Genomic DNA, 115,343 nt, shown 5'->3' on the forward strand with positions numbered 1-115,343 from the left:
ACGATGAAAGCCCCGTTTCTGGTCAGCTCGATGACAGGGGGGACGGCGGAAGCCGGCAACATCAACCGGCGCCTTGCAGAGGCGGCGGAAGCGAAAGGCTGGGCCATTGGTCTCGGTTCGATGCGTGCCGCAATTGAAAATGACGGACTTGCAGCTTCTTTTTCTATCCGCAAGGAAGCGCCTTCCGTTCCGGTTATCGCCAATCTGGGGGCGGTTCAGCTCAATTACGGTTTTGGTGCGGATGATTGCCTTCGCGCCGTACATATGGCAGAAGCGGATGCGCTTGTGCTTCATTTGAACAGTATGCAGGAAGTATTCCAGCCGGAGGGCAACACGGATTTCCGAGGTTTGCTGGAGCGCATTCGCTTCGTTTGCCGCTCACTCCCGGTACCGGTCGGCGTCAAAGAGGTCGGCTGGGGAATCGACGCCGATACGGCTGAGCGTCTCCTGGAAGCGGGCGTGTCGTTTATCGATGTTGCGGGTGCGGGCGGAACGTCCTGGAGCCAGGTGGAAAAATACCGGACAACGCCGATGCGCAGGCAGGCGGCGGAAGCTTTTGCGGATTGGGGAATTCCGACCGCCGAAGCGCTGCGCGAAGTGCGGAGCCGTTTGCCGGAGGCGGCAATCATTGCAAGCGGCGGCATGCGGCACGGCGTCGATGCGGCCAAAGCGATTGCTCTCGGCGCGCAAATATGCGGTTTTGGCAAGGTGCTCCTTGGCGGAGCGGCTGCACAGGACCATGAGCAGTCCGTGCAGCAATTGGCCGAACAGTTCGAACGGATTGCCTTTGAGCTGCGGACTGCGATGTTCGGCATTGGAGCGGGTACGCTATCGGAGTTAAGCGGGACGAATCGGATACATAACAGGAGGGGTTAACATGGGTGAAGTTATCGTGGTCGGCAGCATTAATATGGATCTGGTCAGCAAGGTAGAGCAATTTCCGCTGCCGGGACAGACGATTCACAGCCATGACGTTGCTTTCCATCCAGGGGGCAAAGGGGCCAACCAGGCTGTCGCTGCTTCACGCGCAGGGGCGGTTACACGGATGATTGGCGCAGTCGGCAGCGATGCATTCGGCCAGCCGCTGATTGAATCGCTTAAGCAATATGGCGTTAGCACGGAAGGCATATCGGTTGTGGCCGGCGTTTCGGGACTGGCGTTTATTACCGTTTCCGGAAGCGGTGAAAATCAGATTGTGCTTTGTGAAGGGGCTAACGGGCAGGTCAGCCGCGATCGGCTGAACAGCCTTGCAGACAGCTGGACAGAGGCAACAATTGTGCTGCTCCAGAATGAAATCCCTTGGGCGGCTAATGAGGCTGTGCTGGAGCGGGCATCGGAAGCGGGGGCGCGCGTCTTTTACAATCCGGCGCCGGCTGCAGCCGTTCCAGACCATGCGCTGGCGAAGGTGCATACGCTGTTCTTGAATGAGACGGAGACCGAAGCGATTACAGGGCAGCTGCCGGAGGATACGGCAAGCCTGGAAGCGGCTGCAGGCCAGCTGCTTCGCAAAGGTGCCCGTGCAGTCGTGATTACCCTTGGCGCGGACGGCTGCTATTACGCCGATGCGGAAGGCGCACGGCTGCGCCTTCCGGCGTTCCGCGTGCAGCCGGTTGATACAACGGCTGCCGGAGATACGTTTATCGGCGCATATGCCGCTGCCGTTCAGGACGGAAAACAGCCGGAAGAGGCTTTGAAGTTTGCAGCGGCCGCCTCGGCGATTGGCGTGACGCGCGAAGGCGCGCAATCTTCCGTGCCGTCACGTGAAGAAATCGAGCAATTTCTAATCGGGCGCTGACGGTTTAAGCGCTTTGCGTTATGCCGGCAAGCCATACGGAGAAAGAAACGTCTGCCTCGGGAAAGCAGACGTTTTTTCTTTATTCGATTAAACCTGTGCTGTCCAATTGGCCGGATCGGCGGCCGTCCGTTATGATAGAGAAGAAGCTTGGGAGACGGAACTGCTGGTAACAGACGGAAAGGAAGAGTAAACGATGGACAAGCAGCATCAGACAGAAACGTCAATGTGGGAAGACGGATGGATACAGGTGAAAGTGCCTCTGCCTTTCTCGCTGCGCTGGGTGAACAGCTATGTGCTGCCGGAGCAGGACGGCTACACGGTCATTGATCCGGGATTGCATACTGAGGAGGCGGTTGCGGCGTGGGATGAAGTGATGAGCCGATTTGGTTTCGGTTACGGGGATATCCGGCAAATCGTATTGACGCATCAGCATCCCGATCATTACGGATTGGCGGGGTATTTTCAGAAGCGGTCGGGAGCGCCGGTCTATTTAACTGCGCAAGCGCATGCTTACACGCAGCGTATGTGGGGGGAAGGCGGGACGCTGGCCGGGGAACTGGCCGCCTTGTTCCGGGAACACGGCATGCCGGCGGAGCTTACGCATAGCATTGAACAGAATCTGGAATCGTTCAAGCCGCTTGTTTCCCCGCAGCCGCAAGTAACGTATATCCAGGCCGGCCAAACGATGGCGTTTGGCGGGTTGGAATGGAGCCTTATTGATGCGCCGGGACATGCGCGCGGAGCACTTGTTTTTTATAATGCCGGACGGAAGATCGCCTTGTGCGGCGACCAAGTCATGCCGCGCATTACGCCCAATGTAAGCGTCGTGCCGGGGGAAGATGCCGATCCGCTTGCTTCCTTTATGGACAGCCTCGCCGGGCTCGAATCGCTGGGTGTGAAGCTGGCTTTTCCGGGGCACCGCGACCCGTTCGACGGATTCGCCAAACGTACCGCTGAGCTGAGGCAGCATCATGAACGCCGGCTTGCGCAAATGCTGGAGCAGCTGTATGAGCCGCATAACGGCTTTGAGCTGTGCGAGCTTCATTTTGGCGAGAGGCTGCGGACGAATCCGCATAATTTGCGTTTTGCGATGGCGGAGACGCTGGCGCATCTGTATTATTTGGAGAAGCGGGGCGTTATTGCCCGCAGCGAAAGCGAGAATGACATTGTCTATCGGCGCGTATAGCAGCCGATTATCCATAAACAAGCTGCCCTGGCGGGGAGGAGAACATCGGGTTCTTCTCCCTTCCAGGGCAGCTTGTTTTAGTTGAAATGCCGCTGTTAATCAAGCGGCAGGTTTGTATTGTTTTCGCGCTCGGCTTGTTTGCGGTGGGCGATGCGGCTGGCGGCCGATGCGGCAATAGCGCCGACGATATCATCCAGAAACGTATGGATCTCGCCGTCGGAACGGTCATTCAGCTTTTTAAGAATACCGGGTTTTAATTTATCGATATAACCGAAGTTCGTAAATCCGATACTGCCGTATACATTCACAATGGACAAAGCAAGCACTTCATCACAGCCGTAGAGGCCTTCATCGTTAAAGATCATTTCCTGCAAAGGCTCCAACAGCTTGCCTTCCTCAGCAAGCAAATCCAGCTGGATGCCGGTCAGCACCGCATTTTGCACCTCGCGTTTGGACAATACCGCATTCACGTGATGGATGCATTCCTCTACCGTCAAATTCGGGAAATAGTCCTTCTGTAAAAAATGGACCAGCTCGGCGATTTTATCGCGGGTAACGCCCCGGCGCGCCAGCCATTCATCGGTTGCGGCCTCGACTTTTTTGCTGTTTAAGCTGTAGGAATGCTGTTCGCTCATGCTTCATAACCCCTTCATCATTTTGTGGACAAATCTGGTCTAACTAATAGCAAGGGCTCGTATACATAGTACTACAAAAGAAGAGTTGTACAAAGTTAAGCAAATTTCGAATGGGAGGAAAGATTCATATGAATCAAACAAGATGGATTCGCAGAGCTGCAATTAGCGGGGTGCTCGCCATTCCTCTTCTAACGGCAGGGTGCGGACTATTCTCGCAGGAGACAAGCTCCATCGACCCGCCGCAGGGTGTGCTCGCCGAAGAAGAGGGGTTAAGCGACGCTCCGACGATTTCGACGGTATTGGACGATGCGGATGATATGCAGGGCGACCTGTCGCAAATCACCGTCTATTTGCAGGATGGAAACGGCTACCTGGCGCCGGTTTCGATCGCGTCCAAGCTGGACAAGAGCGAAGCGGCCGGCCAACGGGCGCTTGAGCTGTTGGTCGACGGCGGCACTTACTCTTCACAAATTCCGGACGGCTTCCGCGCGATGCTGCCGCAAGGAACGGTTATCAATCAGTTTAAGGTAGATGCCGAGAAAAAGCTGGCGCAAGTCGATCTGTCGCAGCAATTTGTAAGCTATAATCCGCAGGACGAGCGTCCGATGGTCGAAGCGATTACGTGGACGTTAACCGCTATTCCGGGCATTGAGAAAGTCGAGTTGTCTGTCGACGGGCAGCGGCTGACGGAAATGCCGGAGGAAGGTTATCCGCTGGATCAGGATTTGACGCGCGCCATCGGCATTAACCTGGAAACGGGCAACGGCGTTTCGATTTCGCAGTCTACGCCGGTCACGCTCTACTTCTCTTCGACAACAGCGGATAACGAGCAGTATTATGTGCCGGTCACCCGTCTTATTTCATCTACCAGCACGCCTGCGCAAGCGGCCATTGAAGAACTGATCGCAGGTCCGCTTGACGGCGACCAGCTGACAGCGGTTGTGACGCCGGACTATCAAGTGAAGTCCGTGGAGACCAAGGACGACATCGTAACGGTTGATCTGGAAGATTCGTCCTACGAAGCCGGCCAGCCGGTTCCGGAAGAGCTGCTGCTGGCCGTTATTTTATCGGCGACGGAAAATACCGGCGCAAGCCAAGTGCAAATCCGTCTGAATGGCGATACGAACATCGTGGACGAATTTAACAATTCGTACAGCGAGCCGGTATCGCGCCCTCATCATGTCAATGCCATAAAAGCGTAATGGCAAGCAGCGGATAAAGGAGAGAGGCTGAAAGGTCGTCTCTCCTTTGTCATTTTGCGGGAAGAAGATGCTTTTCAAAGGCGACTTTGGTAAAATAGGTGAGATTGCAACGAAAGATTCAGGAGGACATGGCATGAGAACAGACGGTCGGCAGACAAACCAGCTTAGGCCGGTTACGATAACGACAGGCGTTAACAAATATGCGGAAGGCTCCGTATTGATTGAATTCGGCGAGACGAAAGTGATCTGCACCGCCAGTGTAGAGGAACGGGTTCCGCCGTTTATGAAAGGACAGGGCAAAGGCTGGGTAACGGCGGAATATTCGATGCTGCCGCGCGCAACCCATTCCCGCAACCAGCGTGAAGCAAACAAGGGCAAGCTGTCGGGCCGCACGATGGAAATACAGCGGCTGATTGGCCGGGCTTTGCGTTCCATTGTTGATTTGCAGGCGCTGGGCGAACGGACGATTACGCTGGATTGCGACGTCATTCAGGCCGACGGCGGCACGCGTACGACATCCATTACCGGTTCCTTTATCGCTTTGGCGCTTGCGGTACATAAAATTTCTCAAACGGCCAAAATGCCGAAGTTCCCGATTACCGACTTTTTGGCTTCGGTCAGCGTAGGCGTCATCCAGGACAAACCGATGCTGGACCTTAACTATGAAGAGGACTCCAAAGCGAAGGTTGATATGAATGTGGTGATGACGGGCAGCGGCAAATTTGTCGAAGTGCAAGGCACAGGCGAAGAAGAACCGTTCTCGCGCGAAGAGCTGAACGAGCTGCTGGCATTGGCCGAAACCGGTATTTTAGAGCTGGTGGCGAAGCAAAAAGAAGCTTTAGGCGATATTGCCGGCCGAATTGGAGGCTGAGCTGACATGGAACGTCTCTCGGAAGGCGTTGTGCTTATCGCAACTAAAAACGCCGGCAAAGTGAAAGAATTTGCCCATGCGTTCGCCGGCCTTGGCCGCGAAGTCGTGAGCCTGCACCAGTTCCCGGAGCTTCCGGACATTCCGGAAGACGGCTCTACCTTTGCGGAGAACGCCCGGATCAAGGCCAAAACAGCGGGAGATACGCTGCAGGCGATTGCCCTGGCGGATGATTCCGGCTTGCGGACCTTTGCGCTTGGCGGCGCTCCCGGCGTTTATTCGGCGCGGTATTCCGGCGAAGGCGCTTCGGACGCCGACAATAATGCGAAGCTGTTGCGCGAGCTGGCCGCTTTGGAACTGCCGGATGCGGCGGACCCGCTGCCGGACGGCACCCGGCTGCTCAGCAAAGCGCAGTTCGTATGCGCTTTGGCGCTGTATGATCCGGCGACGGGGCAGTTTACGGAAACGGAAGGCACCGTTGACGGTTATATTATTTCGGCGCCGCGCGGAGACGGCGGCTTCGGTTATGACCCGCTGTTTTATTTGCCGCAGCTGGGCCGGTCGATGGCGGAGCTGTCCAAGGAGCAAAAGCAGCACATCAGCCACCGCGGCGACGCATTGCGGAAGCTGGCGGCGCTGCTGGAACATAACGGATAAACCGCCGCGCGAAGCGGCAAGCCCCGCAAATCAGCTGGCGCAAGCGAGCTGATTTGCGGGGCTTTTTTTACGGCTGACAGATACAATATGCGCCGGATGAGGCGGATGTGCATGAATGCTGCAGCCGCCTCATATGATGATGGTGTAAAGCTGCTTACTTAATTACGATGTTGAACCGTTTCAGCCACTCGTTCACTTGATACAAATAAGCGAACAGCTGAGGGCCGGACATCAATTGGCCAAACCACGGGATATTGGACTTCGCGGAGTCGGACTCGGCAAGCTCTCTCACTTTGGCTGTGTCGATGAGCGGGAGCAGCGGAGAAGAAGAGTCGTTCAGCACATCCAGCAGCATGCCTTTTACCGCTGCCAGATAGTTCGGGTTATGCGTTTTGGGATACGGGCTTTTTTTGCGGGTTAATACATCTTCGGGCAAAATGCCGCGCAGCGCTTTGCGCAAAATGCCTTTTTCCCGGTCGCCTGATGTTTTGATTTCCCATGGGATGTTCCATACGTATTGCACAAGCCGGTGATCGCAAAATGGCACCCGCACTTCAAGGCCGGCCGCCATGCTCATCCGGTCCTTGCGGTCGAGCAGGGTAGGCATAAACCGCGTAATGTTCAAATAAGACATTTTTCTCATTTTGCGTTCGGCTTCCGACTCGTTGCCAAGGTAAGGCACTTCGGCGATCGCATCCGCGTAGCGGTCCGCAATATATTCAGCCGGCCTGATCCACTCTGCGACTTCGGGATTCAGGATACCGGCGCGCATAGCCGTTGCCAGCGACCAAGGGAATGTTTCTGCGCTTAAGGCGTCTTCGCGGTGGAACCATGGATAGCCGCCGAATACTTCGTCAGCCGCTTCGCCGGAAATGGCAACTGTCGCTTCTTTTTTAATTTCGCGGCAAAACAGCAGCAGGGATGCATCCACATCCGCCATACCGGGATAGTCCCGTGCGATGGTAGCGTCATAAAGCGCTCCAGCAAGCTCCGGCGTATCGAATTGGATGTCATGATGCACTGTCCCAAGGAACGAGGTCATCCGCTCGATCCAAGGAGCATCGGAGTTCGGCTGGAAGGCATGCGCCTGAAAATGTTTGTCATTATCCGTATAATCGACCGAAAACGTATGAACTTGGCCTTTTCCATGCTTCTCATAATAGCGGACAGCCAGTGTTGTAAGCGCACTGGAGTCCAGTCCGCCGGACAGCAGCGTACAGACGGGCACATCGGACATCAGCTGGCGTTCTACCGTATCCTTCAGCAGCTCGCGCACTTTCTCCGCCGTTGTATCCACATCGTCTTCATGGGGCAGCGCTTCTAGCTGCCAGTAACGCGAGATGCGGTCACCCGCAGCCGTTACCGTCATGCATTCCCCCGGCTTCAGCTCCGATAAACCTTTAAATATGCCTTGGCCCGGCGTCCGGGCAGGACCGTTTACAAATACTTCGGCAAGGCCTTCCGCGCCAACCTCCGCTTTGAATGCGGGATGAGCCAGTATTGATTTAGGCTCCGAACCAAACAGGAACAGGTTGCCCGATTTGCTGAAGAACAATGGCTTAACGCCAAGGCGGTCCCGCGCCAAAAACATTTTTTGCTCCGCGACATCCCATATTGCAAAAGCGAATATGCCGTTAAAGCGTTCCACGCTGGACGCTCCCCATTCCATATAAGAAACAAGCAGCACTTCCGTATCGCATGTTGTCGTAAAGCGGCGGCCGCGGTTTTCCAGTTCTTTTTTCAGCTCCGGTGCGTTATAAAGCTCTCCGTTATAAACAATAATGTACGTATTGTCTCCGGATCGACGAATCATAGGCTGTGCCCCGTTTTCGGGATCCATGACGGATAAGCGGCGATGGCCGACCGCGCAATGCTCCGACATCCAGATGCCGGAGGCATCCGGGCCGCGCAAAGCAAGCGTTTCGGTCATTTTTTCCAGCTTATTCGTTTCATGGGTCAGGTCACTGCTCCAGTCGATCCAGCCTGTAATTCCACACATAACTCTCATTCCTCTCTAGATTGCTGGGCACAAAACGCGATAATAACCGTTATATGCGGAATCAAGGGATAAATTGTCTGTCCGATGGGGGATGCTAGTGAAGGAGATTGCCGCATTTTTGTGCGGGTAGGCGTTTCTATTGCAGGAAGGAGCTGACCTGATCCATCATGGCGCATGATGAATACGATAAAGATGAGATCAAAACCTATTACGTATCGGTTCAGGCGGGACAAGTGCTGGAGGATCCGCACTCAACTTCGTACGAGCTGGTTATACGGGCAAACGCCGAACAATATGCCCGGCTTCAGGAACTGTTTGGCGAATTGTCCAGCATTGATGAAGCGGGGGCGGGAGCGTACAGTCTGTCCGTATTTCATACGGATGACGACCGGAAGCTGAACAGCGGATACGATGATACGGTAGAGCAAATCTATAGGCTGCTCTATGAATGCGGGACGGCTGAAACAAAAGCGCATATTGAATCGATGGGATTGTTCTAGGAGGGAGAAGCGGATTGAAGCGGGAATTTATGTTTCCTTGGAGAGGGGGCATGCCGGCGGACACAGGGGCCAAGCTGCCGAGGAAACCCAAATGGGTGCTGCCGGAAGGGCAAGGCCGCACAGAAGAGAGGCCGGCCGTGCCGGATAGGCAGACTGATGCCGGGATGCCTTCCGCAGAACGAGGCCAGCCTGCCGGGGCAGGCGGCCGCAGCTTTAACTAAACGGCCGCCCGGTTTTGGGCTGCAACCATAATCGAAAAAAACGCCATATTCCATTGGGATGCTCAAGAGCTGCTGCTCCAGCGGTCCATGCGGAATCATGGCGTTTTTTTGTTAGTTGGAGGTTTTTCTTCTGCTGCCGGCAACCGCAGCAGCTAGTGCAGCTGCGCCAAGGACAACGGCGGCTATCGAAAGGCCGAGCGCCCAATCTTGTTTGGCGCCGCCGCCTTCGTCGGTGAGTGAGCCGGCTGCAGATACCGTTGTGATCGAAGCCGGGAACTGCGCATCGGCGGCTGTGTCCGCCCAGTCAATCACTTCGCCGTCATTGTACGTTTGATGAGCTTTCCAGACGAGGTCTGCGGCATCGTCTTGTACGCGGCCGGACAGCTGAAAGTCCTGAAATTCCGTTTGGGACAACCCTTCGTTGTCGGCTGTCCATTTTACATTCGTTACTTTGCCGTCTGCATCTTTTGTAAAGATGTAGCTCCAGCCCGGAATAGGTGTTGTCCGGCTTACGATAACGCCTTCCGGAATATCCACCGACACGCTGACCGTATGCTTATCTTTGGTTTCGCTCGGAACCCTTACCGTAAATACTTGATAAGCGCCTTGTTCAGCCTTTTGCGGGCTGACCGTAACATGGGCGCTGGCCATATTGGCAAAAAGCAGCAGGCCTGCGACAGCAAGCATAATGCTCCATTTTCCTTTTTTTAGCATGCTTATAACCCCTTTTCGTCCTTATTATTGTTATTTCTCTTTGTTTCTACTATAAGGGGGAAAAGGAGTTTTGCATGACTCGAAAGGGCTATCGGTTGTGACAAAACGATGTCATATGATTGTGGTTTATCGCGGCTTATTATCGCCGGATGCCATTCCTTTTTCAATTGCATAACGGACAAGCTGAACGCGGTTGCGCAAATGCAGCTTTTGCAAAATGTTTTTGAGATGGTTTTTGACCGTATGCTCCGAAAGGCCAAACGCTTCAGCGACTGCTTTATTGGAGAAGCCGAGCGCAACCTGCTCTAATATTTCCAATTCGCGGTTGGTGAGGGGGGAAGCTGTCTCATCGCCGCGATCCGGCTTTGGCCAATCTGAAGGGCTGGTGCGGGCCGGCGTTTTCTGGGCCGGATCGAATTCGCGGAGCAGCCGGTAGGCAAGCTCCTTGGATACGGGCGCTTCGTCAACGGCTACAGCGCGCAAATATTCCAGCCAGGAAGAAGGCGCAAGATTTTTAAGCAAATAACCTTGCGCTCCTCGTTTAATTGCTTCAAACAGATGAGTGCTGTCGTCGGAGACCGTTACCATCACAATGATAACAGACGGGTACAGCAGCTTCATTTGCTGCGTCGCCTCCAAACCGCCCATACCCGGCATATGGATATCCATTAGAATAAGGTCGGGTTCTGCTTTCTGAACTGCCGCCAGCGCAGCTTCTCCGCTGTCGGCTTCGCCTACGATATCAAAGCTGCTGTCCATACGGATAATATCGCGAATGCCTTCCCTGCCGTGCGGGTGGTCGTCTACGATAAGCACTTTAATTTTTTTGCCGGCTGCCAATTCGCTCATCATAAGCTCCTTTCTGCCGAAATGGTAACGAGCGTTCCATGCGGCGGATGGTTCCGGCTGTTGCCGATTGATAAATCCCAGCCCATCGCATTCGCCCGATCCTCCATCATCCGAATGCCGTAATGCCCTTTAGCATGGCGCCGCTCTTCGCTGATCCCTACGCCGTCATCGCTGACCGAGCAGCGCCAGCCGCCCTGAGACCCGGGGCTGCAGCGGACAATAAGCTGGCTTGCATGGGCATGTTTTTGCGCATTAAACATCGCTTCCCGCACGATGGCGAGCAGCTCGACTTTGGCTTTGCTCGTAAGCAGCTTGTCCGGCATATCCATGTCCAGCCGGATCCGCATCGTTCCGCTTTGCTCAAGATCTGCAGCGAGCTGACCGATCGACTGCAACCATGACTCGTCGGGAGCTGTTTTTGGCATTCGCAAATTGGCGATCAGCTGCCGTACATCTTCGTAAATATGTTTGACGGTCGCGCGGATTTGCTCGGATGTTTGGCGTGCGCCCTCCGGCAGCGTCAGCCGGTCCAACTGGTCCAGCTTGACCGATAACAGAAACATCGACTGCGAAATGCCGTCGTGGAGTTCTCTGGACAGCTGCTCGCGCTCCTGATGCGAAGCTGACGCGATCCGTTCCTGTTCCAGCGCGCGCCTTGTCTGCTCCAGAACGGCAAACAGCTTGCGTACGACGGTAACGGTGACGGCCAATACGATAACCGGAGCCATAAAATTGCCGGCTTCCATCGACAAATAAGGCAAAAGAAGCGTATGACGGATATATTCCCACAATCCGATGGTCAAGGTTGGCGTAAGTAAAATAAGCCATTTTGTAGAACGGTATGTCACAAGGATTCCTCCCTTATATGCATCGAGCAGTCTCCGGACTAGCATAATTCATAGGGAAAAGAATGTCGATGCCATACAAAAAGAAAGGAGCCGCTGCTCGCGGCTCCTTGGGCTGATTATGATTCAACAGCGTATTTCGGATCGATCAGGCCGGCTTTATCCAGCGTGAGGTACAGCATTTTGGCTGCCTCTGCACGTGTTGCGCGGCCTTTTGGATCAAATTGATGGTTTTCTTTGCCGCCAATAATTCCGGCTGCCTGAAGCTGATAAACGGCATCCTTTGCGTAGCCGCTTATGAGCGAATCATCGGCGAACGGCTGCCCCTGCGCCGCCGGTTTCAAATCCAGATGGTACATAGCGGCAAGGCGGGATAGGATAACGGTAAAATCTTGCCGGGTAATCGGATCGGACGGGCCGAAACGGGATGTGGTATAGCCGGTAACGATGCCTTGATCCGCTGCCCAAGCAACCGCATCGGTGTACCAGACGCCCGGCACCGTATCTTCAAACGGCAGTGCATGATCGGCTGCCGCCTTTTTGCCGAATGCGTTAAACAGCATTTGTACAATTTCGGCACGGGTCAGAATACCGTTTGGATTAAACCGGCCGTCGCCAGTGCCGCTAATGTATTGCTGAGCAGCCAGCGACTCAATATAAGGTGCCGCCCAGTGGCCTTCAATATCAACAAACGGATGCTCCGGCTGCACTGGAACTTCCGGCTGCGCCGGATTTGTCACTGACGGCGGGTTATGGCTGCCGGTGTCTCCTCCCGTCGATTGCGGAGACAGGTCAAATACATAAGGCTGCACGTTGACGTTGCCGGCGGCATCCTTCAAGCGGGCAATAATGAGCTGGCTGCCGGCAGAAACCGCATGGTTAAAGCCGATGGTCAGCTTGGTGTTGTCTTCATTCCACGATAAAGTGTAGTCGTCGGCGAAGTTTGTGCCAAAACCGATATTTTGCGTATCCATCGGATTTTCAAAGCCAATCGTTACGTTATTGGTTTGGGTAGTGATTTTGGCGTTGTCCGGGTTGAAGGCGACAGCGCCAAGGCTTGTTGCCGGCCAAGGCAGCTGCTCCGGCCGTTCGCCTGTATCGGTGTTTTTGTTCGGATATACCGGCCAGTCCGGGCTTGGGCCAATTTTAATATTGGTAGAAGGCCAAGAAGGTTTCAAGACGCTTTTCGCCATATTAATGTCGTAAGAGAATTGGAAGTTGAAGTTCGGCAAAGATTCAAGCACCACATCCTCCAGCCGGACGACGCGGTTGGTATTAGCAGTGTAGCTGGCCGGGAAGTCAGAAACTTCATCCTGGAAAAAGTGTTTCACATTCGACCCGTCCGCATCCGCGCTTGAATACCCGGTGTTGATAGATGCGCCGTAGCTTAATATCCAGCCGGGCTCTTCTCCTTCGTTTTTGCTGGCCGGGATAGGCGTATTATTGGCGAACATTTTAATCGCATCCGGGTCGACTTTGCTTGTAAAGCCGAATACCCAGCGCTGATCGCCGGTGTCGTCTCCAGTAATGCTTGTACGCAAAATGCTTGTCAAATCATAACATTGGAGATAGACCGTTTGCGTATCCTCATCGCCGCCGATGGTAGAGAGCGTGTACCGCCCTTGCGTAACTTGATTCGCCTTAAGGTTAAAGGTTGCGATGCCGTTTTTGACATCTGCCGTATACACGCCGGAGCCCGTGTCCAGTTGAACGCGCGGAGCGTTGGAATAAGCTTTGACTGTTGCCGCATAACCCGCGGTGAGCAATTCGTTTGTCGTATAGAGCGTATATTTGCCCGGACGCGACCATTGAATATAGGAGCTGTCCACTTCAAACGGATAGGCAGACATATCCCATACGCTGCTGAACGTTTGTGCCGGACGGATCGGCGGATTTACCGTAACGCCCAGCGTGTCCGGGCCTTCGGTCTGTAATTGCTCGCTTTGATGGTCGCCGCGGAACTCACGATCCATGATCGCCAGCATATAAGCATGGTCGCGGTCCTGGAACGCATGCGCGCCGTCATGGACAACAATGCCGATATTGTCGCCTGCGCCAAGAAACTCGTATACTTCTTTGGCTGCTGCCGTTGCAAGCACATTGGAAGGGGAGCTTAGCCAATCAAAGCCCTCTCCGGTAAAAGTGAGCAGCGGTCTTGGCGCAATGAGCGCAGCCAGCGCATGGGAGTCAAACGGAAGCTTGTCCACGTCGTTGCGGAAACCTTCCGCCTTAATGTCCAGCCAGTGCGCTTCGGAAGAAGATAGCAGATTGGTTGGCTTCTCATTGCGGAAGAAGCTGCGGTTCATGTTGGAGTTGCTGGATGCCGCATTTGGCGATCCGGTTGTTGCATCCGGCACATTATAGTTATAAATACGCCCTTCTGAAGTGTATCGCATGGAGGCGATGCCGCCTTGTCCGGGGTCAACCGGAACGACAATGCTGATCCGGTCGTCGAATGCGCCTGCGAGTGCGGCGCCTTTGCCGTTGCGGGATACGCCCGTAACTACGGAGCGGGTTGGGTCAATCAGCCCTTCGTAAGCGCCGTTCTCAAGCGCGTCGATTGTGCGGGATATGCCCCAAGCCCAGCCCATCAAGGCGCCGGAATCGCCCTCATACGTATCTTTATCAAAAGGATACAGCGTGGTATAGACGCCTGAGCGGGATGCGTTATCGCTGTAAATCGTGTTGGTAGGGTTATTCATCACCGCGTAACCGCGCCGTAAAAAGGCGTTGCGCATATTGGCCGATACGCCTCCGCCTACACCGATAACGAATGGATAAGGAGGGGCGATATTCGTTTCGCCCGGCTGCAAGTCTTCATCCGCTACTCCTTCTTTATAAGTCGGGATATAGATGCCGGTCACGTCATAGCTTGCGGATTTATCATTATCCGGATTGCTGACCGTAACGGTTAACGTTGCATTGGTTGTGCCGAACGAACCTGAATAGGTGACGTCGGATTTATCTGTTTCATGTTTATAACCGTAATAATAATATTGCAGCAGATCGGACAACTCCGACCGGCGGTCATCCCATTGTTCCTTCGTTGTCACATAACCGTCCGTGCCTTCCGAAGGATCCAAAAATTTGAACAGGTCGGGAAGCCCTTCCGAGCTGGGCAGCTCGCTTGGATCTGCCGGAAAATATTCGCGCCCGGCAGGGGGACCGGCCAAAGAAGGCCCTTGGTCGGATGGATTGTAATAATTCGTAGCAAATGCGGAAGGCGCCATCGATATCGCCATTAAAACGCTTACAAAAATGCTGCTGAACCTTTTTGTGCCTTTCTTACTCATACGGACCCTTACCTCCTACTCGAATTAGACAGCTTGATGGCTTCAGTTCACCGCTCGCTCAAGGCGCGGAAGCGCTCTCTGTCAGCGGTCGAAAAAAGCGTACGCTATTGCTCCTGCTCATCTCCCTTCTCGGCCTATCCGTTTATCAATAAGGCGGGGACTATGGAGTTATAAAGGATAGCTGTCTACACCATGTTCGATCCCGGTAAAGATATACCTTCTTCAATATTACAAAATAGGAAAATATATCCAGTCTAATGGAGCGGAAGTAATACGCAATACGACTGTTTTCGACAGCTCTCCGGTTAGCTGAACAGCTGCAGGAGCATGCCGCTCACGCAAGCGGCATGCTGTAATGCAAGTGATTTTACATGATGCTTCTTTTTGAATCTATTTAACTCTATATCTGTATTGATCAATTTTTGTGGAAATGGAATTTTATACCGCAGAATCGGCAGGGGGACGATAGAAATCCATGTTCAAATAAAAAAACCTTGAAAACATGGATGACCACTGTTTTCAAGGTTTTTGGTTTATTCATATCATGAAATTAGATGCTGTAGGGAAACGTCCCAGGAGGGATTCGAACCCCCGACCGCACGCTTAGAAGGCGTGTGCTCTATCCAGCTGAGCTACTGGGACATGAGATAGATTATATCACGGGTGATTAGCAAAATGCAACAATTTTTTTGACAAAAAACGCAACCCGAAAGGGTTACGCTTTTAGGTCGATATGCTGCCCCAAATGCGGCTGAGCGCTTCTCATCATCTCGACAATGCCGTTTCCTTGTTGCTGCGCCTCTTGATTCGCCATATGCAGCACTTTCAGACCTACAGCTTGCATGAGGCCGGTTTGGCTCGTCGAGGAAGACAATGCACCAATTTCCATACGTGTCCCTCCTAACAGCGGTAAAATGCGATGCTGTAAAGGATATCGGCATGGATGGGCCGGCAATGAAGATTTATTTTAAAGCGGGAAGGATAAAATAAAAAAAAAGCCTTTGCTTGTGCAAAAGCTTTTGCGGTCATGTGGAGCGGGTGAAGGGAATCGAACCCTCGCCTCAAGCTTGGGAAGCTGGCGTTCTGCCATTGAACTACACCCGCATCATTTAGAAGAAACAAAGAACTTGGGAAAATTATATAGCTTTTGATTGAGCTTGTCCAGCGCTTTTAAAGGGCACAATTCATTAAAAGCATTCAGTTTTTTCTTCTTACTATCCATGTTATAATCGAACGCAAATACTTTTCAGAACTTTTTTTGGAAAATTAAGGCGGTGTTACCATCTCGACAACCAACGACCAGCAGGATAAACGGACGGATAATGTGTATCTGTTTCCGAGCATGCTCGACCGGTATCAGATTCAGCTGACGCGCATGCTGGAATCGGAGCAATATGAAGCAGCCAAAGAGCTGCTGCGCTTTCTTTTGCAATGCCAGGGGAAGAAGAGAGGCATTATGAGGAATGGTCTAATCTTTTGTCATGGCTGGATATGGCATTTCCGGCGGATGAATACGGCGGCACGGAGCGCCAAGAGCCGGAAGAGGACGAGGCTGCATTGCGCGAACAGCTGCTGAATCCTAAAGATCAGGACCAGGATTATATCAATCAGGTTCTGTATATTATGAAGAACCATCCGATGGTCGATCAGCAGCTGCTGGCATTGGAGCGTTCCGTATACATACAAGCGCCTGAAGTGACGGACATTATTACAGAATGGCTGGAGTCGGAGCCGGTCCATCCGGTTGTGCAGTTCCATGCGCTGCAATGCCTGCGCAAGCGGGGGCTTCCGGACGGATTACACTGGAGCGCCTTGGCGAACAGGTCGAGCTCGAGCTGGAGAAGACCCCGCTATCCATGGAGGATTTTCCGGCTGCGGTCAGCCAAATTGTGGAAAGGGTAGAGTCGGTGACGGAAGCCGATGATCCGACGCTGCCGCATTTTGCAAGAGAATTATGGAAACACAGCATCCAATATTTGTACGGCACTTCTTCCTTTGAATGGATGCTGGAGGGCGATGAAGATTGGGTGGATTGCTATGCTGCCGCGCTTCACGTAACGCTTTTGTTGTCCGTTTACGGCAAAGCGGATGATGATTTTATACGGGATACATACAGCATAACGGAGCCGCTCCGGTTTCGTTATGAGCAGGCTTGCCGGACACTTCGCCAGGTAGCGGTTATGCAGCAGGCGGGAGGGCCTGATTCCTAGCCTTGAAATAGGAAGCTTGTTTGATTATAATGGAATGGTTTATGGAACGTGAATGCATACGATATATGCGTATTTTTGGAGGGGAAAGCATAAAATGAAAGCAACTTGGGAAAAAATAGACACTAACCTCGTATCGATCGATGTTGAGGTTGAAGCGGAAAAAGTAGCATCCGCTCTTGATCAAGCGTTTAAAAAAGTAGTGAAACAAGTGAACGTACCTGGTTTCCGTAAAGGTAAAGTGCCTCGTTCCTTGTTCGAATCCCGTTTTGGTGTGGAAAGCCTGTACCAAGACGCCATCGACATCATTCTGCCTGACGTATATGCGGAAGCTGTCAAAGAAACAAACATCGAGCCGGTTGACCGTCCTGAAATCGACGTGGAGCAATTTGGCAAAGGCCAAACGTTCAAATTCAAAGCTAAAGTAGTTGTTAAGCCTGAAGTGAAGCTCGGCGAATACAAAGGCCTTGAAGTTCCTGCATTGGCTTCCGAAGTAACGGAAGAAGAGCTGAACGCTGAACTGGAGCGTCTGCAACAACGCCATGCTGAACTCGTTACCGTTGAAGAAGGCGCTGCTGCGCAAGGCGACGTTGCGGTCATCGACTTTGAAGGATTCGTTGACGGCGTTGCGTTCGACGGCGGCAAAAGCGAGCGTTATTCCCTCGAGCTGGGCTCGAATTCGTTCATCCCGGGCTTTGAAGAGCAAGTGGTTGGCATGAACATCGGCGATTTCAAGGATGTTGAAGTATCGTTCCCTGAAACGTACCATGTTGCTGAACTGGCTGGCAAACCGGCTGTATTCAAAGTGAAGCTGCATGAAATCAAACGCAAAAACCTGCCTGCCCTTGACGATGAGTTCGCGAAAGACGTAAGCGAGTTCGATACGCTTGACGAATACAAACAAGACCTTTCCGAAAAGCTGAAAGCACGCAAAGAGCAAGATAACGAACAAGCCCTTGAAGCGGCTGTTATCGAAAAAGCTTCGGAAAACGCCGAAATCGAAATTCCTGAAGCGATGATCGAACGCGAAATCGACTTTATGGTGCGCGACTTCGAAAACCGCCTTCGCATGCAAGGCATGAACATGGACCTGTACTACCAGTTCTCCGGCCAAGACGAATCGGTTCTTCGCGGTCAAATGCGTGCTGACGCTGAAAAACGCGTTCGCAACAATCTGGTTCTGAACGCAATCGCTAAAGCGGAAAACATTGAAATTTCCGAAGAAGACGTAACGGCAGAGCTGGAAAAACTGGCTCCTTCGTACAGCCGTTCTGCTGAAGAGCTGCGCGAACTGTTTACTCGCAACGGCAGCATCGACAGCCTGCGTGAAGATCTGCAGTTGCGTCAAACGATCAAGTTCCTCGTTGAAAACAGCAAAACGGTTGCAGCTTAAAACTTTGCCGTAACCGTAAAATTAAATAAAAGCAAAACCTTTTGAAGATAAGGCACGTTAATAGAACGTGCCTTATTTTCACCACATATGCTGGATATCAGTAATACATATAATAAATTTCATGGCAGCAGGGCAATCTGCCGTGGTACATATCGAATAACCCCATCGTATACTGTAAAGACCGGAGAAAATGACATTGCGCCGTTCACGTGATACAATGGGAAAAGTAACTGAAGTCATAAACCGAAAAGAGGTTGGTCGCATGAATCTGGTACCGATCGTAGTTGAACAAACAAATCGCGGGGAACGTTCTTACGATATTTACTCTCGTCTGCTGAAGGATCGCATCATATTCCTAGGGAGTGCTATTGATGATGACGTGGCGAACTCCATCATTGCTCAGCTGCTGTTTTTGGCGGCCGACGATCCGGAGAAGGACATTCATCTTTACATTAACTCCCCAGGCGGTTCGGTAACGGCCGGTATGGGTATTTACGATACAATGCAGTACATTAAGCCGGATGTGTCGACGATTTGCGTAGGCATGGCGGCCAGCATGGGCTCGATTTTATTGACGGCGGGCGCGCCGGGCAAACGTTTTGCGCTCCCGAACAGCGAGGTCATGATTCACCAGCCGTTGGGCGGTGTAAGAGGCCAGGCAACGGATATTAAAATCCATGCGGATTGGATTTTAAAAACGAAGCAAAAGCTGAACCAAATTTATGTGGACCGTACCGGACAGCCTTATGAGAAAATCGACCGGGACACCGACCGCGACTTCTTCATGAGCGCCGAGGAAGCCTTGGCTTACGGATTGATTGACAAAGTAATTACTTCACCAAATGATGGATTAAAGGGGTGATCTCGGGTGGGATTCAAATTTAATGATGAAAAAGGACAATTGAAATGTTCATTTTGCGGCAAATCCCAGGATCAGGTTCGCAAACTGGTAGCCGGTCCCGGCGTATATATATGCGATGAATGCATCGAATTGTGCACGGAAATCGTAGAGGAAGAGCTTGGACACGAAGAAGAGCTCGACATGAAAGATATTCCGAAACCAAAAGACATCCGTGCGATTTTGGATTCGTACGTCATCGGCCAGGAACAAGCGAAAAAATCGCTTGCCGTTGCCGTTTACAACCATTACAAACGCGTGAATTCGCAAAGCAAAGTGGAAGACGTTGAGCTTTCGAAAAGCAATATTTTGCTCGTAGGCCCAACCGGTTCCGGTAAAACGCTGCTTGCGCAAACGATGGCCAAAATTTTGAACGTTCCGTTCGCTATTGCGGACGCGACTTCCTTGACGGAAGCCGGTTATGTCGGCGAAGATGTGGAGAACATCCTATTGAAGCTGATTCAAGCCGCTGACTATGACGTGGAAAAAGCGGAACGCGGCATTATTTATATCGACGAAATTGATAAAGTAGCCCGCAAATCGGAAAATCCTTCGATTACCCGCGATGTTTCGGGCGAAGGCGTGCAGCAGGCGCTTCTGAAAATTTTGGAAGGTACGGTTGCTTCGGTGCCTCCGCAAGGCGGAAGAAAACATCCGCATCAGGAGTTTATCCAGATCGATACGACGAACATCCTGTTCATTTGCGGCGGTGCATTTGACGGCCTGGAGCAATTGATCAAACGCCGGATCGGCAAAAAAGTGATTGGCTTCCATTCGAATGGCGAAGCGCAAAAAGATTTGAAACCGGGCGAATACTTGTCGATGGTATTGCCTGAAGACCTGCTCAAATTCGGTCTTATTCCGGAATTTGTCGGCCGTCTTCCGGTTATCTCGACACTCGAGCCGCTTGATGAAGCCGCATTGGTACGGATTTTGTCCGAACCTAAAAATGCGCTCGTGAAGCAATACCAAAAAATGCTTGAGATGGATAACGTGAAGCTCGACTTCGAACCGGCTGCTCTTGAAGCGATTGCCAAAGAAGCGATCAAGCGCAATACCGGCGCTCGCGGCTTGCGTGCCATCATTGAAGGCATTATGCTTGAAATTATGTACGAAGCCCCTTCCCGCGAAGACGTGAACAGCTGCGTCATTACGGAGCAAGTGGTGAACGAAAAAATTATGCCTGAGCTGACCTCGAAAAAAGGCGGCAAGAAAAAAGAAGAAAGCGCCTAAGCTTGTCGGCGCATTAAACGCCAATAAATTCCACCCCGGACGTCTCTGTTCGGGGTGGACTTTGGCGTTCATGGGAGAGGATCGCTTTATGTACACTCGTAAGGATACCATACCGGTTAAAGTCGGCAATTTAACGATTGGCGGCAGTGATGAGGTTATCATTCAAAGCATGTGCACGACGAAGACAGCTGATGTAGAAGCGACCGTAGCGGAAATTTTGCGCTTGGAGGAAGCAGGCTGTCAAATCGTTCGCGTTACGGTGAACAACAAGGAAGCGGCTGAAGCCATTAAAGAAATAAAAAAACGGATTCATATTCCGCTTGTTGCCGATATTCATTTTGATTACCGGCTGGCGCTTGCTGCGATCGAAAACGGGATTGACAAGGTTCGCATCAACCCGGGCAACATCGGCCGCCGCGAGAAAGTGGAAGCTGTCGTTAAAGCTTGTAAGGAGAAAGGGATTCCAATCCGGATTGGCGTTAACGCCGGTTCGCTGGAAAACCATCTGCTTGAGAAATACGGTTACCCAACGCCGGAAGCAATGGTGGAAAGCGCCTTGTTCCATATCGGCATTTTGGAGGAGCTGGATTTCCACGATATCATTGTTTCTTTGAAAGCATCGGATGTGCCGATGGCGATTGCCGCTTACAGCATGGCGGCCGAGAAAATCCGCTATCCGCTCCATCTGGGCATTACGGAAGCCGGCACGCTTCATTCCGGAACGATCAAAAGCTCGGCCGGCATCGGCGCTTTGCTTGCGATGGGCATCGGCAACACGGTTCGGATCAGCTTAAGCGCAGACCCGGTGGAAGAAGTGAAAGTAGCGCGTGAGCTGCTGAAGACGTTTGGACTTATTACGAATGCGGCAACACTGGTTTCCTGCCCGACCTGCGGACGGCTGGATATTGATTTGTTCTCCATTGCCAATGAGGTGGAGGATTACATTTCGAAAATCAAAGTGCCGATTAAAGTATCGGTGCTCGGCTGCGCCGTCAACGGTCCAGGGGAAGCGCGCGAAGCTGATATCGGGATCGCCGGTGCGCGCGGCGAAGGCATGTTGTTCCGCTACGGGCAAATGATTCGCAAAGTGCCGGAAGCAGAACTGCTGAGCGAGCTGAAAAAAGAAATCGACGAAATTGTCCGCGTGTACGAAGCAACGGGAGAAATTCCGGGGCGGAAGCAGCATGTGCACCACTAATGGACGGGACGGCGTTTGCCGGCATCGGCATTCTTTGCAATAAGCACTTATATCTGGCTGAGCTAACGGGCTCAGCCATTTTTTATGCGAAAAAAATTTAATATTCACCGCTCGCCGCTTCCTGTAAAATAGTAAATGTTTATGATTGAAGCTATGGAGGACGGCTATCTAATATATGGACTTTAATATTACGGCTTACATTACGTTAGTTGTAACATCGGGCGTATTAAGCTTGTTTCTGGGCTGTTATGCCTATGCCCAGCGCTCCGGCATTCCGAATGCCCGCTATTTTATGATGTATAGCGCTTCGTTAGTCGTATATATTTTTTCGTACGCTTTTGAACTGTCAAGCGATACGCTTGCCCAAATCAAGTTCTGGACGGTTATGGAATATATCGGGATGCCGTTTTCCGTTGTATTTGGTTTAATGATGACGCTGCAGTATCTTGGCAAAACCGTCTCGCGCAAATTGGCCGCCGGCCTGCTCACCATTCCGTGTATTACGCTGCTGATGGTGGCAACGAACGAATACCATCATTTGTTTTATAAGTCGGTGTATTTGCGGGAAGGGACCGCTACGCCGCTTGCGGATGTAGAAATTGGACAATGGTACATCGTCCATGGGGCGTATACATTTGGATGCCTGCTGGCTGGTTTTGTTCTGCTCGTAAGCAGATGGAAGCACACGAACAAAATATACCGGCGCCAGCTTGTAACCTTGATGGCCTCCCAGCTGCTGCCGATGATATCCGCTTTTGCTTATTTGATGGGCTGGACGCCAAACGGCATGGACCCCGTGCCGGTTATTTTGTGTATCACCTCCGCCCTTTATATTTGGGCGATTGTTTCCACCCGTATTTTAACGATCGTGCCTATCGCCAAAGAAAGCATCTTTGAATGGATGCATGAAGGCGTTATCGTCTTGGACTCATCTATGCGGATAGTCGATTATAACCAGTCGATGCGCAAAATGATGCCTGTACTCGGCAAGCCGGTCGTCGGCAGGGAGATGGATGACGTATGGCTCGCATGGACAGGCAAGCCGTTTCCCGACATTGCCGATATGAACAATGCGAGTGTAGAGACGGAATGGAAAACCGGTGAAGATACTTTAAGCTATATGGTACGGGTGTCTGCGCTGCGGAACAAATCCGGCTACCTTCTCGGTTATCTGGTGATGCTGATTGATATTACGGAACGAAACGAGCTTCAGAAGAAGCTGATGCAGCTGGCCTATTATGACGGGCTGACAGGCATATACAACCGGATGCAATTTTTGCAGCGCAGCAAAGAGCTGATTGAACGCGCGGAGCTGGCAGAAGCGCCCTTGGCCTTCATATTATTTGACGTTGATTATTTTAAGCGGATTAACGATACGTACGGCCATGAAACCGGCGATAATGCGTTAAAGCATGTGGTAACGGTCTGCCAACAATATTTGTCAGCCGATATGCTGTTCGCCCGTTACGGCGGAGAAGAATTTGCCATCGGCCTGCCGTTCGTCGCAGAAGAAGCGGCGGTCCGGCTTGCGGAGCAAATCCGCGCCGGGTTAAACAGCGGAATATTCACGGCTGTTACGGGGCAAGAGCTGGTCATTACATGCAGTTTTGGCATCGCGCCTTATCGATATGGAAGCTCCCTCGAAAGCGTGCTTCGCGACGCGGATTACGCCATGTATGCGTCTAAGCGGAAAGGGCGGAATGCGGTTTATACAATCGGACAAGCTTTAAAAGAGAAAGAGCTTCAAGATTCAGGGCGGATTAGCGATTATTCCCTCCTTTAAGAGGCAATACTACCAAGTACATGTTGTAAAGCTTGGTAGGTTGCTGAGAGGAGTGTTTGAATAATGAATTTAAGCATTATATTAATGCTGGTTCAAGTTTTTTTTGCTGTTGTTATCGGGCTTTATTTCTGGAATTTGATGCGGAACCAGAAGACGAACCGCTCGGCGGTTGACCGGGAGTCTCGCAAGGAGATGGACAAGCTGCGCAAGCTTCGTTCCATATCGCTGACCAAACCGCTGGCCGAAAAAACAAGGCCGCAGACGATGCAGGATATCGTTGGCCAGCGCGACGGACTGCGCGCTTTGAAGGCCGCGCTTTGCAGCGCAAATCCGCAGCATGTTATCATCTACGGCCCTCCCGGCGTCGGCAAAACAGCTGCAGCCCGGGTGGTGCTGGAGGAAGCGAAAAAAAATCCGTCTTCGCCGTTTCTATCCGATGCGAAGTTTACGGAGATTGACGCCACAACTGCACGGTTTGACGAACGGGGTATTGCCGATCCGCTCATTGGTTCGGTCCATGACCCGATTTATCAAGGGGCTGGCGCGATGGGCGTAGCCGGCATTCCGCAGCCGAAGCCCGGCGCTGTCACAAAAGCGCATGGCGGCATATTGTTTATTGATGAAATAGGCGAATTGCATCCGGTGCAAATGAATAAGCTTTTAAAAGTGCTGGAGGATCGCAAAGTATTTCTGGAAAGCGCCTATTACAATTCGGAAGATGTCAACATTCCGGTCTATATCCACGATATATTCCAGAACGGCCTGCCGGCCGACTTCCGTCTCGTTGGGGCAACAACGCGCTCGCCGCAGGATATTCCGCCGGCTATCCGCTCGCGCTGCATGGAAGTGTATTTCCGTCCGCTGCTTGCGTCCGAAATCGCCGACATTGCGGAAAACGCCGTGAAAAAAATCGGCTTCCCGCCTTGCCCGGAAGCGATTGAAGTTGTGAAGCGCTACGCCACCAACGGGCGTGAAGCGGTTAACGTCATTCAGCTTGCCGCAGGCATGGCGCTGTCGGAAAAAAGGGACACCATTACGGCCGCTGATGCCGAATGGGTTGTCAACAGCAGCCAAATTCCGCCTCGCCCGGACCGCAAAGTGCCGCAGCAGCCGCAAGTCGGATTTGTAAACGGCTTGGCGGTTTACGGGCCGAATATGGGGACGCTGCTGGAGATTGAAGTGAGCGCCATCCCGGCTGCCAAAGGAATGGGGCAATTCACCATTACCGGTGTCGTCGATGAAGAGGAGCTGGGCGGCGGCTCGCGTACGCTTCGCCGGAAGAGCATGGCGAGAGGTTCGGTTGAGAATGTGCTGACTGTACTGCGCCGCTGCGGGCTGAATCCGTACGATTATGATTTGCATATTAACTTCCCGGGCGGCACGCCGATCGACGGCCCGTCGGCAGGCATCGCGATGGCGACGGCCATTGCGTCGGCGATTAAAGGCATCCCGGTCGACAACACGATTGCGATGACCGGCGAAGTGGGCATTCACGGCAACGTGAAGCCGGTTGGCGGCGTGCTTGCCAAGGTAGAGGCCGCTTTCCAAGCGGGAGCGAAGCGGGTTATTATTCCGCGGGAAAATTGGCAGGCGCTTTTTGCCGATTTGGAAGGCATTGAAGTGATCGCCGCCGACCGGGTGGAGGAAGTGTTCGATCTGATCTTCCCGGCGGAGCTGAAGGTCGTAAGTACGGCGTCGGCACCGGTGCCGTCCGATTTGTACATTGCAACTTCCGTCCCTTATTTGCAGGCGGATTCCACAGAATGATAAAATAAGGAATACGTAAACTATTGGGGGGTGCTGGTATGGGGCCTGGAAAATCGAAAGGGCGTAAACTGCCCTTGCTTCCTCTGAGAGGGCTGCTTGTATATCCCAGCATGGTACTCCACCTTGACGTGGGCAGGGATAAGTCGGTAAAAGCATTGGAGCGGTCGATGGTTGAAGACCATCTCATCTTATTATGCTCGCAATCGGAAGTGAACATCGAGGAGCCGACCGAAGACGATATTTACCGGATCGGCACGATTGCGCGCGTCAGGCAGATGCTGAAGCTTCCGAACGGAACGATCCGCGTGCTTGTAGAAGGCGTGGTCCGTGCGGAAATTACAAGCTATTTGACCAATGACGAGTTTTATGAAGTGATGGTGAAGGAGCTTCCGGAGCCGGACAATGAAGATCCGGAAGTGGATGCGCTGATGCGGTCGGTGCTTAGCCAGTTCGAGCATTATATTTCGCTTTCGAAGAAAGTCACGCCCGAGACGCATGCTGCGGTTGCGGATATTGATGATCCCGGCCGCCTGGCTGATGTCATTACAAGCCATCTGTCGCTGAAGATAAAAGATAAGCAGGAAATTTTGGAAACGATTGATGTGCGGGAACGTCTGGAGAAGCTGCTCGACTTTTTGAACAACGAGCGGGAAGTGCTTGAGCTGGAGAGGAAAATTAACCAGCGCGTCAAAAAACAGATGGAAAAAACGCAAAAGGAATATTATTTGCGTGAGCAGATGAAGGCGATCCAGAAGGAACTGGGCGAAAAGGAAGGCAGGGCAAGCGAAGCGGAAGAGCTCCGCAGCCAGCTGGCGGAGTCGGGCGCGCCCGAAGCTGTACAAGAGAAGGTTGAGAAAGAGATCGACAGGCTGGAGAAGATGCCGTCCACCTCGGCGGAGGGCGGCGTCATCCGTACCTATATCGACTGGCTGCTATCTCTTCCGTGGAGCAAGCAGACCGAAGACGACCTCAGCTTAAGCAAAGCGGAGGAAATATTGAACGACGACCACTTTGGGCTCGATAAACCTAAAGAGCGCGTTCTGGAATATTTGGCGGTGCAGCAGCTGGTCAAAGCGATGAAAGGGCCGATCCTATGCCTCGTTGGGCCTCCGGGCGTCGGCAAAACCTCGCTTGCCCGATCAATCGCCAAGTCGCTTAACCGCAAATTTGTGCGGATATCGCTTGGCGGTGTGCGGGATGAAGCGGAAATCCGCGGACACCGCCGCACTTATGTCGGCGCAATGCCGGGCAGAATTATACAAGGTATGAAGACAGCCGGTTCATCCAATCCGGTTTTTTTGCTGGACGAGATTGATAAAATGGCCAGTGATTATCGGGGCGATCCGGCTTCGGCACTGCTGGAAGTGCTGGATCCGGAGCAAAACGCCACATTCAGCGATCATTACATTGAAGCGCCTTTCGATTTATCGAAAGTTATGTTTGTGACGACGGCAAACGCGATGCACAATATTCCGGGGCCACTCCTTGACCGGATGGAAGTTTTATATATTCCGGGCTATACGGAGCTGGAAAAGCTGCAAATCGCCAAACGGTATTTGCTGCCGAAGCAAAAACGCCAGCATGGGCTGGAGGATGAACAGCTGGTGTTGGATGACGACGCGTTGCTGAAGCTGATTCGTGAATATACGCGTGAAGCGGGCGTGCGCAATTTGGAGCAGCAAATCGCTTCGCTTTGCCGCAAAGCAGCCAAAACTATTGTCAGCGCGGCTGAAGAAGAACAGCCCGCAGCAGTAACTGTGGATACCAAGCGGCTGACGGAATGGCTGGGGCCTTCCAAGTTCCGATTTGGCCTTGCTGAGCAGTCCGATCAGATTGGCGCCGTTACCGGCCTTGCCTGGACGGAGGTTGGCGGCGATACGCTTGTAATTGAAGTGACCGTCATGCCGGGCAGCGGCAAGCTGACGTTAACGGGCAAGCTCGGAGACGTGATGAAGGAGTCCGCGCAAGCGGCCTTCAGCTATACGCGCTCGAAAGCGGAGGAGCTGGGGATCGACCCGCAATTTCATGAGAAAAACGATATTCACATTCATATTCCGGAAGGCGCGATTCCAAAGGACGGCCCTTCCGCCGGCATTACGATGGCAACCGCTCTTATATCAGCCTTGACGGGTCGTTATGTATCCAAGGAAGTAGCCATGACCGGCGAAATTACGCTTCGCGGCAGAGTGCTTCCGATCGGAGGGCTGAAAGAAAAATCGCTTGCCGCCCACCGTGCCGGTATTCGAAAAATATTGCTCCCGAAAGATAACGAACGGGATTTGAACGAAATTCCGGACAGCATCCGCAGTGACATGACATTTGTGCCTGTATCCCATATGGATGAGGTATTGCAGCATGCGCTGGTCGAACAGCAGTCCGTACAGAAAGCAGGAACACCGATTTTATGAAAATTACTCAAGCCGAATTTATGATTAGCGCCGTCAGACCGGATCAGTATCCTGTAGACGCCTTGCCGGAGATTGCTCTGGCAGGGCGTTCTAATGTCGGCAAATCTTCATTGATCAACAAACTGATGATGCGCAAAAATTTAGCCCGGACAAGCTCGCAGCCCGGTAAAACGCAGCAGCTCAATTATTACCGGGTGAACGATATGATTTATCTCGTTGACTTTCCCGGTTACGGTTACGCCAAAGTATCCAAAAAGCAGCGCGAGCAGTTTGGCCAAATGATCGAAACGTATTTGCGCACAAGAGAGCCGTTAAAGCTCCAGCTGCTTGTTATTGATGTGCGCCATGCGCCTTCCACAGATGACAAGCTGATGTACGACTGGCTGAAGCATTTTGGCATCCCGACCTGCATCGTATGCACGAAGGCCGATAAGGTGCCCCGCAGCAAATGGGAAAAGCATATCAAGCTGATTAAAACAGAGCTGGGCGCAGAACCGTCAGATCCGGTTGTACTTTTCTCCTCGGAAACCGGAGGCGGCCGCGAAGAGCTGTGGAATATTATCATGGAAGCTATTGCGCAGGAAGAAGAAACCGTGTGAACGTTTTGTTAAAAGCTGAGGATTTTAGGAAATAGCTGGACTTCGTTCGCAATTTCTCCGGAATTTTAAGGAAAATGAGAAAATATCGCGGCCGGCGTGCAAGAATAAACGGAACTGATCCCGTATAATATAGGTAAGCATGAAGACCATAAGGGCAGCATAAAGAATTGAGGAGATTTTTATGGCTAAGCGGCTGGCCACAGAGTATGTAAACGCCAAACTGCAGTTAACTCGCGATGAGTTGACGAGGCTTATCCGGTTCTTCGAACAGCAGCAGCTTTCGCTGCAGGCCAAAGTTTTCGACAACGGGAATCAGGAACTGGTGCTCGAAGATGCAGGGAGGGAAGAGGTGAAGCTGATCTTTGAACGTCAGCAGGACCTTTACGTATGCGAGCTCAATTGCCGCCTTATTCATCCTAAATTAACCAACGCCATGCGCAAAGCGGTTTCCGCTTTCCATGGAGATGCAGTCGTGAATCGTATTTATGCTAATTTTAAGATGGTGTACCGGTATATTGACGGTTTGATTTATCAAATTATTGAACAGACGCCGGATGGCCAAAAAATTGTATTCCAGTACCGGGACTCCGTCGGACAGCTGGAGCGTTTGTATCGCAGCCGTGTCATTGAGCAGGAGATCGGAATGGTCAAAGGCGCAATTAATGAACTTCTCGATTTGCGGAATCAATCGGATAACCCGGCTGAAATTAAGGGTATCGACAACCGTTTGAATGATTTGACTCATCAGTTGTTTATTCTTGAAGCTTAACCGTATATAGGAGACTTGCATGCTGCGTATACAGCGAGCGAGTGTTGCAGTAAGAGCCGCCTGAGAAGCGGCTCTTTTTTTTGCGTTTTGTCATGATTGGGCCAATGGACGGAAACATTAATGGCATTCCGAACGTCAATGGTTACAAAGGAGAGTGACTACCATGAACAAAACTCAAATCCGCTGCTCCCTTGCATGCTTCATTGTGGCAGCTGCAATTACAATGGGAGGCTGCGCGAACAATAACGGCAGCTCAAACGGCAGCAATGTTTCCGAATCGCCGCCTGCTTCAGCAACGGTTTCTCCCGGCAACAATCCGTCTTCGGACGCAACGGCAACGCCGCCCGCACAGGAGACTTCCAAGCCGGACGAGAGTAAAGCGCTGCTGGAGACGATTGAGGCGGCTGCCAAGGAGGGCAAGGTGCCCGGCTGTAATTATGCAGCCCATATAGCGCTATACGATGATATTGAAAAAGAGTGGGGCAAAGCGGATAAAAACGATACAGCCGGAAAAGGCATTTACGCGGTTTATGAAAATAAAGGGATTACGTTTGGCTACAATAAAGGCATGCTTGTATTTGATGTCCGTTCCTACGCTCCGGAGCTTAAGCTGCTGACGCTTAAGCAAATTGAAGGAGCGCTTGGCCAAGCGGATGAAAAAACAACCAGCGGCGATGATCAGATCTACACGTATAACGTAAATAAGCAATATCAGCTGAAATTTGCGATTCCGGAATCTACCGGCAAAGTGGATCATATTTCCGTCTACAGCCCCGAAGATGCGAAAAATTTAATGGCGGGTTAACGGACCAAATGATGCGGAACAACATACGTTAATACGGGAAAAAATTAATATTCCGGGGCGTTAAAAAACAGTTGCTTTTGCACCGGATAGATGTTATTTTTAATCTCGTTGAACGAAATGGTTAGCCATAATAGGAACCAGGATTCACTCAGGACATGGTTATGTTGCGAGAGAGTATTCCCTCGGGAAGTGAATGACGTAGGTCCTAGCGGATGAAATTTTTAAACATTTTATTCCTAGGAAGGGGGACCGAAAGATGGAGTATTCAACTTTCGGACGACACGTTGCGGTTGATGCTTGGGGAGTCGATTTTGATCTGCTGAACAACGCTGAGTTGCTGCAGGCTTATATGGTTGAAGCTGCAGAAAACTGCGGGGCTACCGTACTTTCGGTGCAATCGAAGCAATTTGAACCTCAGGGAGCAACGGTGCTTGTACTGCTTTCGGAAAGCCATCTCTCCATTCATACGTATCCTGAGAGAGGGTTTGCCGCGCTTGACTGCTATACTTGCGGTGAATCGGTGGATCCGCAGCTTGCTATTGATTGCATGCTGTCCGTATTGAAGCCTAAAACAACGTATGCCAAAAAGCTTGTTCGCGGTATGGGCGAGCTTCAGCTTGAAGAACCACACATCATGCAAACCAAGTTTGTTTAATGGACATAAATGTTGAAATAACCATGGACGAAAGTCCATGGTTATTTCTTTTCTTAAATAGGGAATAATGGATACAGGTTTTTCAAATATTATTCATAAATGAACGGCTTATGAATGTCGAACTATGCTATACTTAACGTTGAAATTAGACAACATCAGGAAGTTTGGAAAGGCAGGTGACATGCGCATGCACATTATGGTCGTAGGACTTAATTATCGAACGGCTCCAGTAGAAGTGAGGGAACGCTTTACGTTCTCGGAACAGGATTTGCCGGAAGCGCTTCGGCAGCTTAAGCAATCGACAGGCGTTATGGAATGTGTCATTGTTGCAACCTGCAATCGTACGGAATTGTATGTAGTCGTGGACAGGCATCATATGTGCGGGCATTACATTCGCAGCTTTATGGAGTCATGGTTTCATTTGCCGCGGCAGCAGTTTACCAATCATTTATACATGTATGAAGACCATGACGCTATCAAACATCTGTTCCGCGTAGCAAGCGGACTGGATTCCATGGTTATTGGCGAAACGCAAATTCTCGGACAAGTCAAAGATGCATTCCAGCTTGCCCAGCAGCATAAAATGACGGGCACGCTGTTTAATATGCTTTTTAAACAAGCGGTAACGGTTGCGAAACGCGCACATACGGAAACGGCGATTGGCGAATTGGCCGTATCGGTCAGCTATGCGGCTGTGGAGCTTGGCAAACGGATTTTTGGAGCGTTCCATAAAAAAACCGTTATGCTGCTTGGCGCCGGAGAAACAAGCGAGCTGACAGCCAAACATCTGGTTGCTAACGGCGCAACCAATGTTATTGTCGGCAACCGCACGTATGAACGGGCAGCAACGCTTGCCCAGCAGCTGAACGGGCAGGCATTTGGCCTGAATGAAGCGGGCAGCCGGTTAAGCGATGTCGATATTATTATCAGCTCCACCGGAGCGTCCGGTTATGTATTAACAAAGGACGAGGTAGCTGCAGCGATGCAGCGGCGCAAATCCAAGCCGCTTTATTTGATTGATATTGCAGTTCCGCGGGATTTGGATCCTGCGATTGCAGAAGTAGACAACGTGTTCCTGTATGATATAGACGATCTGGAGGGCATCGTGGAGACGAACCTGGAGCTTCGGCGCAAGGAGGCGGCCAAAATCGAAACGATGATCAAAAAAGAGATGGATGCTTTTGATTCGTGGTATAAAACGCTTGGCGTCGTGCCGCTTATCCGCGCACTTCAGACAAAAGCGGAGGAAATTCACGAGGAAACACTGCACAGCTTGACGAATAAGCTGCCTGATCTCGGCGAGCACGAGCTGAAAGTGATCCGTAAGCTGACGAAAAGCATCGTCAATCAAATGATGCAAGATCCGATTCTTCGAATTAAAGAGATGGCCGGCGAGAAACGCTCGGATGAAGCGATGGATATGTTTGTTAAGCTGTTTGCGCTGGAGGACCGCCTGGAAGCGGACAAGCAGGCTGAACGGCAGGCGAAATCCGAAAAAGAAGCTGCTGACAAAAAGAAAATGGCACAAAACCAAGCAGCAATAACGTTTGCGGCTATGACACCTTAACGCTTAAGCAGAATTTCGCTTTAGGGCCGTAATGTGGAGGCGCACATATGGGAACGGCTAATTGGTTATATGACGCGATACTTTATATTTATGCCCTGAGCTTACTGTTTTACTTCTCCGATTTTATGGATGCCAATCGGAGAGCGAAACGGGTAGGTACAGGGCTGTTAATTTTTGTATGGGTTTTACAGACGGTATATGTATTAATTCGTATTTTCCATCATTTGGATTTAAGCGCCATATCGACCTTTGAATACTGGTTAGGTTTTTCATGGCTGCTGATTACCATTTCTGTTGTCATGAACCGCTTTTTTAATATTGAGTTTCTCGTTTTTTTTGTTAATGTCATTGGCTTTGCGGTGTTGGCTCTGAATTTGTACAGCGGCAGCCGGAACGGCGTTTCCATTGAAGCTTGGGAAACGACGCGCAACCTGCTGTACGTGCATATCAGCCTGATCTTATGCGCATACGCGGCTTTAACGCTTGGCGTATTGTTCGCTGCGATGTACCTGTTCCTGCACAAGCAGTTGAAAGGCAAAAACTGGACAAAACATATGCGCAGGCTGCCCAGCCTGGAGATGATTAAACGTTATTCGGACCGGGCCGTCATGATCGGCGTACCGCTGCTTGCGATGTCCCTGTCAGTAGGCGCAACTTCGATTATTGTGGAGAACAGGCTGGAGCTTCTGCTGGACTGGAAAGTTATTTTCGCATTTCTTGCTTTTATCAGCTATATTGTTTATGTCGTACAAAGATCACTCGGAAGAAAGCCGGCTTTAAAGCTGGCGCAGCTTCAAATTTTTTCGTTTATTTTGCTGGTATCCGGCTTTTTTGTAAACGGGTTGTCATCATTCCATTAACGGGCACAGGGAGCGGGCGGGTTGAGCAATTATTATCCAATGATGGTTCGGTTAAACGGGAAAAAATGCATCGTCGTCGGAGGCGGTAAAGTGGCCGAGCGTAAACTGGCCGGCTTGCTGGAGGCAGGAGCCGACAATGTTGCCGTCATCAGTCCGGTTATTACGCCAAAGCTGGAAGAGCTGGCTGCAGCCAGCTTGATCCGCTGGGACAAGCGGCCGTATAACGGCTTGGATGCCGGCGTATTCCTCGTTATTGCCGCAACGGATGACCGTGAGGTGAATAAGCGGGTTGCAGCGGATGCCGAGCGGCTTGAAGCGCTTGTTAATGTTGCGGATGCGCCGGAAGAAGGGCGTTTCATAACGCCTGCGGTGGTCCGCAGAGGTTCGCTTCTGCTGGCGGTTACAGCCGGCGGGGCAAGCCCTTCGCTTACGGTCCGCATTAAGCGGGAGCTGGAGGCACGATACGGGCCGGACTATGCCGCGTATACCGAGAAGCTGGCTCGTCTGCGCTTGCTTGTTCAGCAGACCGTAGCAGACGAAATGGATAAGAAAGATATTTTGCAGCGGGCCGCACTGGAAATGCCGCCTTTTGCTGTTGAAGAGAATGCAGACGAGTGGCTTGCAAGGCTGACAAGGAAAACAGAGGGATGAGAGGGTGGCGGAAATGGCAACAACCGGGAAAAGAACAATTGTGGTTGGGACAAGACAAAGCGCGCTTGCGCTCACGCAAACCGGGCAGGTTATTGACCAGCTGAAGGCGATTTGCGAGTCGCATGGGCTTGATTATACATTCGAAATACATAAAATCGTAACCAAAGGCGACCAGATCATTGACGTAACGTTATCGAAGGTTGGCGGCAAAGGTTTGTTTGTGAAGGAAATTGAACAAGCGCTGCTCGACGGGACAATTGATCTTGCCGTACACAGCATGAAAGATATGCCGTATGAGCTTCCCGGCGGATTAATTAACGGAGCGGTTCCGAAGCGGGTGGACCCGAGGGACTGCCTCGTATCCAAAGATGGACAGGACTTGGCGGGTTTGCCGCCGGGCGCGAAAGTGGGAACAAGCAGTTTGCGCCGCGCTGCGCAAATTAAAGCATATCGCCCCGATCTTACGCTTGAATCGGTGCGCGGCAATATCGACTCGCGTATCCGCAAGCTGGAGACGGAAGGATTTGATGCCATTATTTTGGCAACAGCCGGTTTGAAACGAATGGACTGGGATAACCGGATTACCGCTTATATTCCAGAAGATGTCTGCATTCCGGCTGTCGGGCAAGGCGCGCTGGGCATCGAATGCCGGGAGGCTGATGCGGAAGTGCGGGAGCTGCTGGCGCTTCTTAATGATGAAGATACCGCTTATGCCGTTGAAGCAGAGAGAAGTTTCCTCGGTGCGCTGAACGGCGGCTGCCAGGTGCCGCTTGGCGCGCATGCTGTCCTTAAGCAAGCGCAGGACGGCACACGAACGCTTGAGCTTTCCGGCATGGTCGGAACGCCGGACGGCTCCACGCTGCTGAAAGAAATTCAGCAGGGCAGCGATCCGGTCGAGCTTGGCCGAAGCGTAGCCGCCGCGCTCCGCGCTCGCGGAGCGGACGATATTCTGAAGCAATACGGGGGCGCACATGGAGCATAAAGGAACGGTATATTTGGTTGGCGCAGGACCGGGAGATCCGAAGCTGATTACCGTTCGCGGCTTGGAAGTGCTCCGCAAAAGCGACGTTGTTGTATATGACCGGCTGGCAAGCCCAAGGCTGCTTCAGCATTTGAAGCCGGGAACGGAAAAAATATATGTCGGCAAGCTGCCGGACAGGCATACGATGAAGCAGGAGCAAATCAATCAGCTGCTTGTCGATTTGGCTTTGCAGGGGAAAACGGTAACCCGGCTTAAAGGCGGCGACCCGACGATTTTTGGCCGGGTCGGCGAAGAGGCGGAACTGCTGCAAGAGCACGGAATAACATTTGAGATTGTGCCGGGCATTACTTCGGCTATCGCTGTGCCGGCGTATGCCGGCATCCCGGTGACGCACCGCGATCTTGCATCGTCGCTGTCGATCATTACAGGCCACGAAAGCCCGGAAAAGCTGGACCGTTCCATTCATTGGGACAAGGTGACGAACGCTACCGGAACGCTTGTTTTTCTGATGGGCGTCTCCAAAGTCGGCTATATCGCCGAGCAGCTGATCCGGCACGGCAAGCCGCCTGAGACGCCGGTAGCCCTGATCCGCTGGGGAACAAGGCCGGAGCAGGAGACCATTACCGGAACGCTTGCGACGATAGAACGAATCGTTAAAGAAGCGGGCTTTCAGCCGCCGGCCGTTATCGTGGTCGGGGAGGTTGTGCTTCAGCGCGACAAGCTGCAATGGGTGGAGCGCAAGCCGCTGTTTGGCATGCGCGTGCTCATTACACGCGCCCGGTCGCAGGCTAGCGAGCTGGCCGCCCTCATCGAAGAGCTGGGCGGCGAGCCGTGCGAATTTCCTGTCATTGAAACCAGAATGACAGAAGGCGGGCATGCGGCAGAAGCTATCGGCGGCGCGCTTCAGCAAGCCGAACAATATCACTGGCTGCTGTTTACGAGCGTAAACGGCGTCGAATACTTTTTTGAATGGCTGAAGCGTCTGGGCGTTGATATTCGACGTTTCCATGCGGCCCGTATTGCCGCTGTCGGCCCCAAGACGGCGCAAGCGCTGGAAGCGAAAGGGCTGCTGCCTGTCAGCCTGCCCGGTCAATTCCAGGCGGAAGGCTTGCTGGAGCGGCTGAAAGGCGAAATCGCCCCCGGCCAAAAGGTGCTTTTGCCGAGAGGCAATCTGGCGCGCGACCTGCTTCCGAAAGAGCTGGAAGCCGGCGGTATTGCTGCGGTTCCGATTGATGTATACGAAACCGTGCTTGCGGAAAACCAAGACGAATATGCGCTTGAGGCGCTTCGCGAGCGCGAAATCCATATGATTACGTTTACCAGCTCCTCCACGGTAAACAACCTGCTCGAGCTGCTGAAGCGGAGCGGAATAGACCAGCCGGCGAAGCTGCTGGAAGCCGTGCCTGTCGCTTCGATTGGCCCGCAAACGACTAAGGCGGCTGAAGCAGCGGGGCTTGAAGTTGCAATTGAGCCGGACACGGCGACCATCGAGGCATTGGTCGCCGCTATTGTGCAATACAGGCTGACGGAACGCAGCCGCATGAATGAATGACAAGACTGGGAGGCATGACAACGATGACATTTCCAATTGAAAGGCATCGCCGTTTACGCAGAACGGCTGCATTGCGCAGCATGGTTAGAGAGACAATCCTTCATCCTGATGAATTTATTTATCCGATATTCGTAACGTTTGGCACCAATGTCAAAACCGAAATTGCTTCGATGCCGGGCGTATTCCAATATTCGCTTGACCGGCTGGAAGAGGAAATTAAAGATGTCATCGACGCCGGTATCCGCAGCGTCCTGCTGTTTGGCATTCCGGAGCATAAAGATGCAGTCGGCACTTCCGCGTTCGAATCGGAAGGGATTGTTCAACAGGCGACAAGGGCTATTAAAAAAATGGCACCCGACATGCTTGTTGTGGCGGACACCTGCTTATGCGAATTTACAGATCACGGCCATTGCGGCTTGATCCATCACGACCCTGTCACCGGCGTTGCCGACGTAGACAATGACAGCTCGCTTGAGGTGTTGGTCCGCACGGCCATTTCGCAAGCGGAAGCGGGAGCGGATATTATCGCCCCTTCCAACATGATGGACGGATTTGTGGCCGCGATCCGCGCCGGTCTTGATGAAGCAGGTTATTCGCATATTCCGATCATGTCGTATTCGGTCAAATATGCATCCGCATTTTACGGCCCGTTCCGCGAGGCTGCGCAATCCGCGCCGCAGTTCGGCGACCGCAAAACGTATCAGATGGATCCGGCCAACGTGCGGGAAGCGCTGCGCGAAGCGGACTCCGATGTGACCGAAGGCGCCGACATGCTGATGGTGAAACCGGCACTCGCGTATATGGACGTCATTAAAACGCTGAAAGACAATTTCGACCTGCCTGTTGTTGCTTATAACGTCAGCGGCGAATATTCGATGGTGAAAGCGGCGGCAGCCAGCGGCTGGATTGACGAACGCAAAATCGTTATGGAATCGCTGCTTGGCATGAAACGCGCCGGCGCAGACATCATTATTACGTATCATGCGAAAGATGCGGCAAGATGGCTGAAGGAGGAAACGAAGTGAGCGAGCATACAAGCACCAGAGTGAATACACGTTCGGTTGAAGCTTTTGCCAGAGCGAAGCAGGTAATGCCGGGCGGCGTCAACAGCCCCGTGCGCGCGTTCAAATCGGTAGGGCTGAATCCGGTCTATATGGAGCGCGGAGAAGGCAGCCGCATTTACGATATCGACGGCAACAGCTATATCGACTACATTGCCTCCTGGGGGCCGCTTATTATGGGCCATGCCCATCCGGAAGTGGTCGAAGCGATCAAGCGTACAGCCGAGAAAGGCACCAGCTTTGGCGCGCCGACCGAACTGGAGACGTTAATGGCGGAAACGGTATGCGAACGCGTGCCTTCCGTTGATATCGTCCGCATGGTCAATTCGGGTACGGAAGCTACGATGAGCGCCCTTCGCCTGGCGAGAGGTTATACGAAACGCAACCGTATTCTGAAGTTCGAAGGCTCGTATCACGGCCATGCCGACAGCCTGCTGATCAAAGCCGGTTCGGGTGTCGCTACGCTTGGCCTGCCGGACAGCCCGGGCGTACCGGAGCATGTGGCAGCCCAGACGATTGCGGTGCCGTATAACGATCTGGAATCGGTGAAGCTGGCGTTTGAGCGATACGGCGAAGAAATCGCCTGCATTATTGTGGAGCCAATCGCCGGCAACATGGGTGTGGTGCCGCCGCTTCCGGGCTTCCTGCAAGGGCTGCGCGACATTACCCGCCAATATGGCAGCCTGCTTATTTTTGACGAGGTCATGACCGGCTTCCGCGTCGGCTACAGTTGCGCGCAAGGGCTGTTCGGCATTGAACCCGATTTGACCTGCTTCGGCAAAGTCATCGGCGGCGGTTTGCCGGTAGGGGCTTATGGCGGCAAACGCGAAATTATGGAAATGATTGCGCCAAGCGGCCCGATTTATCAGGCGGGTACGCTTTCGGGCAACCCGCTGGCAATGGCTGCAGGCTACACGACATTAAAGCTGTTGACGCCGGAAACGTACAATCTGCTGGAAAACCGCGCTTCCCGCCTGCAGCTTGGCTTCGAGGCCAATGCGCGCAAGCATGGCGTTCCTGTGACCATTAACCGCGTCGGCTCGATGGTATGTCCGTTCTTTACCGATACGCTGGTCGTTAACTTCGATACGGCGAAAACCTCCAATCTGGAACGGTTCAAATCGTATTTCGCCCATATGCTTGATCTTGGCGTAAGCGTAGCGCCTTCGCAGTTCGAAGGAATGTTTGTATCGGCGGTGCACTCGAATGAAGACATCGACGCTACGATTGCAGCACATGATGCGGCGCTCAGCCGCTTGTAATAACGGAAGTCTGTAACACAGCATTAAAGCCCAATACGGATAACGGCCGGATCGAAAAAACGGTTTCGATTCGGCTTTTTTGCAAATAGAAGCCGGTTTCGCAAACCAAAGCTTCTATTCCTCCGGAACGAACAAAGGAGAGATTGTAAACGATGAATCGTAACACCTATATTCGCAAAGGGGAATGGATGGAGCTGGATACAACAGCCGTTGCCGCAGAAACGGGAGCGGCTCCGCTTGAAACCGGGGCTCATCCGCACCATGTCCGGCAATGGCTGCAGTCGCTGTCCTTTTTTCCGGACAAATGGCTGGGCCGCTTATTTTCCGTAGGAGGCATCCGCTGGCAGGGCGATGCGCTGCAGCTGCTTGCCTTCCCGGCGGCGGATACAGACAAAGATGCCGTATACCGGAAAGCGGCTGCGCCAACCGTTATGGCTGCGCCCCCGGTATTGTTTGAAGATGATTTTTGCCTCGTTCTCCACAAGCCTGCAGGCATGCCCGTTCATGAATCGCACCCGGGGCATACAGGCACGCTGGACGAAGCGGCGGCAAGGCATGCGCTGGCGGAAGGCGACCCGCTGCCGCTGCGCCATATTCACCGGCTGGATGAAGATACGTCAGGGCCGGTGTTATATGCCAAAAACGAACTGGCCCAGCTGCTGCTGGACGAGGCAATGCGCGACAAGCGGATTGACCGGCATTATTTGGCGGTTGTCCGCGGCAGGCCGACCAGACGGCAGGGAACCGTAGACGAGCCGATCGGCAAGGACCGCCATCATTCCTCCAGAAGAATCGTAACCTCTTCCGGGGACCGGGCCGTTACGCATTACGAGCTGTTGGAGCGCTGGGGGACCGCCTCTTTGCTGCGTTTGCAGCTGGAAACGGGCAGAACGCATCAAATCCGCGTCCATATGAGCTTTAACGGCAATCCGCTGCTTGGCGACCAGCTGTACGGCGGAGATACAAGGCTGATCCGCCATCAGGCGCTTCACGGCGAATCGCTTGCTTTTCCGCATCCGTGGACCCGGGAGGTTATTCGAGTAGAAGCAGCTCCTCCCCGCTGGTTATCCGAATTGAAAGAGAAGCTGGCCGGTACGGCAAAATGATAGTCATGCACCTCTCCTTCCTGCCATATAGATAGATAGTGAATGTAACGTATAGCCCAAGCATTCAGTAGGAGGAAGGGAGGAAAAGCAGCGTGGCGGAACAAACAAACGGATTGCGTTTTGATGTATATGAGCGCGTTCACTTACCGGATGATGTAGCTGCTATTGATGAGCTGGAGGAAATTGAGCTGGTTCCTCGCATCCAGGTGGTTGAGCAGGGTGACCATGCCTTATTAAAAGGCCAATTGCTGCTTAGCGGGGTTTATCGCAGCAAGTCGGAGCTGGCGGCGTCGCAGACGCTGGAACATTGGATTCCCGTTGAAATTTCCTTGCCGATGAACCGGGTATCCAGGCTGGAGGACATATCGGTCGAGATTGATAATTTCGACGTCGACTTATTGTCGTCGCGTACCATTAATGTCACGGGGGTCCTTTCCTTGCGCGGCATATTGGTGGAATCATTGCCGGAAGCGGCAGAGCCGTGGCGCGAAGAGTCCTTTACTGTTGTTCACCGCCGGGAGCGGGAAGAAGCGCAGTCGTATCCTTATGGAGGGTACGCCCAGGAATGGGCGGAAGAACAGCAGCGGCAGCCGCAACCACAGCAGGAAGCGCCGCAGGCTGGATTTTCGTCTCATTTTGGCATACCGGATGAAGCTGCCGCTATAAGGGAACAATCGGAAGCGGAGTTCCAGCCGGAGCCTCGCGCGGAACAGCCGCTAGGTGGTCAAGCCGATGCCGGCTGGTCCGCTTCGCCGTGGCTGCCGGCTGATGCGCAAGCGGAGGAGCGCCAGCCCGAGGCAGCTGCAGAAGCGGCTGAGGCGGGGGCGCTGCCATACGAGGAGCCGCAGCCGGAAGCATGGACGGAGACGTCGCCTGTTGCTCAAGCGCTGGAAGCGGCGCAGCCGGAGCCGGAAAAGCAGGAGCCGCGCGTCGCATTTGGCGCGAAGCAGGAGCAGCCCGCCAAAGCCGATGCTTCCGGAGTCGGCTTGCTGACGCTGCTGCAAACGAGCCGGAGAGAGCAGGCGGCAAGGCAAGCGGCCGAAGAAGAGCTAACTGCGAAAAGAGAGCAAAAGCGCAATGAATTGTACGTCGATGAAATCGAATGGGGCAACTTGTTCCTCGGCAAGCAGGCGAGCAGCCAAAACGAGTTCCGCAAAATACGTGTGTGCATCGTTCAAAAGGAAGAAACGCTCGAATCGATTGCGTTTCGCTACAATTTGAACCCCAGAGAAATTTTGCTGCACAACCGGCTAAGCGACAGCTCTGTGTCGGAAGGACAAGTGCTTTATATTCCGTAATGAACGGCCAGCGCTTGCGCATGCATCCTATCTTGAAACAGCACTCCTAAGCTTGTCCGCCCCGGATTCGTCGGCGGCAGGCATAGGAGTGCTTTTTGCTTCTGTCCGGCTGCAGCGAACAGCCGGCAGGCGGCGCCGCGAGGGAAGCGGTTGCCTGCCGGCTCCTTCTGGCCCGATTAGGCGGCCGATATGTCAAAAGTTTAGAGGTATAAAGTTGACTAGAGCAGGCAATAACGATATGATAAGAAATATATGTTTTCATTGAATGAAATGACGATGAAGGGGAAGTGTACGCACCCAAGCCTTCAGAGAGCGGAGCCGTAACGCTGAGAGGCTGCGCAGGAACTTGATGCTACAGGTCGCCCCGGAGTTGCCCGGATGAGCAGGCTATTCGCTTGCTAGCCCAGGCCGGCCACAGCCGTTATCTGTTTAAGTGCCGTTCGCGTGTTAGCGGGCGGAATAAAGGTGGTACCGCGGAAGTTCAACCTTTCGTCCTTTCTGTTTAAGGGCGGAAGGTTTTTTTGCGTCAATTACAACGATTACGATAAGAATGATGGAGGATGGTTCGCTTATGCCAGAAAACCAAACGACACCTGAAATGCCGACGACCTACGATCCGAAGTCGGCCGAACAAAAATGGCACGACTACTGGAAGCAGGGAGGCTATTTTGAGGCGGGCAAAAATCCCGACGCCCAGCCGTATACGATCGTGATTCCCCCGCCAAACGTAACGGGGATGCTCCATATCGGCCATGCGCTTGATTTTACGCTGCAGGATATTATGATCCGCACGAAACGGATGCAAGGCTATGACGCGCTGTGGCTGCCGGGCACCGACCATGCCGGTATCGCAACGCAAACAAAGGTTGAGCAAAAGCTGAGAGAGCAAGGCCTCTCCCGCTACGACCTCGGCCGCGAGAAGTTTCTGGAGAAGGTATGGGAGTGGAAAGACCAATACGCCGAAACGATTCACGAGCAATGGGCCAAAATGGGCTTCTCGCTTGACTTTACCCGCGAGCGCTTCACACTGGACGAAGGCTTGTCCAAGGCTGTGCGCGAAGTGTTTGTACGCCTGTACGATAAAGGCCTTATTTACCGCGGCAAAAAAATTATTAACTGGGATCCGGCGGCTCGCACAGCTTTGTCCGATATTGAGGTTGAATATAAAGAAATTAACGGCAGCCTGTACCATCTGCAGTACCCGCTGAAAGACGGCAGCGGCTTTATTACCGTTGCGACAACCCGTCCGGAGACGATGCTTGGCGATACGGCCGTAGCTGTTCATCCGGAAGATGAGCGTTACAAAGATTTGATCGGCAAGCTTATTGTACTTCCGATCGTTGGCCGCGAAATTCCGATTATCGCCGACGAATATGTCGAGAAGGAATTTGGCTCCGGCGCCGTAAAAATTACGCCTGCCCATGATCCTAACGACTTCGAGGTAGGCGCGCGCCATGACCTGCCGCAAATTATCGTCATGGACGAAAGCGGCACGATGAATGACAATGCCGGCCCTTACCAAGGCCTGGACCGCGCGGACTGCCGCAAGCAAATCGTCAAAGATTTGCAGGAGCAGGGCGTATGCATCCGTATTGAAGAGCATGTGCATCAAGTTGGCCACAGCGAGCGCAGCGGCGCCGTTGTAGAGCCGTATTTGTCCACGCAATGGTTTGTTGCGATGCAGCCGCTTGCGGACACCGCTATTGCCGCTCAAAAATCCGGCAAAGGCGTCAACTTCGTTCCGGAACGGTTCGAGCGCACGTATCTTCACTGGATTGAAAACGTCCGCGACTGGTGTATTTCCCGCCAATTGTGGTGGGGACACCGCATTCCGGCCTGGTATTGCGACGCTTGCGGCGAAATGCATGTTTCCCGCGACGATCTTGCGGTTTGTCCTTCCTGCCAAAGCACGCAGCTCCGTCAGGACGAAGACGTGCTGGACACTTGGTTCAGCTCGGCGCTCTGGCCGTTCTCCACACTGGGCTGGCCGGAAGAAACGGAAGATTTCAAACGTTATTTCCCGACCGATCTGCTTGTGACGGGTTACGATATTATTTATTTCTGGGTTGCGCGGATGATCTTTACGTCCCTGGAATTTACGGGCGAAATTCCGTTCAAAGATGTGCTGATGCACGGCCTTGTCCGCGACTCCGAAGGACGCAAAATGTCCAAGTCGCTGGGCAACGGCGTCGATCCGCTTGAAGTCATTGAGAAATACGGCGCCGATGCGATGCGCTTTATGATTTCCACCGGCAGCACGCCGGGCCAGGATCTTCGTTTCCACTGGGAGAAGGTCGAACAGGCGCGCAACTTTGCGAACAAAATTTGGAACGCGTCGCGTTTTGCGCTCATGAATCTGGACGGCGTAACCGCAGCCGACATCGATATTACGGGCGAGCTTGGCACAGCTGACCGCTGGATCCTGCACCGCCTGAACGAGACGGTCCGCGAAGTGACAAGACTGATCGACAGCTACGATTTTGGCGAAACAGGACGTATTCTGTACAACTTCATCTGGGATGAGCTTTGCGACTGGTACATTGAATTTGCGAAGCTGAACCTGTACGGTACGGACGAAAAAGCGAAACGTGCTACGCAATCTGTACTTGCATACGTACTGGACCGCACGCAGCGCCTGATCCATCCGTTTATGCCGTTTATCAGCGAGGAGATCTGGCAGCATCTGCCGCATGAAGGCGAGACGATTACGCTTGCTTCGTGGCCGGTATACGATGAGAGACTTGCTGCTCCGGAAGCCGTGAAGGAAATGGAGCTGCTGATGGACCTGATTCGCGCGGTCCGCAACGTTCGCGCCGAAGTGAATGTGCCGATGAGCAAAAAAATCGAGCTGATGATCAAACCTAACAGCGATGCCGAAGCAGCCATTATTGCGCGCAATGAGGAATTTATCATCCGCTTCTGCGGCACGTCCAAGCTGGAAGCAAGCCTTGGCCTGAATGCGCCGGACAAAGCGATGACGTCTATCGTGACGGGAGCCGAGCTGTACCTGCCGCTGGCCGGACTGATCGACATTTCGCAGGAAATTGCCCGCCTGGAGAAAGAACTGGCGAACTTGAACAACGAAGTGTCCCGCATCGAGAAAAAGCTGGGCAACGAAGGGTTCGTCTCGAAAGCCCCGGCGAAAGTGATCGAGGAAGAACGCGCGAAGATGGCCGATTATGCAGCGAAACGCGATAAAGTGATTGCCCGTATTGCGGATTTGCGCGCTTAGGCTAATTCATTCTATTTGAATCGAACGGAAGAAGGGTAACGATCATGAGTGAGAAACAATGGGAGTCCGCTGCCTTGCAAAGCTATTCGGAAGCTGTAGATTGGATTACAAGCCTGGTGCCTTTCGGTATACGCCCGGGCCTCGACCGGATCGAGCTGCTGATGGAGAAGCTGGGGAATCCGCACCGCCGCCTGAAGTTTATCCACATTGCCGGAACGAACGGCAAAGGCTCCACCTGCGCTTATTTGACAAGCGTACTGCTGGAAGCGGGGTATGATGTCGGCACGTTTACTTCGCCGTATATTACGAAATTTACGGACCGGTTCCAATATAACGGCGCCAATATCGACGAGCATACGCTCCTCAAACTGGCCAATACGCTGAAACCGCTCGTGGAGGAGATGGCCTCCACGGAGCTCGGCTCGCCAACGATGTTTGAAGTGTCTACGGCGCTTGCGATTTTGTACTACGCCAGAGAAACATTCCCGGACTACGTCGTTTGGGAAACAGGCCTTGGCGGACGCCTGGATGTGACGAATATCGTTACGCCGGTTATTTCCGTTATTACGAATATCGGCCATGACCATATGGACCGCCTTGGCAATACGATCGAAGAGATCGCCTTTGAAAAAGCGGGCATCATTAAATCCGGCGTGCCGGTTGTCAGCGCGGTGACGCAGCCGGAAGCGATCGAGGTCATTCGAGACATGGCCCGCAATAAAAAAAGCACGCTTTATTTGCTGGGCGAACAGTTTACGGAAACCGAACTGCAAACACGCGAAAATGAGCAAATTTTCCGGTTCGAAGGGACGTTCCGCACTATTGATTCGCTTGCGATTACGCTGAATGGCGCGCATCAGCGCAAGAATGCGGCGGTTGCCGTCATGGCGCTTGAGGTGCTGCGCCAGTATTATGCGCTGATTGTCGAGGACGAAGCGCTGGAAGCGGGTCTCCGCAAAGCGGCTTGGCCGGGACGGCTCGAGATGGTCTCCGGTTCGCCGCGTATTTTGATTGACGGCGCCCATAACCCGGAAGGGGCGCAGACACTGGCTGCGGCGCTAAAAAATACGTATTCGCATGATCGGATTCATGTCATGATGGGTATGCTGGAGAATAAGAATCATCCTGACACGATTAAGCATATATTACCGATAGTGGATACCATTATTGTGACCGAGCCTGATTTCCGCAACGCGATGAAAGCCGGCGCGCTTGCGGATATTATCCGCGGCATGGAACAGCCGGATCATCCTGTGGAGCTTATCGTGGAGCCGGATTGGCGCAGCGCCTTAAGCAAGCTGAAGCAGCTGACGAAGGAAGGCGACCTCGGCGTCGTTACCGGAACGTTATATTTGATTGCCGATGTTCGCGGCTTACTTGTGAATAATTCGGATTCTGAAAAAGGTTGGTGAACCGTCTTTGAATACAGCAGAACACGTACATTTTATCGGAATCGGCGGTTATGGCATGAGCGCAATCGCGCGCGTTATGCTGGAGAAAGGCTATACGGTTACCGGATCTGATGTCGCGCGCCAGGAATTAACTGAGAAATTGGCGGCCAAAGGCGCGCGCATTTTTATCGGCCATGAAGCGGAGCATGTGAAAGGGGCGGATCTGGTCGTTTATTCCACCGCTCTATCCCGCGACAATGTAGAACGGGTGGCTGCGGAGGAGCTGAACATTCCGACGATTCACCGTTCGCAAATGCTCGCGCGGCTTATGAATGCCGGCAAAGGCGTCGCGGTAGCGGGCGCTCACGGCAAAACAACAACCTCCTCCATGATTGCGCTGGTGATGGAAGCTTGCGGCGCCGACCCGACTTACATTATCGGCGGCGAGATTGTCAATGTCGGCACGAATGCTAAGGCGGGCAAAGGCGAATATGTGGTGGCGGAAGCGGATGAAAGCGACGGCTCGTTCCTGCATTACCATCCTCAGCTGGCGATTGTAACCAATATCGAACCGGACCATCTGGAAAACTATGACGGGGACTTCAATAAATTAAAAGCGGCTTACGTGCAGTTTTTGCAGCAGGTGAAACCGGACGGCAAAGCGATTATTTGCGCGGATGACGAGACGATTCAGGAGCTGCTGCCACAGCTTGCAGGTTTGTCGGACCGCCTTATTACTTACGGCCTTGATTCCGATTCCAATGCGCAATATACAGCGACGGACATTGAACTTGGCGACCGGAAAGTGTCGTTTACGATGAACAAGGACGGCGCTCCGCTTGGAGCGGTAACGTTGTCCGTGCCGGGACGGCATAACGTGTCGAATGCAATGGCGACGATTATTACATGTTTGGAAGCTGGCCTTTCCTTCGAAGCGGTTGCTCAGGCGATTCAAGGCTTCAGAGGCGCAAAACGCCGGTTCCAGGTGCTGGGCGAAACGAATGATATTCTGGTGATCGACGATTATGCCCATCATCCGACGGAAATTCAAGTAACGATCAGCGCAGCGAAAGCAACCGGCAAACGCATCATCGCGGTATTTCAGCCGCAGCGTTATACACGGACGTTTTTCCTGCTGGAGCAGTTCAGCCGTGCTTTTCCGGAAGCGGATGAGGTCATTATTACCGATATTTATTCGCCTGCGGGGGAGAAGCAAATCGAGGGCGTCAGCTCGCAGAAGCTGGTTGAGCTCATTAAAAGCAACAGCAATGCCCATACCGAATATATCCCGACCAAAGAAGCGGTTCTTTCGCATTTAAGGGAAAAAGTTCAGCCTGGCGACCTTGTCATTACGATGGGAGCCGGCGACATCTGGAAAGTTGCGGATGCGCTTGCGCAGTCATTGCGCGAAAACGCTTCTTAACTTCGCATAAGTTGTACGGAACACCACGCTCAAGCCTTTCAGGCAGCAGCGTGGTGTTTTTTTTGTCCGCCGATGCTCATAAATCTCTCAAATCGTTCATAGAGTAGAAAGACAAGAAGGGACAAGGAGAGAGTGATATGAACAATAACAACCGAATTACGTACCGTTTCGATCATACCGGGCAAGCATCCGACCGCGAAACGAAATTGATAGAACGCCAGCCGGAAGCGGCATTGACGGAAGTGAAAGCAAAAGCAAAGGCAAGCGACAACGAAAAAGAAACAGCCAAACCGGCGGCTCCCCAAAAGTCGAATGTGGTGCCTCTTTATCATACGGCATCCGGCAGCCACAGCCTCTCGGGTGCGTCGCCCTGGAACAGTCCGTTCCAGGACGATGTCAGTGCGCTTGAGCAGCTGATACGCGAAACGGGCCAGAGGAAGTCGGCAGCCAAAGCCGGCGCGCATCAGCCGGAGAAGGCAATGGCGGCTGATTACGGCGGAGAGAAAGACGGCACACTACTGGATTGGAATTTGGAAGATAATTCTAAATGGAAAGCCCAGGATCGGGGCAGCTACGAGCGGACGGCATCCGGCAGCTACAGCCAGCAGCAGGATGCAGCAGCTGTGGCATCAGTCCCTGCCCCGGTTCCTTCAAGGCATCACCGGCCAGTGGCGGCAGCAGAAGCGGAAGGACACTTCGAAGGTTATGATAGGCAAGGGCCGCTGCTGGATGAGGAAATGATGCGCAGTGAATATGACGGACGGGATGGCGAACGCCCCTTCTATATCCGATACGAATCCCCGGCAGCTTCTCCTTCCTGGCTGAAGGTGTTTGTAACGGTTGCTGGCGCTTTGGCGACAGGAGCTTTATTTGGTTATTTGCTCCTCTCCTTTTTTACAGGCTCCTGGTCGGACAGCGGCCATGATACGCCGGTGAAGCAAGGCGAGGTTACGAGCCCGGCAGGGGATGCGGGCAAAGATACAGCCGGAGATGGGGCTGCGCCTGTGGCGGGCGGCGCTAACGGAACGGACGAAGCTGCCGGTGGCGCGGCCGGCGAGCTGCCGATGGCAGCCGTAAACATTCCGGATACCGCCTATTATTTGCTTCAATACGGAGTGTTTGGCAGTACAGACGGCCGCGATGCCGCGCTGGCGGAGCTCGCTGCCAAAGGGGTAGCCAGCGCCGCGTGGTCATCCGGACAGGACTACCGCGTTTATGCAGGTATGTCGCCAAGCAGCGACGATGCTGCCTTATTGAAAGGACAGTTTAACGGCTCGATGGATTTGTATGCCAAAAAATTCGACTTGTCCGCTCCTTCTCAAATCCCTTTTGAAGGAAAAGCTGAGCAGGCACAGCAATTTTTTGTTCAGACCGGCACCCTTATTCCCATGATGCTGGGGATGGTTAACGCGCAGCTGGAGCAGCCGGCTCCAAGCCCGTTCAGCCCGGCCGACTCAGCCGCCTGGCAGAACGCTTTTCAGCAATGGTCCGATAGTGCGGCAGCTGCAAAGGCCGGTTTTGCCGACAAGGAAGGCAGCGCATCCTATGCGGAGCTGACGCAAGCGCTGCAGGCAGCGGCAGACTCTTTTTCCAATTATGAGAAAAATACGTCACGTGCACACTTGTGGAAGGCGCAAAGTGCGCTGATGAAAGCGGTCATCGCTCAAAAAAATTGGTTTGAGGCTATAATCGCATTGTAAACAAAATGAAAGCAAGATATAATGAGGACTAGGTGTCACATCATGGCGAGAGGCGTTGAATAATGAAGAAAAACGGCTGGGTTTTGCTGCTGTTTATCATACTCGGCTTGATTGCGGGCGCGCTTGCCGCCCGATCGCTGGCAAATATTGCAGGGATATCCTTTTTATCCAAATCGCTGCAAATGACATTGTCGCCTGCCGTTGATCTTTATGTGCTTCAATTCAATATGACGGTCCACCTCGATATAAGCCTTTTAAGCTTAATCGGCATTATTGCGGCCTTATGGATTTACCGCAAGCTTTAACCTAACAAGATTATGTATGGCAGCAAGACAAAAGGAGAGCGTAACCGTTGGAACGTCCTGCATTTAACCATCCAATCAGCCGCCTTGTGCTGGCTTCGTCGTCACCGCGCCGGAAGGAACTGGTCGCATCATTAGGCCTATCCTTGCCGGTTTCTATTTTGTCATCGGATGCGGATGAGTCTGTTCCGGCTGACTGGGCGCCAAGCCGAATCGTCGAACAGCTTGCCTTGCGTAAAGCGTCCGCAACGGCCGAAATGCTGCGGCAAGACGGCAGCCGGGACAATGCCCTTATCGTAGGCGCTGATACGATTGTTGTATTGGATGGCGAGGCGCTTGGCAAACCTGCCGATCAGGCAGATGCCGCGCATATGCTGGGGAGGCTGCAAGGCCGCTCCCACGAGGTGTATACAGGTATTGCTTGCCTTCGCCTGGATGGCGGAGAAGCCGAGATTGCCCACCGGGTCACAAAGGTATGGATGAAGCCGCTGACTAAACAGCAAGTCGAAGGCTACATTGCGACCGGGGAACCGATGGACAAGGCGGGGCATATGGCATTCAGGGGCTTGGGGCAACAATTGTCGATCGTATTGAAGGCTGCTACTTTAATGTAGTAGGATTATCCCTTCCATTATTATCCGACATGCTTGCCCGGTATAATATTAATGTTTTTTAAACAACAAGCCGATATAAATAAGTTATACTCATGTACATGGCTTGTGTTTCCGCCAAACATGAAACGTCTCGTCCGGCTGTAGAGACGAGATCTGACTGATTGCGACTTGATGATTCGTATGTGAATGTTGAGATAAAGGCGGGGGTTGGGACATGAAACCGCAAAGCTATATGTTGCGCGATGTCCCCCATGAAGAACGTCCAAGAGAGCGCATGATGCGATATGGGGCTGAAGCGTTAAGCCATTCGGAGCTGCTGGCGATATTGCTCCGGACAGGAACCCGGCAAGAGTCGGCGGTTCATTTGGCTGGCAAAATATTACAGGAATGCGGGAGCTTGCGCAATCTGGTGGATATGAGCCTGGACGAACTGACCGCCATCCGGGGGATCGGTCCGGCGAAGGCCATTCAGCTGCGGGCTGGAATTGAACTCGGCAGACGAATTGCCGGAAGCAAAATAAGCGGCATCGTAACGGTGCGGAGTCCGCAAGATGCTGCAGACTATGTGATGGAAGATCTTCGTTATTTGAAAAAAGAGCACTTTGTCTGCTTGTTTTTAAATACGAAAAACCACATTATTGCCCGGGAAACGTTGTCGATCGGCACGCTGAATGCTTCATTGGTTCATCCAAGAGAAGTGTTCCGGGCCGCCATTAAACATAGCAGCGCCTCTCTCATTTGCGTACATAATCACCCTAGCGGCGATCCTGCGCCAAGTCCCGAAGACATCAGCCTCACACAACGGCTTTTGGAAGCGGGCCAGCTTGTGGGCATCGAAGTACTGGATCATATTGTAATCGGGGACGGGCGTTTTATTAGTTTGAAGGAACATGGATTATTGTAATATAATAAAAGGGATTGTCGCATTTAGAAGGGAGTATTAACATGTTTGGTGGTTTTTCGAAAGATTTGGGAATTGACCTTGGAACAGCAAACACACTCGTATTTATTAAAGGTAAAGGGATTGTCGTAAGGGAGCCTTCCGTGGTTGCTTTGCGTACTGATACGAAAACGATTGAAGCTGTTGGCGAGGACGCTAAAAAAATGATCGGCAGAACGCCTGGCAATATCCGTGCGGTTCGTCCGATGAAAGATGGCGTTATCGCCGATTTTGATACAACGGCAACGATGATTAAATATTTTATCCGCCAAGCGCAAAAGCAGCGTTCGATGTTTCCTAAACATCCTAACGTGATGGTTTGCGTGCCTTCCGGCATTACGGCGGTTGAGAAACGTGCGGTCGAGGATGCGGCCAAACAAGCTGGCGCACGCGAAGCTTATACGATCGAGGAACCTTTTGCGGCGGCAATCGGCGCTGATTTGCCGGTATGGGAGCCAACGGGCAGCATGGTAGTTGATATCGGCGGCGGCACGACGGAAGTAGCGGTTATTTCGCTCGGAGGCATTGTAACCAGCCGTTCGATCCGCGTAGCCGGCGACGAAATGGATGAAGCGATTATCCAATACGTGAAACGTCTGTACAACCTGATGATCGGGGAGCGTACCTCGGAGCAATTGAAGATGGAGATTGGTTCGGCATTGCCGCTTGATCATCCGGAATCCATTGAAATCCGCGGCCGCGACCTTGTGACAGGCTTGCCGAAGACACTGGCAATTACTTCTGACGAAATTACGGAAGCGCTGGGCGATACGGTGAATTCCATCGTAGATGCTGTGAAAATTACGCTTGAGAAATGCCCGCCTGAGCTTTCTGCTGATATTATGGACCGCGGAATCGTGCTTACGGGCGGCGGCGCGCTGCTTCGCAACCTGGACAAGCTGCTTTCCCGCGAAACGGGGATGCCGGTTATTGTTGCGGACAACCCGCTTGATTGCGTCGCGATTGGCACAGGCCGTTCCCTGGACCATATTCATCTGTTCAAAAATAAAGGCGGCTCGTCTTCCCGCAAGCGTTAATGCGGTCCGAAGGGGAAACGGATATGAAACGGGCGGGTGATTGAACTGTTTAGGCTGTTAAGAAATAAGCGTGTCATTATGCTTATGATCGGGTTTATACTGTTCATTGCAATTATCGGCTATTCCTTTAGCGACCGTAAAGAGCTGACATGGCCTGAGAAATTTGTTGGCGATGTGTCCGGTGCCGTCCAAGAATGGTTTTACAAGCCCGCTGCTTCTATAGCGGGCTTCTTTGAGGACATTGGCAACCTGCACACCATCTACAAAGAGAACGAGCAGCTCCGGCTTACGGCAGCGGCGTACGCAAGGGATAAGGTGAATTACAATTTTGTCGAGCAGGAAAACAAGCAATTAAAAGAAGATTTGCATTTCACTGAAAGCCAAAAGAACATGTATAACTACAAATATGTAATTGCTCAGGTTATCGCGGTCAACAATGACGCTAACAGTCATACGATGGTTATTAATTTGGGTTCCAAAAACGGCATTAAAAAAGGGCAGGCAGTAACGACGGTGAAAGGCCTCGTAGGCATCGTAAGCGAAGTAAGGCCGCTAACTTCCACCGTAGCTCCTATTACCGAGCTGGATGAAACCTCACCTGAATCGAACCTGATTTCGGCTACGATTATGGGCAAGGAGAATGACTCCTTTGGTATTGTCAGCGATTACGACCATGAGAAAAACCGGCTTGTGATGACCAAAATTCCGGAGAACGACAAAATGGCTGCAGGCGATACGGTCATTACATCGGGACTTGGCAATGTTTATCCGCGCGGGCTTATTATCGGAACGGTCGAATCGAAGGAAGTCGGAGATTTTGGCTTGACGAACACCGCCATGGTGAAGATGGCGGCTGACTTCGACCACTTGACGGATGTGTTTGTCGTGCAGATGCCGGATACGGAGGCTGCGACGGAATGAGCATCAATCGGCTGATCGGTTTTATGCTTCTGCTCTTTATTGTGGAAGGCACCATTATGCCATGGGTCATTCCGGCCGGATATACGACACGAATCGTCCCCCACTTCGTTTTTGTTGTTGTCATTTTTAGCGCGCTTTACAGTAACCGGCACCGGGCTTTGTTTCTCGGAGCCGGTTTCGGGTTGTTGCAGGATGTTGCCTATTACGGACATATGATTGGGCCAAACCTGTTTTTTATGGGGATTCTCGGCTATTACACCGGCGTCCTGTTCGAGAACAAACGTGTTACGCTGCTGGCGGCATTGTCCGTCATCGGCATCAATTACATTTTGTATGACTCTATGATGTACGGCATTTATTTTGCATTCCGCATTACGAATGAATCGTTTGCCTGGGCGCTGATGGACCACATATTGCCCAGCTTGTTCCTGCAGCTTGCCTTTGCTCTTCTAGTGTACGTGCCGCTCCGCAAGCATTTGGAGTCCGCCGTCAAGAAAAAACTGGATAAGGACGAACAATAAGTTCGCCTTGATTAGCAGGATTTGGCCATGTGCTGCAAGAAAGGTTAATGTTGGGGAGGGGCAATTGTGGCCGATAAACAGCATATTATCATCAAAGGGGTTAAAGAAGGTCTGGTGTTCCTTCTCGACGATCAATGTGAATTTTCCGCTTTGCTCGACGAGCTTCAGTACAAGCTGGAAAAAACGCATCAGCAGCTGCTGACAGGTCCGCTTATTCATGTCCAGGTCAAACTGGGGGAAAGGCAGCTGGAAGAGGAGGATAAGGAACGCATCCGTTCTCTTATTCGTACGCAGGGCAACTTGATGGTGCAGTCCATCGAATCGGAGACGAAAGTTAAACAATCTCCAAACCCGAATAACGGGTGGGAAATATTAACAGGTATCGTGCGTTCCGGCCAAACGATTGAACATGACGGCAATTTGCTGCTTGCGGGCGATTTGAATCCGGGCGGTACGGTGCTTTGCACGGGCGATATTTATGTGCTCGGGGCACTGCGCGGCGTGGCGCATGCTGGCTATAAAGGGCGTACTGACGTTATTATCGCCGCATCGCTTATGCGGCCGACCCAGCTTCGCATTGCCGATGTTATCAGCAGGCCGCCGGAAGAATGGATGTCAGGCGATTCGTCGATGGAATTTGCTTTTTTAAGCGAAGGCCAGATGAAAATTGATAAAATTACGCAGCTGTACAGGCTGCGCGGCCATTCAACTTTGTTAAAAGGGGTGTAGAGCATGGGGGAATCGATTGTTATCACTTCGGGCAAAGGGGGCGTCGGCAAGACGACCACGTCGGCCAATCTAGGCACGGCGCTTGCTTTGCTGGGCAAAAAGGTATGCATGGTCGACACCGATATCGGCTTGCGCAACCTGGATGTGGTGATGGGACTTGAAAACCGCATCATTTTTGATTTGGTGGACGTCGCCGAAGGCCGCTGCCGGTTAAATCAGGCGCTGGTTAAGGATAAACGGTTTGACGAATTGTACATGCTTCCCGCTGCGCAAACGAAGGATAAGGACGACGTTAAACCGGAGCAGATCCGCGATATGATTGCGGAGCTGAAGCAGGATTTCGATTATGTCGTCATTGACTGCCCGGCCGGGATTGAACACGGCTTCCGCAACGCGATCGCGGGCGCCGACCGCGCGATTGTGGTCACGACACCGGAAAATGCGGCGGTTCGCGATGCCGACCGTGTAATCGGTTTGCTCGAGAAAGAAAAAATCGCATCTAAAATTATCATTAACCGAATTAGGCCGAATATGGTTAAAAGCGGTGAAATGCTTGACGTGGACGAGATTTGTCAAGTTCTGGCGGTTGACCTGCTGGGCATCGTGCCGGATGATGAGAAAGTAATCAAATCGGCGAATGCCGGCGAACCGACGGTCATGGATCCTTCTTCTCGCGCGTCGATCGCATACCGCAATATCGCAAGGCGCATCCTTGGCGATATGGTGCCGCTGATGCTGCTGGAGGAGAAGGCGGGCGCTTTCAAACGGTTCCGTAAGTTTTTGGGAATAGGATGATTTGAACCGTGCTTAACAAATTAAAAAAGCTTGATCTGGGCATCGTTATTATTTTGTTATGCCTAATGGCGATCAGCGTGCTAACCATTCATAGCGCAATTGACGGCCAAAGCGCACATTATGCGAATACGGATTTGAAAACAGCTGTTTTTTACGGCATTGGTTTCTTTTTTGCTATTTCCGCTACCATTTTCGATTACCGCATTTTGTTGAAAACATGGTATATCCTGTACGGCATCGGCATTGTTTTGCTTGTACTTGTCTTTTTTCTCGGATCGAATATTAACGGCGCGACCGGCTGGTTCCGCCTCGGGCAGCTGTCATTTCAGCCTGCGGAAGTAGTCAAGATCGTGCTGATTATTGGCGTTGCTTTTCTGCTCGGCCGAAAACAGGGCGAGAAGCTCCGTTTTGTCCAGGATATTATTCCGATCGGCGCTTTTGTATTTATCCCGTTTATGCTCGTTATGGTTCAGCCGGACCTTGGGAATGCGATTATTTATTTGGTCATTTTGCTGGGGATGCTGTGGATTGGCAACGTCAAGTATACCCATGTGTTAATCGGCCTTACGGTTGTAGTCGCCTCCATCGTTTTGTTTGTCTCGTTATTTACGGTGTTTAACAGCAACATTAAGGAATATTTGACGGACCATCATAAAGAGCACTGGTATGCCCGGATCAATACGTTTATTGATCCCGATGAAGCGACGGCGGATGAGAAACACCAATCGCTGAACGCGCAGATTGCAATCGGATCCGGCGGCCTTCGCGGCGACGGCTATATGCAGGGCGACATGAAAAAAGGCGGCTTTATTCCGTACCCGTATTCCGACTCGATATTTGTCGTAATTGGCGAGGAATTTGGTTTTACTGGAGCTGCGGTGCTGCTGCTGCTGTATTTTTTGCTTATATACCGCATCATTGTTATTGCTTATCAATGTTATGACCGGCGAGCGTCTTACATTGTTATTGGCATCGCCTCTATGTATGTTTTTCAAATTTTCCAAAATATCGGCATGATGATCGGGCTCATGCCGATTACCGGCATTACGCTGCCGTTTATAAGCTACGGCGGCACTTCGCTGCTGCTGAATATGCTTTGTATTGGCATTGTGTTCAGCATTAAAGCCCATCAGGAAGTTTACGAGCTGGCAGACTAGAAGCGGCTGCTTGCTGCACGCCAAAGAGGCGGGACCATGGTCCCGCCTCTTTTTTGGTTTTCGGCTCCGACAATGAATACTTGTCTCCTTTTGTTCATAAGCATGAAGGAAAAGAACAAGCCCTTTCTTATGGCGGCCGGCCGGTAATATGGAGGCTGTATAAAGCCAAAGAGAGGAAGGGGAGGAGCATTGGTGATGAATGCCAAGCAGAAAGATAAACGGCCGGATAAGACAAGCAGGCAGATTCAGCAGGAGCAGTGGTATAAACGTTATGAAGACGATAATCAGCCGCCGGATGCTCCTTATCCGGAATTTCTGTTTCCATACGAACAGCAGGAGCCGTTAAACAACAAACGTGGTCCCTATACCCATTACAATGGTTACAGCGGCCCCTATCCCCCGTCTCCATCCGGACGATTGCCGGAACAGGAGGAGCCTGATCCGGAGCGGCTGTGGAAAGCCAATCCGAACCCTTGGCTCGGCACATGGGGGCAAGGTTCGGATCCAGGCCGTAGTCCGTTTGATCCGACCGGACCGCAGGATCCCGGCCGGATGAATGCATTCTGGCGGGGCTTCCGCTGGAAGCTTGCGGTATCCGTTATCGCTTTTGGCGCTGTTTGGGGCATGTTCCGCTATGGACCTCCTTCCATGGAGGAGGGGCGGCAATTTGTAACGGAGGCTTTGACCAAGCCGATGGATTTCTCACCGGCAGCGGCGTGGTACAAGCAGACGTTTGCCGGCGCGCCTTCGTTTATTCCGATCTTTGAACATAAAGAAGAGCCGGCACAGCTGGTAGACGGCAGTGTCAAGCTGCCCGTGGTATCTCCGTTGCCCGGCGGGGTTCTGGTAAAGACGTTCGCCGAGCAGTTGAACGGCATCGAGCTCGCCGGCACCTCCGGACAAACGGTAGGCGCCGCTCAAACGGGCAGAGTGATGCAAGTAACCGGCAGTCCAGGCAGCATGACGGTTGTCATTCAGAACGCAAGCGGCAGGACTACAATCTACGGCGAATTAGGAAAGGCCGGCGTCAAAAAAGACGACTGGGTGGAGTCCGGAGATCCGATAGGCGTTCTTCCTGCAGCCAGCGGCGATCAGCCAAGCGTTCTTTATTTTGCCGTGAAAGAAAATGACCGTTATATTGATCCGGCGGGCGTGATTCCGCTTGATTAAATGGAGAGGCATCATTTGGTCTATTCATCCGTTATTCGTGCTGGTTATGGCGGCTTCCTTTCTAACCGGATACCTGGTTGAGCTTGCAACCTTATTTTTGCTGGTGCTTGTTCACGAAATCGGCCATGTCGTTGTGGCGAGGGGGCTGGACTGGAAGGTGCGGGAAGTGAAGCTGCTCCCGTTTGGCGGCGTGGCCGAAGTGGAAGACGAAGGGAGCATGCCTTCATCCGAAGAAGCTTTAGTCGCCATCGCCGGCCCGCTGCAAAATGTATGGATGGGCGCTGCGGCCTGGCTGCTCGGCAGGCTGGGCTGGTGGGACGACGGATGGGCGCATTACGTCGTCAATGCCAATCTGATGATTGGCTGTTTTAATCTGCTGCCGATTTATCCGCTGGACGGCGGGAAATTGCTTCGCGCCCTGCTCAGCAAGTGGCTGACCTACTATTCCATGATGATCTGGACGTCGCGCATAAGCCTCGCGTTAAGCGCTTTGATGCTGCTTGCTTCCTTTGCACCGCTTATTTGGCAAGGGCAGGGCATGCAGCTCAATCTGCTGGCGATAGCCCTTTTCTTGTGGCTGACGAATTGGAGTTATTACCGCCACATACCGTTTTTGTTTTTCCGGTTTTTGATGCATCGGGACCGGGTCGCTTTGGACCGCCTGCAGCACGGCACGAAAGCGCGGCCGATTATGGCGAGCGGCAGGCACTCCCTGCTGCATGTAGCCAAGCAGTTTTGGCGCGACCGGTATCATTATATTTATTTGAGAAGTTCCACTGGCGTGGAGCAGGTTCTTCCCGAGCAGCAAATCGTGGAGCGGATCTTGAGCGAACGCAATCCGCACAGGCCGATGATGGAGCTGTTTTTGCCTTAGAAGCGATGGCGGGTTGAACTTTTGCATGTACATGTTCATGCATGACGGCCCCCTTTTATGATAAAATGGACGAAAACGGCAGGCGGGTGAGGACACGGGATGAAGCAAATGTTCATGCATGGAGACGGGGAGCTGCTGCAGACGGCGGTACTGGACAATGGCAAGCTGGTTGAATTTAGCATGGAACGTTCGGAGAACAGCAGCCTGGTCGGAAATGTATACAAAGGCAAAGTCATTAACGTGCTGCCTGGCATGCAGGCGGCTTTTGTAGATATCGGCTTGTCCAAAAACGCTTTTCTGTATGTGGATGAGCTTCTGCATCCCCATTTGGAGAAGCAGCCTGAGCGGAAGCCGGCCATTGCGGATCTTGTGAAGCCTGGCCAGGAAATTCTCGTGCAGATTATGAAGGAACCCATCGGAGGCAAAGGCGCCAGGGTCACGACCCATTTTGCGCTGCCGGGGCGTTTCCTTGTATTTATGCCGACGGCCGATTATGTCGGCGTATCCAAAAAAATAAGCACGGAGCAGGAACGGACAAGGCTGCGGCTGTTGGGCGAACAGCTTCGGCAAAACGAGGAAGGTCTCATCCTCCGCACGGCGACGGAAGGCGCGTCCGCTTCGGAGCTGGAAGCGGACGTCCTGCAGCTCCGCGAGCAGTGGAGCCGCATTCTTGCGGGGCGGCTGCGGCATCCGCGCCGGCTGAAGTTCATCGCGAAGCCAATCTGATGCGGCGTATTGTGCGCGACAGCATGAGTGCCGATATGAACGAAGTATGGATTGATGATCCGGGCAGGCATGAAACGATGAAGAATCTGCTGGAAGAAATTACGCCGCCGCTGGCGGAACGCCTTCGGCTGTATGATAACCGCGAGAGCGAAAGCTTGTTCCAGGCTTACGGCATTGCCGCCCAGGTGAACGAAGCTTTTCAATCCAGCATACGGCTGCCGAGCGGGGCAGTCTAATATGGGACGAGACGGAAGCGCTGACGGTCATAGATGTGAACACAGGCAAGTTTACCGGGAGCCGGAATCTGGAAGATACCGTTTACCGGACCAATATGGAGGCGGCGGACGAGATTGCCCGTCTGCTCCGCGTACGCGATGTCGGCGGCATTGTCATTATTGATTTTATCGACATGGAGCTGGAAGCCCACCGCGACAGCGTGCTGCAGCGGCTGGAGGAATGGGCAAGGCAGGACCGGACCAAATGCGCCGTCATCGGGTGGACAAGGCTGGGGCTGCTGGAGCTGACGCGAAAAAAAGCGCGTGAAACATCCGTCCGGTTGCTGACGGAGGTATGCGCCGTTTGCGGAGGGACAGGCAGGCTGCAAAAATCGCTTTAGAACTTATGTTGAATAATTAGGCTGCTTATGTTAAACTAATCGGGTATATGTTCTGAGTAATTTATTGCTCGGCGCTATATGTTAACCGCTCCGATCAGGTTTAAGCGCGGACGAGTCCGCCACCTGCATTAGGCGAGTCTTCGACTATAAGGAGGTGCAATGAGCAATGTACGCAATTATTGAAACTGGCGGCAAACAGTACAAAGTTCAGGAAGGCGATGTGATCTACATCGAGAAACTGGACGTTAATGCAGGAGAAAGCGTGACTTTCGACCGCGTTCTGGCTGTATCCAAAGACAATGGTCTCGTGACTGGTACTCCTGTCGTTTCCGGCGCTACCGTTTCCGGTAAAGTTGAGAAACAAGGCAGAGGCCAAAAGATCGTTGTTTACAAATACAAACCAAAGAAAAACTACGCGCGCAAGCAAGGTCATCGTCAACCGTACACGAAAGTAACGATCGAGAAAATCCAAGCGTAAGGCGAGGGTTCTCATGATTACAGTTACTATTGTACGGCGAGCGGCTGACAGGCGGATCGTATCATTTGCTGTCGAAGGGCATGCACAATATGCGAAGCCGGGCAAAGACATTGTCTGCGCCGGCGTGTCGGCCATTACGGTTGGCACCGTCAACGCTATCGAGGCGTTAGCGGGCGTGCAGCTTCCCGCAGCGATGAAAAGCGGCTGGTTGTCCTCGGACATTCCGGAGCAAGCGGATCAAGCCGCTGAGGAGAAGCTGCAGCTGCAGCTCGAATCGATGGTAGTTATGCTGGATACCATTGCACAATCCTACGGCAAACATGTCGTAATCCAGGAACAACTTCTGAAATAAGGAGGGACAAACGATGTTGAAATTGGATCTTCAGCTTTTTGCATCCAAAAAGGGTGTAGGTTCCACAAAAAACGGACGCGACAGCGAATCGAAACGTCTTGGCGCTAAACGTGCCGACGGCCAAGTGGCTACAGCGGGCAGCATTCTCGTACGTCAACGCGGTACGAAAATCCACCCAGGCAATAACGTAGGTATTGGTAAAGACGACACGCTCTTCGCGAAAGTGGAAGGTGTTGTCAAATTCGAACGTTGGGGACGCGACCGCAAAAAAGTGAGCGTATACCCTGTAGCAGCTGCTCCTGTAGCTGCAGCAGTCGAAGTTTAATAACAGCCAATGTGCCCCGACCTGCATGACAGGCCGGGGCATTTTTGCTTATACAGCGATTTGGCTTGCCGGGCATCATGGCAGCAAAAAATAACGAAGCATAATTAACCTTTTCTTGGCAAGTTTCTCATCCATCATGATATACTAAGTAGGTTGGGATTATAGGGGAAAGTAGGTTCGATTCATGAATCGCTTGCAATTGGCGAAACGGCTGGCGGCAATGTCTGTTGTGCTTCCGGCAGCTGCCTCGTTTATATGGGAGGAACTGCTTTGGCTGCATGCGCTTGCTTTGTTATGGCTTGCAGGTGCGGCGATATGCTGGATTGGAATTGAACGCAAACATCATTCCGGGCAAATGAGGCGGACCATACATACGCTGCAGGCTGCCTCCAATCGGACGTTAAATCATCACCGCCATGACTGGATGAATGATCTTCAAGTGCTATACGGGTATATTCGCATGCAAAAGCCGGATAAAATGGTGGAATGCGTGGAGAAAATAAAAGATAGAATGGCCGAAGAAAGCCGGATCGCCAAACTGGGCGAACCGGCGCTGATCCATTACATTCAATCGTTTCGCACACTGACTAATGCCGTACAGCTTCGTGTTGAAATTGCTGAAGGCGTTCATCTGACAGAACTGCCTGTCGATAGTTCAGGCATTTCAGAATCGTTAATCGAAATTATGAATGCATACCGGTTTGCGGCGGCGCCTGCGCTCGGTGAACCGGCTGTGCTTACAATGAAGCTGTCCATGGATGATCACGCGTTATACGCGGCGTTTTATTACCAGGGAGAGCTGACAAGCGAACAACGTTTCGCAAGCAAAATAAATCAGCAGTTGGAAGGCGCGCCTTTGCGGCCGGTGGAAGCCGGACAGCCCTATGGAAATATGCTGCTGAGGGCAGAATGGCGAGCTTGAACGGGGGACATCAATGTTTGTCGATAAAGCAAAAATATTTGTAAAAGGCGGCGATGGCGGGAACGGTATCGTATCCTACCGCCGTGAAAAATATGTGCCGGAAGGCGGTCCGGCCGGCGGAGACGGCGGCAGAGGCGGGGACGTTATTTTCCGCGTAGACGAAGGACTTCGCACGCTGATGGATTTCCGCTACCAGAAGCATTTTAAAGCCAAACCGGGCGAGCGGGGCAAAGTCAAAAACATGCATGGCGCCAATGCGGACGATATGATCGTACGCGTGCCGCCGGGCACGACCGTTGTGGATGAAGATACGCAGGAAATTATCGCCGATATGACGCGCCACGGCCAAGAGGTCGTCATTGCGCGCGGCGGACGCGGAGGACGCGGCAATGCCCGTTTCGCGACGGTCAGCAATCCGGCTCCTGACATTTCCGAGAACGGGGAAGAAGGAGAAGAGCGCTGGGTCATTCTGGAGCTGAAGGTAATGGCCGACGTTGGCTTGGTCGGCTTCCCAAGCGTGGGCAAATCGACGCTGCTGTCGGTCGTTTCCGCTGCGCAGCCGAAGATCGGCGCTTACCATTTTACGACGATTACGCCTAACCTCGGCGTGGTTGACGTCGGGGATGGAAGAAGTTTTGTAATGGCGGATTTGCCGGGGCTGATTGAAGGCGCCCATTCCGGCGTTGGGCTCGGTCACGAGTTTCTTCGCCACGTCGAGCGGACGCGCGTCATTATTCATGTCGTGGACATGGCCGCAACGGACGGCCGCGATCCGTATGAGGATTGGGTGAAAATTAACGAGGAGCTTAAGCTGTACAATGCCAAGCTGCTGGAGCGCCCGCAAATTATTGCCGCCAACAAAATGGACATGCCGGAATCTGCGGATAATCTGGAGCTGTTCAAAGAGCAGCTTGCCCAGAACGGCGACGGTCTGGACCATGTGATCGTTCCGGTCTCTTCCTTGACGAAGCAAGGAGTGCAGGAGCTGGTGTACAAGGCGATGGATGTGCTGGATTCGCTGCCTGAGCAGCTTGTTGTCGAGGAAGTGAAAGAAGTCGAGGAACGGAAAGTGTACCGGTTCGAGAAGCAGCGTGAAGACATGACCTTTACGATTCACCGCGAGGATGAAATTTTTGTGGTGGAAAGCGAAAGCATCGAACGGTACATGAAACGGATCAATTTGACGTCGTACGACGCAGTGATGCGTTTCGCCAACATGATGCGCCGGATCGGCGTGGATGCCGAGCTGCGCAAGGCGGGAGCCAAGGACGGGGATACCGTCAAAGTCGGCTACTATACGTTTGAATTTTTTGAAGGCACGGATTACGTGCATTAAACGCCTGCATGACAGCGGGTATATAACGGCCAGCCGCTGCGGGCTGGCACAAAGCCGTCTGCTTGCAGGCGGCCTTTTTTTTGCCATGGCCGGCTTCCGTACCGGAATACGGTTCACTTTCCTATTGCCGGAATGAAGCGAGTTCGATATAATGTCCACTATAAGTGAACAAATGTCTTTGTGAGGAGGACGAATATAGTGACGCATTCAGGCCGTTATTATGTCGTTCGGGAGGACATCTTGCCGGAAGCCATTATAAAGACGCTGCAGGTGAAAGAGATGCTGAGGCGCGGAGAAGCGGCAACCGTCCATGAAGCGGCGGAGCGTGCCGGATTAAGCAGAAGCGCCTTTTACAAATATAAAGACGGCGTATATGAATTAAGCGAGCTGAAGCGGGAGCGAATTGCGACCATCTCGATGGATTTGGAGCATCGTTCCGGCGTTTTGTCGAAGGTGCTTGCGCTGGTGGCCAGCCTGGAGGGAAATGTTCTGACGATGAATCAGAGCATTCCGCTTCAAGGTTACGCCAACGTCGTGATATCGGTAGATATATCAGAGCTGACAGGAGACTTGACTGCCCTTGTCGAAACTATTCGGAAGCATAACGGCGTCCGTAAAGCGATGGTTGTTGGCCAAGGTTAAACAAGCAGCAGATACAAACTATGAAGAATACGGAGGGAATGGAATGAAGCCAGTGAAGGTTGGTTTGCTTGGGCTTGGAACGGTAGGAACGGGTGTCGTTCGTATCGTACAGGGACATCAGGAGGATTTGCAAAGCCAAGTAGGCTCGCCAATCCAAATTGACAAAATTCTTGTTCAAAATAAAGCGAAATCGCGCAGCCTTGCCATTGACCATGACAAGCTGACGGAAGATGCCTGGGAAATCATTAACGACCCGGACATTGATGTCATTGTTGAAGTAATGGGCGGCATTGAGCATACAAAAGCTTATATATTGGAAGCGCTGGCCCAAGGCAAATCGGTTGTGACAGCCAATAAAGATTTGATGGCGCTGCACGGTCCGGAAATATTGGAGCAGGCCAGAGAGAACAACTGCGATGTGCTGTATGAAGCAAGCGTAGCCGGCGGCATCCCGATTATCCGCACGCTGGTTGAAGGTTTTTCATCCGACCGCATCCTGAAAATTATGGGGATCGTCAATGGCACAACCAACTATATTTTGAGCAAAATGAGCCGGGAAGGCGCTTCGTATGAAGATGTGCTGAAGGAGGCGCAGCAGCTTGGCTATGCGGAAGCGGACCCGACTTCCGATGTGGAGGGGCTGGATGCGGCTCGCAAAATGACGATTTTGTCCACGCTTGGCTTCCGGGTGAACGTTGCGCTTGAGGATGTGGCGGTACAGGGCATTTCGTCGGTCAGCAAAGAAGATATTTTGTACGCCAAACGGCTTGGCTATGAAGTGAAGCTGCTTGGCATTGCAGAGCGGCAGGACGATCAGATCAGCGTCAGCGTCCAGCCGACGATGGTGAAGGCTTCCCATCCGCTTGCAGCGGTCAACGGCGTGTTTAACGCGGTGTACGTGCACGGCGAGGCGGTTGGCGAAACGATGTTTTACGGCGCAGGCGCCGGGGAGTTGCCAACGGCAACGTCTGTGGTGTCCGACCTCGTTGCGGCGATTAAAAATAAAAAGCTTGGCGTTGGCGGCCGCCAGGGCGCGATGGTCTACAAAGAGAAAAAGCTGAAATCCGATGAACAAATTTCGTCCAAATATTTTATTTTGCTTCATGTAGCGGACCGCGCTGGAGTGCTGGCACGCATTACGCAGGTGTTTGCCGAATATGAAGTCAGCCTGGAATCGGTATTGCAGCAGCCTAATCCGCATATCCAGGAAGCGGAAATTATCATTATTACGCACGATGCCAATAAAGCGGCAATCCGCAAGGTGCTGGATTCCTTTGGCTCGCTGGATGTTATCCGACGGATTAAGAGCATGTACCGGGTTGAAGGGTAAGTTTGCACGCTAAACAGCATTTCTAAGGATAAAGGGGTTTAACACTTCATGAACTGCGAATGGAAAGATCGGCGGGTAACGGTAAAGGTGCCGGCCAGCACGGCAAATTTGGGGCCGGGCTTCGATACGCTTGGAATGGCGCTGTCGCTGTACTCCTGGATCGAGATGAGTGCAGCCGAGCAAACAAGTTTCCGCTTTTACGGCGGGCATATGGAAGGTTTGCCGCAAGATAAAACGAATCTGATCTATCAGATTGCCCAAATCGTATTTGAAGAAGCCGGTGTCTCGGTGCCGGAGCTCGACATCGCGATGTACAGCGACATTCCGCTGGCGAGAGGGCTGGGCAGCAGCGCCACTGCCATTATCGGCGCCTTGGCTGCTGCCAATGCACTTATCGGCAGCCCGCTCACCGAAGACCGGCTGTTTCAAATCGCAACGAAGCTGGAAGGCCACCCCGACAATGTCGGCGCATCCTTGTTTGGCGGAATCGTCGTATCCGCCTGGGACGGAGAACGGGCAGAATATGTCCGGCTTGTTCCGCCTCCAAAGCTGGAGACGCTTGTCGCCATTCCATCCTTTCAACTGTCGACGTCCAAAGCAAGACATGCGCTGCCGGCGCAGCTGGCGCTGGCCGATGCCGTGTTTAACGTCGGCAGCAGCTCGCTGCTTGTCGCCGCTTTTGCAACCGGCCGGCTGGACTTGATCCGCCACGCGATGCGTGACCGGATCCATCAGCCGTACCGCGCGCCGCTTATTCCCGGCATGTCGGCCATCCTGGAAGAAGCGGCCGAATACGGTGCGCTTGGCGCCGCTTTAAGCGGAGCAGGGCCGACACTGATTGCATTTGTAGAGCAGGGGAGCCCGGACAGCCAGCGGCTGGAGCGGTTTCTGCTGGAGACATTAGGCAAGGAAGGGATTCAGGCCGAGACGTTATGGCTGAAGCCGGCTGAAGAAGGTCCTGTTATTCAGATTGAGCAGGTTGGACAACCAAGCACTTTTATGGATCGTATTAAAGGAGAAGTTTAGCGATGGTATCTGTAGCCCTACTGCCGGCAGGTTCCGTATCGGATGAGGCGGCAAGACAGCTGTTTAAAGGATTGGATGTGCAGTGGAATTACCACCGGCTTATCGCCGACGTTTTTTTATCGGTCGTATCCGGCAAAAGCGATTACGGCATTATTCCGATTGAAAATACAATCGAAGGCTCCGTGAGCCAGCATATGGATTGGCTTGTTCATGAAGTGGATCTGCCGATTCAGGCGGAATGGGTATACCCGTCCATACAAAATTTGATCGGCCACCGCGCCGCGTTGACAGATGCGGACGGCAATCTGGATTTGAGCCGGATTAACCGTGTGCTCAGCCATCCGGTAGCGATTGCGCAATGCCTTCAGTTTTTGCGCGGTGAGCTGCCGCAGGCGGACCGGGAACCGGTTGGAAGCACTTCCGAAGGCGTTAAGATTGTAAGGGACAACCCGGATGCAGGGTGGGCGGCAATCGGCACGGCAACGGCTGCCCGCAACAACGGGCTTGAGATTTTGCAGGAAAGCATTACCGACCATAACAATAACTATACGCGATTTGCGCTTGTAGGTCCGAAGCCGTTTCCGTTCAAAAGCTCAGATATGCTGAAAACGAGCATTCTGATTACGCCGCCGGAAGATTACCCGGGTGCGCTGCATCAGGTATTGTCCGCATTTGCATGGCGCAGAATCAATTTGACGAGGATTGAATCCCGCCCGACGAAAAAAAAGCTGGGCACGTATTATTTTTACCTCGACATTGCAATGGGAATGGATACGGTGCTGCTTCCTTCCGCTATTGCGGAAATCGAAGCAATTGGGTGCCAGGTCAGAGTGCTTGGCAGCTACCCGAGCTTTGCATATGAACAACTGCTGTAAGCGGGAAAGCAGTTTATGGCGGTTAAAGTGCTTTTCACCGGAACAAAAGGTTATTGATGCCCGAGGACTGGGCGGCCGCCCGGATCATCGGTTCGGGCAAAACCGGGCTTGTAACAGTCAGGGTGCTGCAGCAACTCCACGGACGGGTGTACAGGCATTTTGAATCTATCCGTAAAAATAGCAGGACGTGCGTCTAAAAAAAGAGACGGCGTTCTGCTATTTTTTTTTGTGAAATAGGAGACACCTGCCTAATTTGTGCATAGGATGTAGGGATTGATGTATTGCAGCCGACGGTTATGCCAAGTTTGTGACGGGAGGTTATCAGCGAGTGAAGATTCATATTGTAAAAAAAGGCGATACGTTGTATACGATAGGGCAAAAGTATAACGTGACGCTGGAAGAAATTTTAAAGCTGAACCCTGGAATAACCGATCCTAACGTAATTGACGTAGGAATGAAAATTAAAATCCCTTCGTCGACATCCGATACGGGCGGGTTGGAAATTATGAGCCAGCATGTCGTGAAGCAAGGGGATACGTTGTGGAAGCTTTCCAAGGCGTGGGGAGTTCCGCTGGCGGACATGATTAAAGCAAATCCTCAGCTGAAAAATCCGAATGTGCTGCTGACAGGGGAAATCGTCAATATTCCGAAAGTAAGCGGTGAAACGGTCGAAATTCCTTCCGTTGGCGGCGGCAGTACAACTGCTCCGGGAGCAGGAACAGGCAATATCGGTCCGCTTTCGGTGCCTGCCCAGCCGTCGCCGCAAGGCCATGGCTTTCCGTTCCACCATTTGAATCCGGTGTCGGTATGGCACGGCATGCAAGGCTGGGTAGGCGGCAAAAAACCTACGGGTCAAATGCCGAATGCCAACACGCCAGGCAATTTCCCTTGGGAAATTCCAAGCAAACTGCCGGCTGAAGGCGCTAACCCGGTTTCACCGGTACCGCCAGCCAATTCGAATGTAACGGCTCCTGCTAATGTACCTACACCAAACGTCCCCACCCCTAATGTTCCAACTCCTAACGTACCCACACCTAACGTTCCGAATTTGCCGATTGAGAAGCCGGTTGACCACAAAAAAACGCCGATTCATGCTGAGCATACGCCTAACGTTGATTTGTTCCAGCAATATGGCATTCCGGCTGTTGAAGCAGGAGCAATGAATGGTATGTCTAACCCGCCGGGAGGCTGGTATCCAAATCAACCTCATCCTTACCATCCACATGGATTTGGTTTCCCGGTTCATCCTTGGCCGGTTGATCCTAACAGCATGTGGCCGAATGCAATGGGACCCAATGCAATGGGACCAAACGCAGGCTGGCCGGGCGCATTTGAGCCAAATGCGATGGGACCCAATGCAATGGGGCCGAACATGGAATGGCCAGGGGTAGCGGAGCCAAATGCGATGGGACCAAACGCAGGCTGGCCGGGCGCATTTGAGCCAAATGCGATGGGACCAAACGCAATGGGACCAAACGCAGGCTGGCCGGGCGCATTTGAGCCAAATGCGATGGGACCAAATGCAATGGGACCGAACATGGAATGGCCAGGGGTAGTGGAGCCAAATGCGATGGGACCAAACGCAATGGGACCAAACGCGGGCTGGCCGGGCGCATTTGAGCCAAATGCAATGGGACCCAATGCAATGGGACCAAACGCGGGCTGGCCGGGCGCATTTGAGCCAAATGCAATGGGACCCAATGCAATGGGACCAAACGCGGGCTGGCCGGGTGCATTTGAGCCAAATGCGATGGGACCAAACGCAATGGGACCAAACGCGGGCTGGCCGGGCGCATTTGAACCAAATGCGATGGGACCAAACGCAATGGGACCAAACCATCCGATGCCGATTGCGGCCGGACCGGAAGCCGAATGGCCGAATGAAATTTATTGCCCGCCCGGTACGGTCTTTACCGGAGGCTACGGCGGCGGATATGGGCATCACCATGGGCACGGATACGGCCATGCGGCGCCGTACGGCGGTCCAGAGCTGAGCGGCTTTCATCCCGGATATGGTTACGGCTACGGCGGTCACCCGGGCTGGGGCCAGCCAAACGCTGCTCCAAAAGACGATGATTGCGGCTGCGGCGGAACGCGGAGCGCTGAAGAAGCGCCGGAAGCTTCCACAGCGTCTGCACCTGCAGCGGCGCCAGCGCCTAAAGCCAAAACAACGATCGTGAACAACAAAAAAGGGAAAAAGAAACCGCAGGCCAAAACGGCCAGCACCCGTTCGCGCAGCAAAAAATCAGCAAGCCGCAACAGCTTGCCGTGGATTAACCGTTAATTTCAGAGCATTCGCTATGCCTGCCAGTCAGGGATCGGCGAATGCTTTTTTTTATGTGAAATCTTGTATATTCAAATGAATCGGAGGGACAATATCCCAAAAAGGGCAAAAGGAGAAGTTGGATATGATACGTTTAAGCATTTGGAGGCAGTTAAAGCGGCGATTGCGAAGAAGCAAAAGAGGGCAGCTTGCCTTAGGCTGCGCAGCGGCTGTTTTTTGCGCGGGAGCATTGGCGCCCCTGCATGCCGGAACGGCAGCGGCAGCTTCTTCTCCTTCAGTTGTTCAAATGCTGCAGGAGATGGATGAACCGGTAACGGTGATCGTCAACCGGATCTATATATGCGGCGAGGAAACAAAACCGATAGGGCAAATGAAAGGGGCGCAGGCTGCCGCTTTGCTGAAGCAGCATCCGGACTGGACAGCCTTTCTGGATCGGGAACGGCATAAAGTGATCTTCGCCCAGCATATTGAGGAATTGTCCCAGCTGTGCACGAATGAGCTGTATATGGGGATCGACCGGCGCGGAAATTTATCGCTTTTTGACGGATTGCCCCGGGAAGAGAAAGTGATGCGCACCTTTTTTCAGCTCGATGTGAACTTTATGGAAAGCAGCCTGCCGGAAAAACAGCTGGAGCAGCTGATTGGCGGCATCAAAATTTCGGACATGGACGAATACAATAGCGTGTTGTCCACGTTCAGCGATTATGCCGTCAATCCTAAACGGAAAAATGTGTATTAACCTACGGATTGAAACCTCATAAAGAGCCTGCCGGTGCATTCGGGCAGCGCTCTTTTTTTATGGGGCGGACCTGCGGCCTTATCTGTCAAACGCGTGTTCTCATAGCGTAGAACATTTGCTATAATAGAGTTTACTTGGCTTTTAGTAGAGATGAGGAGATGGCGTATTGCGCATTCTTGGCATAGACCCCGGCATCGCCATAGCGGGTTTTGGCTTTATTGATAAAATAGGTTCTAAAATTGTTCCGGTGCAATACGGTTCCATTGAAACAGATGCGAAGACGCCGCCCGAGAAACGGCTGCTTCAAGTCTATGAATCGGCCGGAGCGCTGATGGATAAATACAAGCCGGATGAAGTTTCGGTCGAGAAGCTGTTTTTTAACCGAAATGTAACGACGGCTTTTTCTGTCGGTCAAGCGCGCGGGGTTATTATTTTGGCTGCTGCGCAGCGTGGGCTTCCAGTGGCCGAATATACGCCGCTCCAGGTGAAGCAGGCGGTTGTCGGCTATGGGAAAGCGGAGAAACGGCAGGTGCAGGAAATGGTCAAAATGTTCCTGAAGCTGTCTGCCATTCCGAAGCCCGATGATGTCGCGGACGCACTCGCCGTCGCCATCTGCCATGCGCATTCGGTAGTGATGAAGCAAAAAATAAACGAGGTGCGTCCATGATCGACTATGTAAAAGGCATTGTAGCCCATTTGGAAACGGATTATGTTGTTGTTGACGTCCATGATATCGGTTACCGGGTGTTTACGCCGAACCCTTATGCGTTTGCCGCCCACACAGGGCAGCCGGTTACGTTTTATATTCATCAAAATGTAAGAGAAGACGCAATTCATCTATACGGTTTTCCAACGAGAGACGAGCAGACATTGTTCCGCAAGCTGATCGAAGTATCGGGCATCGGCCCGAAGGTGGCGCTTGGCGTGTTGGCCGGGGCAAACCCGATGTCATTATTGCAGCCATTCAGCAGGAGAACTTAACGTTCCTGACGAAGCTGCCGGGCATCGGCAAAAAAACGGCGCAGCGCATGGTGCTCGATTTGAAGGACAAGCTGACGGGATTGCTCGGCTCGGACGCCGGCATTCTGGCGGCGGCAGGGCTGCTGCAGGATTTTGCCGTGAGCAGCGGAGATATGAATGCGAACGGTGTTTGGCAGGAGGCGCGCGAGGCGCTTGCGGCGCTTGGCTATACGTCCGCCGAGCTGGACAAGGCATGGAGCGGGCTGCAGGACGGCTTAACCGGCGACGAGTCGGTCGACACGCTCATGAAGAAGGCGCTGCAACAGCTGTTTAAAGGCTGACGGAAAGGAGTTGGTCTATCGTGGAGGATCGTATTATTTCCGCCAATTTAATGATGGAAGACCATGTGGTCGAGCTTAGTTTACGCCCGCGGTACTTGTCGGAGTACATAGGCCAGACGCAAGCGAAGGAAAATTTGAAAATTTATATCGAAGCGGCCAAAATGCGCAAGGAAGCGCTGGATCATGTCCTGCTGTACGGCCCTCCCGGCCTTGGCAAAACGACGCTCTCGAACATTATCGCCAACGAACTGGGCGTTAATTTGCGTACGACTTCGGGGCCGGCTATTGAACGGCCGGGCGATTTGGCGGCGCTGCTGACGAATTTGCAGGAAGGCGACGTGCTGTTTATCGACGAGATTCACCGGCTTTCCCGTGCGGTCGAAGAAGTGCTGTACCCGGCGATGGAAGACTATGCGCTTGATATTATGATCGGCAAAGGGCCTAGTGCGCGGTCGGTGCGGCTTGATTTGCCTCGTTTTACACTAATCGGGGCAACGACCCGAGCAGGACTGTTGTCTGCGCCTTTAAGAGACCGCTTCGGCGTGGTCAGCCGGCTCGAATACTATACAATTGAAGAGCTTTCGTTCATCGTTTCGCGTACGGCGGATTTGCTTGGCATGGCAATCGTCGGGGAAGCGGCCGAGGAGATTGCGATGCGATCGCGGGGAACGCCGCGTATCGCCAATCGCCTGCTGAAGCGGGTGCGCGACTTTGCGCAGGTGCGCGGGGACGGCGTCATTACGCATGAAATCGCCAACCAGGCGATGGAGCTGCTGCAGGTGGACCCGATGGGGCTGGACCATATCGACCATAAAATGCTGCATGCGATGATGACTTCCTTTGCCGGGCGTCCCGTCGGGCTCGATACAATTGCAGCTACAGTGGGGGAAGAAAGCCAGACGATCGAGGATGTCTATGAGCCGTATTTGCTGCAGATCGGCTTTTTGCAGCGTACGCCGCGGGGACGGGTATGCACGGAGCCGGCTTACCGGCACATGAAGCTGCCATACCCCGGCCAGGAATAACCGAATAACGGAATGAGAGAGGGAACGAGATGAACATAAACCGGAAAGTGCGCCGCATATCGCTGCTGACTACACTTGGCGTATTTCTGATGGCGATGTTTGCCGTTACGCCTTCGCAAGGGGCTGTGCCGCAGCTGGATACCATTCGAGTGGCACTATTTTTAAATTATCCGGGGAAATATACGGCGAATACGCCGGCCGCGACTTTTCAGTCGGCGGACAAGCTGAACATTGGCGTCCGGTTGCCTTCCGGCACGGATAATTGGTTTGCTGCGCAAGGCGGCACGCCAGTCCGGTTCAGCAATGATGATTATAAAGTGAAAGTTGCCGAGACGACTGATTTTAACGTGGCGGTTGCTGCATTCAAACGGGTAAAAGCGGCGTCCGGCACCGGATTTATTTATTCAAGCTGGAAAAATAACGCGCCTGTGTATCAGGTGCTGGAAGGCGTATATACAACCGCAGAGGCGGGCACGACCGCCCTGGCCCGCTGGAGCGGGGATGCCGAGCTGCTGAAGCAAAATGGTGGCTTCAAGCCGGCGCTGCAAGGGCCGCTGCATTTCAAGAGCGGCAGTTATGCTTCGGAAGTCGCAGCGGAAACAGCGGCGAAGGCGTTTGGCAATGCCGGCGTCGACGCTTATGTAGCTGTGCAGAAGCCGGCCGGCGCGGTAAGCTACACGGTGCTTGTAGGCGCAGCCGCCGACCAGGCGGGGCTTGCTGCCGTACAGGCGCAAGCAGCGGCTGCAGGCAGCCTGCAGCCGGTAGCGGCCGGCGATTTTTATATGCTGAAGCGGGCTGACTATACATCGACCATTAACGCAAGCGAACCGGTGGATGCTTACATATTCCCTTCAAACGATATGAAGGTATGGGTCTCTCCGGCTGGCGGCGGCGCCACGCAGCTGGTGGAAAGATACAACCGCTCTTATCGCGGCGATTTTGAAATCAGCGTATTTAACGACCGGCTTGCTGTCGTGAACGAGCTGCCTTTCGAGCAATATTTGTATGCGGTAGTCGGGTCGGAAATGTACGCTTCCTGGCCGGCTGAAGCGCTGAAGGCGCAGGCTGTTGCCGCAAGGACGTACGCCCTGTATCAAGGATTTGGCTTCCAGATTGCCCATGTGGTCGACAGCGTGTTAAGCGAGGCTTATGGCGGCATCGGGGCAGAGACGAATTCGACAAGGGCTGCTGTGGATGCGACAGCCGGGGAAGTGCTGATGTATCAAGGGAAGCTGATAGAGGCGCTGTTCTCCTCCAACGGGGGCGGGCAAACTTCGGATGCGTCCGAAGTGTGGGGCAATGCGGTTCCTTATTTAAAAAGCGTGAACAGCCCTTGGGACAGCATTGCTGAACAGGGCCTAAAAAAATGGTACCGCGTAGCTTTGCCTAACGGCACATCGGGTTACGTTATCGAAGACCAGCTTGCCGATACCGGCGAGGTCAATCCGGTCGGCAAACCGATTATGGAGGTTACCTCTTCAGGCGCAACGGTGCGCAAGCTGCCGCTTCAGGACTCGACAGCTCCGGTTGCTTCCCTTACTGCGGGTTCAACGGTTGTAGCGGTTGACAAAACGGTTCAGTCCAATACGATGAATTGGGTAAGAGGGCCGTTTACGTCGTCGGAACTGCTCGGCACGATGAAAAATTACATAACCGGGCTGCCTTCTTCGATTACATCGCTGGAGGTAACTTCCAGAGGGGCATCCGGTCGTGTGCTTGCAATGCAGGCAAACGGCGCGCCGCTTACGATTAAATCCCCGGACAGCTTCCGTTCCGCCCTGGGTTCGCTGCCAAGCACGAAGTTTACGGTGGACGAAACAGCTAAAATGGCATTGCGGGGAGCCGGTTCCGTATCGGTAACTCGTACAGGCAACGCATCGCCGCTTTATATGATCGGCTCCGACGGCACGGCGAAACCTCTGGCTTCTGCTAACGTGTATGTGTTAAACGGCAGCGGGCAACTAAGAACCGCTACCAAAGACACCGCCTTCCGCTTTACCGGAACCGGCAACGGACACGGCATCGGTTTGTCCCAATACGGCGCCTACGGGCTTGCCGAGCAAGGGTATGACTATCAATACATTTTGCAATACTACTATACAGACGTAAATATCGTTAAGGAATGATATAAGCAATGAATGTAGATTCATTTGATTTTGAGCTGCCGGAGCGGCTGATTGCCCAAACTCCGCTGGCTGAACGCACTTCTTCCAGACTGCTTGCGTTAAACAAACGTACCGGAGAGATCCAACACCGCACATTTACGGACCTGGAGCAATATATAGCTCCGGGCGATGTGCTTGTACTGAATGATACAAGAGTAATACCGGCCAGATTGATCGGCGCCAAAACGGATACGGGAGCGAGAGCGGAGCTGCTGCTGCTGAAGCAGCTGGAAGGCGACCGCTGGGAAACGCTCGCCAAGCCGGCCAAGCGGCTGAAAGTCGGAGCCGAAATCGGCTTCGGCGATCGCGGCGACGGCACGCCGCTGCTGCGCGCGGTTGTAGAAGAGGAAGGCGAGATGGGCGGCCGGACCGTTAAGTTTATGTATGAAGGCATTTTTCCGGAGCTGTTGGACCGGCTTGGCGAAATGCCGCTTCCCCCTTATATTAAAGAAAGGCTGGAAGAGCGGGAGCGGTATCAAACCGTATACGCGCGCCATGAAGGATCGGCCGCTGCGCCTACCGCAGGGCTTCATTTTACGAAGGAATATTTGCAGCAACTGCAGGATAAAGGCGTCATTATTGCTTATATTACGCTTCATGTCGGGCTGGGGACGTTCCGTCCGATGTCTGCTGAAACGGTGGAAGAGCATGTTATGCACTCGGAGTATTATGAGCTGAACGAGCATAATGCCAGCTTGATCCGCGAAGCCAAAGCGCGCGGCTCCAAAGTAATAGCCGTCGGCACGACATCGTGCCGCACGCTGGAGACGGTCGCTTCGCAGTCAAAAGACGGGCAGGTACAAGCAGGAAGCGGCTGGACGGATATTTTTATTTACCCGGGATATACGTTTAAGCTTGTGGATTGCTTGCTGACGAACTTCCATTTGCCCAAATCGACATTAGTGATGCTGGTCAGCGCGCTTGCCGGCCGCGAACCGATTATGAAAGCTTATGCGGAAGCAGTCGAGCGCGAATACCGGTTTTTCAGCTTTGGCGATGCAATGTTTATTTATGAATAACAAAAAATGAAACCGATGGTTTTGTTTTTCGTAACTATCCAAGAAGGATGCGTGAAGAGTGGCAGCAGTTAAATACGAACTAATTAAAGTATGCAAGCAATCCGGAGCAAGGCTTGGCCGGGTTCATACGCCGCATGGCGTAATCGAGACGCCAACCTTTATGCCGGTTGGAACACTCGCGACAGTAAAAACGATGAGCCCCGAGGAGCTGAAAGCGCTTGGCGCCCAAATTATTTTGAGCAATACGTACCATCTGTTTTTGCGCCCGGGCCATGATATTGTGAAACGCGCAGGCGGGCTGCATAAGTTTATGAACTGGGATCGTCCGATTTTGACGGACAGCGGCGGTTTCCAAGTATTCAGCTTAAGCGATATGCGCAAAATTACGGAAGAGGGCGTTCATTTCCGCTCGCATTTAAACGGGGACAAGTTGTTCCTTTCACCAGAAAAAGCGATGGAAATTCAAAACGCGCTTGGTTCGGACATTATGATGGCATTTGATGAATGCCCCCTTATCCGGCCGATCATGCGTATGCGAAACAATCGCTGGAACGCACGACACGCTGGGCGGAACGGTGCTTGAATGCGCATGCCCGTCCTGAAGATCAAGCCTTGTTTGCAATCGTTCAAGGCGGCATGTACGAAGACTTGCGCAAACAAAGCGCAGCTGATTTGACTTCCATGGATTTCCCGGGTTATGCTATTGGTGGGCTTAGTGTGGGCGAGCCTAAACCTCTTATGTATGAGGTGCTTGATTATACGGTTCCACTGCTTCCAAGTAACAAACCGCGGTATTTAATGGGTGTCGGATCGCCTGACGCTTTGGTTGAAGGCGCTATCCGCGGCGTTGATATGTTCGACTGTGTGCTGCCGACCCGTATCGCACGCAACGGAACAACGATGACAAGCGAAGGACGGCTGGTTGTCCGCAACGCCAAGTATGCAGAAGATTTTGGCCCGCTTGATCCGAAGTGCTCCTGCTATACATGCCAGAACTACTCAAGAGCTTATATTCGCCATTTGATTAAAGCAGATGAGACGTTTGGCATCCGGCTTACGTCGTATCATAACTTGCATTTCCTCGTTGAATTGATGAAAAATGTCCGTCAGGCGATTATGGATGACCGCCTGCTTGATTTCCGCGATGAGTTTTTTGCGCAATACGGACTGTTTGATAACGAAAAAGGATTTTGAAAGGGGGGATAACCATGTTGTTTGCAGCAGATGCAGCAGGCGGTGGCGGCGGTAACTTTTTAAACCTCATCTGGCCGTTTATTTTAATGTTTGCGGTATTTTATTTTCTGCTTATTCGTCCGCAGCAAAAGAAACAAAAACAGCGCAACTCGCTGTTAAGCCAATTGAAAAAAGGCGATAAAATTACGACGATCGGCGGCCTGCACGGCACGATTGTAGAACTGACGGATGATACTGCAGTTGTTCGCGTAAACGATACAACGAAGCTTACGTTTGAACGCAGCGCGATCAGTACTGTCGTTAGCAGCGCTCCGGCGCCAACAGCTTCCGAATAAAGCAAAAAACCTGCCGCAAGAAGATGATCCATCTTCCAGCAAGCAGGTTTTTTTGTTTCCATTTTAGGGCGGAGGCGCTTATCGGAGATTGACGCCAAGCATGCCGCCAAAGGCGCCGGCAGCAAAAGCTATGCCAAGGAGTGTTAAGCTTCTGGCGGACAGTTCCGCATCGGCGGCCAGAAAGCTGATGATCAGAATAATAATCGCATAAACGATGCCCAGCAGGCCTCCGTAATACCATCCTTTTCTACCGGAACGTTTCCCCGATACAAAACCGCCGGCAAATGAGCAAAACCCGTGCACAATCATCGTATAAAGAGGCAGGCTGCTTTCTTTCATATTGCCGTAATGAAGAAATGACGAAAGCAAAAGTGCGCCGACGGCCAGCCAGATCGTCGCGTACAGCAATCCTTTTATGAAGGGCGAGCCCATTCGTGGAGCTTGTTCGTTATTAACCGAAGAACTCATCTTATTCCTCCTTAAATAAATGTATTATTAATCCATATGGCAGGGCTCGGCCGAATAGTACAACCAATCCAGTGAAGTTATGCTGGCTTTGCCATATATTCGTGGAGCCGGTTTTGCATGGTGAAAGTATCGTCAGGTGAGAATAGCTGTTACTGAAACATAAGTGCCAGGGAGGCGTTAGCCGTTGGAACTGTGGAACCTGACTATGCGGACGCTGCTTATTTATTTGGTTGTTTTCCTTGTCATGCGATTTATGGGCAAAAGGGAAATCGGCAAACTGTCCGTATTTGATTTGGTTATTTCGGTCATGATCGCTGAAATTGCGGTGTTTATTATCGAAGACACGAAACGCCCGATATGGGAAGGCATATTGCCGATGGTCATTTTGCTTGTTGTACAGATCGGAATTTCGCTGTTGATCTTAAAAAATAGAACGATCCGCAAAGTATTTGACGGCAAACCGAGCATTATTATTGCCAAAGGCAAGCTGGACCGCGAAGTAATGAAGAAACAGCGCTACAATCTGGATGATCTGCTGCTTCAGCTCCGGGAAAATAACATTCAAAATGTGGCGGACGTGGAGTTCGCAATCCTGGAAACTTCCGGTAAGCTGTCGGTCATCGAAAAGGATTCGGCTGACGGCAAGCAGGATGAGAAGAAAGAAGAAGGGAAAAGCGGCGACGTTGCAATCCCTTCGAAATACCGGTTTGAAATATTGCCGATTCCGCTTATTATGGATGGCAAGGTTCAGGATGAAAATTTGCAAAAGCTTGAAAAAACGCGATTTTGGCTCAAAAATGTGCTGCAAGAAAAAGGGGTTCACGATTTCAAGGATGTGTTTCTATGCACCATCGACTATAAAGGCAAGCTGTTTGTCGATGCAGTCCGGAAATCGCATTAACCAAATGAATCAACGGAACCATCTGCGGATGCCGGGCAGACGCTGCATATCGTAGCGGTTAATGACTCTCATCCATATGAGCAAAATGAGGTACACGGCAACGCTTGCTGCACAAGCGGCAAGCAGATTGCCCCATTCTTTTGGCAGCATATTATGGTTCATCGTAAATTGGGCTGCACCGCCCATAATGGTCATAGCTGCGCCGATTTTAATAAAATCAAGCAGCTTCAGACGGAATCCGATTGCCAGCTGCACACTAATGGCGTGAAGCAGCGTTACAAGGACAATATTGACGTTGATCGCAATTAAAGCGCCTTTAATGCCCAGATTCGGATCCGATGCGAGCGTAACGATCAGGAACAGCTTGACCGCCGCTCCGATAAAGGTATTCATTAGCGCCGTACCCGGTTTGTCCAAAGCTTGAAGGGCGGCTTGTAGCGGCGCCTGCAAATAAATAAACAAGCCGACCGGAGCCATCCATGCGAGCAGCGGCGCGATATCGGAGTGGTCGTACAGCATTCGGCAAATCGGCTCGGCAAACAGCGTCATGACTACAACAAATGGAGCGCCGGTGATAAGCGCAAGCCTCATCGACTGATTCAGCTGGTTATGGATCGTATCCTTGTCGCCTTTGGCTGCAGCTTCCGAAAGGGAGGGCACCAGCGAGACGGCAAGCGAATACGTTAATGCCGTAGGAAGCAGCACTAGCGGAATAATCATGCCCTGCAGCGCGCCGTATTGAGCTGTCGCGATGCCGGTGGCAATGCCTGCGGCAGCAAGGCTGCGCGCCGTAAATATTGATTCCAGCAAATAAGACAGCGACCCGACTAGTCGGCTGGCGGTAACCGGCACCGATAGCTGAAGCAGCTTGCCTAACACCGGCTCGCCTTTGGCTGCCGGCTCATTGCGGCTCGCTTCAGCCGCTTTTTTTCTCTCCCCTGCGAATGTAAACAACATGACGGCAAGCCCTGCGATTTCACCAACCAATACGCCCAGCATAGAGCCTGCTGCCGCCCATTCCAGTCCCATCGGAAGGAAATAATATGCAAAGGTTAACTGGCATGCGATGCGCAATATCGTCTCCACCACCTGCGAGGAGGCGGTCGGAATCATATTTTGTTTACCCTGATAGTACCCGCGGAAGACAGATGATACTGCGATAATAAGCAGCATGGGCGCCATGCATAAAAAGCTGTTCAGCACACGCTTGTCAGGGAGCAGGTGGGTTGTAATCCATGGTGCAAAAAGCAGCAGCAGTATCGTCATGACAGCAGCGATCGAGGTCGTCAGAAGCATAGCCGTTCTGAAAATATGCTTGATCCGGAACGAATCTCCTTTTGAATCGGCTTCTGCTATCCATTTTGCTACCGCCAGCGGGATTCCTCCGGTAATAAGGGTCAGCAGAACAGAGAGGAACGGGTAGCTGAGCTGAAATATACCAACTCCTTCCGCACCGATAATTCTCGGGAGCGCAATGCGGGGCACAAATCCGAGCAGACGGTTAATAATGCCCGCTGCAAGCAGGATCATGGCTCCTTTTAGAAAAGATTGTTTGGTCATAAATACGCCCTCGTCTCTACATAGAAAGTAGCCAGCCGCCTGCGGTTTGTTGAGCGGCAGACAGCCTGTACTTCACTTTATGCGCGGCATGTCCCTGATCATGTCATACAATTTTCGCCAGTTGCTGCGGCGGCCGGCAGGAATGCGGCTTTCAGCATCGAAATAAAAAGAATACAATGACTTGCGGGCGATAAGGGGGCACGGCATCGGATGGATGGATTGGACGAGGACATGAAGGAGCTGTGCAAAAGCAAAGCCGAGGAATTCCGGCTCATTGGTTATGAGCATGTAACGTGGGAAGAAATATGGCAATGTGTCAGCGAGAAATATACAAAAAAAGGGATACCCGCAATTCATGAAGTGGTAAACGATATTCTTACGTTAAAAGTAACCAAATTTATGAATTATTTAACGATGAGCGCTTTTAAAGGAAACCCTTTTACGTAATATTGGGGTTTCTTTTTTTTTGACTCGTTTTTACAGCATCGGTATAATAGGAATATTGAGATCTTAAGGGGGACTATGGATAATATGAACTGGAAGAGACTGGCTGCCTTCCTCGCGATCGTAATTATTATGCTTGCCGTTGTCGCGGGGACGAGCCCTTCACTAGTCAAGGACATCAGGCTAGGATTGGATTTGAAAGGCGGCTTCGAGATCTTGTACGAAGCAACTCCTTTAGAGGGCGGAGAGAAAGTAACTCCGGAATCGCTGAAGGAAACCGCGCGCAGCCTGGAAGCCAGGGCGGACAAGCTTGGTATTGCCGAACCGGAAATTACGACGGAAGGCACCAATCGCATTCGCGTGAAACTTGCCGGCGTTGCCAATGAAGACGAAGTGCGCAAAGTAATCGGCGAGCCGGTTAACTTGACGTTCCGCGCTCCGGACGGCACGATCAAGCTGAAAGGAACGGACTTCGTCGAGAACGGCGCTAAAGTCGAATATGACCAATTGGGCCATCCGCTTGTTACGATTAAGCTGAAAAACGCCCAATTGTTTGAAGACGTTACCCGTTCGCTGATCGGCAAGACGCTTGCTATATATTTGGATGATACGATGATTTCGAATCCGTCCGTCAACAGTGCAATCAGCGGCGGCACGGCGCAAATCTCCGGCAGCTTTACGCTGGATGAAGCCAACGATTTGAAGGATAAAATCAATATGGGCGCGCTTCCGCTTAAGCTGACGGAAAAATATACGCAAAGCGTAGGAGCACAGCTGGGCAAGCAGTCCCTGCACCAAACGGTTGAAGCCGGACTTATCGGCACGGCCATTATTCTCGTCTTTTTGATTATTTTGTTCCGTGTGCCGGGTGTCGTTGCCGCCATAACGGTTATTACTTACACTTGGCTGCTTATTCTTGTATTCTGGCTCATGAACGCGACGTTAACGCTTCCGGGCATTGCGGCGTTTGTGCTCGGGATCGGGATGGCGGTTGACGCCAATATCATTATGTACGAACGGATTAAAGAAGAAATCCGCAGCGGCAAGAGCCTGCTTTCTTCCTTAAAAGCCGGCTCCAAAAACTCGTTCCGTACCATTATGGACGCCAACGTTACGAACATCATCGCCAGCATCGTGCTTTATTGGGTCGGCAACGGCGCGATCCGCGGCTTTGCGCTTACGATGATCTTCAGTATTCTCGTGAGTATCGTAACGAACATTTTCTTGTCCCGTCTTCTTATTCAGCTTCTGATTAGAAGCAATCTGTTCAAGAAGCCATCCTACTACGGAGTGAAGGAGTCGGAGATCCGTGAACTTTAATACCAAAATACGTTTTGATTTTATTAAGCACAGCAACAAGTTTTTTATCTTTTCCGGGATTTTGACGCTGCTGGGCATTATTTCGCTCCTCGTGTTCCAATTGAATTACGGGGTTGACTTTAAAGCCGGCACGAACATGGATATAACGGTAGGAAAAACGACTACTCAAGCAGAGTCTATCGAGCTTTTAAAGCAAGCAGGCTACGACAAAGTGAAGCTAACCGTCGGCGGCAATAACAACGAACGCGTATCGGTGCGTTTTGACGAGGTGCTGCCGCAGGATAAAGTGAATGTGGTGAAGAAAGCATTTACCGATAAATTTGGTGCGAAAGCTTCTTTTGAAGTCAACGTCGTATCGCCGGATATGGCGCAAGAGCTTGGCAAAAAAGCGATTATCGCGATTGTTGTCGCCAGCGCGGCGATTATGCTTTACGTGATTATCCGCTTCGAATGGCGTTTCTCGCTGGCGGCGATTATTGCCATTTTGTACGATGCGTTTTTTGTCGTTACGATGTTCTCGCTGTTCCATTTCGAGGTGAACCTGCCGTTTATCGCCGCGGTTCTGACGACTATCGGTTATTCGATTAACGATAAAATCGTTATTTTCGACCGGATTCGCGAAAATCTTCGTTTCGGCAAATATAAAACGAAAGAACAGCTGTCCGAGATGGTTAACGCCAGCCTCTGGCAGACGATGGCCCGGAACATTTATACCGTTGCTGCGGTATTGATCGTGGCGGTTTCGTTGTTCTTGTTCGGCAGTGAATCAATTAAGCTGTTTGCTCTTGCGAAAATTTTTGGTTTGGCCAGCGGCGCATACTCGTCGATTTGTATCGCGAGCCCGCTTTGGCTCATTCTGAAAAGCAAGGAAAAGAAAAAAGTAGCGGCAAAACCAAAAACAAATCCTTAAGCTACAGGTTAAGCTGGGTGTCTAATATAAGGTTTTCGCGCGAGCGAAAACCTTATATTTTCGATAAAAGGCTTATGCTAACGAAGTAGTTTTCCGCTAACGCGGAAAACAAGCTTATGCTTACGGAGTAGTTTTCTGCTAACGCGGAAAACAAGCTTATGCTTACGAAGTAGTTTTCCGCTAACGCGGAAAACAAGCTTATGCTTACGAAGTAGTTTTCCGCTAACGCGGAAAACAAGCTTATGCTTACGAAGTAGTTTTCCGCTAACGCGGAAAACTTTAGGAGGCACAATAATGCGAGATGTTAAAGCTGAGAGCATGTCTGGGCTTTGGGGCAGCGCCTTACTTGCTTTGCTGAAAGGGATTGTCGGGTGGCTCTCCGGAAGTAAAGCGCTGCTGGCCGACGCTTTTCATTCGGCCGCTGAACTTTCCGGTTCAATCGCCAAGCTTGCCGCCTCGCGTTCGGAGCGGTCGGGCTCGAGGGAACCGGATTCCAAAGGCGCAAACACCGGCAATACACGCGCCGAAGAAATCGTTTCTGTTGTTTTATCCGCGTGCTGGTTAGTGATCGGCCTTGAAATCGGTATTTCGGCATTGCGGGATTTTTCGTTAGGCATTGAGGAAGCGCCTCATTGGAGCGCGGTTGTGATGGCTTTGGCCGGACTGCTGGTGAAGCAGCTGTTATTCCGCAGCAGGCAGGGTCATGCGGGGCTCTATTCATCGCTTGCCGTTTTGGCAGGGGCAGGCGGGGCGTTAATCGGTAAGGCGGCATCGCTGCCGCTGCTTTATTATTTTGATCCGGCGGCTTCCATCGTGATTGCAGTCATGATGATCGCGAACGGATACCGGCTAATTGTCTCGGCAGTCCGCACGGAACCGCAAACCGTATATCCGGCAAAGGATACCGAGGATATGATGCAGCTGGTGCAGCGCATCGAAGGTGTTGTAACAGTGGAATCGCTGAAAGCGAAAGAGCAGGGCCATTATGTCGTTGCGGATATCGTCATCAGTGTGAATCCGCGTATTTCCATGATGGAAGGGCAAGAAATCGGCAAGCGCGTGAAGCAGCTTGTGCTGAAACGATTTGCCCATGTAACGGACGTGTCCATATATGTCGAAGCTTATAATCCTGGTTATCCGTATAAGTCAAACCACGATCCAAATCAGGAGCAGATGACGACATTGATCCAATAGAAGCTAGGCAGCAGAGAGGGGTTGAACACAGCGTGATCAAACAAAAAACGCGCTGGACCATAACGCCCTGGAGTGAACAAGAAGAGCAGCAGGCCGGCCTTTTAGCCGAGACGCTTCGTTTGTCGCCGCTTGTTGCGAGATTGCTCGTCAGGCGCGGCTGCAGCGATCCGGCTGTCGCTGAACGTTTTTTATTCGCCGGGCCGCAGCATTTGCATGATCCTTTTTTGTTAAAAGGAATGAAAGAAGCTGCCGAGCGAATCCACAGCGCAGGGGAAACCGGAGAAAAAATCCGGATATACGGCGATTATGACGCAGACGGCGTTTCAAGCACTTCGCTTCTTGTCTATTTATTTCGCGAACTTGGTTATGATTATGATTATTATATCCCGCATCGTATGCTCGAAGGTTACGGCTTGAACCGCAAGGCGCTGGAACTGGCGGCGGAAGACGGCGTCAAGCTGATCGTTACGGTAGATACCGGCATAAGCGCATTCGAGGAGATTGAATATGCAAAAGAGTTGGGTCTCGATGTGGTGGTCACCGACCATCATGAACCGCCTGAGCGAATTCCGGATGCCGTTGCGGTTGTTAACCCGAAGCAGCATGACTGCCCTTATCCGTTTAAAGGCTTGGCCGGCGTAGGCGTAGCGTTCAAGCTGGCGCATGCGCTGTTAGGCTCAGCGCCGCTGCAGTGGGCAGATATTGTGTGCCTCGGCACGATTGCCGACTTAATGCCGCTTACGGATGAAAACCGCATTCTTGTGCGTGAAGGGCTTGCGCTGCTGCAGACGATGGAAAAACCCGGATTCAGAGCGCTTGCGGAAGTGTCCGGCATTGAGCAGGGGCAGGTAACCGCAACATCGGTCGGTTTCGGCATTGCACCGCGCATTAATGCAGCCGGCCGGCTGGATCATGCCAGAAGGGCGGTGGAGCTGCTTATATCGCCTTCTTATGACGAAGCGATATTAACCGCTTCTGCACTTGATTTGCTGAATAAAGAGCGGCAGCGGCTGGTGGAGGGTATCGTCAAGGAAGCGGAAGAACAGTGGGCTTCCAAGGCGGCACATGCGGAAGCGGAAGGCGTGCCCGTCCCATCCGTCATTGTGCTCGCCGGCGAAGGCTGGAATGTGGGCATTATCGGCATCGTCGCCTCCAAGCTGCTAGAGCGCCATTATAAGCCAACCATTATTTTCGGCATTGACCCGGATACCGGCATGGCCAAAGGTTCGGCCAGATCGATTGACGGCTTTGATCTGCATGCCGCACTTACGGAATGCGAAGCGCTGCTGGATCATTACGGCGGCCATCAGGCTGCAGCCGGGATGAGCTTGCATCGCGACAATCTTCCTGCCTTGGAGCAGCAGATGAGCGGCCTGGCGGACCGATGGCTGACGGCGGATGACTGGATACCGAAAACGTCCATCGATTTGATATGCGGCGTTGAGGAAGCGACACTGCAAACGATCAGCCAGCTTAGCCAGCTGGAGCCGTTTGGCAACGCCAATCCTTCCCGCGGCTTTTATTCCGCCGGGCAAAGATTGGCGACCGCCGGGCAATCGGCAAGGACAACAAACATTTGAAGCTGACGGTCCGCAGCAGGACAAGCACACTGGATGTTATCGGGTTCGGGTACGGGGAGCATGCGGCGCTTATAAATTCGCAAACCGAACTCGATCTGTTAGGCGAGCTTTCAGTGAATGAATGGAACGGCCAGCGCAAGCCGCAGCTGCAAATTCATGATTTAAGGACAAGCCCGCCAAGCCCTGCTTTTCCGGAAAGAGAGCAGTTCGGGCTGCTGTATAAGCATCTCCGCCAGCATAAGCGGTTTCCGATTGAAGGGTTAACCGAAACGTTAGCGCGAACCGTCCGTCTTACACCGGAGATGATCGCTCTCATGCTGGACGTGTTTACAGAGCTTGAATTTATCCGGCTGGATGAGGAGGCGCAGGAGCTGGTTGTAGCTGATTCGCCGGCCAAACGGGATTTAAGCTCATCCGAAGCATACCGCGCTGCGAAGCGGCAGACGGACACTGTATACATGAGCGGGGTTTCAAGCTAGAATAAGTAGGTTCACGAAATTATCGGTGTGAATGAAGGGATTGAATGACGTTGAGTATAAATTTTAAAGACTATATCCGGGTTATTCCGGATTTCCCGCAGCCGGGCATTAAATTTAAAGATATTACGCCGCTGCTGAACGACGGCCCGGCTTATAAAGAGGCCATTGCCGCGTTAAAAGAACTTGTCAAGCATTTGGAAATCGATGTTATCGCCGGTCCGGAAGCACGCGGTTTTGTCATCGGCGCGCCGCTTGCGCTCGAGCTTGGCGTTGGGTTCGTGCCGATCCGCAAAAAAGGCAAGCTTCCTTATGAGACGATTGAAGCGAGCTACGACCTGGAATACGGCAACGACAGCTTGACCATGCATGTAGATGCGATCCAACCGGGGCAACGCGTCCTAATTGCTGATGATCTGCTTGCAACAGGAGGCACCATTGCGACTTCGGTTAAATTGGTCCGCCAGCTTGGCGGTACAGTAGCCGGTGCAGCTTTTTTGATTGAGCTTGGTTATTTGACCGGCCGTGACAAGCTGGAAGGCATTGATATTGTTTCGTTGTTGAAATACGAGTAGTTCACCGTCAAGGTGCTGCAAGGCTCCCTCTTCACTGCAAATGCGAAGAGGGAGCTTCTTTATATCACATTTGGCTGAATACCAGACAAATCCGGCAGTTAATTTCGGAGTTTCGACACCGTCCACAGTTGACGTCATGTCATGGTAACAGGCATAATATGAGGAATAATAGAAAGCTGAATTGTCTGAATAGATCATGCCAAGCGAAAGAAAGGGACGTTTCATGGGCATAGAGCAGTTAATTGAAAAGGCGTCTGCCTATCTGAAGGAACAAGACTTATTACGCATCAGGGAAGCCTATGATTTTGCTGAGCAAGCCCATCACGGCCAAGTGCGCAAGTCGGGTGAGCCTTATATCTTGCATCCTGTGGCCGTAGCGGAAATATTGGTCAACATGCAGATGGACGTCATGTCGATTATTGCTGCGCTGCTGCATGATGTCGTAGAAGATACAACCGTTGATCTGGCAACGGTCAAAGCGAAATTTGGCGATACATGCGCCATGCTGGTCGACGGGTTAACAAAGCTGGAAAAAATCCAATTCCGGTCGAAGGAAGAGCAGCAGAACGAAAACTACCGCAAAATGTTCTTGGCGATGACACAGGACATTCGCGTTATTTTAATTAAGCTGGCCGACCGGCTTCATAATATGCGCACGTTAAAGTTTCAGTCGGAGGAAGCGCAGCGCCGGATTGCGTATGAAACGCTGGAAATTTTTTGCCCGATTGCGCACCGGCTTGGTATTTCTGCGATCAAATGGGAGATGGAAGATATTGCGCTCCGCTATTTGAACCCGCAGCAGTATTACCGGATCGCCAATCTGATGAAAAAGAAGCGGGCGGAACGCGAGAAGCATATTGAGGACGTTATCGACCGGATTAAAGAAAAGCTTGCGGAAATGGGCATCGACGGCGACATCTCGGGACGCCCCAAACATATATACAGCATTTATAAAAAAATGCATGCCAAAAACAAGCAGTTTAATGAGATTTACGACTTGCTTGCGATCCGGATTATCGTGGATAACATTAAGGACTGTTACGCGACGCTTGGCATTATCCATACGTTGTGGAAACCGATGCCTGGGCGGTTCAAGGACTATATCGCAATGCCCAAAGCAAACATGTACCAGTCGCTCCATACAACGGTCATCGGGCCAAACGGGGAGCCGACGGAAGTGCAGATCCGCACTTGGGAAATGCACCGCACGTCGGAGTACGGTATCGCGGCGCATTGGGTATATAAAGAAGGCAGCTCGTCGCCAAACGGCAATTTTGAAGACCGCTTGTCCTGGGTACGCGAGCTGATGGAGCTGCAGCATGACACGCAAAATGCGGCCGAGTTCATGGAATCGCTGAAGATGGATTTCTTCTCCGATCTTGTATTTGTATTTACGCCAAGCGGGGAAGTGATCGAGCTTCCTTCAGGATCGGTGCCGCTTGATTTTGCGTACCGCATTCATACGGAGGTTGGCAACCGCACTATCGGAGCGAAGGTAAACGGCAGAATCGTGCCGCTGGACCATAAGCTGAAAACCGGCGATATTATCGAGATTTTGACATCCAAGCATTCCTACGGACCAAGCCAGGACTGGATTAAAATTGCGCAATCCTCACATGCGCGCAGTAAAATCCGGCAATGGTTCAAGAAGGAAAAACGCGAGGAAAATGTCGCCAAAGGCCGCGAGTCGATTGAACGCGAGCTGAGGAAGCTTGGTTTAGAGCCGTCCGTATGGATGACAGACGACAAGCTGCAGGAAGTGGCGACGAAATTTACGTTTAACGATATAGAAGATATGATGTCGGCGATCGGCTTCGGCGGTTTGACGGGTGCCCAGGTATGTACGAGACTGACCGAAAAGCTGCGCAAGGAAGCGGAAAAATCGAATATTATTGATTTGGCCGAACCGAAAGAAAACAAATCGCCGGGCTCCAAGAAAAACCGCCCCACCAACGGCATTATGGTCAAAGGGGTCGACAACTTGCTTGTCCGTTTTGCCCGCTGCTGCAATCCGGTGCCGGGTGACGCCATTATCGGCTATATTACGCGCGGCCGCGGCGTTTCCGTCCATCGTATCGACTGTCCGAACATTCCGTTTGGCGTCGAAGGCGAAGAAGCGGAACGCGTCATTGAAGTGGCGTGGGACGAAGGTATCGAGTCGAACTACAGCGTCGATATCGAAATCGCCGGACAAGACCGCTCGGGCTTGCTGAACGAGGTGCTGCAGGCGGTTTATGAAAGCAAAACGAACATTACGGCGGTTACTGGCCGTTCGGTTAAAAATAAAATGGTCATGATCCATATGACGATCATGATTCGCAATGTGGAGCATCTGTCATCCGTTGTGGAAAAAATTAAACGGGTGAAGGACATTTATTCCGTGCAGCGGATCATTAACAGCTAATCGGAGGGACAAGCCGTGAAAGTAGTGGTGCAGCGCAGCAAGCAGGCAAAAGTAACGGTGGACGGCGCGGCCGTGGGCGAGATTGAATTTGGCCTTGTACTGCTTGTAGGGATTACGCATGAGGATACGGAAGCCGATGTCCGCTGGATGGCGGATAAAACGGCCGGTCTTCGGATTTTTGAAGATGAAGCGGGCAAAATGAACCATTCGGTTGTGGATGTTGGCGGCCAAATTTTGTCAGTGTCGCAGTTTACGCTATACGGCGATTGCCGGAAGGGCAAACGCCCGAACTTTATGGCGGCAGCCCGCCCCGAGCAGGCGGAACCGCTATATGAGCAGTTTAACGAAGCGCTGCGCGCGCAGGGGTTAACGGTGCAGACCGGCGTCTTTGGCGCTATGATGGATGTCTCGCTCACGAACTGGGGCCCGGTAACGCTTATTTTGGACAGCAAACAGTAGCAGAGGAGCTGTGCGCGGCGGTGTTTACGGCAAGCAGGCAACTTGAGCGGCGGCATACACGAGCGGGTGATGGCGTATAACGCGCAACGGTTTGCAGCAAGGGCGACAAGCACAACGCGAGAGACGCGATGGGATGTGAGCGGCGGCATGCTCGTGGATGACGATGCACAATGCCAGCAGTGCGCAAACTGCGGGTTTGGATGCGGCAGGTTTCGTTTTCTGCAATTTCAGCTAGGTTTTGTTTCATGCGGTTAGTTTGGATGCCGCTGGCTATACTAATGGCAGCCAAGCCATTAATTGAGCCAATGCTGAAGGAGATTAGATACCGCATGCATCAGTCACGCAAGGAGCAAGGCTTGCAGCGCGAGTCGCGCAAGCTGCTTCACGCCGATTTCCGGGAAGCGATTATTTTAGCCGGCGCGGAAAACAATGTGGAAGTTTCCGATGAACCCGGTGCGCGCAAACCGGCAGGAAGGGGATTCTCGAAACCTTAAAAAACCGTCTCTTTACAATGATTGCGTTTTCTGAATTGTAATAGGATTGTAATCTAATGATAACGGTTCTTTAATACAACATGCCTATACTACAACTAGACCCCCTTTTTTAAAACATATAACTTGAGGACCTACAACTTGTATTGTAGGTTTTTTTCTGTCCGTTTTAGGGGAAACTATAACTATTCGTTGACACAATAATGAACCTGTGTTATAGTTTGAAGTCAATATAACTTTACTTATCTGATCCTGTGATGGAACAAAGTAATTCAAAGCACGTACCCAGAGAGGGATGCCCAGGCTGCAAGCATCCTTATGGTGATTGAATGAACAGACCTTCCGGAGGACAGCAGGCGAACGATGCGATTTGTTTCGTGTCCGTGTAGCTTGTCTGCGTAAGCGGGCGTTAACCGTTTGGAAAGCGAACGATGCCGTCACATCGCAGTGATGATGCAGGTTCGGAATTGTGGGTGGCACCGCGGGAGATTACGCTCTCGTCCCTTGCAGCTTAGGCTGTAGGAGACGGGGGCTTTTTTATTTTTCCGCTGCGGCAATGCCGCCGTCAAACAGCGAGGAAACGAAGAAATTTGAGGGGTCAGGAGGGAAACAGATGTCATTTCAAAAGTCGCCTGGTACGCAGGATATTTTGCCCGGCTCGGTAGAGAGATGGCAATATGTCGAGCAGACAGCCCGGGATATTTGCCGCAGATTTAATTTCCGTGAAATCCGCACGCCGATGTTCGAATCCACCGATTTGTTTAAACGCGGCGTCGGGGAAACAACCGATATTGTCGAAAAGGAAATGTATACCTTCACGGATCGCGGCAACCGCAGCATTACACTGCGTCCGGAAGGTACGGCCGGCGTTGTGCGTTCTTACGTAGAAAATAAAATTTACGGGGAACCGGACGTTTCCAAATTGTATTACATCGGACCGATGTTCCGTTACGAACGCCAGCAGGCGGGACGTTACCGCCAGTTCCACCAGTTTGGGGTAGAGGCGCTTGGCTCGGCCGATCCGGCACTGGATGCCGAAGTAATAGCGCTTGGCTACACGTTTTATACCGAAGTAGGCCTTAAAGGCGTTCGTGTTGAAATCAATTCCATTGGCACACCGGCCGTACGCGCCGATTTCCGCGATAAGCTGCTTGCTTTTCTGGAGCCGAAACGCGAGCTGCTGTGCAAGGACTGTCAATCCCGCATGGATCGCAATCCGCTTCGTGTGCTGGATTGCAAAACGGACCAGCATCATTTTGAAGGCGCGCCATCCATTCTGGACAGCCTGGATGAAGAATGCCGCACCCACTTTGACAAAGTGCAAACGTATTTGACGGATATGGGCATTCCGTTTGTCATTAATCCGAAGCTGGTGCGCGGGCTCGATTATTACACGCATACCGCTTTTGAATATAAAGCGGAAGGTATCGGCGCCATTGATACGATTGGCGGCGGCGGCCGTTACAACGGCCTGGTGTCCGAAATCGGCGGTCCTGAACAGCCCGGCGTTGGTCTAGGCCTTGGCCTGGAGCGTACGATTATGCTGCTGGAGCATCAAGCACAGCAGCTTCCCGATCCGCACCGCCTGGATGTCTACTTGGTAGCGCTGGGTGAAGCTTCCGAGCGCCGCGTCACGCAGCTGACGTACGAGCTGCGTAAAGCAGGCCTGCGTGCAGAGCGCGATTATCTGGGCCGCAAAATGAAGGCGCAGCTGAAATCCGCAGACCGCTTCGAAGCGCGTTACACGGCGATTTTGGGTGATGACGAGCTGGCGCGGGGCGAAATTGCCCTGAAAGAGATGGCGACCGGCGAGCAGAAAGTGATTCCGCTTGATCAGCTTGTACAAGAGCTGGCAGGCAACAAATAATAAGATCCAACACCTAAAGGAGATATGAAAACCATGATGTTGAAAACACATGCATGCGGCCAGCTGTCCAAAGCGGACGTCGGCCAAACCGTTACGCTGAACGGCTGGGTTCAGCGCCGCCGCGACCTTGGCGGAGTTTTGTTTGTGGACCTTCGCGACCGCACAGGAATTGTGCAAATCGTATTTAACCCGGATTTCTCGGGCGACGCGCAAGCGCTTGGCGAACGCGCCCGCAACGAATTCGTGCTGGCAGTGGAAGGCACGGTCGTTGAACGCGATCCGGAAACGTTTAACCCGAACCTGGCAACCGGCGAAATTGAAGTTCGCGTTCATAAGCTTGAAATTATGAACCCGGCGAAGACGCCTCCGTTCCCGATTGAAGACGGCGTTGAGGTGGATGAGAACCTCCGCCTGAAATACCGCTACCTGGACCTGCGCCGTCCGGAAATGCAGCGCACGCTGCTGCTCCGTTCGAAAGCGGCCAAAGTATTCCGCGACTTCCTTGATGGCGAAGGCTTCATCGACGTGGAAACGCCAATCCTGACGAAAAGCACGCCGGAAGGCGCGCGTGACTATCTCGTGCCAAGCCGTGTGCATGAAGGCGAGTTTTACGCGCTGCCGCAATCGCCGCAAATTTTCAAACAGCTGCTGATGGTTGGCGGCCTCGAGCGCTATTACCAAATCGCGCGCTGCTTCCGCGACGAAGACCTTCGTGCGGACCGTCAGCCTGAATTTACGCAAGTCGACATCGAGACGTCGTTCCTGTCTCAGGATCAGCTTCTTTCGATGATGGAGCAGCTGGTACAACGCCTGTTCCGTGAAACGGTTGGCGCTGAAATTCCGGCTCCATTCCAGCGTATCACTTACGCGGATGCGATGAACAAATACGGCTCCGACAAGCCGGACCTTCGTTTCGGCCTGGAGATCGAAGATATTACCGATATCGTATCGACCAGCGATGTCAAAGTATTTGCAAGCGTAGCGGCAAGCGGCGGCGTAGTTAAGGCGCTGAACGCCAAAGGCTGTGCAACGTGGAGCCGCAAAGAGCTTGATGACCTGCAGCCGTTTGCGGCACGCTACGGCGGCAAAGGCCTGGCATGGATTACCGTTAAAGACGGCGAATGGAAAGGCCCGATCGTTAAATTCCTGAAGCCGGAAGAAATTGCCGCTTTGACCGAACGTCTGCAAGTGGAAGACGGCGACCTGCTCACGTTCTCCGCCGACAAGAAAAAAGTCGTTGCGGACGTGCTTGGCAACCTGCGCCTGAAAGTAGGCCGCGAGCTTGGCCTGATTGACGAATCGGCATACAAATTCGCATGGGTCGTAGACTTCCCGCTGCTTGGCTGGGACGAAGAAGCCGGCCGTTATGTGGCTGAGCACCATCCGTTCACCCGTCCGAAGGACGAAGACCTGCACCTGTTCGACACCGACCCTGGCCAAATCCGCGCGCAAGCGTACGACCTTGTCCTGAACGGCTACGAAGTAGGCGGCGGTTCGATGCGGATATTCAAACGCGAAGTGCAGGAAAAAATGTTCGCAGCGCTTGGCTTCTCGATGGAAGAAGCGCAAGAGAAGTTTGGCTTCCTGCTGGATGCGTTCGAATACGGCACGCCTCCGCACGGCGGCATCGCATTTGGCTTCGACCGTCTGGTTATGCTGCTGACAGGCCGCACGAACTTGCGCGAAACGATTGCGTTCCCGAAAACGGCAAACGCAACCGATCCGATGACCGACGCTCCATCGCCGGTTGAAGCTTCGCAGCTGGAACAGCTTCATATTCGTACCGTATTGAAGCCGGCCCCTGCAAAACAGCCAGCAGCAGCTGCTGCCGGCGAGAAAAAAGAGTAACGGGATAAAAGGGAGGCTGCACACGATGCTGCATCAATTTTCCCGCACGGAACTGGCGATCGGCCCGGAAGGGCTGGAGCTGATGAAAGGCAGCACGGTGGCTGTGCTGGGCATCGGCGGCGTAGGTTCGATCGCCGCTGAAGCGCTGGCCCGCACCGGCGTAGGACGCATCATTCTGATCGACAAAGATGTAGTCGATATAACGAACGTCAACCGCCAGATCCATGCATTGACAACGACGGTTGGCCAGCCGAAGGCCGATCTGATGCGCGACCGGATTAAGCTGATTAATCCGGAGTGCAATGCCGAAGCGCTGCGCATGTTTTATACGGAAGAAACGTACGAACAGTTGTTTGCGTACCCGCTGGATTATGTCGTTGACGCTTCCGATACAATTTCGTACAAGGTGCATCTGATCAAGCAATGTCTAGAACGGAACATTCCGGTAATTTCCAGTATGGGCGCTGCTAATAAAATGGACCCGACGAAATTCCGGGTGGCGGATATTTCTAAGACGCACACCGATCCGATTGCGCGTGTTGTACGCCAAAAACTGCGTAAAGATGGCATTCGTAAAGGTGTGAAAGTTGTTTTCTCCGACGAAGAGCCTATGAAGCCAAGAGAGGATGTTACGCAGCGGATCGTGCCGGATAATGCGCCGGAAATCCGCAAAGCGCAGCAGCCTCCGGCCAGCAACGCTTTTGTGCCGCCGGTAGCCGGGCTGATCATGGTCAGCGTAGTCGTACGCGATTTATTGACAAAAGGCGGAATTACATTGTAGTTGTTTCGCCGCATCGGCTGTTCGAAGTCCGCTCCGTTACAGGCGCGGCTTCGTGCTGCAACTGCAAAAAAGCCTTCCCGGCATAAACCGGGAAGGCTTTTTTGCAACCTATAGAGACTAATGCTTCAACAGCGATTGCTTGCCGACCAGCTCTTTCAGCTCGGAAATGAGCTGGTCCAGCTGCAAATAACCTTCAACCAGCTGGCCGATCTTGGAATCCTGATTTTCCATGCTTGCAGATACTTCCTCGACGGAAGCCATATTTTGCTCGGTTGTGGCTGCGATATTCATAATTTCCCGGGAAACAACGGCGTATTCCTCGGACATTTGAACCGATGATTGGCCAACGGCAACGGCATGCGCTTTGACAAGTCCGGTATTTTCGTGAATGCGCCGAATGACCTGCTCGACCTGCTGTGTAGCGTCGTAACTAACGGCGACAGCGGATTGGCCCAGATGAATTTGTTCGCTGACAGCTGTAATTTGGCTGCCAATTGTATCGAGTATCGAAGCGATTTCTTTGGCTGCCGATTGCGCATGATCGGCCAAGGTCCGCACTTCGGAGGCGACAACTGCAAATCCTTTGCCTTGCTCTCCTGCCCGGGCCGCTTCTATCGCTGCGTTAAGCGCCAGCAGATGAGTCTGCTCGGATATTTCGCCGATGGAACGGGCAATCGTGCCAACCTGCTCATTTTGTTGATTCAGCAAATCCATCAGGTGAACGGTATCCGTCATAATGGTGCGGACCCGATTCGCTTCGGTTGTAAGCGTTACGAGCTGGCCGCTGCCTTCCGTCGTCAGCGCAGCATTATCGGTAGCGTAATTTTGCAGCAATGCTGTCCTGTCTACGAGCTGCTGAACCGACGTGTCGATACTGTGCACAGCTTCTCCGGCTTCCACGACCATGCCGGTCTGTTTTTCGATCGAGGCGGTCATTTCGCCAAAAGTAGCCGTTACTTCGCGGGATATGATGCCGGCCCGCTCGACGGTGTTTTTTTGCTCTTTGCTGAATTCATCCAATATGATGATTGAGGATTTCAGTTTGTCGATCAACTGCTCGGAAACGTCTTTGGCAGTTAAGGCATCGCTGCGCTCGCGCGACACCTGCAGTTGAAGCCGCTGGCTGAAGCCGGCCGACACGGCCAAAGCAGCTGTAGCAAAAATCAGGTACATATACAGGTAAAGCAGAGAATCGCCCGGAAACAGCCGCTGCTGGTATTCTTGATCGAGAAACAGATAGGTAGTGAACCCCATTCCCAGTATACCCGTCAGAACAATCGGCTTGTAATCGGAATACAAGGTCATAATCGTAATGTTGACATATACCAGAAAATAAGTGCTTATAATCGGATTCGGATCGGAAACAATGAGCAACACGGCCAGCGCTGTTAAAATAAACGGAACGAGGTATTTGATATAGGATACAAACCACTTTTTGTAAGTCATCAAGGTCGTAATGCCGCAGGTGACGATTCCGACAGCCGCAAGGGTCATAATTAAAGCTGCGCTGATTCCCGCCCCGAGGTCAGCGGCAATGCCAAGTACAAGCAATCCCCATAATATTTTGACAAACAGCCGGTTCCGCTTGTCCAAAATTTCCAGATCAGTTGTCATTTCTCCCAACCTTTTCTCCCATTAATAATTTGCGGCTAAACACCCGCAGCTTGCGGTTTGGCTGACGGAACGTAACTATCCAGCCAATCAAACCGTTTTTTGTTTCGGTACACCTGTTCAACATCCAGAATGGTCGGAATAACATAATCGCCTTTGTAAAAGGTTTTTTCTCCGATTTTTTCCATCGGGATATGGAAACTGATACGAAAGGCCCGATAAAGCACCGGCTCCAGCAGCGACACATAATAACGAAGGCCATGCTGCTCGGCACAATATACGGCTGAAGAGAGCAAATCCACTAACGGCTTTCCGCGATGCTCCTTTAAGACGGCCATCTTGTCGAATTCCGCTACTTTGCCCGGGTTGGATCTCACCTTAGGGTGAACGGCAAATGGAGCGATTTCATTGATGCTTCCGGTCGAATGGTAAGGCTTGATCTCTGATGTCCCCACGATATCGCCTTCGGGGGTAACGGCGACAAACCTGTCCAGCGCGTGCTGTGAATATTCCAGCTCGTAGCCCTTTTCTGTCCATACGGTTGTCCAAATCCGATCAAACTCTGCCTGCATGATTTCGTTGTCCACACGCATAAACAATTGAATACAGCTCCCTTTCTCCTCTCTCTCTATTTTTTTCTTTGTAAAAGGCTCCCTCTCAAAACGCCATCTCCTTCGGGATATCGCCGCCGCTATTATGAAAGCAAAGGCCTATTGTCCAAAGGAAAAATATGACTATTGTTTAATATCGGCTTTAAGCAGCTTCCAATTAATGGGTAATATTGACTAGTTAAATAGGACTAGATCACTAGGATTTCTTATCTATGCGGCGTTCGGCTGCTCCCGACTGAACGGGTAGCGAACACATGTACGAATATGCTATGATAAATGTAATAGACAAATAAGGTTGCGTGGTATGAATGGATTTATTCAGCTATCAGGAAGCGGAACGGCCGCTTGCCCGCCTGCTTGCAGACCGGATGCGGCCTGAGCATTTGGATGAATATATCGGGCAGGAGCATGTTGTTGGCCCCGGCAAGCTGCTGCGCAGAGCGATTGAAGGCGACCAGGTGTCGTCTATATTGCTGTACGGCCCTCCAGGCTGCGGCAAAACAACGCTTGCCCATATTATTTCGAAGCGGACAGCTGGGGAATTTGTTAAGCTGAACGCGGTGGATGCGACGGTAAAGGATGTCCGTGAAGTGATCGAGCGGGCGAAGATGAACAAAACGATGTACGGAACCAAAACCATATTGTTTTTGGATGAGGTGCACCGCTTTAACACATCAAGGCAGGATGCGCTTTTGCCGGCTGTCGAGCAGGGGATCATTATTTTTATCGGCGCAACAACGGAAAATCCGTTCCATCATGTAAACGGCGCCTTGCTGTCCCGTTCCACGTTGTTTCAGCTGGAGCCGCTGACGAAAAAACATGCGCTGCAGGCGATGGAACATGCACTGGCGGACAAGGAACGCGGGCTTGGCTTTATGAGCATCCACGCCGATCAGGAGGCGCTGGAGCATATCGCCGCCATGGCCGGAGGGGATATCCGGCGCGCGCTGAATGCGCTGGAGCTGGCAGCTGTGACCACGCCTTCGGAGCCGGACGGCTCCGTGCGCATTACGATGGAGGTGGCGCAGGAGTCGATTCGCAACCGGGCGGTAAGAGCGGACGAGTCGACCCAATACGATGTATTGTCGGCTTTTCACAAAAGCATCCGAGGTTCAAGCGATGCGGCTTTGTACTGGTTTTTGTATGCAGTCGACAAGCTGGGGATGGATCCGATGGTGTTTTTGCGCCGGCTGATCGTTGCCTGCAGCGAAGATATTGGCCTTGCGAATCCGCAGGCGATGGTGCAGGCGGTTACGGCGATGGACGCCTATCATAAGATCGGCTTCCCGGAAGCCAAATACAACATTGCGCAGGCGATATTGTTTGCGGTGGAAAGCCCTAAATCCAACGCGATTGCGCTGGCGCTCGGCAGCGCGGCTAATGCAATTGAAACGGCAGGCATAACGGAAGTGCCGCTGCATTTGCGCGATACCCATTACAAAGGTGCGGCACAGCTGGGGCATGAAGGTTATAAATATCCGCATGATTATCCGGGCCATTATGTGAAGCAGCAATATTTGCCGGACCGGCTGGACGGGATGTCGTTCTATAAGGCAAGCGAGCAGGGGACGGAGTTTAAAATCCGGCAAAACCAAGAGCGCAGACGGGGAAACGGTAAGCTTTCAGCCGCGGAGCGGGAAAATAAATAAGGTGCGCTGTCTGCAAGCTTTAAACAGCTTGCAGACAGCGCACCTTATTTTCAATTTAGGCAATAGCGAACATAAGGCCAAAGTAACCGAACACCGAAACAAGGATGCCCATTGCAAATGCAGGGATAAGGCGATTGCTGCGGTACATCGCGGCCATGCCGGCGATCATGACCGCAGCAGCGGCAAACAGCAGCAAAGCTTCGGGATGAAGAGACAAATGAAGTTGAATATCCGGGCTGAAATGCCCTTTATAAAGACCGGAAAACCAAGGAGACGGCGAAACGGACTGCAGTGTCTGCTGAACATTATGCGGCGGTGTCTGCTGTCCCAATATCCCTGTTGCAATAAAGACAAGCAGCGCGACAACACTTTCCGCTTTTAGCCACGGGCGCGGATTAAATTGTTTATCTTTTTTTATTTTGCTCCGGTAAGCGACTCCGTTCGTATAGGCAAAGACAAGCAGCGGTACAATGAGCAAATGTTTGATCAGCAGCATCTGCCCGTAAGGCAGCATCCAGGAATCCAAATATTGCGGCGCGGTAAAGGTCATCAGCAGTATGCCGGCAGCGATGGCCAGAAGGACGCATATGATGGCGACCGGGGAAAACCAGCGCAGGAACGAATCCCAGTTTTGGGAGCTGCGGGCAAACCATCCGGCCACAAACAAGATGCCGATCCATACCGTCACCGCCAAAAAGTGTGCTGTATGTACAACAATGCCTTTTGTGCCTTCAATAGACGCCGAATGGCTTCCGTAGCCAAGCCATATAACAAGCAGGAACGTAATAAACAGCCCGACCTTCGGCATATGCTTGTCATTCCGGAACGACTTCAGAGCGAGCAGGACAGCGAGGCCGGCAGAGCCGATCAGCGTCCACAGCCAAGCTTTGCCCGAATTAATTTCAGTTAAAATCTGCTTCAAAATAGTAAAGTAGGACATGTCAAAATCTTTGGAGAACAAAACGGCGGTTTTATGGATAGGCGCATAAGACAGGATGGGGACGGCAATCGCAGCGGCAAAAAGCAGGCCGTTATGCACATGGATATCCGGCCTGCGATGTTCCGGCACGATTCTTAACACGAAAGTGCCCATTAACAGGGCGAAGCAAACATACAGTAATGCCTCGCTGACATAGATCATTTTTTACGGCTCCTCAATATTAAAATGACGGCAGCAGCAATGATGATGACGCCGATAGTAATGGCTGTGCCCATGTTAGGGTTTTTAGTTCCGTCGCTCGCGGCGCTGCTGCTGTTATCTGCCGTATTGCTGCCTGTATCTGCAGACGGGCTTGGCGGCGGCGTATCCGAACCGGCCGTGTTATTGTCCGCAGATGGAGAAGAGGAAGCATCCGCCGCGCCGCTGTTATCGGCAGCCGCGACGGTAAAGGAATATTCTCCGCTTACGGAATGGCCGTCTTCGCCAATCGCAGCCCATTTTACGGTATATACGCCGTTCTCAAGCGGCTCAGTTACCGGTCCGCTGAGCACGTTTTCGTTAACCGAAGTGGCGCCGATCTTAACCGTTTTTCCTTTCTCGTCATACAGTTTGAAGCTGCTTAACTTCTCGATATCGGTATTGAAAGTCATCTCAATTTGCTCCGGCGAAGCGCTTAACGTCTCATCCTTAGCCGGCGCAGACTCCTCTATGTACGAATGCGCAGAAACAAGCCCCGGCACAACCCACAACAAAGCGAACATCAAAATCAATATACGTTTCAAACGATTTCCTCCTAAAAAGTTTTGCCCCGGCAAGCGACGCAGGAGCGAAGCTGCAAAACTTCGCAACGGAAGCATGGGCTTAAAGTTTTGCCCCGGCAAGCGACGCAGGAGCGAAGCTGCAAAACTTCGCAACGGAAGCATGGGCTTAAAGTTTTGCCCCGGCAAGCGACGCAGGAGCGAAGCCGCAAAACTTCGCAACGGAAGCATGGGCTTAAAGTTTTGCCCCGGCAAGCGACGCAGGAGCGAAGCTGCAAAACTTCGCAACGGAAGCATGGGCTTAAAGTTTTGCCCCGGCAAGCGACGCAGGAGCGAAGCTGCAAAACTTCGCAACGGAAGCATGCGCCTAACGTTTTGCCCGGCAAAACGTTCATTCGATTGCAGTCTTATTGGCAATGGCTGATGTTGCAATTATAGCAGATGTAGATGAAGTAAAGCTGAAAATAATATGAGTAAAGATTAGCGGTTTTATGAATATTGGCCCCAGCTTTTAACAGATTTTGCACGATTTTTGAGCCGGGAGAAATCTGCGGACGGTTCACTTTCATCGCTTGAAAAAAAAGAAGAAGCCTGCTTCCGGCATAATTGGACGGAAACGTCGAATAAAATGAAATTACCCCATTCACACCCCGAAGGAGGTGCGCCTGTCGCCGCCCGTGTGGCTGACAGGGATTCATTGAGTGATCCTTTGCTTACGATTGCTGAGCTGGCGTTTGTGTTGCTATTAGTTATGCTGAACGGTTTTTTTGTGGCGGCGGAGCTGGCGCTGTCAAAGATCAGCAGCGGCAGAGCTGATTTTATTGCGAGGCCCGGATCGCTGAAAGCGCGCCTCGCAACACGCCTTGCCGGCAATTCGGACGGTTATTTAGCTGCGTGCCAGCTGGGCATCACGCTGGCTTCACTCGGTTTGGGCTGGCTCGGCGGCCCGGTTATTGCCCATATGCTGGAGCCATGGCTGCAAGAGCTGGGTTTGCAACATGCTGCATTTATCCACGCTTGTTCGTTTACCGCTGCGTTTATCCTCATTTCCATTCTCCATTACGTAATCGGATCACTTGCCCCAAAAGCATTGCCGCTTACAAAACTTCGTCCGTAGTGCTGCTGGCAGCCGCCCCGCTTATTTGGTTTTACAAAGGGTTGTACCCGCTGCTATGGGCATTCGAAGCTTTGTCGGGCAAACTGGTATCGGCGCTTGGGATGAAGCCGCCGTCTAAGCTGCATAAGGCTCATACGGAAGATGAAATTCGCCGGCTGATGAAGGAAAGCCATAAAAACGGCCATATCGACCATACGGAGCTTGCGCTGATGGACAATATTTTTGATTTCGCCGAGACGAATGCCAAAGAAATTATGATCCCCCGTACGGAAATGATCTGTTTATATACTGAGGTGCCGATGGAAGTCAATAAGCGGGTTGCGCTCGAACATATGCGCACACGTTATCCGGTTTGCGAAGGCGATAAAGACAATATTATCGGCTTTATCCATATTAAAGATTTGCTGAAGGACTCGGCGCGCGCCTTGCGCGATATCCGGCAGATGACACGTCCGGTTACAACTGTTCCGGAATCAATGCCGATCAGCTCGCTGCTGAAGCTGATGCAAAAAAACAAAGCGCAGCTGGCGATTTTAATTGATGAATATGGCGGCACCTCCGGTCTTGTCACGCTGGAAGATATTATGGAGGAAATTGTCGGTGAAATTCAGGATGAGTTTGATGAAGAACGCCCGGTTATCGAGCGGTTAGACGAAAACAGCTATTCGATCAGCGGCTTGATGCTGATTGAAGAAGCAAACAGCTTCTTCAGGCTCGACTTGCCGAGTGATGACTACGATACGGTGGGGGGATGGGTTTATTCGCAAATTGAAATCCCGCCTTCCCCCAATCAGGTTGTGCATTACAGCCATGAGGTTTCGTTTACGATCGAAGAAACAGATCATCTCCGTATATCCCGCCTGCTGCTGCATAAGCGCGGAGCAGATGAAGGAAAAGCGAGTCTATAACAAAATAACCGCCATGATCGCACCCGCAGGCGCGCTATCATGGCGGTTATTGATTTTATGCATTCATTGCGGATTGGAATTCCGATGCTTCAACCGGTTGAACGGCGTCAATTGTCCCCCCGCCGAGGCATACATCCCCGTCATATAACACAACGGCTTGCCCAGGCGTAACCGCCTTTTGCGGTTTGTCGAAAACAATTTGAGCTGTTCCGTCCTTTTGCAGCGTAACTGTAACATGTTGGTCCTGCTGGCGGTAACGGAACTTTGCTGTGCATGCAAACGGCCCTTCCGGGCGGACCGGCGCAATCCAGTTCATGCCGGTTGCGGTAAGTCCTTTGGAATACAAGCTTGGATGGTTTTCGCCCTGCACGACAAGCAGGCGGTTATGCTCCAGATCTTTGCCGGCTACGAACCACGGCTCGCCCGAACCTGATCCGCCGATGCCGAGACCTTGGCGCTGGCCAAGCGTATAATACATCAGGCCGTCGTGGCGGCCCTTTACTTCGCCGGTACGCACATCAACCATGTCGCCGGACTGCGCGGGGAGGTAGCTGCTTAGAAATGTTTTGAAATTGCGTTCCCCGATAAAGCAGATGCCGGTGCTGTCTTTTTTCTTGGCGGTATACAATCCGGCTTCTTCCGCAATTTTGCGGACTTCCGGTTTAGGCAGATCGCCGATCGGGAACATCGCTTTGGCCAGTTGAGACTGGTTCAAAGCGCTCAGGAAGTACGTCTGGTCCTTGTTGCTGTCCACGCCGCGCAGCAGCTGCTTGCTGCCGTCTTCGGCCGTCGCAAGCCGGGCGTAATGGCCGGTTGCCAAATAGTCGGCGCCAAGATCGATCGCCATCTGCAGGAAATCGCCGAATTTGATTTCGCGGTTGCACATCACATCCGGATTAGGGGTGCGTCCGCGTTTATATTCATCGAGAAAATAAGTAAATACTTTATCGTAATACTGCTTCTCGAAATTGACCGTATAATAAGGGATTCCGATCTGGTCGCACACGCGCCGGACGTCTTCTGCGTCTTCTTCCGCGCTGCAAACGCCAAACTCGTCAGTATCGTCCCAGTTTTTCATAAAGATGCCTACCACATCGTAGCCTTGGCGCTTCAGCAACAGTGCTGTTACCGAAGAATCGACGCCTCCGGACATGCCGACAACTACGCGGGTTTCAGCGTTCGTTTTGGCCATTACAATTCACCACCCTGTTCTGTTGAAACATTATTACATTGTATCATAACATGCAAACTTTTTCATGAAGAAGTCATCGTTTTTTGACACGCAGCCTGTCCTTTATGTTAACATAGGACTGATATGGGAATACCTTGATTTAAATAGCCATTTGTTTCGTTGACATAAGCAGTGCGCGAAAGCAGGCAGTACATTCCTACACATCACCATTACAAAGAGAAGAGGTGGCCGATTTGAAAATTTCAACAAAAGGCCGTTACGGCTTAACGATTATGATGGAGCTTGCGGCAAAGTTTGGTGAAGGCCCGATTTCGTTAAAAAGCATTGCGGAACGCAATCAGCTTTCCGAACATTATTTGGAACAGCTTGTTGCACCGCTTCGCAATGCAGGCCTTGTTAAAAGCATCCGAGGCGCTTACGGCGGTTATGTGCTGTCGAAGGAGCCTGAGCAAATTACAGCAGGCGATATTATCCGCATCCTGGAAGGCCCGATTTCCCCGGTTGATTTTACAGAAGAAGACGACCCGGCCAAACGCGATTTGTGGCTCCGCATCCGCGACAGCATTGCAGCCGTGCTGGACAATACAACGCTGGCTGATCTGAACAACTACCAGTCCGAAGCGGAATCGGACAGCTATATGTTCTACATTTAAGAGGAACGGCCATGAATCGTTATTATTTTGACCATTCCGCGACAACGCCCGTCCATCCGGAAGTTGCGCAGGCGATGCTTGAGGTGATGCTGGGCCCTGGAGGCAATCCGTCCAGCATTCACGCCTTTGGCAGAGCTGCCAAACAGCTGGTGACGCGTTCTCGCGATACGATTGCAGCAGCGCTCGGATGCAAATCTTCCGAGCTTATTTTTACTTCCGGGGGAACGGAAAGCGACAATGCAGCCCTCATCGGCGCCGCATTAGCCATGCGCAAGCAGGGCAGGAGCCATATAGTCACCTCTGCCATTGAGCACCATGCGGTTCTTCATACATGCGAATGGCTGGAAGGCGAAGGCTTCCGGCTGACGGTCGTGCCGGTCGACGAATTCGGGCGCGTATCTCCCGAAGCGGTCGAAGCGGCTATCGGGCCGGACACCGGCCTGATCAGCATTATGCACGGCAACAATGAAGTGGGCACGCTTCAGCCGATAGAGCAAATCGGCGAAATTGCCCATGAGCACGGCGCGCTGCTTCATGTCGACGCCGTGCAGTCGTTTGGCACGGTTGCGTACAAGCTGTCGGATATGCCTGTTGATCTGATGAGCTTTTCCGCTCACAAAATTAATGGCCCGCAAGGCGTCGGCGCATTGTATATCAAAACCGGCACGCCGTTTGTCCCGCTGCAGCATGGCGGCTCGCAGGAAAAGAAACGGCGTGCGGGCACAGAAAATGTGCCGGGAATTGTCGGATTCGCGAAAGCCGTTGACATTTGTGTGAACGAGCGGAAAAATAAGCAACTTTTAATGGACAAACTTCGTACAGTATGGGTAGAAAGCCTGAAGCAAGAGCTGGGCGAATCTGCTTTTGTCCTAAACGGCCATCCGCAGCAGAAGCTTCCTCATATTGTAAATATTAGCTTCCTGGGCGTTGATACGGAAAAGATGCTCATGAATCTGGACATGGCCGGTATCGCGGCTTCCAGCGGTTCGGCGTGCACTTCCGGCTCTCTGGAACGGTCCCATGTGCTTAAAGCGATGCGTTTGGGCGATGAACGTCTTTTGTCGGCTGTACGATTTAGCTTCGGATTGGGAAATACTGAGGAGGAAGTAGCGGACGCTGCGCGCAAAACGGCAGCCATCGTAAAGCGTATCCGCAAGTAAGCAGGCTCCTGATCGTAGACGGGCCGCTTAAGGAGGCTTCCTTCTGCATGGTAAAGGTTCAGCAGCTGATCGGTTTGCCCGTGTACGCAATGGGAACCGGCAAGAGAGTGGGGAAGATAACAGACGTCTGGCTTGATGAACACTGGCAGCTGACCGGCTTAATCATAGGGAGCAGCGGACTGTTTGCTTCCGAAGTTAAGACGGTGGCTTGGAACGAAGTACAAACATGCGGCGAAGATGCGGTTTTTATTGCAAGCGAATCCTCTGTCCACAAGATAAAAGCAACAGCTATTTTACGTTCGTTTCTGACCGGGGTTGTCCGTTTGCGGGATATGCCGGTCGTGACGGTGCAGGGCTTGCAGCTTGGACGCGTGTCAGACGTTTATTTTTACCCGTTACAGGGCACAAAGATAATAGGTTACGAGCTTACAGACGGATTTGTATCGGATTTGATGGAGGGGCGCAGATGGCTGCGTGTCCAGCCGGAGTCCGACACCGTGCTGCTCGGGGAAGACGCGATTATCGTTCCTGCTGTCAGTGAAGCGGAATTGGAGCCGGTCGCAGCTTCCAATTCGGAGGATAGGGAGAAATGTTAGATGATGATGAGATGTCCTAATTGCAATTCCAAAGATATCGGGAAAATCGGTTCCCATCAGTTTTATTGCTGGGGCTGCTTCATCGAACTGACGGTCAGCGGAGATAAAATGTCGGTCTACCAGGTAGAAGAAGACGGCACATTAAGCTCGCTGGACGATTTGTTTTTTGAAGATGACGTCGATATGCCGGAAGTTCATGCCAATTAGTAAGGCAGAATGCCAATAGACATCAAAGCTTGCTTATCGTTCCCGAGGGGCGGAAGCAGGCTTTTTTTGTTGCGGCGCGCTTGCTGGAATATAGGGGATGAAATGCCACGCTTGTACATATACTGTACGAGAAGCGGCTGCCGGGCCGTGCGATTGCTGCCTTGCGGGGGTGACGGAAAGTGGGACGTTTCACGAACAACCGGCTGTTTGTATGGCTCGTTTATTTGATATTGGGTTTACTGGCGATCTATTTGCTGCTGCTGGTCCGGCCGGTATTTGTACATATTTACGTGTTTCTGAAAGCCGTGCTTGCCCCTTTTCTTATTGCAATGGTCATATCCTATGTGCTCAACCCGATTGTATCCATGCTGCATGAACGGAAGGTCCCCCGCACGATAGCGGTTTTACTTATTTATGCCGTGTTTATTTCGGCAGTCGTGGTTCTTATTGTGAATATGATTCCAATGTTCAGCGAACAGATGGAGCAGCTGAACCATCATGTGCCGGAGCTGACGATGCGGGCCGAAAATTTGGTCACCGACATTAACAACAACTCGTTTTTGCCGGAAAGCGTGCGGGCGGGTTTCAACAAAGCGCTTGTGTCGGTAGAGAAGCAGGTGACCGAATCGCTGACCCGGTTCATTAACAATATCGGCAGCGTGCTGAACGTTGTCTTTATCGCGTTTATTATCCCGTTTCTGGCGTTTTATATCTTGAAAGATTTTGAAGTGTTCGAGCGGGCGGTCATTACGTATTTGCCCAAATCCCATCGGAACAATGTTGTCCGGATGGTGAAGGACATCGATGAGGCACTGGGCAGCTACATCCGCGGCCAGTTTATCGTCTGCGTCATTGTGGGCGTGCTGGCTTATATCGGCTACGAAATTATCGGCGTGCCTTATCCGCTGCTGCTGGCGGGCATCGTCATGGTGACGAACATTATACCGTACCTCGGCCCGTTTTTTGGCGCAGCTCCGGCTGTTATTGTCGCTTCAACCGTGTCGGTCAAAATGGTCGTATTTGTCGTCATCGTCAATACCGCCTGCCAAATTCTCGAAGGCAACGTTGTATCGCCTCAAGTGGTCGGAAGGACGCTCCATATGCATCCGCTGTCGATTATTTTTGCTTTGCTGGTTGGGGGAGAGCTGGCCGGCATTGTCGGGATGATTATGGCGGTGCCGATTTTTGCCGCTTTGAAAGTGATCGTGCAGCATTTGTTTGCCTATTACGTGCGCCGAAAGACAATTTGACAATAAAAGGCGAAACGTCTATACTATACTCCAAGTATCTGCATATCTATGATCATAAAACGATGATGAAATGGAGTAGGCTTTAGCCCGCCAACCAGAGAAAACGCCTCTTCGTTTGTGCCGCTTCCGCGGGGCAGACGTCGGCTGCAAAGGCGATGATGGCGAAGAAAAGCTGAATGCTGATTTCGGAGTGTGAATCAACCTCAACGGCCGGACCCGTTATCGTCCATTTAAGGAGATTGCTGCATCCGCTTCAGACGGGCAGCGATAACCAGGGTGGTACCGCGAAGCAAATTCGTCCCTGTCAATTTGACAGGGGCTTTTTTAGTTTTACATAACAATTGGAGGGGTAACAGATGAAAGCAAGTGAAATCCGCGCTAAATGGTTAGCGTTTTTTGAAAGCAAAGGGCATGCCATCGAGCCGAGCGCTTCGCTCGTGCCGCACAATGATCCGTCGCTGCTGTGGATCAACGCAGGCATGGCGCCGCTGAAGCCTTATTTTGACGGCCGCGTCATTCCGGACAATCCGCGTATTACGAACTCGCAGAAGTGCATTCGCACGAACGATATCGAGAACGTCGGCAAAACGCGCCGTCACCACACGTTTTTCGAAATGCTCGGCAACTTCTCCATCGGCGACTACTTCAAAGAAGAAGTCATCACATGGGCATGGGAATTTCTGACGAGCCCGCAGTGGATCGGTTTCGATCCGGAGCGCTTGTCCGTTACGGTTTATCCGGAGGACGAAGAAGCGTTCAAATTCTGGAATGAGAAAATCGGCCTGCCGGAGTCGCGCATCTACAAGCTGCAGGAAAACTTCTGGGATATCGGCGAAGGCCCATGCGGACCTTGCACCGAAATTTTTTACGACCGCGGCGACAAATACGGCGACCTGAACGATCCGGAATGCTGGCCGGGCGGGGAAAACGAGCGTTTCCTCGAAGTATGGAACCTGGTATTCTCGCAATTCAACCATAACAAGGACGGCAGCTACACGCCGCTTCCGAACAAAAACATTGATACCGGCGCAGGCCTGGAGCGTTTCGCTTCGATCCTGCAAGATGTGGATTCGAACTTTGACACGGATCTGTTCCAGCCGATCATCCAGCGCACCTGCGAAATTGCCGGCGTGAAGTATAACGACAGCGAAGAACAAGACGTTGCGCTGAAAGTTATTGCCGACCATATCCGCACCGTTGTATTTGCGGTTGGCGACGGCGTGCTGCCTTCGAACGAAGGCCGCGGCTACATTATCCGCCGTCTGCTCCGCCGCGCGGTCCGTTACGGCAAAACGATCGGCATCGACCGTCCGTTCCTGTACGGCCTGACCGGCGTAGTCGGCGAGATCATGGGCGTTTATTATCCGGAAGTGGTGGCAAAAGCCGAATTTATCGAACGCGTCATCCGCACCGAAGAAGAACGTTTCCACGAAACGCTGTCCGACGGCCTGGCAATGCTGTCCGATCTCGTTGCCAAAGCGAAGGAAGACGGCATTTCGGTAATCGGCGGCGAAGATGCGTTCCGCCTGTACGATACGTACGGCTTCCCGTTTGACCTGACGGAAGATTTTGCGGCCGAGAACGGCATGACGGTCGACAAAGACGGTTTTGATGAAGCGATGAATTCGCAACGAGAACGTGCCCGCGCAGCCCGCCAGGAATCCGGCGGCATGAAGGTGCAGGGCGGCCCGCTGGCCGATTTTACGGTTAAAAGCGAATTTGTTGGCTATAATGATCTGGTGGCTAATGCCCAAATTACGGCTATTGTGCATGATGACGTGTTCGTAGAAGAAGCGGGTGCAGGCAATGAAATTTATGTGCTGCTCGACCGCACGCCGTTTTATGCCGAAAGCGGCGGCCAGATCGGCGACCGCGGCGTCATCGCAGGCGACGGTTTTACGATTGAAGTGCAGGACGTAACGAAAGCGCCGCACGGACAGCCGGTGCACCGCGCGATTGTGACGGGCGGCATTGCCCAAAACGGCGCTGCCGTTGAAGCGAAAGTCGACCGCTCGCTGCGTGCCGATACGGTGAAAAACCATACGGCCACCCATTTGCTGCACAAAGCGTTAAAAGAAGTGCTGGGCGAGCATGTCAATCAGGCCGGTTCGCTTGTGGAGCCGGAACGGCTGCGTTTCGACTTCTCGCATTTCGGCAGCATTACGCCGGAAGAACTGGCCGATATCGAACACCGCGTAAACGAGCAAATTTGGCTCGGAACGCCGGTTGTTATCGAAAGCAAGCCGATTGCGGAAGCAAAAGCGATGGGCGCCATGGCGCTCTTCGGTGAAAAGTACGGCGACATCGTCCGCGTTGTTCAAGTTGGCACTTACAGCATTGAGCTTTGCGGCGGCTGCCATGTCGGGAACACATCCCAAATCGGGCTGTTTAAGCTTGTAAGCGAAAGCGGCATCGGCTCCGGCGTACGCCGGATTGAAGCGGTAACCGGACGCCATGCGTATGAATATTTGGAAAGCCAGTTCGACCTGCTGAAGCAAGCGGCTGCGCTCTTGAAATCGAGTAACAGCGATGTGCCGAAGCGGATTGAAGCGTTGTTTGCCCAAACGAAAGAGCTGGGCCGCGAGAACGAATCGCTGCAGGCGAAGCTGAGCCGCATTGAAGCCGGATCGCTGGAAAGCGCGGCGAAGACGGTTGGCGGCGTAACGGTGCTTACGGCGAAAGTAAACGCGCCTTCGATGGACGCGCTGCGAGGTCTTGTCGACGAGCTGAAGCTGAAGCTGCCTTCGGCGGTAATTGTGCTTGGCGCTGTTCAAGAAGATAAAGTGAACCTTGTCGCTGCTGTATCGGCCGATCTGGTCAAAAAAGGCTTCCATGCCGGCAAGCTGGTGAAAGAAGCGGCTGCCGTATGCGGCGGCGGCGGCGGCGGACGCCCGGATATGGCTCAAGCAGGCGGCAAAGATGCGAACAAACTGGAAGAAGCGCTGAAACTTGCGGAAGAACTGGTTCTTACTCAATCAAATGTGATATGATAGGAATTGTAAATCTCACCGAACTCCGGATTTGGAAAGCGAGGTGCTGGCGATGAATTCAATGGACAAAACAATGAAATTTGACGTGAAGGCAGAAGATTTGGAAGCTTCTTCGCAAGATATTTTGCTCTCGGTGTACGAGGCGCTGCTGGAGAAGGAATATAATCCGATTAACCAGATCGTCGGCTATCTGCTGTCCGGTGACCCGGCTTACATTCCGCGGCACAACAACGCCAGAAGCTTGATTCGCAAAAAAGAACGCGATGAACTCATTGAAGAGCTGGTTCGGTTCTATTTGAACAGCAAGAAACAGTAAGGAGCAGGAGCCGAACGGATGAGAACGATGGGTTTGGATTATGGCGACCGCAACATTGGCGTAGCTGTCAGTGATGCGTTCGGCTGGACAGCACAAGGAACGGAAGTCGTTCAACGGCGCAGGGACGGCGGAGAATTCGACCGTATTGCGGAGCTGGTCAAAGAGCACGAAGTGTCTTCCATTGTAGTCGGATTACCGAAAAATATGAACGGCACAGTAGGACCTCGAGGCGAAATCAGCATCGCATTTGCCGAGCAGCTTAGGCAGAAGCTTGGTTTACCAGTTCACCTTTGGGATGAACGGTTGACGACGGTATCCGCGGAACGGACGCTACTCGAAGCGGATGTCAGCCGCAAGAAGCGGAAGCAGGTCATTGATAAGATGGCAGCGACGCTCATTTTGCAAAATTATCTCGATTCTAAAACGAAAAGGTGAGGGTTACGATGGCTAATGACGAACTGCAATACGAAGAGCCGGAAATTATTTATATTCCGGATGAAGAAGGCAACGAAGAAGAATTCGAAGTCATCATGAAATTCGAAGTTGATGGTTCCGATCAGAAATATATGATGGTTGTTCCGCTCGTTGGCGACAGCGACGAGGAAGACGAAGTGTATGCTTTCCGTTATGAAGAAGACGGCGACGACCTGAAGCTTTATACCATTGAAGATGAAGAAGAATGGAATATGGTGGAAGAGACGTTCAACACGCTGCTTGGCGAGCTGGAGGAGAACTAATGGCTGAAACGCCGGTTGTGCTCGAACGGCTTAAATCGAGGTTTGGCCCGTCGATTGAGCTGATGTCCGAGCAAGGGGAACAGATTTCCTTTGATATCAAGATGGAATTTCAGCTGGGCGGCACCGTTTACGTTGCTTTGCAAAATGCAGCGATGCGCAAGGAAGACGAAGTGGAATTGTTCCGCGTCACCGGCTCTGAAGATGAGCCGGAGCTTGAGACAATCGAGGATGACGAGGAATGGGAGCTTGCTTCGGAAGCTTACGACGATATGCTGTTTGCGGGCGACGAGACTCCTTAGCGTCAGCGGCGGAAGCTTGCAGGGCGGCCGGCTCTCGAGCTTGCGTACGGACAATTCGACCTATACATTGATTGACTCGAAAAAGAGCGGCTTACACCGCTCTTTTTCATGATGTTTCAATAGGCAAGCCTGTTCAGTTCAATCCAATTTGATGCAGTTTAGGAGGAGCAACGTTTGGCGAAGTCAAACCAGCACGCGGAGGTTAAGCAAAGCCGCATTACGATGTGGGTTGTTTTAACGATTCTTGCCGTTCTCATCATTGGAGCCGGCAGCATTTTATTGTATGTATGGAACGGGCTGCGCCCCGCATCCGACGGTCCGGCCAAAACGGTCAAGATCGATTCCGGCATGTCGGCTTTTCGGGTATCGGATACATTGGAACAACAAGGCATTATTAAGAATGCATTTTTATTTAAGTATTATTTGAAGGTGAAGCATGAAGGAAGCCATTTTCAAGCGGGCAGCTATGAGCTTCATCCGGGTATGACGAACAGCGAAATTATTGCGAAGCTGAATGCGGGAGATACCATCCCCGAGGAGACGGTTCGCTTTACGATACCGGAAGGTTATACGGTTCTGCAGATTGCAGACAAGCTGGCAGCGGAAGGCATTGTCGATAAAGACAAATTTCTGAAGCTGGCGGACGAGAAGCGGGACTGGGGAGATGCGGAAGCTGTCCGCTCCATTCCGGATGACAGCAACTTGCATCATCGTCTGGAGGGCTACTTATTCCCTGAAACGTACGAAATGAAAAAAGGAAGCACCGAAGAGGAAATCATTTCGCGTATGCTGCTGGAAACCGACCGCAAGCTGAATGAGCTGGGCGAAGACTGGCAGTCCGAGCTGGAAGCCCGCAAATTAACGCTGCATCAGCTCATGACCATCGCTTCTCTGATTGAACGCGAGGTTGTAGTTGATCAGGAGCGGCCAATCGTAGCCAGCGTTATCTATAATCGGCTTGCCAAGCCGATGCCGCTGCAGATTGACGCTACGGTGCAATATTTGCTGGATAAGCCAAAAGAGCGGCTGATGGAAAACGACCTGAAGGTCGACAGCCCGTACAATACGTACCAGGTAAAAAGCTTGCCGCCCGGCCCAATCGCCAGCCCAAGCATCGCTTCCATTGAAGCGGCTTTACATCCGGCACAAACGGATTATTATTATTACGTGACAATAAAAGACGGCTCACAAACTCATCTGTTCGCAAAAACGTATCAAGAGCATTTGAAAAATATTGATAAAAGCAACAAGACGGCCGGTTAAGGAGGAAATGAATATGGTAAAGAAGCCGGAGCTGCTTGCAACAGCTGCTTCTTTGGAAGAAATGAAAGTGCTGATTGCTGCCGGGGCGGATGCATTTGTCATCGGCGAATCCAAATTTGGCATGAGGCTGCCGGGGCAATTTGATCTCCATGCGATCAAGGAAGCCGTTCAGCTTGCTAAGCCGGAAGGCGTCCGTATTTATGCGGCGGTTAACAACGTGATGGACAATAAAACGGTTGATGAGCTTCCCGCTTATATCAAGCAGCTGGCGGAAGCGGGTGTTGATGCGATCGTGTTTGGCGATCCGGCAGTACTGATGGCGGCTCGGGAACATGCGCCGGGCATGCCGCTGCACTGGAATGCCGAGATGACATCTACGAACTACTCCACCGCGAACTATTGGGGACGACGCGGCGCAACCCGCTTTGTAACGGCACGCGAGCTGAACATGGAACAAATTATCGATATCAAGCAGCATTGCGATCTTGAAGTTCAAGTGCAGGTGCACGGCATGACCAATATTTATCATTCGAAACGTTCGCTTGTCGGAAGTTATATGGACCATCAAGGCGGCCGGGATAAGCTGCCGGCGGCGAATTTGACCCCAGGGCTGTATTTGACTGAAGCAGAGCGCCCAGGCGAACGTTATCCGATTTATGAAGACGATAATGGAACTCATATGATGAGCTCCGATGATATATGCGTGCTGGATACGCTGCACGAGCTGCTGGAAATTGAAATAGACAGCCTGAAGATCGAAGGGCTGATGAAATCAACCGCATACAATGAGGTTGTCGTCAAAGCTTACCGGGCAGCTATTGATGCTTATTGCAGCGACCCGGCAGGCTACCGGTTTCAAGAGGAATGGCTTGATGCCATTCGTGAGGTTCAGGATCCAAACCGCGAGCTGACGTACGGATTTTTCTTCAAAGAACAAGTGTATTAAGGAGGAGCGGATGACATGACAACAGCAACTAGAGAAACATCCCGTTTGATCGGCAAACGGAACCGATTGGACAAGCCAGAGCTTCTTGCTCCTGCCGGCAACTTGGAGAAGCTGAAATTTGCGGTTCATTACGGGGCGGATGCCGTTTATATCGGCGGGCAAAAATACGGCCTTCGTTCGAATGCGGACAATTTTACGTTTGAGGAAATGAAGGAAGGCGTACAATTCGCGAGCCGTTATGGCGCAAAAGTGTTTGTTGCCACAAACATTTTTGCCCATAACGAGGATATCGACGGCATTGAAGAATATTTGCGTGCGCTTGAAGATGCCGGTATCGCCGCCATTATTGCCGCAGATCCAACCATCATCGAGATCGCTCAGCGCGTTGCGCCAAAGCTGGAAGTGCATCTGAGCACCCAGCAATCGACGCTGAACTGGCAGGCGGTTAAGTTCTGGAAGGAAGAAGGACTGCCGCGTGTCGTATTGGCCCGTGAAGCCAGTCTGGAAGAAATTTACCAAATCAAACAGCATGTCGATATCGAAATCGAAGCGTTTATCCACGGCGCGATGTGTTCGTCCTTTTCGGGGCGGTGCGTATTGTCCAACCATTTCACCGACCGCGATTCGAACCGGGGCGGCTGCTGCCAGTCGTGCCGCTGGAAATACGATCTGTTTGCCGATGAAACGGCTGTATACGGCGAAGAAGCGGACCCATTTACGATGGGCTCCAAAGATTTATGCATGATCAACCATTTGCCTGAGCTGATTGATGTTGGTCTCGACAGCTTCAAAATCGAAGGCCGGATGAAAAGCATCCATTACGTTGCCACTGTTGTGAATGTATACCGTCAGGCGATTGACGCTTATTTTGCCGATCCGGACCATTATGAGCTGAAGCCGGAATGGCTCGAGGAAATTCAAAAGGCTGCCAACCGGCCGCTCAATACCGGCTTTTTCTTTGATACGCCGGGAGCGGAAGACCATATTTACGGCCCGGAAGAAAAGGCGGTGCCGTATGATTTTGCCGGTATCGTACGCGAATACGATGAAAGCACGGGAATCGCAGTCATTGAGCAGCGAAACCATTTCAAGCCAGGCCAGCACGTCGAATTTGTTGGCCCTGGCGGCACGTTCTTCAAGCAAGTCATCAGCGAGATCCGCGATGAGCAGGACCAGCTGCTGGATGCGGCGCGGCACCCGCTGCAGCGTATCCGGATTAAAACGGACCAGCCGGTAAAACCGATGGATATGATGCGCAAAAAAATGAAATAACGATGCAGCAAGATGAGAAAGCCCGGATGATTGAAGAGGCTGTACCCTGTTTTGTAACGAAGGGTGCAGGCCTGTTCTTGTCCGGGTTTTTTATTTGCCTGATGCAGCTGAAAAGAAATCGTTCATTTTGTTCAAAAAAATTTTAAAACGCTTTCAAAAATTAGGGATTTGATCTTATGATTTAATGGCAGATGGCCGATATAGATAAGAGATATAAAGCCTGCAGCATTATTTAATAGGCCATGAGAACTACCGGCTTGCATGCCTGAGCAGCAATCCTAATTTATAAAGAAAGGGTGTCTTTCCTTGAAACAGCTAAGAAAATTAAACAAGGGGCAAGGGGATCAACAGGTTTCATCCGACGGACAAAAAGCTGGATCCAGTTCAGTAGGAGTAGGTAAAGCTTTAACAGGCGTATCCCGATCTGCTTTAAACGGCATTAAAAGCTCGAATTTGCTTAAGCCTGGCCGTTCTGTAGGTTCCAAGCTATTTTTTGTCATTTTTATTAGCATTATCGCCTGCGTATTGGTTGTAGGCTTAATGGCCTATAGCATGACCAAATCCATCGTGCAGGACAAGGTATCGGATGCAAGCTATCAGACGATTGAACAAGCATCGGAAAATTTGAATACGGTTCTTAAAGGATACGAAGATATTACGATGCAGTTTTTGACAGACAAAGATTTACATACGATGGTTAATAAGTTGAGAACAAGCACGGACGATTACGGTAAATTTGAAGCTCAAAGCTCAATTACGGATAAAATTCAAAACTATATTGTCGGCAACAGCTCGATTACCGGTGTTTATTTGCTGCCGACGCAAACCAACTTGCCGGTTATCACTTCCGGGTCGGCGACGGTTACCAATTCCGAAGCGCTGATGAAAGGCGACTGGCTGAAGGGTGTTCAAGATGCCGGAGGCAAGGCGATTTGGCTGGATCCAAGCGTCGAAGGGCTGGCTTTATTCGATAAGCCTAATCTGGGGGTTGCCCGCCTGTTAAGAGATACTGCAACAAATACGGCATCTTACGTCGTATTGCTGATTGTGGACGTCGATTCGGTCAAAGAGCATTTCGGCAATATTAACCTTGGGAAAGACAGTTCGCTTGCTATCATCAGCAACAATAACAAATTTGTTGTTCCGCAAGAAGACAACCAATTAATTGGAACCGATTTCACGGTCAGCTTGCCGACAGAGGGCAGCAAAGCCGAAACAGGTGCTATGGAAAAAACAGACGGCAGCGGCGGTTCCGTGCTGGCCGTTTATCAGACGC

General features: G+C 52.2%; 104 protein-coding genes, 2 tRNA genes, 5 pseudogenes and 1 other annotated feature (2 of these 112 only partly in view). Of the genes and pseudogenes, 95 read left to right on the top strand and 16 right to left on the bottom strand.

All coding sequences use genetic code 11. The annotated features are described in order from the left end of the window. The 3 genes from fni to ET464_RS00710 form a co-directional block, all read left to right on the top strand. Window positions 1–876, top strand: partial view of a type 2 isopentenyl-diphosphate Delta-isomerase gene (fni, locus tag ET464_RS00700; RefSeq protein WP_129437354.1) — the 3' portion only. It extends 198 nt beyond the left edge of the window; 876 of the gene's 1,074 nt are visible here — the last part of the coding sequence; its start codon lies off the left edge, out of view; its stop codon occupies window positions 874–876. A 1-nt stretch (window position 877) separates the two neighbouring features. Next, entirely contained in the window at window positions 878–1,795 is a 918-nt protein-coding gene (rbsK, locus tag ET464_RS00705) for a ribokinase (protein ID WP_129437381.1), read from the top strand. A gap of 193 nt (window positions 1,796–1,988) precedes the next feature. After that, entirely contained in the window at window positions 1,989–2,981 is a 993-nt protein-coding gene (locus tag ET464_RS00710; protein WP_208543871.1) for an MBL fold metallo-hydrolase, read from the top strand. A gap of 95 nt (window positions 2,982–3,076) precedes the next feature. On the opposite strand, the gene ET464_RS00715 is transcribed toward ET464_RS00710, so the two are convergent. Then, a complete protein-coding gene (locus tag ET464_RS00715) occupies window positions 3,077–3,616 on the bottom strand; it encodes a phosphatidylglycerophosphatase A family protein (protein ID WP_129437383.1) in 540 nt (179 codons plus the stop codon). A gap of 128 nt (window positions 3,617–3,744) precedes the next feature. On the opposite strand from ET464_RS00715, the gene ET464_RS00720 reads away from it, so the two are divergent. From ET464_RS00720 to rdgB, 3 genes are all read left to right on the top strand, one after another. Next, entirely contained in the window at window positions 3,745–4,818 is a 1,074-nt protein-coding gene (locus ET464_RS00720) for a GerMN domain-containing protein (RefSeq protein ID WP_129437385.1), read from the top strand. A 133-nt stretch (window positions 4,819–4,951) separates the two neighbouring features. Next, window positions 4,952–5,689: a ribonuclease PH gene (rph, locus tag ET464_RS00725; RefSeq protein WP_129437387.1), complete on the top strand. Its 738-nt coding sequence runs from the start codon at window positions 4,952–4,954 to the stop codon at window positions 5,687–5,689. Window positions 5,690–5,695: 6 nt separating this feature from the next. Further along, the gene (rdgB, locus tag ET464_RS00730; protein WP_129437389.1) at window positions 5,696–6,343 is read left to right on the top strand and encodes an RdgB/HAM1 family non-canonical purine NTP pyrophosphatase; all 648 of its coding nucleotides are present in this window, start codon (window positions 5,696–5,698) and stop codon (window positions 6,341–6,343) included. 154 nt (window positions 6,344–6,497) lie between these two features. Here rdgB and asnB read toward each other — a convergent pair whose 3' ends face one another. Next, complete coding sequence (gene asnB, locus ET464_RS00735; protein ID WP_129437391.1) at window positions 6,498–8,342, bottom strand: asparagine synthase (glutamine-hydrolyzing); 1,845 nt, start codon at window positions 8,340–8,342, stop codon at window positions 6,498–6,500. 167 nt (window positions 8,343–8,509) lie between these two features. On the opposite strand from asnB, the gene ET464_RS00740 reads away from it, so the two are divergent. After that, window positions 8,510–8,842, top strand: coding sequence for a hypothetical protein (locus ET464_RS00740; protein ID WP_129437394.1), 333 nt, complete (start codon window positions 8,510–8,512; stop codon window positions 8,840–8,842). 14 nt (window positions 8,843–8,856) lie between these two features. Continuing rightward, complete coding sequence (locus ET464_RS00745) at window positions 8,857–9,063, top strand: hypothetical protein (RefSeq protein WP_129437396.1); 207 nt, start codon at window positions 8,857–8,859, stop codon at window positions 9,061–9,063. A 111-nt stretch (window positions 9,064–9,174) separates the two neighbouring features. Here the strand turns inward: ET464_RS00745 and ET464_RS00750 are convergent, their stop codons facing one another. The 7 genes from ET464_RS00750 to ET464_RS00780 all read right to left on the bottom strand — a co-directional run bounded on the left by ET464_RS00750 (window position 9,175) and on the right by ET464_RS00780 (window position 15,868). Further along, window positions 9,175–9,777: a YcnI family copper-binding membrane protein gene (locus ET464_RS00750; RefSeq protein ID WP_208543872.1), complete on the bottom strand. Its 603-nt coding sequence runs from the start codon at window positions 9,775–9,777 to the stop codon at window positions 9,175–9,177. A gap of 126 nt (window positions 9,778–9,903) precedes the next feature. Beyond that, window positions 9,904–10,629, bottom strand: coding sequence for a response regulator (locus ET464_RS00755; RefSeq protein WP_165279859.1), 726 nt, complete (start codon window positions 10,627–10,629; stop codon window positions 9,904–9,906). Continuing rightward, on the bottom strand, window positions 10,626–11,474 hold the full coding sequence (locus ET464_RS00760; RefSeq protein WP_129437398.1) for a sensor histidine kinase: 849 nt from the start codon (window positions 11,472–11,474) through the stop codon (window positions 10,626–10,628). The genes ET464_RS00755 and ET464_RS00760 overlap by 4 nt, the downstream gene beginning before the upstream one ends. A 116-nt stretch (window positions 11,475–11,590) precedes the next feature. Then, a complete protein-coding gene (locus tag ET464_RS00765; RefSeq protein ID WP_129437400.1) occupies window positions 11,591–14,764 on the bottom strand; it encodes an S-layer homology domain-containing protein in 3,174 nt (1,057 codons plus the stop codon). A gap of 568 nt (window positions 14,765–15,332) precedes the next feature. Then, window positions 15,333–15,406: transfer RNA gene (locus tag ET464_RS00770), tRNA-Arg, on the bottom strand. Window positions 15,407–15,479: 73 nt separating this feature from the next. Continuing rightward, window positions 15,480–15,653, bottom strand: coding sequence for a YjfB family protein (locus tag ET464_RS00775; protein WP_129437402.1), 174 nt, complete (start codon window positions 15,651–15,653; stop codon window positions 15,480–15,482). A gap of 141 nt (window positions 15,654–15,794) precedes the next feature. Next, a tRNA-Gly gene (locus ET464_RS00780) sits at window positions 15,795–15,868 on the bottom strand. A 372-nt stretch (window positions 15,869–16,240) separates the two neighbouring features. Here ET464_RS00780 and ET464_RS20080 point away from each other — a divergent pair. The 57 genes and pseudogenes from ET464_RS20080 (at window position 16,241) to yajC (ending at window position 76,314) form a co-directional block, all read left to right on the top strand. Continuing rightward, on the top strand, window positions 16,241–16,666 hold the full coding sequence (locus ET464_RS20080) for a hypothetical protein (protein WP_244226611.1): 426 nt from the start codon (window positions 16,241–16,243) through the stop codon (window positions 16,664–16,666). Next, window positions 16,621–16,974, top strand: a complete 354-nt coding sequence (locus ET464_RS20085; protein ID WP_244226612.1) for a hypothetical protein — start codon at window positions 16,621–16,623, stop codon at window positions 16,972–16,974. The genes ET464_RS20080 and ET464_RS20085 overlap by 46 nt, the downstream gene beginning before the upstream one ends. A gap of 94 nt (window positions 16,975–17,068) precedes the next feature. Further along, window positions 17,069–18,364 carry a trigger factor gene (gene tig, locus ET464_RS00790; RefSeq protein WP_129437404.1) on the top strand — a complete coding sequence of 432 codons (1,296 nt, stop codon included), beginning with the start codon at window positions 17,069–17,071 and terminating at the stop codon, window positions 18,362–18,364. Between the two features lie 262 nt (window positions 18,365–18,626). Next, entirely contained in the window at window positions 18,627–19,226 is a 600-nt protein-coding gene (gene clpP, locus ET464_RS00795) for an ATP-dependent Clp endopeptidase proteolytic subunit ClpP (protein WP_129437406.1), read from the top strand. A 6-nt stretch (window positions 19,227–19,232) separates the two neighbouring features. Then, window positions 19,233–20,495: an ATP-dependent protease ATP-binding subunit ClpX gene (clpX, locus tag ET464_RS00800; RefSeq protein WP_129437408.1), complete on the top strand. Its 1,263-nt coding sequence runs from the start codon at window positions 19,233–19,235 to the stop codon at window positions 20,493–20,495. Window positions 20,496–20,583: 88 nt separating this feature from the next. Next, complete coding sequence (gene ispG / locus ET464_RS00805; RefSeq protein WP_129437410.1) at window positions 20,584–21,693, top strand: flavodoxin-dependent (E)-4-hydroxy-3-methylbut-2-enyl-diphosphate synthase; 1,110 nt, start codon at window positions 20,584–20,586, stop codon at window positions 21,691–21,693. Window positions 21,694–21,868: 175 nt separating this feature from the next. Next, window positions 21,869–23,476: a histidine kinase N-terminal 7TM domain-containing diguanylate cyclase gene (locus tag ET464_RS00810; protein ID WP_129437412.1), complete on the top strand. Its 1,608-nt coding sequence runs from the start codon at window positions 21,869–21,871 to the stop codon at window positions 23,474–23,476. Window positions 23,477–23,539: 63 nt separating this feature from the next. After that, a complete protein-coding gene (gene lonB, locus ET464_RS00815) occupies window positions 23,540–25,243 on the top strand; it encodes an ATP-dependent protease LonB (protein WP_129437415.1) in 1,704 nt (567 codons plus the stop codon). Between the two features lie 38 nt (window positions 25,244–25,281). After that, window positions 25,282–27,651 (top strand): endopeptidase La, encoded by a 2,370-nt coding sequence (gene lon / locus ET464_RS00820; RefSeq protein ID WP_129437417.1) that lies wholly within the window; start codon window positions 25,282–25,284, stop codon window positions 27,649–27,651. Beyond that, window positions 27,648–28,250 (top strand): ribosome biogenesis GTP-binding protein YihA/YsxC, encoded by a 603-nt coding sequence (yihA, locus tag ET464_RS00825; protein ID WP_129437420.1) that lies wholly within the window; start codon window positions 27,648–27,650, stop codon window positions 28,248–28,250. The genes lon and yihA overlap by 4 nt, the downstream gene beginning before the upstream one ends. A 181-nt stretch (window positions 28,251–28,431) precedes the next feature. Beyond that, window positions 28,432–29,019 carry a non-ribosomal peptide synthetase module gene (locus ET464_RS00830; protein WP_129437422.1) on the top strand — a complete coding sequence of 196 codons (588 nt, stop codon included), beginning with the start codon at window positions 28,432–28,434 and terminating at the stop codon, window positions 29,017–29,019. Window positions 29,020–29,182: 163 nt separating this feature from the next. Beyond that, window positions 29,183–29,824 (top strand): YjgB family protein, encoded by a 642-nt coding sequence (locus tag ET464_RS00835; RefSeq protein ID WP_244226613.1) that lies wholly within the window; start codon window positions 29,183–29,185, stop codon window positions 29,822–29,824. A 256-nt stretch (window positions 29,825–30,080) separates the two neighbouring features. Then, window positions 30,081–30,479, top strand: a complete 399-nt coding sequence (gene speD / locus ET464_RS00840; RefSeq protein WP_129437424.1) for an adenosylmethionine decarboxylase — start codon at window positions 30,081–30,083, stop codon at window positions 30,477–30,479. Window positions 30,480–30,666: 187 nt separating this feature from the next. Beyond that, on the top strand, window positions 30,667–32,046 hold the full coding sequence (hemA, locus tag ET464_RS00845; protein ID WP_129443942.1) for a glutamyl-tRNA reductase: 1,380 nt from the start codon (window positions 30,667–30,669) through the stop codon (window positions 32,044–32,046). A 47-nt stretch (window positions 32,047–32,093) separates the two neighbouring features. Further along, window positions 32,094–32,906 (top strand): cytochrome c biogenesis protein CcsA, encoded by an 813-nt coding sequence (gene ccsA, locus ET464_RS00850; protein WP_129437426.1) that lies wholly within the window; start codon window positions 32,094–32,096, stop codon window positions 32,904–32,906. A gap of 21 nt (window positions 32,907–32,927) precedes the next feature. Further along, window positions 32,928–33,557, top strand: a complete 630-nt coding sequence (locus ET464_RS00855) for a precorrin-2 dehydrogenase/sirohydrochlorin ferrochelatase family protein (protein WP_129437428.1) — start codon at window positions 32,928–32,930, stop codon at window positions 33,555–33,557. Window positions 33,558–33,570: 13 nt separating this feature from the next. Next, window positions 33,571–34,539, top strand: a complete 969-nt coding sequence (gene hemC / locus ET464_RS00860; RefSeq protein ID WP_129437430.1) for a hydroxymethylbilane synthase — start codon at window positions 33,571–33,573, stop codon at window positions 34,537–34,539. After that, window positions 34,529–36,091, top strand: coding sequence for a uroporphyrinogen-III C-methyltransferase (gene cobA / locus ET464_RS00865; RefSeq protein ID WP_129437432.1), 1,563 nt, complete (start codon window positions 34,529–34,531; stop codon window positions 36,089–36,091). Before hemC ends, cobA begins: the two co-directional genes overlap by 11 nt. 23 nt (window positions 36,092–36,114) lie before the next feature. Continuing rightward, window positions 36,115–37,116 carry a porphobilinogen synthase gene (gene hemB / locus ET464_RS00870; RefSeq protein ID WP_129437435.1) on the top strand — a complete coding sequence of 334 codons (1,002 nt, stop codon included), beginning with the start codon at window positions 36,115–36,117 and terminating at the stop codon, window positions 37,114–37,116. Beyond that, window positions 37,092–38,414 carry a glutamate-1-semialdehyde 2,1-aminomutase gene (gene hemL / locus ET464_RS00875; protein WP_208543873.1) on the top strand — a complete coding sequence of 441 codons (1,323 nt, stop codon included), beginning with the start codon at window positions 37,092–37,094 and terminating at the stop codon, window positions 38,412–38,414. Before hemB ends, hemL begins: the two co-directional genes overlap by 25 nt. Before the next feature lie 152 nt (window positions 38,415–38,566). Continuing rightward, window positions 38,567–39,520: an RluA family pseudouridine synthase gene (locus ET464_RS00880; RefSeq protein ID WP_129437439.1), complete on the top strand. Its 954-nt coding sequence runs from the start codon at window positions 38,567–38,569 to the stop codon at window positions 39,518–39,520. 92 nt (window positions 39,521–39,612) lie between these two features. Further along, window positions 39,613–40,818, top strand: coding sequence for a LysM peptidoglycan-binding domain-containing protein (locus tag ET464_RS00885; RefSeq protein ID WP_129437441.1), 1,206 nt, complete (start codon window positions 39,613–39,615; stop codon window positions 40,816–40,818). A 571-nt stretch (window positions 40,819–41,389) separates the two neighbouring features. Further along, window positions 41,390–44,050 (top strand): valine--tRNA ligase, encoded by a 2,661-nt coding sequence (locus ET464_RS00890; RefSeq protein WP_129437443.1) that lies wholly within the window; start codon window positions 41,390–41,392, stop codon window positions 44,048–44,050. Between the two features lie 44 nt (window positions 44,051–44,094). Further along, on the top strand, window positions 44,095–45,462 hold the full coding sequence (locus tag ET464_RS00895; protein ID WP_129437445.1) for a bifunctional folylpolyglutamate synthase/dihydrofolate synthase: 1,368 nt from the start codon (window positions 44,095–44,097) through the stop codon (window positions 45,460–45,462). Window positions 45,463–45,469: 7 nt separating this feature from the next. Further along, complete coding sequence (murC, locus tag ET464_RS00900) at window positions 45,470–46,864, top strand: UDP-N-acetylmuramate--L-alanine ligase (RefSeq protein ID WP_129437447.1); 1,395 nt, start codon at window positions 45,470–45,472, stop codon at window positions 46,862–46,864. A gap of 137 nt (window positions 46,865–47,001) precedes the next feature. Then, entirely contained in the window at window positions 47,002–48,564 is a 1,563-nt protein-coding gene (locus ET464_RS00905) for a hypothetical protein (protein WP_129437449.1), read from the top strand. A 62-nt stretch (window positions 48,565–48,626) separates the two neighbouring features. Beyond that, window positions 48,627–48,869: a DUF4321 domain-containing protein gene (locus tag ET464_RS00910; protein WP_129437451.1), complete on the top strand. Its 243-nt coding sequence runs from the start codon at window positions 48,627–48,629 to the stop codon at window positions 48,867–48,869. 47 nt (window positions 48,870–48,916) lie between these two features. Next, a pseudogene (locus tag ET464_RS00915) lies at window positions 48,917–49,542 on the top strand (Maf family protein). A gap of 152 nt (window positions 49,543–49,694) precedes the next feature. Further along, entirely contained in the window at window positions 49,695–50,384 is a 690-nt protein-coding gene (gene radC / locus ET464_RS00920; protein ID WP_129437453.1) for a RadC family protein, read from the top strand. A 41-nt stretch (window positions 50,385–50,425) separates the two neighbouring features. Next, window positions 50,426–51,457, top strand: a complete 1,032-nt coding sequence (locus ET464_RS00925) for a rod shape-determining protein (protein WP_129437455.1) — start codon at window positions 50,426–50,428, stop codon at window positions 51,455–51,457. A gap of 36 nt (window positions 51,458–51,493) precedes the next feature. After that, window positions 51,494–52,378, top strand: coding sequence for a rod shape-determining protein MreC (gene mreC / locus ET464_RS00930; protein WP_244226614.1), 885 nt, complete (start codon window positions 51,494–51,496; stop codon window positions 52,376–52,378). Continuing rightward, entirely contained in the window at window positions 52,375–52,899 is a 525-nt protein-coding gene (gene mreD, locus ET464_RS00935) for a rod shape-determining protein MreD (protein ID WP_129437457.1), read from the top strand. Before mreC ends, mreD begins: the two co-directional genes overlap by 4 nt. A gap of 63 nt (window positions 52,900–52,962) precedes the next feature. Next, window positions 52,963–53,628, top strand: coding sequence for a septum site-determining protein MinC (locus ET464_RS00940; protein WP_129437459.1), 666 nt, complete (start codon window positions 52,963–52,965; stop codon window positions 53,626–53,628). A gap of 3 nt (window positions 53,629–53,631) precedes the next feature. After that, window positions 53,632–54,423 (top strand): septum site-determining protein MinD, encoded by a 792-nt coding sequence (gene minD, locus ET464_RS00945; RefSeq protein ID WP_129437461.1) that lies wholly within the window; start codon window positions 53,632–53,634, stop codon window positions 54,421–54,423. Between the two features lie 8 nt (window positions 54,424–54,431). After that, window positions 54,432–55,580, top strand: a complete 1,149-nt coding sequence (locus ET464_RS00950; protein WP_129437463.1) for an FtsW/RodA/SpoVE family cell cycle protein — start codon at window positions 54,432–54,434, stop codon at window positions 55,578–55,580. A gap of 195 nt (window positions 55,581–55,775) precedes the next feature. Continuing rightward, a complete protein-coding gene (locus tag ET464_RS00955; protein WP_129437465.1) occupies window positions 55,776–56,750 on the top strand; it encodes a peptidoglycan DD-metalloendopeptidase family protein in 975 nt (324 codons plus the stop codon). Beyond that, the gene (locus ET464_RS00960; RefSeq protein WP_129437467.1) at window positions 56,743–57,624 is read left to right on the top strand and encodes a M50 family metallopeptidase; all 882 of its coding nucleotides are present in this window, start codon (window positions 56,743–56,745) and stop codon (window positions 57,622–57,624) included. Before ET464_RS00955 ends, ET464_RS00960 begins: the two co-directional genes overlap by 8 nt. 99 nt (window positions 57,625–57,723) lie before the next feature. Continuing rightward, complete coding sequence (locus ET464_RS20650) at window positions 57,724–58,350, top strand: ribonuclease E/G (protein WP_341869724.1); 627 nt, start codon at window positions 57,724–57,726, stop codon at window positions 58,348–58,350. Next, window positions 58,350–58,966, top strand: a pseudogene (locus ET464_RS20655) (ribonuclease E/G). Before ET464_RS20650 ends, ET464_RS20655 begins: the two are co-directional and overlap by 1 nt. 74 nt (window positions 58,967–59,040) lie before the next feature. Continuing rightward, window positions 59,041–59,116, top strand: a sequence feature (ribosomal protein L21 leader region). A 16-nt stretch (window positions 59,117–59,132) separates the two neighbouring features. Next, entirely contained in the window at window positions 59,133–59,444 is a 312-nt protein-coding gene (gene rplU, locus ET464_RS00970; protein ID WP_129437469.1) for a 50S ribosomal protein L21, read from the top strand. Between the two features lie 13 nt (window positions 59,445–59,457). Next, window positions 59,458–59,796: a ribosomal-processing cysteine protease Prp gene (locus tag ET464_RS00975; protein ID WP_129437471.1), complete on the top strand. Its 339-nt coding sequence runs from the start codon at window positions 59,458–59,460 to the stop codon at window positions 59,794–59,796. A gap of 13 nt (window positions 59,797–59,809) precedes the next feature. After that, window positions 59,810–60,121: a 50S ribosomal protein L27 gene (gene rpmA, locus ET464_RS00980; RefSeq protein WP_129437473.1), complete on the top strand. Its 312-nt coding sequence runs from the start codon at window positions 59,810–59,812 to the stop codon at window positions 60,119–60,121. 184 nt (window positions 60,122–60,305) lie between these two features. After that, the gene (locus ET464_RS00985; RefSeq protein ID WP_129437475.1) at window positions 60,306–61,043 is read left to right on the top strand and encodes a Spo0B domain-containing protein; all 738 of its coding nucleotides are present in this window, start codon (window positions 60,306–60,308) and stop codon (window positions 61,041–61,043) included. Window positions 61,044–61,056: 13 nt separating this feature from the next. Next, a complete protein-coding gene (obgE, locus tag ET464_RS00990) occupies window positions 61,057–62,379 on the top strand; it encodes a GTPase ObgE (protein WP_129437477.1) in 1,323 nt (440 codons plus the stop codon). A gap of 198 nt (window positions 62,380–62,577) precedes the next feature. After that, window positions 62,578–63,021: an ACT domain-containing protein gene (locus tag ET464_RS00995; protein ID WP_208543875.1), complete on the top strand. Its 444-nt coding sequence runs from the start codon at window positions 62,578–62,580 to the stop codon at window positions 63,019–63,021. A 43-nt stretch (window positions 63,022–63,064) separates the two neighbouring features. Beyond that, window positions 63,065–64,351, top strand: coding sequence for a homoserine dehydrogenase (locus tag ET464_RS01000; RefSeq protein ID WP_129437481.1), 1,287 nt, complete (start codon window positions 63,065–63,067; stop codon window positions 64,349–64,351). A gap of 48 nt (window positions 64,352–64,399) precedes the next feature. After that, the gene (thrB, locus tag ET464_RS01005; RefSeq protein WP_129437483.1) at window positions 64,400–65,377 is read left to right on the top strand and encodes a homoserine kinase; all 978 of its coding nucleotides are present in this window, start codon (window positions 64,400–64,402) and stop codon (window positions 65,375–65,377) included. A 2-nt stretch (window positions 65,378–65,379) separates the two neighbouring features. Continuing rightward, window positions 65,380–66,252 (top strand): prephenate dehydratase, encoded by an 873-nt coding sequence (gene pheA / locus ET464_RS01010; protein ID WP_129437485.1) that lies wholly within the window; start codon window positions 65,380–65,382, stop codon window positions 66,250–66,252. A gap of 328 nt (window positions 66,253–66,580) precedes the next feature. Further along, the gene (locus ET464_RS20495) at window positions 66,581–68,536 is read left to right on the top strand and encodes a LysM peptidoglycan-binding domain-containing protein (protein WP_279630112.1); all 1,956 of its coding nucleotides are present in this window, start codon (window positions 66,581–66,583) and stop codon (window positions 68,534–68,536) included. A gap of 124 nt (window positions 68,537–68,660) precedes the next feature. After that, window positions 68,661–69,275: a BofC C-terminal domain-containing protein gene (locus tag ET464_RS01020; RefSeq protein ID WP_129437487.1), complete on the top strand. Its 615-nt coding sequence runs from the start codon at window positions 68,661–68,663 to the stop codon at window positions 69,273–69,275. Between the two features lie 166 nt (window positions 69,276–69,441). Next, window positions 69,442–69,942 carry a crossover junction endodeoxyribonuclease RuvC gene (gene ruvC, locus ET464_RS01025; protein WP_129437489.1) on the top strand — a complete coding sequence of 167 codons (501 nt, stop codon included), beginning with the start codon at window positions 69,442–69,444 and terminating at the stop codon, window positions 69,940–69,942. Then, window positions 69,939–70,576: pseudogene (gene ruvA / locus ET464_RS01030) on the top strand (Holliday junction branch migration protein RuvA). Before ruvC ends, ruvA begins: the two are co-directional and overlap by 4 nt. A gap of 20 nt (window positions 70,577–70,596) precedes the next feature. Then, the gene (gene ruvB, locus ET464_RS01035) at window positions 70,597–71,601 is read left to right on the top strand and encodes a Holliday junction branch migration DNA helicase RuvB (protein WP_129437491.1); all 1,005 of its coding nucleotides are present in this window, start codon (window positions 70,597–70,599) and stop codon (window positions 71,599–71,601) included. A gap of 29 nt (window positions 71,602–71,630) precedes the next feature. Then, complete coding sequence (locus ET464_RS01040) at window positions 71,631–73,727, top strand: SpoIID/LytB domain-containing protein (protein WP_129437493.1); 2,097 nt, start codon at window positions 71,631–71,633, stop codon at window positions 73,725–73,727. Window positions 73,728–73,735: 8 nt separating this feature from the next. Next, on the top strand, window positions 73,736–74,785 hold the full coding sequence (gene queA, locus ET464_RS01045; protein ID WP_129437495.1) for a tRNA preQ1(34) S-adenosylmethionine ribosyltransferase-isomerase QueA: 1,050 nt from the start codon (window positions 73,736–73,738) through the stop codon (window positions 74,783–74,785). A 58-nt stretch (window positions 74,786–74,843) separates the two neighbouring features. Continuing rightward, window positions 74,844–75,979, top strand: a pseudogene (gene tgt / locus ET464_RS01050) (tRNA guanosine(34) transglycosylase Tgt). Window positions 75,980–75,993: 14 nt separating this feature from the next. Then, on the top strand, window positions 75,994–76,314 hold the full coding sequence (gene yajC / locus ET464_RS01055; RefSeq protein ID WP_129437497.1) for a preprotein translocase subunit YajC: 321 nt from the start codon (window positions 75,994–75,996) through the stop codon (window positions 76,312–76,314). A gap of 78 nt (window positions 76,315–76,392) precedes the next feature. On the opposite strand, the gene ET464_RS01060 is transcribed toward yajC, so the two are convergent. Next, window positions 76,393–76,782, bottom strand: a complete 390-nt coding sequence (locus ET464_RS01060) for a TIGR04086 family membrane protein (protein WP_129437499.1) — start codon at window positions 76,780–76,782, stop codon at window positions 76,393–76,395. A gap of 205 nt (window positions 76,783–76,987) precedes the next feature. Between ET464_RS01060 and ET464_RS01065 the strand changes: the two genes are divergently transcribed. Next, window positions 76,988–77,683 (top strand): DUF421 domain-containing protein, encoded by a 696-nt coding sequence (locus ET464_RS01065; RefSeq protein WP_129443946.1) that lies wholly within the window; start codon window positions 76,988–76,990, stop codon window positions 77,681–77,683. A gap of 9 nt (window positions 77,684–77,692) precedes the next feature. Here ET464_RS01065 and spoVB read toward each other — a convergent pair whose 3' ends face one another. Next, window positions 77,693–79,243, bottom strand: coding sequence for a stage V sporulation protein B (gene spoVB, locus ET464_RS01070; protein ID WP_129437501.1), 1,551 nt, complete (start codon window positions 79,241–79,243; stop codon window positions 77,693–77,695). Between the two features lie 210 nt (window positions 79,244–79,453). Here spoVB and ET464_RS01075 point away from each other — a divergent pair, with 210 nt between their 5' ends. The 13 genes from ET464_RS01075 to ET464_RS01130 all read left to right on the top strand — a co-directional run bounded on the left by ET464_RS01075 (window position 79,454) and on the right by ET464_RS01130 (window position 93,592). Continuing rightward, window positions 79,454–79,690, top strand: a complete 237-nt coding sequence (locus tag ET464_RS01075; RefSeq protein ID WP_129437503.1) for a post-transcriptional regulator — start codon at window positions 79,454–79,456, stop codon at window positions 79,688–79,690. 84 nt (window positions 79,691–79,774) lie between these two features. Next, window positions 79,775–81,007: a protein translocase subunit SecD gene (gene secD, locus ET464_RS01080; protein ID WP_129437505.1), complete on the top strand. Its 1,233-nt coding sequence runs from the start codon at window positions 79,775–79,777 to the stop codon at window positions 81,005–81,007. Further along, complete coding sequence (gene secF, locus ET464_RS01085) at window positions 80,997–81,917, top strand: protein translocase subunit SecF (protein ID WP_129437507.1); 921 nt, start codon at window positions 80,997–80,999, stop codon at window positions 81,915–81,917. Before secD ends, secF begins: the two co-directional genes overlap by 11 nt. A 294-nt stretch (window positions 81,918–82,211) precedes the next feature. Continuing rightward, window positions 82,212–83,111 (top strand): cation diffusion facilitator family transporter, encoded by a 900-nt coding sequence (locus ET464_RS01090; protein WP_129437509.1) that lies wholly within the window; start codon window positions 82,212–82,214, stop codon window positions 83,109–83,111. A gap of 32 nt (window positions 83,112–83,143) precedes the next feature. Beyond that, window positions 83,144–84,691, top strand: a complete 1,548-nt coding sequence (gene recJ, locus ET464_RS01095; RefSeq protein ID WP_165279860.1) for a single-stranded-DNA-specific exonuclease RecJ — start codon at window positions 83,144–83,146, stop codon at window positions 84,689–84,691. Beyond that, a complete protein-coding gene (locus ET464_RS01100; RefSeq protein ID WP_244226791.1) occupies window positions 84,667–85,170 on the top strand; it encodes a single-stranded-DNA-specific exonuclease C-terminal domain-containing protein in 504 nt (167 codons plus the stop codon). The genes recJ and ET464_RS01100 overlap by 25 nt, the downstream gene beginning before the upstream one ends. A gap of 56 nt (window positions 85,171–85,226) precedes the next feature. Then, window positions 85,227–85,742, top strand: a complete 516-nt coding sequence (locus ET464_RS01105) for an adenine phosphoribosyltransferase (RefSeq protein ID WP_129443948.1) — start codon at window positions 85,227–85,229, stop codon at window positions 85,740–85,742. Between the two features lie 223 nt (window positions 85,743–85,965). Continuing rightward, the gene (locus ET464_RS01110) at window positions 85,966–88,146 is read left to right on the top strand and encodes a RelA/SpoT family protein (RefSeq protein WP_129443950.1); all 2,181 of its coding nucleotides are present in this window, start codon (window positions 85,966–85,968) and stop codon (window positions 88,144–88,146) included. Window positions 88,147–88,161: 15 nt separating this feature from the next. Continuing rightward, complete coding sequence (dtd, locus tag ET464_RS01115) at window positions 88,162–88,605, top strand: D-aminoacyl-tRNA deacylase (RefSeq protein ID WP_129437515.1); 444 nt, start codon at window positions 88,162–88,164, stop codon at window positions 88,603–88,605. 329 nt (window positions 88,606–88,934) lie between these two features. Continuing rightward, complete coding sequence (locus tag ET464_RS19670; RefSeq protein WP_165279861.1) at window positions 88,935–89,099, top strand: hypothetical protein; 165 nt, start codon at window positions 88,935–88,937, stop codon at window positions 89,097–89,099. 610 nt (window positions 89,100–89,709) lie between these two features. Further along, entirely contained in the window at window positions 89,710–90,963 is a 1,254-nt protein-coding gene (hisS, locus tag ET464_RS01120) for a histidine--tRNA ligase (protein WP_129437517.1), read from the top strand. A gap of 33 nt (window positions 90,964–90,996) precedes the next feature. Beyond that, window positions 90,997–92,811 carry an aspartate--tRNA ligase gene (gene aspS, locus ET464_RS01125; protein WP_129437519.1) on the top strand — a complete coding sequence of 605 codons (1,815 nt, stop codon included), beginning with the start codon at window positions 90,997–90,999 and terminating at the stop codon, window positions 92,809–92,811. Window positions 92,812–92,836: 25 nt separating this feature from the next. Further along, window positions 92,837–93,592 (top strand): tRNA threonylcarbamoyladenosine dehydratase, encoded by a 756-nt coding sequence (locus ET464_RS01130; protein ID WP_129437521.1) that lies wholly within the window; start codon window positions 92,837–92,839, stop codon window positions 93,590–93,592. A 117-nt stretch (window positions 93,593–93,709) separates the two neighbouring features. Here ET464_RS01130 and ET464_RS01135 read toward each other — a convergent pair whose 3' ends face one another. Together ET464_RS01135 and ET464_RS01140 are read right to left on the bottom strand one after the other, a co-directional pair. Then, a complete protein-coding gene (locus ET464_RS01135; protein ID WP_129437523.1) occupies window positions 93,710–95,206 on the bottom strand; it encodes a methyl-accepting chemotaxis protein in 1,497 nt (498 codons plus the stop codon). A gap of 35 nt (window positions 95,207–95,241) precedes the next feature. After that, a complete protein-coding gene (locus ET464_RS01140) occupies window positions 95,242–95,796 on the bottom strand; it encodes a hypothetical protein (protein ID WP_129443952.1) in 555 nt (184 codons plus the stop codon). A gap of 326 nt (window positions 95,797–96,122) precedes the next feature. Here ET464_RS01140 and ET464_RS01145 point away from each other — a divergent pair, with 326 nt between their 5' ends. Continuing rightward, the gene (locus ET464_RS01145) at window positions 96,123–97,463 is read left to right on the top strand and encodes a replication-associated recombination protein A (protein ID WP_129437525.1); all 1,341 of its coding nucleotides are present in this window, start codon (window positions 96,123–96,125) and stop codon (window positions 97,461–97,463) included. A 55-nt stretch (window positions 97,464–97,518) separates the two neighbouring features. On the opposite strand, the gene ET464_RS01150 is transcribed toward ET464_RS01145, so the two are convergent. Further along, a complete protein-coding gene (locus tag ET464_RS01150) occupies window positions 97,519–98,604 on the bottom strand; it encodes a copper resistance D family protein (RefSeq protein ID WP_129437527.1) in 1,086 nt (361 codons plus the stop codon). Then, window positions 98,601–99,185 (bottom strand): copper resistance CopC family protein, encoded by a 585-nt coding sequence (locus ET464_RS19675; RefSeq protein ID WP_165279862.1) that lies wholly within the window; start codon window positions 99,183–99,185, stop codon window positions 98,601–98,603. Before ET464_RS19675 ends, ET464_RS01150 begins: the two co-directional genes overlap by 4 nt. Before the next feature lie 673 nt (window positions 99,186–99,858). Here ET464_RS19675 and ET464_RS01160 point away from each other — a divergent pair. After that, window positions 99,859–101,186: pseudogene (locus ET464_RS01160) on the top strand (hemolysin family protein). Window positions 101,187–101,241: 55 nt separating this feature from the next. Here the strand turns inward: ET464_RS01160 and mnmA are convergent. Beyond that, on the bottom strand, window positions 101,242–102,378 hold the full coding sequence (gene mnmA / locus ET464_RS01165) for a tRNA 2-thiouridine(34) synthase MnmA (protein WP_129437531.1): 1,137 nt from the start codon (window positions 102,376–102,378) through the stop codon (window positions 101,242–101,244). A 233-nt stretch (window positions 102,379–102,611) separates the two neighbouring features. Between mnmA and cymR the strand changes: the two genes are divergently transcribed. The 14 genes from cymR to ET464_RS01235 all read left to right on the top strand — a co-directional run. Then, window positions 102,612–103,031: a cysteine metabolism transcriptional regulator CymR gene (gene cymR / locus ET464_RS01170; protein ID WP_129437533.1), complete on the top strand. Its 420-nt coding sequence runs from the start codon at window positions 102,612–102,614 to the stop codon at window positions 103,029–103,031. 11 nt (window positions 103,032–103,042) lie between these two features. Then, window positions 103,043–104,191: a cysteine desulfurase family protein gene (locus tag ET464_RS01175; RefSeq protein ID WP_129437535.1), complete on the top strand. Its 1,149-nt coding sequence runs from the start codon at window positions 103,043–103,045 to the stop codon at window positions 104,189–104,191. 47 nt (window positions 104,192–104,238) lie between these two features. Next, window positions 104,239–104,787, top strand: coding sequence for a PRC-barrel domain-containing protein (locus ET464_RS01180; protein WP_129437537.1), 549 nt, complete (start codon window positions 104,239–104,241; stop codon window positions 104,785–104,787). Window positions 104,788–104,790: 3 nt separating this feature from the next. Next, complete coding sequence (locus ET464_RS01185) at window positions 104,791–104,994, top strand: hypothetical protein (RefSeq protein WP_129443954.1); 204 nt, start codon at window positions 104,791–104,793, stop codon at window positions 104,992–104,994. A gap of 179 nt (window positions 104,995–105,173) precedes the next feature. Beyond that, window positions 105,174–106,244, top strand: a complete 1,071-nt coding sequence (locus ET464_RS01190; protein WP_129437539.1) for an AI-2E family transporter — start codon at window positions 105,174–105,176, stop codon at window positions 106,242–106,244. Window positions 106,245–106,600: 356 nt separating this feature from the next. Beyond that, entirely contained in the window at window positions 106,601–109,234 is a 2,634-nt protein-coding gene (gene alaS / locus ET464_RS01195) for an alanine--tRNA ligase (protein WP_129437541.1), read from the top strand. Between the two features lie 52 nt (window positions 109,235–109,286). Continuing rightward, on the top strand, window positions 109,287–109,550 hold the full coding sequence (locus tag ET464_RS01200) for an IreB family regulatory phosphoprotein (RefSeq protein ID WP_129437543.1): 264 nt from the start codon (window positions 109,287–109,289) through the stop codon (window positions 109,548–109,550). An 18-nt stretch (window positions 109,551–109,568) separates the two neighbouring features. Next, window positions 109,569–109,985 carry a Holliday junction resolvase RuvX gene (gene ruvX / locus ET464_RS01205; RefSeq protein ID WP_129437545.1) on the top strand — a complete coding sequence of 139 codons (417 nt, stop codon included), beginning with the start codon at window positions 109,569–109,571 and terminating at the stop codon, window positions 109,983–109,985. A gap of 8 nt (window positions 109,986–109,993) precedes the next feature. Further along, a complete protein-coding gene (locus ET464_RS01210; protein WP_129437547.1) occupies window positions 109,994–110,287 on the top strand; it encodes a DUF1292 domain-containing protein in 294 nt (97 codons plus the stop codon). After that, a complete protein-coding gene (locus ET464_RS01215; protein WP_129437549.1) occupies window positions 110,287–110,586 on the top strand; it encodes a DUF1292 domain-containing protein in 300 nt (99 codons plus the stop codon). Before ET464_RS01210 ends, ET464_RS01215 begins: the two co-directional genes overlap by 1 nt. A gap of 222 nt (window positions 110,587–110,808) precedes the next feature. Then, window positions 110,809–111,849, top strand: coding sequence for an endolytic transglycosylase MltG (mltG, locus tag ET464_RS01220; RefSeq protein WP_129443956.1), 1,041 nt, complete (start codon window positions 110,809–110,811; stop codon window positions 111,847–111,849). Between the two features lie 13 nt (window positions 111,850–111,862). Next, entirely contained in the window at window positions 111,863–112,795 is a 933-nt protein-coding gene (locus tag ET464_RS01225) for a peptidase U32 family protein (RefSeq protein WP_129437551.1), read from the top strand. A 15-nt stretch (window positions 112,796–112,810) separates the two neighbouring features. Further along, entirely contained in the window at window positions 112,811–114,067 is a 1,257-nt protein-coding gene (locus ET464_RS01230; protein ID WP_129437553.1) for a peptidase U32 family protein, read from the top strand. Between the two features lie 306 nt (window positions 114,068–114,373). After that, window positions 114,374–115,343, top strand: partial view of a methyl-accepting chemotaxis protein gene (locus ET464_RS01235; RefSeq protein WP_244226616.1) — the beginning only. Its footprint extends 1,223 nt past the window's final position; only the first 970 of its 2,193 coding nucleotides appear in the window; it begins with the start codon at window positions 114,374–114,376; the stop codon falls past the right edge of the window.

Origin of the sequence: Paenibacillus protaetiae, assembly GCF_004135365.1 — a bacterium.
GTDB lineage: Bacteria > Bacillota > Bacilli > Paenibacillales > Paenibacillaceae > Paenibacillus_AP > Paenibacillus_AP protaetiae.

Excerpts from the sequence above, each read along its gene's own strand:
- hemA (WP_129443942.1), top strand. The coding sequence starts at position 30,667 with ATGCACATTATGGTCGTAGGACTTAATTATCGAACGGCTCCAGTAGAA.
- ET464_RS00750 (WP_208543872.1), bottom strand. The coding sequence starts at position 9,777 with ATGCTAAAAAAAGGAAAATGGAGCATTATGCTTGCTGTCGCAGGCCTG.
- ET464_RS01215 (WP_129437549.1), top strand. The coding sequence starts at position 110,287 with ATGGCTGAAACGCCGGTTGTGCTCGAACGGCTTAAATCGAGGTTTGGC.
- ET464_RS00740 (WP_129437394.1), top strand. The coding sequence starts at position 8,510 with ATGGCGCATGATGAATACGATAAAGATGAGATCAAAACCTATTACGTA.
- ruvX (WP_129437545.1), top strand. The coding sequence starts at position 109,569 with ATGAGAACGATGGGTTTGGATTATGGCGACCGCAACATTGGCGTAGCT.
- rbsK (WP_129437381.1), top strand. The coding sequence starts at position 878 with ATGGGTGAAGTTATCGTGGTCGGCAGCATTAATATGGATCTGGTCAGC.
- speD (WP_129437424.1), top strand. The coding sequence starts at position 30,081 with ATGGAGTATTCAACTTTCGGACGACACGTTGCGGTTGATGCTTGGGGA.
- hemB (WP_129437435.1), top strand. The coding sequence starts at position 36,115 with ATGACATTTCCAATTGAAAGGCATCGCCGTTTACGCAGAACGGCTGCA.
- ET464_RS00925 (WP_129437455.1), top strand. The coding sequence starts at position 50,426 with ATGTTTGGTGGTTTTTCGAAAGATTTGGGAATTGACCTTGGAACAGCA.
- cobA (WP_129437432.1), top strand. The coding sequence starts at position 34,529 with ATGGAGCATAAAGGAACGGTATATTTGGTTGGCGCAGGACCGGGAGAT.
- ET464_RS00715 (WP_129437383.1), bottom strand. The coding sequence starts at position 3,616 with ATGAGCGAACAGCATTCCTACAGCTTAAACAGCAAAAAAGTCGAGGCC.
- ET464_RS01140 (WP_129443952.1), bottom strand. The coding sequence starts at position 95,796 with ATGCGTGTGGACAACGAAATCATGCAGGCAGAGTTTGATCGGATTTGG.
- ET464_RS01225 (WP_129437551.1), top strand. The coding sequence starts at position 111,863 with ATGGTAAAGAAGCCGGAGCTGCTTGCAACAGCTGCTTCTTTGGAAGAA.
- ET464_RS01000 (WP_129437481.1), top strand. The coding sequence starts at position 63,065 with ATGAAGCCAGTGAAGGTTGGTTTGCTTGGGCTTGGAACGGTAGGAACG.
- ET464_RS01200 (WP_129437543.1), top strand. The coding sequence starts at position 109,287 with ATGAATTCAATGGACAAAACAATGAAATTTGACGTGAAGGCAGAAGAT.
- lonB (WP_129437415.1), top strand. The coding sequence starts at position 23,540 with ATGAATTTAAGCATTATATTAATGCTGGTTCAAGTTTTTTTTGCTGTT.
- tig (WP_129437404.1), top strand. The coding sequence starts at position 17,069 with ATGAAAGCAACTTGGGAAAAAATAGACACTAACCTCGTATCGATCGAT.
- pheA (WP_129437485.1), top strand. The coding sequence starts at position 65,380 with ATGGTATCTGTAGCCCTACTGCCGGCAGGTTCCGTATCGGATGAGGCG.
- yajC (WP_129437497.1), top strand. The coding sequence starts at position 75,994 with ATGTTGTTTGCAGCAGATGCAGCAGGCGGTGGCGGCGGTAACTTTTTA.
- ET464_RS01180 (WP_129437537.1), top strand. The coding sequence starts at position 104,239 with ATGGTAAAGGTTCAGCAGCTGATCGGTTTGCCCGTGTACGCAATGGGA.
- ET464_RS19670 (WP_165279861.1), top strand. The coding sequence starts at position 88,935 with ATGCATCAGTCACGCAAGGAGCAAGGCTTGCAGCGCGAGTCGCGCAAG.
- spoVB (WP_129437501.1), bottom strand. The coding sequence starts at position 79,243 with ATGACCAAACAATCTTTTCTAAAAGGAGCCATGATCCTGCTTGCAGCG.
- ET464_RS00880 (WP_129437439.1), top strand. The coding sequence starts at position 38,567 with ATGAATCGTAACACCTATATTCGCAAAGGGGAATGGATGGAGCTGGAT.
- ET464_RS01040 (WP_129437493.1), top strand. The coding sequence starts at position 71,631 with ATGAACATAAACCGGAAAGTGCGCCGCATATCGCTGCTGACTACACTT.
- ET464_RS01110 (WP_129443950.1), top strand. The coding sequence starts at position 85,966 with ATGGGCATAGAGCAGTTAATTGAAAAGGCGTCTGCCTATCTGAAGGAA.
- ET464_RS00710 (WP_208543871.1), top strand. The coding sequence starts at position 1,989 with ATGGACAAGCAGCATCAGACAGAAACGTCAATGTGGGAAGACGGATGG.
- rplU (WP_129437469.1), top strand. The coding sequence starts at position 59,133 with ATGTACGCAATTATTGAAACTGGCGGCAAACAGTACAAAGTTCAGGAA.
- ET464_RS00810 (WP_129437412.1), top strand. The coding sequence starts at position 21,869 with ATGGACTTTAATATTACGGCTTACATTACGTTAGTTGTAACATCGGGC.
- mreD (WP_129437457.1), top strand. The coding sequence starts at position 52,375 with ATGAGCATCAATCGGCTGATCGGTTTTATGCTTCTGCTCTTTATTGTG.
- rpmA (WP_129437473.1), top strand. The coding sequence starts at position 59,810 with ATGTTGAAATTGGATCTTCAGCTTTTTGCATCCAAAAAGGGTGTAGGT.
- aspS (WP_129437519.1), top strand. The coding sequence starts at position 90,997 with ATGATGTTGAAAACACATGCATGCGGCCAGCTGTCCAAAGCGGACGTC.
- rdgB (WP_129437389.1), top strand. The coding sequence starts at position 5,696 with ATGGAACGTCTCTCGGAAGGCGTTGTGCTTATCGCAACTAAAAACGCC.
- ET464_RS01090 (WP_129437509.1), top strand. The coding sequence starts at position 82,212 with ATGCGAGATGTTAAAGCTGAGAGCATGTCTGGGCTTTGGGGCAGCGCC.
- ET464_RS00985 (WP_129437475.1), top strand. The coding sequence starts at position 60,306 with ATGAATCGCTTGCAATTGGCGAAACGGCTGGCGGCAATGTCTGTTGTG.
- ET464_RS20650 (WP_341869724.1), top strand. The coding sequence starts at position 57,724 with ATGAAGCAAATGTTCATGCATGGAGACGGGGAGCTGCTGCAGACGGCG.
- ET464_RS01065 (WP_129443946.1), top strand. The coding sequence starts at position 76,988 with ATGCGGACGCTGCTTATTTATTTGGTTGTTTTCCTTGTCATGCGATTT.
- asnB (WP_129437391.1), bottom strand. The coding sequence starts at position 8,342 with ATGTGTGGAATTACAGGCTGGATCGACTGGAGCAGTGACCTGACCCAT.
- alaS (WP_129437541.1), top strand. The coding sequence starts at position 106,601 with ATGAAAGCAAGTGAAATCCGCGCTAAATGGTTAGCGTTTTTTGAAAGC.
- hemC (WP_129437430.1), top strand. The coding sequence starts at position 33,571 with ATGGCAACAACCGGGAAAAGAACAATTGTGGTTGGGACAAGACAAAGC.
- ET464_RS01020 (WP_129437487.1), top strand. The coding sequence starts at position 68,661 with ATGATACGTTTAAGCATTTGGAGGCAGTTAAAGCGGCGATTGCGAAGA.
- ET464_RS01185 (WP_129443954.1), top strand. The coding sequence starts at position 104,791 with ATGATGAGATGTCCTAATTGCAATTCCAAAGATATCGGGAAAATCGGT.
- ET464_RS00955 (WP_129437465.1), top strand. The coding sequence starts at position 55,776 with ATGAATGCCAAGCAGAAAGATAAACGGCCGGATAAGACAAGCAGGCAG.
- clpP (WP_129437406.1), top strand. The coding sequence starts at position 18,627 with ATGAATCTGGTACCGATCGTAGTTGAACAAACAAATCGCGGGGAACGT.
- ET464_RS00895 (WP_129437445.1), top strand. The coding sequence starts at position 44,095 with ATGAGTGAGAAACAATGGGAGTCCGCTGCCTTGCAAAGCTATTCGGAA.
- ET464_RS00830 (WP_129437422.1), top strand. The coding sequence starts at position 28,432 with ATGGCTAAGCGGCTGGCCACAGAGTATGTAAACGCCAAACTGCAGTTA.
- ET464_RS01135 (WP_129437523.1), bottom strand. The coding sequence starts at position 95,206 with ATGACAACTGATCTGGAAATTTTGGACAAGCGGAACCGGCTGTTTGTC.
- ccsA (WP_129437426.1), top strand. The coding sequence starts at position 32,094 with ATGGGAACGGCTAATTGGTTATATGACGCGATACTTTATATTTATGCC.
- secD (WP_129437505.1), top strand. The coding sequence starts at position 79,775 with ATGAACTGGAAGAGACTGGCTGCCTTCCTCGCGATCGTAATTATTATG.
- ET464_RS00975 (WP_129437471.1), top strand. The coding sequence starts at position 59,458 with ATGATTACAGTTACTATTGTACGGCGAGCGGCTGACAGGCGGATCGTA.
- radC (WP_129437453.1), top strand. The coding sequence starts at position 49,695 with ATGAAACCGCAAAGCTATATGTTGCGCGATGTCCCCCATGAAGAACGT.
- ET464_RS20085 (WP_244226612.1), top strand. The coding sequence starts at position 16,621 with ATGGAGGATTTTCCGGCTGCGGTCAGCCAAATTGTGGAAAGGGTAGAG.
- queA (WP_129437495.1), top strand. The coding sequence starts at position 73,736 with ATGAATGTAGATTCATTTGATTTTGAGCTGCCGGAGCGGCTGATTGCC.
- hemL (WP_208543873.1), top strand. The coding sequence starts at position 37,092 with ATGGCTGAAGGAGGAAACGAAGTGAGCGAGCATACAAGCACCAGAGTG.
- rph (WP_129437387.1), top strand. The coding sequence starts at position 4,952 with ATGAGAACAGACGGTCGGCAGACAAACCAGCTTAGGCCGGTTACGATA.
- ET464_RS00905 (WP_129437449.1), top strand. The coding sequence starts at position 47,002 with ATGAACAATAACAACCGAATTACGTACCGTTTCGATCATACCGGGCAA.
- ET464_RS01130 (WP_129437521.1), top strand. The coding sequence starts at position 92,837 with ATGCTGCATCAATTTTCCCGCACGGAACTGGCGATCGGCCCGGAAGGG.
- ET464_RS00755 (WP_165279859.1), bottom strand. The coding sequence starts at position 10,629 with ATGATGAGCGAATTGGCAGCCGGCAAAAAAATTAAAGTGCTTATCGTA.
- ET464_RS01150 (WP_129437527.1), bottom strand. The coding sequence starts at position 98,604 with ATGATCTATGTCAGCGAGGCATTACTGTATGTTTGCTTCGCCCTGTTA.
- ET464_RS00910 (WP_129437451.1), top strand. The coding sequence starts at position 48,627 with ATGAAGAAAAACGGCTGGGTTTTGCTGCTGTTTATCATACTCGGCTTG.
- ET464_RS00775 (WP_129437402.1), bottom strand. The coding sequence starts at position 15,653 with ATGGAAATTGGTGCATTGTCTTCCTCGACGAGCCAAACCGGCCTCATG.
- ET464_RS01210 (WP_129437547.1), top strand. The coding sequence starts at position 109,994 with ATGGCTAATGACGAACTGCAATACGAAGAGCCGGAAATTATTTATATT.
- ET464_RS00765 (WP_129437400.1), bottom strand. The coding sequence starts at position 14,764 with ATGAGTAAGAAAGGCACAAAAAGGTTCAGCAGCATTTTTGTAAGCGTT.
- thrB (WP_129437483.1), top strand. The coding sequence starts at position 64,400 with ATGAACTGCGAATGGAAAGATCGGCGGGTAACGGTAAAGGTGCCGGCC.
- ET464_RS01075 (WP_129437503.1), top strand. The coding sequence starts at position 79,454 with ATGGATGGATTGGACGAGGACATGAAGGAGCTGTGCAAAAGCAAAGCC.
- obgE (WP_129437477.1), top strand. The coding sequence starts at position 61,057 with ATGTTTGTCGATAAAGCAAAAATATTTGTAAAAGGCGGCGATGGCGGG.
- ET464_RS01145 (WP_129437525.1), top strand. The coding sequence starts at position 96,123 with ATGGATTTATTCAGCTATCAGGAAGCGGAACGGCCGCTTGCCCGCCTG.
- ET464_RS00890 (WP_129437443.1), top strand. The coding sequence starts at position 41,390 with ATGCCAGAAAACCAAACGACACCTGAAATGCCGACGACCTACGATCCG.
- hisS (WP_129437517.1), top strand. The coding sequence starts at position 89,710 with ATGTCATTTCAAAAGTCGCCTGGTACGCAGGATATTTTGCCCGGCTCG.
- ispG (WP_129437410.1), top strand. The coding sequence starts at position 20,584 with ATGTACACTCGTAAGGATACCATACCGGTTAAAGTCGGCAATTTAACG.
- ET464_RS01060 (WP_129437499.1), bottom strand. The coding sequence starts at position 76,782 with ATGAGTTCTTCGGTTAATAACGAACAAGCTCCACGAATGGGCTCGCCC.
- yihA (WP_129437420.1), top strand. The coding sequence starts at position 27,648 with ATGAAAATTACTCAAGCCGAATTTATGATTAGCGCCGTCAGACCGGAT.
- minD (WP_129437461.1), top strand. The coding sequence starts at position 53,632 with ATGGGGGAATCGATTGTTATCACTTCGGGCAAAGGGGGCGTCGGCAAG.
- mltG (WP_129443956.1), top strand. The coding sequence starts at position 110,809 with ATGTGGGTTGTTTTAACGATTCTTGCCGTTCTCATCATTGGAGCCGGC.
- ET464_RS01230 (WP_129437553.1), top strand. The coding sequence starts at position 112,811 with ATGACAACAGCAACTAGAGAAACATCCCGTTTGATCGGCAAACGGAAC.
- ET464_RS01175 (WP_129437535.1), top strand. The coding sequence starts at position 103,043 with ATGAATCGTTATTATTTTGACCATTCCGCGACAACGCCCGTCCATCCG.
- mnmA (WP_129437531.1), bottom strand. The coding sequence starts at position 102,378 with ATGGCCAAAACGAACGCTGAAACCCGCGTAGTTGTCGGCATGTCCGGA.
- ET464_RS00835 (WP_244226613.1), top strand. The coding sequence starts at position 29,183 with ATGAACAAAACTCAAATCCGCTGCTCCCTTGCATGCTTCATTGTGGCA.
- ET464_RS00720 (WP_129437385.1), top strand. The coding sequence starts at position 3,745 with ATGAATCAAACAAGATGGATTCGCAGAGCTGCAATTAGCGGGGTGCTC.
- lon (WP_129437417.1), top strand. The coding sequence starts at position 25,282 with ATGGGGCCTGGAAAATCGAAAGGGCGTAAACTGCCCTTGCTTCCTCTG.